Here is a 115,343-nt window from a genome sequence, read left to right as displayed (position 1 = left end):
TTCGGAAGATTCCAAAGGATTCTGCTTATTTTGTTCAGGCGGCAGTTTATATTCCGCTCCCGGCAGAACAACCCGGTAACTGTTTACGCTTGAGGAGACATGCTTGATGCTATCAAGAATCATATTTCGTTCTTTATCAACAAGAATAATATTGCTATGTCTTCCCATTATTTCCACATATAACTTTTTATAAGAAATATCACCGATTTCATTTCTTCCCTTTATTTCGAAAACAATGATCCGATCTAAACCAATTTGTTCAATCTTCTCAATGTTATAGCCTTCGAGATGCTTTCGTAACAGCATGCAAAACATAGGCGGCTCTGGTGGGTTATCATATTGTTCTTCTGTGATTTGAATCCGTGAATGACTCGGATGTGCGGAAAGCAATAGTTTGTAGTTTCTTCCTCCTGATCGAATAACCATGATAAGTTCGTTTTTATAAGGTTGATGAATTTTGTTGATTCTGCCCCCAAGTAATAGATCTGTAAGCTCTTTAGTCATTGCCCTTGTGAATAATCCGTCAAAAGACATTGTTAACATTCCTCTACCATTAATTTTATTAGCTTATTATATCATTTTTTTGGACGAGTCTGAATATGCTTGCTAGGAGAGGTTGTTCAAAAAGAAAAAACCAATTCCTTATTATGCTTACCGAACGCCCGACATTGCTCCAAGAGAGTCGAGCCATCAGCATTTCTAATTCTTATTGAACACGGATAAGACAACTTCTGTTCAGTTAGGGGAGAGTGTGATTTGAATGATGTTCCATGAAATGAAAGAAAAAGATGTGGAAAAGGTTTTAAACACAAATGTTAAACATGGATTAACACAAAAAGAAGTAGAAAAGAAGCGAAAACAATTTGGGTGGAATGAGCTTGACGAGGGAGAGAAGCAATCTGCCTTATTGCTTTTTTTCAGTCAGTTTAAGGATTTTATGACTCTGGTATTACTTGGTGCGACGCTTGTATCCGGTTTTTTAGGAGAGTATATTGATGCAATCGCCATTATCGCAATTGTGCTAATTAATGGGTTTTTGGGATATTTTCAAGAAAGAAAGGCAGAAAAATCATTACAAGCACTGAAGGAAATGTCGGCCCCTCAAGTTACAGTTCTTCGTGATGGGAATTGGACAAAAATCATGTCACGTGAAGTAGTAGTCGGAGATATTATGAGATTTTCATCTGGTGATCGAATAGGTGCAGATTTACGTATTTTTGAGGCTAATAATTTGGAAATTGAGGAATCTGCTTTAACGGGAGAATCGATTCCATCAGCTAAAAATACAGAAATAATTACGAAAAAAGATGTTGGTCTTGGCGATATGAACAACATGGCCTTTATGGGAACCATGGTTACTAGAGGAAACGGAATTGGTATTGTCACTGGCATCGGGATGAAAACAGCTATGGGTGAAATTGCCCATATGATTCAAAATGCAGATGTAATGGAAACCCCTTTACAAAGAAGGCTTGAGCAATTAGGAAAAATACTCATAGTTGTTGCATTGCTTCTTACTTTATTGGTGGTAGTGGTAGGAGTTGTCCACGGACATGATCTATATTCGATGTTTCTAGCTGGTGTATCTCTTGCAGTTGCGGCAATACCGGAAGGACTTCCGGCAATCGTAACCGTTGCCCTATCGCTTGGCGTTCAAAGAATGATTAGGAAAAATGCCATTGTTAGGAAGCTTCCAGCAGTTGAAACACTTGGGTGTGCATCCGTTATTTGTTCCGATAAAACCGGGACAATGACTCAAAATAAAATGACTGTGACACATATTTGGAGCGGAGGCAAATCATGGAGTGTATCAGGAACAGGATATTATCCTGAGGGTGGATTTTACTTTAAAGACAATGAAATAAAACCTCAAAATGAAAAAAGCTTATATCAACTATTAACCTTTGGATTACTTTGCAACCATGCAGAACTGAAAGCTAGGGACAAAGATTTTTACCTTGATGGTGATCCTACTGACGGAGCTCTATTAGTTTCGGCAATGAAAGCAGGTTTAACAAGGGAATCTTTGCAAGGTCAATTTACAATCGAAAAGGAATTTCCATTTGACTCCAATCGGAAAATGATGAGTGTCGTTGTTCGGGATAAAAATAATCGCAGATTTGTCATTACAAAAGGTGCACCTGATGTATTAATTGGACTTTGCGAATCTGTTCTTTGGGAAGGAAGACAGGTATTATTTCACTCAGAATACATGACACAAACGCAAAGAGTCATTGAGGAACTTGCTGGAAAAGCATTAAGAAATATAGCGATTGCCTTCAAGCCTTTAGATAATCAAATCGATATACAAAGCGAAGAAGAAGCCGAAAAAGATTTAATATTTATTGGTTTGCAAGGAATGATTGATCCGCCAAGACCAGAAGTGAAGCAGGCGATTAAAGAGTGTAAAGAAGCAGGAATTAAAACGGTTATGATTACTGGAGATCATGTAATCACTGCAAAGGCTATTGCGAAGGAGCTTGGGATTCTGCAAACTAATTCAAAGGTTTTGGATGGTCAAGCACTCAATAATATGAATGTGGATGAATTAGAAGATATAGTCGACGATGTATCCGTATTTGCGAGAGTATCTCCTGAGCATAAATTAAAAATCGTCAAGGCACTTCAAAATCGCGGACATATTGTTGCCATGACAGGTGATGGTGTGAATGATGCCCCTGCCATTAAGTCAGCTGATATTGGTATTTCCATGGGTATTACCGGAACGGATGTAGCGAAAGAATCATCTTCCCTAATCCTTTTAGATGACAATTTTGCCACTATAAAAGCGGCTATCAAGGAAGGACGGAATATTTATGAAAATATTCGCAAATTTATCCGTTACTTGCTTGCTTCAAATGTCGGTGAAATTTTAGTTATGTTATTTGCGATGATTCTTTACTTACCATTACCATTGGTGCCAATTCAAATTTTATGGGTGAACTTAGTTACGGATGGACTGCCTGCAATGGCCCTTGGACTTGATCAACCTGAAGATAATGTGATGAAACGAAAACCTCGTCATCCAAAAGAGGGTGTATTTGCAAGAGGATTAGGATGGAAGGTAGTTTCAAGGGGATTTTTAATCGGGATTGCAACGATCATTGCGTTTATAACAGTATACAGGCAGCATTTGGATAACTTGGCATATGCGCAAACCATTGCCTTTGCAACCCTTGTATTAGCTCAGCTTATTCATGTATTTGACTGTAGAAGTGAGCGCTCCATTTTTTCCAGGAATCCATTTGGCAATTTGTATCTAGTAGGAGCAGTTCTTTCTTCCGTAATCTTAATGCTAGGGGTTATTTATATACCATCATTGCAGCCGGTATTTCACACTGTCCCAATCATCCCAAGGGATTGGTTGTTGATTTTAGGAATGAGCTCCATTCCAACATTTATGTTAGCAGGATCACTTTTCGTGAGAAAAAAGGAATAATGTATGTTATACTAAGAAGAGTAATAGGATTATCCTGTTACTTCTTTTTTTGTACAAAATGAATTAGTTTTCTCCTTAGTCGGAATGGGAAGTGATATAATAATGGTACTAAGCATGACCGGGTTTGGCAGAAGTAAAAAACAACGGCAGGGTTTCGAAGCTATTGTTGAAATCAAAACAGTAAATCATCGTTTTTCCGAAATTAACGTACGAGTCCCGAGAACTCTACTGAAAATAGAGGAAAAAGTTAAAAAGACAATAAATGAATATATCCATAGAGGACGTATTGAAGTTTTTATCCTGCTTTCTGGGAATGGGGGAACGACGCGCAAGTTACATATTGACTGGAACTTGCTAGATGATTATTATCAATTTATTAGTCAATTAAAAAATAAGTATGATTTACATTCGCAGGTAGATTTGAAAGACCTTTTAACACAACATGATATTGTATCAATAGAAGAGCTAGAAGAAGAAAATAAAGACTTGGAAGAACTTGTCTTACTTGCGGTAAAAGAAGCAATACATAATGTGGTGCAAATGCGGACTGTGGAAGGAGAACAGCTTCATAAGGATATTGTGCATCAGCTAGGGCTTTTTCAAAAATGTCTTGAATTGCTTACCGAATATGCTCCGGCAGTCGTTGAGCAGTATAAAATGCGGATAGAAAAGAAAATCAAAGACTATACAGCTGGACATTTTGATGAATCCAGAGTATTGACGGAAATTGCTATATTTGTTGATAAAGCGGATATAAACGAAGAAATAACAAGACTTGAAAGTCACCTGCTCCAATTTAAAAATAGTCTTTTATTGGATGGTCCGGTGGGAAGAAAATTAGATTTTATGATTCAAGAAATGAACCGAGAAGTTAACACAATAGGTTCCAAAGCCAATGATTCCAAAATTTCGTCTCTAATTGTAGAGATGAAAACGATATTAGAAAAGATGCGGGAACAGGTTCAAAATATTGAGTGATTATTTCCTTGATGAAAAGGTCAAAATAGATTATTGGTAGTTGGGGGATTGTTATGTCTATTAAGCTTATTAATATCGGGTTTGGCAATATAGTATCAGCTAATCGAATGATATCCATTGTAAGTCCGGAATCAGCACCAATCAAACGCCTGGTTCAAGACGCTAGAGACAGAGGAAATTTAATTGATGCAACTTATGGAAGAAGGACCAGAGCTGTAATTATCATGGACAGCGATCATGTTATATTGTCTGCTGTACAGCCTGAAACGGTAGCACATCGGTTAAGTAATAAGGATGACAATGGAGAAGAAGGGTAGGATTTTTTTTGATGAAGGAAAAAGGCTTATTAATTGTTCTTTCTGGTCCATCTGGGGTTGGAAAGGGAACTGTCAGAAAAGCGATATTTTCTGGTGATACCCAATTTGAATATTCTATATCTATGACTACGCGAAAGCCTCGCGAAGGAGAAGTGGATGGAGTAGATTATTTTTTTAAAACTAGGGAAGAATTCGAGGCACTAATCGCTCAAGATAAGCTTTTGGAGTATGCAGAGTATGTAGGGAATTATTATGGAACTCCTGTAGATTATGTAAAAGAAACATTAGAAGCTGGGAAGGATGTTTTCTTAGAAATTGAGGTGCAAGGTGCCAAACAAGTAAGAGATAAATTTCCTGAAGGATTATTTATTTTTCTTGCCCCGCCAAGCCTTAATGAGTTACAATCAAGGATTGTAACGAGAGGTACAGAAACAGATGAGTTAATTCAAAACAGAATGAAAGAAGCAAGAAAAGAAATTGAGCTTATGAGCCTTTATGATTATGTGGTTGAAAATGATCAAGTAGAGGCAGCCTGTGATCGAATTAAAGCAATCGTGCAAGCGGAGCATTGTAGAACAACCCGTGTAGCGCCAAGATATCAAAAAATGTTGGAGGTTGAGTAATATGTTATATCCATCTATTGACAAACTGCTTAAAATTATCGACTCAAAATATTCATTAGTAACTGTTGCTGCCAAACGAGCACGTAATCTTCAAGATGATGGCGGCGGTTTACTAAATAATTTTGTTTCTCAAAAATATGTCGGTAAAGCGTTAGAAGAAATTTATGCAAAAAAATTAGTCATTAAAACAGATGACGAAAACGTTCAAGGATAAGCCGGGAACAACCTATGAAAAAATAGGTTGTTTTTTCTTTTAACCTGACTTTAAATACTTCATAATAATAAGAAAAGCGTAAGCGCCTTGTCCATCGACGTACAAACTGTACGGCTTCGACGCAAGATTTAGGAAACACAGGGAGGTAGTTCAGGAGCTGATGTTGACTTAACGTAGGGAGAAGACCGGAAGTTTGCTAGTCGATAGGCGCTGTAGCTGTACAGATTAAATGAAATTATTGGAGGTTAACATGCTGAATAAGAATATATTATTATGTGTCACTGGTGGTATTGCTGTTTATAAGGCTGCGGCATTAACAAGTAAACTGGTTCAAGCTGGTGCAAAGGTAAAAGTAATTATGTCTAAATCAGCTTGTCAGTTTGTCACACCTTTAACATTCCAAGCACTCTCAAGAAACGATGTTTACACCGATACATTTGACGAAAAACATCCTGAAGTGATCGCTCATATTGATTTGGCTGATTGGGCAGATCTTGTCTTAGTCGCACCCGCAACTGCAAATGTAATTGGAAAATTAGCAAATGGCATCGCAGACGACATGATCACCACGACTTTATTAGCGACAACTGCTCCAGTTTGGATAGCACCTGCTATGAATGTACATATGTATAATCACCCTGCCGTAATCAAAAATATTGAGACTCTTGCAGGTTTCGGATACCAGTTCGTGGAACCAAATGAGGGCTATCTGGCATGTGGTTATGTTGGAAAAGGCAGATTAGAGGAGCCAGAGAAAATTGTTTCGCTTGTAACTAATTACTTTCAAACACAAACAAATATTTTATCAGGACAAACGATTCTCATTACTGCTGGACCAACAAAGGAAATGATAGATCCCGTGCGATATTTGACGAATCGCTCATCTGGTAAGATGGGATATGCTCTTGCGGAAGAAGCAGTAAAAATGGGGGCAAAGGTGATTTTAGTTTCAAGTGTTGATTCCTTGACCACACCAAAGGATGTACAGTTTGTAAAAATCACCAGTGCAGAGGATATGTATCAAGCGGTTATGGATAATTACCAAAAGGCGTCTATTATTATCAAGAGTGCAGCTGTTGCTGATTACCGTCCAAAGGAAATTTCGAATCAAAAGTTAAAGAAAAAAGATGGAAATTTAATCATTGAATTTGAAAGAACGAAAGATATTTTATTAGAACTTGGGAAAAAAGAGGACAAGCCGTTTTTAGTAGGTTTTGCCGCAGAAACGGAAAAAATCGATGAATACGCCTGGAGCAAGTTAGAACGAAAGAATGCGGACATGATTGTAGCTAATGATGTAACCAAAGCAGGTGCAGGGTTTGAGGGTGACACAAACATAGTCACTCTGTATAAAAAGAACCATGAAAAGAAAGAGCTTCCGCTGCTTAGCAAAAATCAAACTGCAAAAGAAATATTATTAGAGATATACAGGGATTTGAAAGAAGGAGTTAAGAATGCAAATAGCTAGCGTAATTGTTGATGTTCCAACAATGCGTACGGATAAAACTTATGATTATCTCATTCCCGAAGAGTGGAAGGATAGGATTTATGCTGGTACAAGAGTTTCTGTCCCGTTTGGCCCGCGTTCGATTCAAGGATTTGTTTTAGATATTCGGGATCATTCCGATATAAATAAATTAAAAGAAATCATTGAACCGCTGGATCTTACTCCTGTATTAAATAAGGAATTATTGCAGTTAGGACATTGGTTAACAGAGAGCACATTATGCTTGAAGGTTTCCGCGTATCAAGCAATGCTCCCATCAGCGATGAAAGCAAAATATAAAAAAATACTTCATCTTGTCTCAAACACGCATGATCCAAATCTGCAAAAAATATTTGGACAAAAAGACGAAATAATGTGGGAAGAAGCGGAAGAAAGAAAAGCACTGCCGTTTTTGCAAAAGGAAGTAAAGAAGGGCAATGTTGAAGTTCGTTATGTTGTAAAGAGCAAAGGAAATAAAAAAATGATTCGCATCTTTCATCTCCTGCTATCAAGAGAGGAGTTAGAAAATATTCTTTTAAGTTACCCAAATAATGCCATTAAACAAAAAAGTATATTAGAGTGTTTCATAAAGATTGGCAAAGACAAATTAACGATAAATGAAATAACGGAGGCAACAGGTGCGACTCTTGCTTCTGTTCGTCCTTTAGTCCAAAAAGGTTACTTAATGGAAAAACAAGAAGAAGTTTATCGGGATCCGTATGAAAATAGAGTATTTAAACGAACAGAAGCTCTGAAGCTAACGGAAGAACAACAAAAAGCTATTGATCCGATTATGCATACTATTGAAGAAAAAAAGCATGAAACGTTTCTTTTATATGGAGTTACGGGCAGCGGAAAAACGGAAGTATACTTGCAATCCATTCAAAGAGTGTTAGACAACGGAAAAGAGGCGATTGTTCTGGTGCCTGAAATCTCCTTAACCCCACAAATGGTTCACCGTTTTAAAGGTCGGTTTGGGGATGACGTAGCGGTTCTTCACAGTGGATTATCCGTTGGTGAACATTACGACGAATGGAGAAAAATCCAAAGGAAAGAAGTAAAAGTCGTTGTCGGAGCGAGATCGGCTATTTTTGCTCCATTTGAAAACCTAGGAATTATCATCATTGATGAAGAACATGAAACAAGCTACAAACAGGAAGAGAATCCGCGTTACCACGCAAGAGATGTAGCTATTTTTCGCGGGAATTATCATAAATGTCCAGTCATTCTCGGAAGTGCAACTCCTTCTCTAGAATCCTTTGCAAGAGCACAAAAAGGTGTATACACACTTCTTACAATGAATAGAAGGATGAATAATAAGGAATTGCCTAATGTTTCAATAGTTGACATGAGAGAAGAACTGCGCGAGGGGAATCGCTCCATTTTCTCTCGGGAATTATTTTCTAAGCTGCAAGATCGTCTCGAGAAAAAACAACAAACTGTTCTATTTTTAAATAAGCGCGGGTATTCTTCTTTCGTCATGTGCAGGGATTGCGGCTTTGTAATCCAGTGTCCGCATTGCGACATTTCATTAACATATCATCGCCATTCAAACCAAATGAAATGTCATTATTGTGGTTATGAGGATTTGGTGCCAACAACATGCCCTGAATGCAATAGCGAGCATATCCGCTATTTTGGAACTGGAACTCAAAAAGTAGAAGAAGAAATCGGCAAACTGCTGCCTGAAGCTAGAGTGATCCGCATGGATGTAGATACGACAAGCAGGAAAGGTGCTCATGAGAAATTACTGCAGCAATTTCAAGAAGGAAAAGCAGATATATTATTAGGGACACAAATGATTGCGAAGGGGTTAGATTTTCCGAATATCACCCTAGTAGGTGTATTAAGTGCAGATACAATGCTGCATTTACCTGATTTCCGATCATCTGAAAAAACATTCCAGCTGTTAACTCAAGTAAGTGGTAGAGCGGGAAGGCATGAACTTGAAGGTGAAGTAGTTATACAAACATATACACCGGAACATTACAGTATTGAACTTGCGGGCACCCAAGACTATAACCGCTTTTATAAACAAGAAATGATCATGCGTAAAATCGGATCATATCCGCCATTCTATTATTTAGCATTGATAACAGTAAGCCACGAAGAGTTAATGAAAGTTGTATCTACAACGGAAAAAATAACGAAATTCATTCGCTCGAAAATATCGGAGGATTCCGTGATTCTAGGTCCTGTAACATCTCCTATCCCTAGAATAAATAATAGATATCGTTATCAATGTCTGATAAAATACAAGCGGGAACCAGACTTAGCCAAAAATCTGCGTTTGGTACTCGAGCATTTCGGAACGTCAAAGCAATCAGAAGGACTAACAATCTCGATTGATGTCAATCCTTATATGATGATGTAAAAAGTATAGATAATTTTTGAAAAGAGGAAACATCTAATGGCAATACTCCAAATTGTAAAGCATCCTGCAGAAATTCTTGAAAAGGAATGCAAATCGGTTACACAATTTGACCGTAAATTGAAAACTTTAGTGAAAAATATGTACGAAACGATGCTGGAAGCTGACGGCGTTGGGTTAGCTGCCCCGCAAATCGGTATTGATCTGCAAATCGCTGTTGTTGATGTTGGCGATGAATTAGGTAGAATTGATTTGATTAATCCTGTCATTTTAGAAACAAGCGGTGAACAAACAGATGTAGAAGGTTGTTTAAGCTTCCCTGGTTTATTTGGTACCGTTTCACGACCGTTTTATGTAAAAGTCCAAGCTCAGGATGTAAAGGGCAGGACATTTGTTATAGAAGCAGAAGAGTTTCTTGCACGAGCAATTCAGCATGAAATAGATCATTTACATGGAATTCTGTTTACATCTAAGGTTTTAAAATATGTAAGTGAGGAAGAGCTAGAGGAGATGGAAAACGAATGACAAAAATTATTTTTATGGGAACTCCTGATTTTTCGGTTCCTGTTCTCGATAGATTAGTAAGTGATGGATACGATGTTACAGCTGTTGTGACTCAGCCTGATCGTCCTGTTGGCAGAAAGCGTGTTTTAACACCACCACCGGTAAAAGTTGCTGCGCTAAAACATAATATTCCTGTCTACCAACCGGAAAAAATAAAAGACCCTGAAGAGCTTGAAAAAATACTAGCCTTAAAGCCTGATTTAATAGTCACCGCGGCATTTGGTCAAATTCTGCCTAAAAAGTTACTGGACGCACCGGAATTTGGTTGTATCAATGTCCATGCATCGCTATTACCTGAGCTCCGTGGTGGTGCCCCGATTCATTATGCGATTTTACAAGGAAAAGAGAAAACGGGAATAACCATTATGTATATGGTGGAAAAATTAGATGCCGGGGATATTATCAGCCAAGTAGAAGTTCCAATTACCGACAATGATAATGTAGGCAGTTTACATGAAAAGTTAAGTAAAGCTGGTGCAGTATTATTATCTGAAACTTTGCCTAGACTCTTAAAAAGAGAAATTCACCCTATTAAACAGGATGAGGCATTGGCAACATTTGCTTCTAATATAAAAAGGGAACAAGAGAAAATTGATTGGTCTCGTAATGGTGAAGAAATATACAATCATATTCGTGGACTTCATCCTTGGCCAGTAGCATACACTTTGTTAGATGGTGAAGTACTGAAGATTTGGTGGGGTGAAAAGGTTTCGATGAAAGAAACATGTCATCCTGGAACCATTGTTGATATTCTTAAAGATGGTATAGTCGTCAGTACAGGAAATAGTACGGCCATCAAAATAACAGAGCTTCAGCCATCCGGAAAAAAGAAAATGCCGGCTGTTCAATTTCTAAATGGAGTAGACAAGGATACCTTAGAAGGTAAAATTTTAGGAGATTAATATGCCAAAAAAAAATGTAAGAGAAGCTGCACTTGATATACTTGAGGCTATAGAAAAACATCAATCCTACAGCAATTTATTATTAAACCAAGTAATTGAAAAAAATCATATTACTGGCCCGGACGTACGTCTGCTTACGGAATTAACCTATGGCACCTTGCAAAGGAAATTAACATTAGATTATTATTTAAAGCCATTTTTGCAAAAAAAGGTAGAGAATTGGGTGTTAAATCTTCTAAGATTGTCACTTTATCAAATGCTGTATTTAGATAAAATTCCTGATCGTGCGATCCTTTTTGAAGCGGTTGAAATTGCAAAAAGACGTAGTCATCGAGGAATTTCAGGAATGGTTAACGGAGTTTTAAGGGCTATTCAGCGAAAAGGGGTACCGTCCTTAGATAATATTAAGGATCCTGTTGAAAGACTTTCCATCGAAACCAGTCACCCTAAGTGGCTAGTTCAAAGGTGGACAGAACAATTCGGATTTGATAAAACGAAAAAAATGTGCGAAACAAATCTTATAGCACCATTACAAACTGCAAGGGTAAATTTAACAAGAAGCTCCCGAGAGGAAGTAATCACTCTACTAGAAAATGAAGGTTTCATCGTACAAGAAAGCCCAATATTAAGTGAAGCTATCCAATCTTTAAAAGGAAATCTAGTCCATTCTGATTGTTATAAAAAAGGACTCATTACCATTCAGGACGAAAGCTCTATGATCGTTGCCAATGTAATGGAAATCGAACCCAATCAGTTAATACTTGATTGTTGTGCAGCTCCTGGCGGAAAAACCACGCATATAGCTGAAAAATTAAATGGAACAGGTAAAGTCATTGCACATGACCTACATGAGCATAAGGTCAAGCTAATAAAGGAGAATGCCGAACGACTAGGTTTACATAATATTGAGACAATTGCCATGGATAGTCGGAAAATTGGTGAGCATTATCCAAAAAACAGTTTTGACCGTGTACTTGTCGATGCACCTTGTTCTGGATTAGGTGTTTTAAGAAGAAAACCCGATATAAAGTATGTAAAGTCATTACAAGATATTGAGGCATTACAAACCATTCAGCATTCAATTTTAGCGGAAGCAGCAGAAATGGTTAAGTCGGGAGGAATCCTTACTTATAGTACTTGTACGGTGGATAAAGAAGAAAACGAAGGTACTGTACAATATTTTCTAGACCGTTTCCCTGATTTTGAAGCATATTCAATTAAAGTCCCTTCCACTATTGAACCTTTTGTTCAACATTACCGCTTGCAAATCTTTCCACAAGATTTTGGAAGTGACGGATTCTTTATTGCATGCTTTAAAAAGAAATAATTTTTGTCGATATACAGCACTTTAGTAGGATATTTCATAAAGTATAGCAGGAAAAATAACTACTTAAGTCGTAAAAGTAAAGCAAGTATTCTGGGAATATAAGCGAGTGTCCCTTGAAATGAGCAATAATGAAGGAACGGGGTGACTGGATTATGGGATATGTAGTAAAAACAGATACAGGGAAGGTTCGTCTAAATAATGAGGATAATGGTGAGATTTTAACGAATAAGTCTGGAATCTATCTTGCTATAGTTGCGGATGGGATGGGTGGTCACAATGCCGGAGACATTGCCAGTGAAATGGCGGTTAATGTTTTAAAAGAGTACTGGGAGAAGTCATTTCCAGTGGGTGGAATCGACGCGGCTATTGCAGAAAAATGGTTACGGGATACAATAGCAGATGTGAATATTAAATTATATGAGCATTCAAGGACAGATAGTAATTTGGATGGGATGGGTACAACTCTCGTTGCGGCTGTTTGCACTAATGATTTTATTACGATAGCGAATATTGGGGATAGCCGCGGTTATCTTTTGAATGAAAATGGTTTTCAGCAATTGACAGAAGACCATACACTTGTAAATGCTTTGGTAAAAACCGGCCAGATATCAAAGGAAGATGCTCAGCATCATCCAAGGAAAAATTTGATACTAAAGGCCTTAGGGACCGAGGAAATAGTTGAGGTCGACATAAAAACAATCCTTGTGGATAATGGTGATTGTTTGTTGCTATGTTCCGATGGATTATATGATAAATTAACAGATACGGAAATAAAAGAAATGATATGTAAGGATGGCCTGACCATGGAAGAGAAAGCACAAACTATGATTGATTTAGCAAACGAAAACGGTGGTGAGGATAATATTACAATCGTTCTCCTTGATTTCCCCTTACCCGATGAAAGCGGGTGTAATAAATGTTAATCGGTAAACGAATTAACGACCGCTATAAAATCATGGATATGATTGGCGGCGGAGGTATGGCGAATGTTTATTTAGCACACGACATGATACTTGACCGTGACGTTGCAATAAAAATATTACGTTTAGATTTTGCAAATGAACAGGAATTTATACATCGTTTTCAAAGAGAGGCACAATCTGCTACAAGTTTGGCTCATCCAAATATTGTTAATATATATGATATTGGAGAAGAAGACGATATTTATTATATTGTTATGGAATTTGTTGATGGCATGACATTAAAGCAATACATACAGCAATATTATCCAATATCAGTAGATAAGGCATTAGATATTATGCAACAGTTAACATCCGCAATATCACATGCACACCAGCATCATATTATTCATCGTGATATTAAACCGCAAAATATCTTGATTGACCATAGTGGAGTTGTAAAGATTACAGACTTTGGCATAGCGATGGCGCTATCTGCAACTGCCATAACCCAAACAAATTCTGTTCTAGGTTCCGTACATTATTTATCTCCTGAACAAGCAAGAGGAGGTATGGCAACTAGAAAGTCTGATATCTATTCCCTTGGAATTGTAATGTTCGAACTCTTAACAGGTAGATTACCATTTTCAGGTGAATCTGCCGTTTCCATTGCATTAAAACATTTGCAATCAGAAACACCTTCTCCGCGCAGGTGGAATTCAGCCATTCCGCAAAGTGTCGAAAATATTATTCTAAAGGCTACTGCAAAGGATCCGTTTCATCGCTACAAAAATGTAGAGGAAATGGAAGAAGATATTCGAACTGCTTTAAATCCGGAACGAATAAACGAACCTAAATTCACTATCCCTGAAGACGATGATGCAACGAAAGTGATTCCAGTAATTACCGACTTAAATTCTGTTTCTAATCGGACAGAAGAAAAAACAGTGATTCTTGGGAAGAATAATGAAAATCAACTTAGTGATGACGAAAATGATTCATCTAATAGTAAGAAAAAAGGAAAGAATAAAAAGCAAAAAAAGAAAAGAAAAAAATGGCCTTGGATTATCGGTTCTATTGTTGTTTTACTGCTTATATTTGCCGGCTTGGTTTTTGCCTATTTACCGGGTATTCTTGGACCTAAAGAAATAAATGTCCCGGATGTTTCAAACAAATCGATTGAAGATGCAATTTCGATTTTAAAAGATAAGGGCTTTGAGATTGGAAAAACGCTAAAATCTTCAAGTGAAGATATTGCTGAGGATCATATTATTAAAACAGATCCAAAGTCGGGAGAGTCTGTAAAGGAAGGTACGACGATAAATCTTTACATTAGTACTGGTAAAGAAAAATACACTATATCAGATTATAAAGGGCAACAATATGATACTGTTTACCAATTATTGGATGCTCAAGGCTTTAAAAATATTATTAAAAATGAAGTATACGATGATAGTGCAGTAGGAACCATTATTGACCAAGACCAATCTCCTGATTCAGAAGTAATCCCTGGGGATACTGTTATTACTTTTACTGTTAGCAAAGGTCAGGAAAAAATCACTTTGAAGGATTTAACCGATTATAACGAAAAAAGCTTAAAGGATTATGCGGATGAAACAGGTTTAATTATCGATATGTCAAAACGGGACTATTCCGATACTGCTCCTGAAGGTACAGTTATAAGTCAGTCTCCTGACGCTGGAACAGAGCTGGTAAAAGGGGATAAAGTCAAAGTTGTTATTTCAAAAGGACCAAAAGCGATACCTCCGAAAACAGTAGAAAAAGAAATTGACATCCCATATGATCCGTCAGAGGATGGCAAGCCTCAGAAGGTGCAAATTTATATAGATGATGCAGATCATACTATGTTACAACCCGTTGAAACCATTAATATTACAGAAGACACTAAAAAGCGGCTTGAATTTAAGATAGAAAAGGGTAAACAAGCTACTTACAGAATAATGGGTGATAAAGGGGTAATCTTGGAGGATGTGGTTCCATATCCTGGAGACTGAAGTAGTTCACATGTTGTATTTTACCCGCCACAGGGAGGAGAGAGGGAAATCCACTAGCCGATAGACCTTGTAACTAGATGTAAATAAGATAGGAGTGATGCAATGCCAAAGGGAAAAATCATAAAAGCATTAAGTGGATTTTATTATGTCCTTAACGATGGAAATTTGATTCAATGTCGCGGCAGAGGAGTTTTTCGGAAAAATAAAATAACCCCTTTAGTTGGTGACTATGTAGAATATCAAGCGGAAAATGACCGCGAAGGATATATAATGGAAATATTACCAAGAGAAAATGAGCTGATACGTCCGCCAATATCCAATGTGGATCAAGCAATTTTATTGTTTTCCGCTAAAGAGCCGGATTTCAGTACAGCCTTATTAGACCGCTTTTTAGTGTTGGTGGAGGCAAATGAAATAACACCTATTATTTGTGTTACTAAAATGGATCTTTTGCAGAATAATGAAATAGAATTAATCGAATCTTATGCAAGCGACTATAGGTCTATTGGATACGAAGTTTTTCTCACTTCTTCGAAAAGGAATGAAGGGGTAGATATAATCCTTGAAAAATTAAAAGGCAAAACAAGTGTTTTTGCCGGTCAATCAGGTGTTGGAAAATCCTCCCTGTTAAATGCTCTTAATCCAAATTTGTCCATAAAAACGGATGATATATCTACACATCTAGGGCGTGGGAGACATACAACGAGGCATGTTGAATTAATAGAAATTGCGAATGGGAAAGGTCTTGTCGCGGATACTCCAGGATTTAGCTCCCTTGATTTTGATGAACTTGAGGCCGAGTATTTGGGCAATTGTTTCCCTGAAATGGAAAGTCGCAAGTCTGAGTGTAAATTTCGCGGGTGTCTCCATCTTAATGAGCCTAAATGTGCGATAAAAGCTGCGGTAGAGGAGAAGGAAATACCGGAATATCGTTATCAGCATTATTTGCAATTTTTACAAGAAATTAAAGACAGAAAGCCGAGGTATTAAAATGTTTAAAATTGCACCATCTATATTATCCGCTGACTTTTCAAAATTAGCTGAAGAAATTATCGATGTTGAAAACGGTGGTGCGGATTACATTCATATTGATGTAATGGATGGACATTTCGTTCCAAATATTACGATAGGACCTATCGTTGTGGAAGCAATTCGTCCAATTACAAAACTTCCATTGGATGTTCATTTAATGATACAGAATCCGGATCAATATATTGAAGCATTTGCGAAAGCTGGTGCTGACTATATATCTGTTCATGTGGAAGCTTGTCCGCATCTTCATCGCACCATACAACATATCAAATCATTTGGTGTAAAAGCGGGTGTCGTTTTAAATCCGGCGACACCAGTAGAAATGATTGAGCACATTATAAATGATGTGGATTTAGTATTACTAATGACCGTGAATCCTGGATTTGGCGGACAAAGCTTTATTCCATCTGTTTTGCCTAAAATTAAAAAGGTGAAGGAATTAGCTGATAAGAATGGATTAAATATTGAAATAGAAGTCGATGGCGGTGTAAATTCAAAAACGGCTAAGCTATGTGTGGATGCGGGAGCAAATGTATTGGTTGCGGGATCTGCAATTTATAATCAAGAAAATAGAAGACAAGCTATCGAAGCAATAAAACAATTCAAATGAAAAAAGTCAGCTCTTGTGCTGGCTTTTTTCATAAAAAAATTGGGTGATGACGTAAATGGAAAAGATCATTAATATCGTAGCGGGTGGTCCTGCCTCTTATATTCCAAATTTAAGCTTATATACAGGAGAAGGAAATATTTGGGTAGGTGTAGATTATGGAGTATATCATTTAATCAAAAATGGGATTAATCCTGATTTTGCATTTGGAGATTTTGATTCTGTGTCTGATGAAGAATGGGAAAAAATTAAAGAAAAGACAGTTAAAATCATGGAGTATATTCCGGAAAAAGATGAAACGGATTTAGAACTGGCCTTACAATGGGCAATAACAAAAAAACCACAAAAAATTAATATATTTGGAGCGACAGGCGGAAGAGCTGATCATTATTTTGCGAATGCCTTTTTATTAATACGCGAGGATATTTTACATACAAATTGTGAAATTGAACTAATTGACTGCCAAAATCGGATAACAGCACATTTGCCAGGGACATATTCGCTTCAAAAGATAAATGATTTAAAATACATATCCTTTATTCCTTTAACATCTGAAATTAAGAACATCAACTTAATTGGATTTAAATATCCTCTAAAGAATAAAAATGTCAAACAAGGCACTACTCTCTGTATAAGTAATGAACTTCTTGAAGATTCCGGTACTTTTTCTTTTCATTCAGGCATATTATTGATGGTAAGAAGTAAAGACATTTAATTCAGTGCCCGATTTTTGAAGGGTATCGTACTTATTGTTTTATTATTGAATATAATAGTACCGAAAACTAGAGAATGCCTATTTTCACAGTTCCCGAGAGAACTATTTCAATGTTTAAGATATTGCCATAGATTATATAATCCACTTGGGAATGTTTCTGTGAATCATTGTTTGCTTTCAGATTGATGAGGAGGGAAATAAATGAAATTTTATACGATTAAATTGCCTAGATTTATTGGCGGCATTGTCCGAGCGATGTTAGGTACTTTTAAAAAGGGATAATATTTAAAATATATAAGCAGGTTTTTATTCGCACCCAATTGGGTGCATTTATTTTGAAGAAGATGCAGTCTTATCTACGAAAAAAACATCCATGTAAACCATGGATGTTTTTTTACATTTTTATTAAACACGTTCTACTTTTCCGGATCTTAATGCTCTGGCAGAAACCCAAACACGCTTAGGTTTACCGTCAACTAGGATACGAACTTTTTGAAGATTTGCTCCCCAAGTACGTTTATTAGCATTCATCGCATGAGAACGAGAATTACCAGAACGAGTCTTACGTCCAGTGATTACACATTTTTTTGGCATATAATTCCCCTCCTTACTACTGAAGTAAACATATCATTTGTTTCATCACTTCAATATTCGTCATTAAAGATACCTTAATAATTTATCATACAACCTGTAATAATGCAACACTTCAACGATATACTTTCAAGGGAATATTCTTGACAAATCGAAAAGCGGGGCTAGCCAAAAAAGAGATTCGACTTTAAAAAACACCTATAGTATAGTAAAATGACGATAGCTTCAACAATATTTCGTGATATTAACTAGGGGGAACGAATAATGTCCATTGAAATGAAAACGGTTTACGGTCAAATTGATATTTCAAATGATGTAATTGCAACAATTGCAGGCGGTGCGGCGGTGGATTGTTATGGCATTGTTGGTATGGCCTCAAAGAATCAAATCAAAGATGGTATTACAGACATTTTACGCAAGGACAATTTCTCTCGCGGTGTTATTGTTCGCCAGGAAAATGATGAAGTACATATTGATATGTACATAATAGTAGGATATGGAACGAAAATTTCCGAAATTGCTCATAATGTACAATCAAAGGTTAAATATATTTTGGATAAGACAATCGGCTTGTCCGTTCATTCAATTAATATTTTTGTTCAAGGAGTTCGGGTGACAAACCCGTAATAAGGGAGGATACTATTAGTGTTAATGACATCATTGGATGGGAAACGTTTTGCAGAAATGATCATAAGTGGAGCCAATAACTTATCCGCAAATGCGATTAGGGTGGATGCATTGAACGTTTTTCCGGTTCCTGACGGTGATACTGGAACAAATATGAATTTATCCATGACATCTGGCGCCAAAGAGGTGCAAAAAAATGTACAAGACCATATTGGACATGTGGCATCTGCCTTTGCGAAAGGTTTACTTATGGGGGCGCGCGGGAATTCAGGTGTAATATTGTCACAGCTATTTCGCGGTTTTGGAAAGTTCATTGAATCAAAAGAGACCATCACAAGCTTAGAATTTGCTGCTGCTCTAGAAGCTGGGGTGGACTCGGCATATAAAGCGGTAATGAAACCGGTAGAAGGGACAATATTAACGGTAGCCAAAGATGCCGCAAAACAAGCTTTACAAACAGCAAAGAAACATAACGATTTAATTTTAGTCATGGAGGAAACGGTGAAAGAGGCAAAAGCCTCTTTAAATCGTACACCGGAACTTTTGCCTGTTTTAAAGGAAGTTGGAGTTGTTGACAGCGGTGGGCAGGGTCTTGTCTGTGTGTATGAAGGATTTCTCGCAGAATTAAAAGGAGAACCTGTTAATTCAGCTCCTGAAGTACCTTCCATGACGGAATTAGTAAGTGCAGAACATCACAAAAGTGTGCAAGGATTCATGAACACGGAAGATATTAAGTTTGGATATTGTACAGAAATAATGGTGAAATTAGACAAGGAAAAACTTCGAAAACATCCATTTTCAGAAGAGCAATTCCGCAATGATTTAAGCCATTATGGAGATTCTTTATTGGTTATTTCCGATGATGAGCTTGTAAAGGTTCATGTACACTCGGAAACACCAGGAGAGGTCCTTTCCTATGGTCAAAAATACGGTAGCTTAATTAAAATTAAAATAGAGAATATGCGGGAACAGCATAGTTCCATTGTCGAAAAAACACACAACACTTTAAACACTGACCTACCTCCTGAGGAAAAGAAGGAATTCGGCATTGTGACCGTATCAATGGGAGAAGGAATAGCTGAACTATTTAAAAGCATTGGCGCCTCCACTGTAATTGAAGGCGGACAAACAATGAATCCAAGTACAGAGGATTTGTTAAAATCGATTAAAGCGGCTAATGCAAGCAAAGTGTTTATTCTTCCAAATAATAAAAACATTATTATGGCTGCAGAACAGGCAGCTGAGGTAGCAGATGAAGAAGTGATTGTCATCCCTTCTAAAACCGTGCCACAAGGTATGACTGCGTTATTAGCTTTTAATCCATCCATGTCTATGGAGGAAAATATAAAGTCGATGAATCAAGCGCTGCAGCATGTAAAGTCAGGTCAAATTACTTACGCTGTTCGTGATACCAATATAGATGGCATAACCATCAATAAAAATGATTTTATGGGAATTCTTGATGGGAAAATTGTCGAGAACAATCAAGATGTAATTTTGGCAGCAAAAGGGCTATTGCAAAAAATGCTGGATGAAGATGCCGAAATTCTTACCATTTTGTACGGGGAAGATGTTCAGAATGAGCAGCTTAACAAGCTTGTTGAATTCGTCCATGAAAATTATGGGGATATAGAAGTAGAGGTTCATAATGGAAAACAACCAATATATTCATATATCTTTGCAGTAGAGTAAGTGGTTAAATAGAGGTGTAACCTTAATATCCTTTAAACAAAAAATGCATAGAATAAAGAAGAAATAGGTCTTCCTTATATGAGGGGAGTAATGTTGATGAAGTACAAAAGTGTTTTTGATATAATAGGTCCTGTCATGATTGGACCTTCCAGTTCGCACACTGCAGGTGCAGCAAGAATAGGTAGAGTTGCTCGTACACTATTTGGCAGAGAGCCAAAATGGGCAAAAATATATTTTTATGGATCATTCGCAAAAACATATAAAGGCCATGGAACAGATGTCGCCATTATTGGCGGATTATTGGATTTTGATACATTCGATGAACGGATTATTTCAGCAATGGATATTGCGAAAGAAAGACAAATTTCGATTGAATTTATCGAATCAGAAGAAGTCCCAGATCATCCCAATACAGCTAAAATCCAAATTGGCGATGAAGAGAGCGAATTAGAGCTTGTCGGAATTTCAATTGGCGGCGGTAAAATAGAAATCACTGAATTAAATGGTTTTCAATTAAAGCTGTCCGGACACCATCCTGCCATTTTAGTTGTACACAATGATCGCTTTGGGGCAATTGCTGCTGTTGCGAACATCCTTTCTAAATATGAAATTAATATTGGTCATATGGACGTTTCAAGAAAAGAGAAAGGGAAAATGGCTTTAATGACCATTGAAGTAGATCAAAATATTGGTCAAGATATAATAGATGAAATTCAAGCGTTACCAATTGTTACACAAGTAACAAGAATTGTAGAATAAACTGCTAGTTTAATTGAAGAGAGATTATGGTAGCGTTTGCGAAAATGATTATAAGGGGGTTCTCCCATGTTTCGAAATGTAGCAGAATTAGTTGAGTTAGCTGAATCCCAAAATAAAAAAATATCCGAAATTATGATTGAACAAGAAATGGATGTTACGGGAAGAACACGTGAAGAAATATATTCTCAAATGGATAAAAGCTTACAAGTAATGGAAGAAGCAATTGAACGCGGTATTCGTGGAGTAACTTCACATTCCGGATTAACCGGCGGAGATGCTGTTTTGCTCCAAAAATATATTGAAAAAGGTAATTTCTTATCCGGTGAAACAATTCTTGATGCTGTCAGTAAAGCGGTAGCAACAAATGAAGTAAATGCCGCAATGGGAACTATCTGTGCTACCCCTACTGCTGGGTCTGCAGGGGTTGTACCGGGTACATTATTTGCTGTGAAAAACAAACTTAATCCGACTAGGGAGCAAATGGTCCATTTCTTGTTTACATCTGGTGCATTTGGTTTTGTTGTAGCAAATAATGCTTTCATCTCTGGTGCAGCAGGTGGTTGTCAAGCTGAGGTTGGTTCTGCTGCTGGAATGGCGGCTGCCGCTATAGTAGAAATGGCTGGTGGCACTCCATCGCAAAGTGCACATGCGATGGCAATCACTTTAAAAAATATGTTAGGACTAGTTTGTGATCCGGTTGCAGGGCTGGTTGAAGTACCATGTATTAAACGAAATGCCATGGGTGCTGCAAATGCAATGGTTGCAGCAGATATGGCATTGGCTGGTGTAACAAGTAGAATACCTTGTGATGAAGTAATTGATGCAATGTTTAAAATAGGGCAAAGAATGCCAACGGCGTTAAAGGAAACGGCTGAAGGAGGATTAGCGGATACACCAACTGGCCGTAGACTGGAAGCAAAAATTTTTGGGATGCCGCTTGTGTCTGATGAATAAATCATTGCAAGATTCCGTATCAATGATAAAAGGAGTAGGAGAGGATGCGGAAAGTAACTTAGCAGTAATGGGGATATTTACTGTTGGGGATTTACTTGAGCACTTCCCTTATCGATATGACGACTATCGTTTAAGAGATTTACAAGAAGTAAAACACGAGGAAAGAATAACGGTAGAGGGGAAGGTTCATAGTGAGCCTTCTCTTGTCTTTTATAATCGAAAACGTTCCAGATTAACTGTTCATTTATTAGTAGGAAGATATTTAATCAAGGTTATCTTTTTTAATCAGCCCTATTTAAAAAAGAAAATAAATATTCAAGATACAATTACCGTTACAGGAAAATGGGATCAGCATCGCCAAACAATTACGGCCGGGGAAATGAAAATTGGTCCATATCAAATGACAACAGAATTTGAACCTGTATATTCTATCAGAGGAAAATTGTCTGTAAAACAATTGAGAAAATTCATCAAACAAGCCTATCAAGATTATAGCAATGAAATAAAAGAAAATATTCCTGCATTTCTGAGAGAGAAATATAAACTTCTAGATAGGAAAGAAGCTATCTTTTCTTTACATTTCCCTAAATCACAGGCAGATGTGAAACAGGCAAGGAGAAGAATAGTCTATGAGGAATTTTTATTTTTCCAACTAAAAATGCAGGCGTTGCGTAAGTTTGAAAGAGAAAATTCCGGTGGAGTTTCTCACCAATATGATTTAACAAAGCTAAAAGAATTTATTTCTTCTTTGCCATTTCCGTTAACAAATGCACAAAAAAGGGTTGTAAATGAAATTTGTGCAGATCTGAAATCGCCTATTAGGATGAATCGGCTCTTGCAAGGTGATGTAGGTTCAGGGAAAACGGCAGTGGCTGCTATAGCTCTGTATGCGAGTGTTACCGCCGGATACCAAGGGGCTTTAATGGTGCCTACAGAAATATTAGCCGAACAGCATGCTGATTCCTTATTTCAATTACTAGAGCCGATGGGGGTAAGACTTGCATTATTAACAAGCTCCGTAAAAGGAAAGAAAAGAAATGAGCTGTTGGAAAGATTAAAAGATGGGGAAATCGATATCTTAATAGGAACACATGCATTGATTCAGCAGGATGTTTTCTTTCACAAACTCGGTCTAGTTATTACTGACGAACAACATCGCTTTGGTGTGGAACAAAGAAGAATATTAAGAGAAAAAGGGGAAACACCTGATGTTCTTTTCATGACAGCAACGCCTATACCGCGAACTTTGGCAATTACGGCGTTTGGTGAAATGGATGTTTCGACCATCGATGAGATGCCCGCAGGCAGGAAAACGATTGAAACGTATTGGGTAAAGCATGAAGTTTTAGAACGGGTACTAGGATTTGTTGAAAAGGAATTATCACAAGGCAGACAAGCATATATTATTTGCCCCCTCATTGAAGAATCCGATAAGTTAGATGTTCAAAATGCGATTGATGTATATGATATGCTTTCCAACTACTACAGTAATAAATATCGAGTTGGCCTTATGCATGGGAGGCTCCCTGCACAGGAAAAAGATGAGGTAATGAATTTATTTAGCAAGAATGAGGTTCAAATTCTTGTTTCTACAACGGTAGTAGAGGTTGGCGTAAACGTTCCGAATGCAACTATAATGGTCATTTATGATGCCGAAAGATTCGGATTATCACAGCTTCATCAGCTGCGTGGTCGTGTAGGGAGAGGAAGTGCACAATCATTTTGCGTTTTATTAGCAGATCCAAAGACAGAGGTAGGAAAAGAAAGAATGAAAATCATGACGGAAACGAATGATGGTTTTGTATTAAGTGAAAAGGATTTGGAGCTAAGAGGACCAGGTGATTTCTTTGGGAAGAAGCAAAGCGGCTTACCGGAGTTTAAAGTGGCAGATATGGTTCATGATTATCGAACATTAGAAACTGCTAGAAAAGATGCTATGGAATTAATTCATTTGGATGATTTCTGGACTAATCCAGAATATCTAAGCCTAAAGGCATTTTTAGAACACGCAGGAATAATGGATGGGGAAAAACTAGATTAGCAGGGAGAAAGATTAGGTGAATCTTGCATTCTTCTCCCCCTTTTTATATACTACTATTAGTACCAAGTCCTAATATCGTGTGGTGTTAAAAATGAGAATGGTGAAAAAAGATAGACAAAAACAATTATTAAAAACAATAAAAGAAAACCCATTCATTACAGATGAAGAGCTTTCAGAAAAATTCAGCGTTAGTGTACAAACCATTCGTCTTGATCGTTTAGAATTATCGATTCCGGAGCTTCGGGAAAGAATAAAAAATGTAGCGGAAAAACAATTTGGCGATGAAGTAAAGGCTCTGCCGATTGATGAAGTAATAGGAGAAATCATTGATATTGAATTGGATAGAAGTGCGATTTCAATATTTGATGTTCGGAAGGAACATGTCTTTAAACGGAATTCAATTGCACGGGGACACCATCTATTCGCCCAGGCTAATTCTTTAGCGGTCGCAGTGATTAATGATGAATTAGCCTTAACTAGCAAAGCGAACATTCATTTTACCCATTCTGTCAAAGAGGGGGAGAGAGTCATAGCGAAGGCAAAGGTTCGCGAACCTAAAGTCGGCGATAGAACTATTGTTGATGTGAATAGTTATGTAGGAAATAGGCTCGTATTTACGGGTGATTTTGAAATGTATCGAAACAGTAAAAGTGATGATTCGCAGGTGAAATTGAATTAAAAAGGATGAAAATAAGATGAAAATTGCAATAGATGCTATGGGTGGAGATCATGCCCCAAAGGAAATTGTTTTGGGTGTTAATAAAGCAATCCAGGAATTTAAGGATGTTGAAATCCTTTTATATGGGGTTGAATCACAAATAAATCAATATTTACAGGCAGACCCTAGAGTACAAGTTATACATACAGATGAGGTCATAACAGGTTCAGATGAACCCGTTAAGGCAGTAAGAAGAAAAAAGAATGCATCTATGGTATTAATGGCCCAAGCAGTTGCAAATGGTGAGGCAGATGCTTGCATTTCCGCTGGGAATACCGGCGCATTAATGGCTTCCGGTCTTTTTATTGTGGGAAGAATCGAAGGGATTGAACGCCCTGCGCTTGCTCCAACCCTACCTACTATTGATGGGAAAGGTTTTGTAATGTTAGACCTTGGAGCAAATGCTGAGGCGAAACCGGAACATCTTGTCCAATATGCTATTATGGGTTCTATTTATGCAAATAAAGTACGGGGAATAAATAATCCAAGAGTTGGCCTTCTCAATATTGGAACGGAAGAAAAGAAGGGTAATGAACTAACAAAAAAAGCCTTTGAATTATTAAAAGAGGTTGATATAAATTTTGTTGGAAACATTGAATCTCGTGATTTGCTAAATGGTCCGGCAGATGTTGTGGTAACAGATGGTTTCACAGGCAATATGGTTTTGAAATCCATTGAAGGTACTGCCTCTTCCGTCTTTTCATTATTAAAGAAGACTCTAACAAGCAGTTTCAAAAGCAAAATTGCAGCCCTTTTGGTAAAATCAGATTTGCTTGAGCTGAAAAATATGATGGATTATTCGGAGTATGGAGGAGCCGGGTTATTCGGAATCAAAGCTCCTGTCATCAAAGCACATGGTTCATCTAATGCAAATGCATTATATAATGCAGTTCGCCAAGCGCGTGAAATGGTGCAGCATGATGTTACAAAAACGATTAAAGATGCCATTAATTAAGAACTTTTTAAGGAGAATTGAAAAATGAAAAAGATTGCTTACGTATTTCCAGGTCAAGGTTCCCAAGCGGTTGGGATGGGACAATCTGTAGCTGAGGCAAATTCCAATGCAAAAAAAATATTTGAACAAGCTGACAGTCGTTTAGGTTATTCACTTTCCGATATAATTTTTAACGGCCCAATTGAAACACTTACTTTAACAACAAATGCACAGCCTGCGTTGCTAACAACAAGTATAGCTATTATGCAATGTCTTCAAGCATCTGGCATACAACCTGATTACACTGCTGGACATAGCTTAGGAGAATATACTGCATTAGTGGCTTCTGGTGCAATTAACTTCGAAGATGCGGTATATGCAGTACATAAGCGCGGAGAGTATATGGAAGAAGCAGTTCCAAATGGGGAAGGAACGATGGCTGCTGTATTAGGCTTAGATCGAGATGTATTAAAAGAGGTGACAGAGGAAGTTACGTCAAACGGAAACTCGGTGCAATTAGCGAATCTTAATTGTCCAGGGCAAATTGTTATCTCTGGTACTGTCAAAGGTGTTGAGGAAGCATCCGCACTTGCAAAGGAAAAGGGAGCGAAACGTGCACTTCCATTACAAGTGAGCGGTCCTTTTCATTCTCAACTAATGAAGCCTGCTGCTGAAAAATTTAAACAAGTTCTGCAGGAAATAAATATTGTAGATGCACAGATTCCCGTTATTGCTAATGTTACGGCTGAACCGATGACGAATTCTGAAGATATCAAAGAGAAGCTTATAGAACAATTATACTCTCCTGTTCAATGGGAAGATTCAGTAAGAAAAATGGTGGATCTTGGTGTAGATACTTTTATTGAGATTGGGCAGGGGAAAGTTTTATCTGGTCTTATTAAAAAGATTAACAAAGAAGTAAAAGTCTACTCTATTCAAGATATGGAAAGCTGTGCTCAAGTAGTGGAAGAACTAAAAGCTTAAATTATTTTGGCCAAAAAGAAGGAGGAGAATATACATGAAATTGGAAGGTAAAGTCGCATTAGTTACAGGGTCTTCACGTGGAATTGGCCGTGAAATTGCTATTGAATTTGCAAGAGAAGGGGCAGATGTTGTAGTTAATTATGCCGGCAGTGAAGCGAAAGCAAAGGAAGTAGCCGAGGAAATTCAAGCAATGGGTCGTAATGCAATCATCTATCAATGTAATGTAGCAAATAGTGACGAAGTTCAAAATATGGTGAAGGATACGACCCAACATTTCGGTAAATTGGATATACTCGTGAATAATGCGGGAATTACAAGAGATAATTTGCTAATGAGGATGAAAGATGATGAGTGGGACGATGTTATTAATACGAATTTAAAAAGTGTGTTTTTAACGACAAAGGCTGTTACACGTCAAATGATGAAACAACGTTCCGGTAAAATCATTAATGTTGCATCTATAGTTGCAATAAGCGGAAATCCGGGACAAGCAAATTATGTTGCCGCTAAAGCTGGAGTTATTGGTCTAACTAAGACTACTGCAAAAGAGCTTGCATCAAGGGGAATCACCGCAAATGCTATTGCTCCTGGCTTTATTACAACAGATATGACCGATAAGCTCCCAGAAGATTTGAAAGCGGAAATGTTAAAACAAATTCCATTGGCACGTTTAGGCCAGCCAAAAGAAGTTGCAAAAGTAGCAGTTTTTCTAGCTTCAGATGATTCTAACTATTTAACTGGTCAAACGCTCCATGTAGACGGCGGAATGGTAATGTAATATTGCCTGCAGGAAGCTGATCACAAAGTCGCAGCAACAGAACGTTACGTAAATAGCCTTTTTAGTTTGTGAAAAAAATAGAAGTTTTGTTTAATCCTGTATAAAGAGAAGGAGAAAATTGGGTAAATTAAGAGAAAAACTGTCCCTAAATACCCAATTGGTTCAACTAACCATTTTAAAAATGGAAGTTTCACTTTATTATTAGGACAAAATCCTCTATAATGTCTTGAGGGGAGGTGAACCAAATGTCAGATGTTTTAGAACGTGTTACGAAAATTATTGTAGATCGTCTTGGAGTTGAAGAGTCACAAGTGAAACCAGAAGCTTCTTTCAAGGATGATCTTGGCGCAGATTCCCTAGATGTTGTGGAACTTGTAATGGAACTTGAAGATGAGTTTGATATGGAAATTTCTGACGATGATGCTGAAAAAATTGCAACAGTTGGAGACGCTGTTAAGTACATAGAAAGTCAGCAATAATCGTTCACATTATTACAATGTCCCGTTTATTATAAACGGGGCTTTTCTGTTAGAAAAGTGGAAACGGCTTGCCCATCGACGTACGGACTGTAGGGGCTTCGACGCAAGATTTAGGAAACACGGTGAGGTAGTTCACGAACCGAAGTTGACTTATCGTAGGAAGGAGATCCGGAAGTCCGCTAGTCGATAGCGGTTGTAACTAGACAAGATAGACAAAACTTGTACCGCGAAATCAAATAGCGCATCTAAACAACTTATCAATGTTTGGGGGCGGCATTTGCTTATCGGGATACGGCAGCTTTTTTTGTGAATATCTAAAAAAATCTTGGGCACATTTTGCGCTTCAATGTTTTTTTTTATAAACTTTATATGTAATTTTTTACTTTATTTTAAGGTGGAGAACAAAATGCGTAAGACAAATAGAGAGAAAGAAAAAATTGCAGCGGCACTAATAATAGAAAAATTCAAGCAATTTCAAGAAGGAATCAATATTCATTTTTCAAATACAAAGCTATTAATACAGGCATTCACCCATTCATCCTATGTGAATGAGCACCGAAAAAAAACCCATCAAGATAATGAACGATTGGAATTTTTAGGAGATGCTGTATTAGAACTAACTGTTTCACAGTACCTATATAAGCACTATCCAACTATAAGTGAAGGAAAGTTGACGAAATTAAGGGCGGCTATTGTTTGTGAGCCTTCTCTCGTTACGTTTGCCAATGAATTAAATTTTGGCGAATATATTTTGCTCGGAAAGGGAGAAGAAATGACTGGCGGCCGTACTCGTCCAGCCCTATTAGCAGACGTTTTTGAAGCTTTTATTGGTGCTTTATATCTTGACCAAGGGCTCGAAACGGTAATTCACTTTTTGGAAAGAATCGTTTTTCCGAAAGTGAATGAGGGTGCTTTTTCTCATGTGATGGATTTTAAAAGCCAATTACAAGAATTTGTCCAAAAAGATTCAACTGGTGTACTAGAATATACTGTTCTCGATGAACGAGGTCCCGCTCACAATCGAGAATTTGTTTCTAGAGTTTCATTGAATAACATGGAGCTTGGAATCGGTGTAGGACGATCAAAGAAAGAGGCAGAGCAGCACGCTGCTCAAATTGCCCTCAGCACTTTAAATAAAAATTTGCAAAGCTGAAATTTCCGACGTTATTTATGTAAAAAAAGAATTAGCGCTTAGGGAGGGAGATCCTTTTGTTCCTCAAACGTTTAGATATAGTTGGTTTTAAATCGTTTGCTGAAAGAATTTCTGTTGATTTTGTGAAAGGTGTCACAGCAGTCGTTGGACCAAATGGAAGCGGAAAAAGTAATATTATTGATGCTGTCAGATGGGTATTGGGGGAGCAATCAGCAAAGTCCTTGCGTGGCGGGAAGATGGAGGACGTTATCTTTGCAGGGAGCGATACAAGAAAGTCCCTAAATTTCGCTGAGGTATCTCTTACTTTAGATAATGAAGATCATCAGTTACCGCTTGACTATAACGAAGTAAGTGTAACTAGAAGAGTATACCGATCAGGCGACAGTGAATTTTATATTAATAAACAAAGCTGTCGTTTAAAAGATATTGTTGATCTATTCATGGATTCGGGTCTGGGAAGAGAAGCCTTTTCCATTATCAGTCAGGGGAAGGTCGAGGAAATATTAAACAGTAAGCCAGAAGAACGCCGTACTATTTTTGAAGAAGCTGCAGGTGTACTGAAATACAAAACTCGCAAGAAAAAAGCTGAAACAAAGCTTAATGAAACACAAGAAAATTTAAATAGGGTGAATGATATCCTTCATGAGCTGGAGCACCAAGTTGAACCTTTAAAAATTCAAGCTTCCTTAGCGAGGGATTATTTAGAAAAAAAAGAAGAACTAAAGAACGTAGAAGTTGGGCTTACTGTAAAAGAAATAGAAGCTTTAAACGAAAACTGGGAACATTTAAAGAAACAGCTGGAACAGCACCAGGATCAGGAATTGGCTAGTCTATCAAAACTGCAAAAAGAAGAAGCTAAACTTGCAGAAATGCGGGATCATCTTTCTGCATTGGATGAATCGATTAGTGATTTGCAAAATGTTTTAGTTTCTGCAACAGAGGAATTGGAAAAATTAGAAGGACGTAAAGAAGTTTTAAAGGAAAGAAAGAAAAACGCAAACCATAATAAAGATCAATTACAGAGAAATATTATGGAATCTGCCGATAAATTAAAAAAATTAGAAGAACAAAAACAAATTCTAAAAGCAGAATATGATAGAAATGTCGCAGAGGCTTCCCTTTTAAAAGCAAGTTTGAAAGAAAAAAATGACCAATTGAACAAATTTAATATTAATTTGGATGAAGTGATTGAGTCATTAAAAGGCGATTATATTGAATTGTTAAATGAACAGGCTTCGGGGAAAAACGAACTAAATCTCTTAGGACAGCAATTACAGGTTCAGTCTTCCAAAAAGAATAAGTTAGATGAGGATAATAAAAAGTATATAGAACAGCGAAAAATTATTTTGGAAGAAAAGCAGAATGTAGAGAAACAGCTTAATGAGGTAGCCGAGGAATTAGATGCTCATATTCACAAATTCCGAGATAAGCAAAAAAAGCTGGAGAATCTTAAAAATCAATATGAAAAACAAGAGTCTACGCTTTATCAGGCTTATCAATATTTACAAAAAGCAAAATCCAGAAAAGAAACATTAGAAGAAATGGAAGAGGACTATACTGGCTTCTTCCAAGGTGTAAGAGAGGTCCTAAAAGCAAAGGGCACTGTTCTTGGAGGAATTGAAGGAGCAGTTGCTGAACTTATTCAAGTCCCTAAAGGCTATGAATCTGCAATGGACACAGCACTGGGAGGTGCGATGCAGCACATTGTTGTGCTAACAGAAGAGAATGGCCGTAATGCCATTCAATATTTAAAGAAAAATCGATATGGGCGCGCAACTTTTCTGCCGTTGAATGTTATTAAAGGTAAATCCATTCCTTTTGCTCAATTGGAACTAATTAGCGGTGATCCCTCCTTTGTTGGAGTAGCTGCTGAGCTTATTCAGGTGGATGCAAAATATCAATCTATCATCTCAAATCTACTTGGAAATGTTGTGATAACAAAGGATTTGCAAGGTGCAAACAGAATAGCAAAGCTCCTTCAGTATCGATATCGCTTGGTAACACTAGATGGTGATGTGGTAAATCCAGGAGGGTCGATGACAGGTGGTACACTTAAACAGTCTAGCAACTCCTTAATCTCTCGAAAAGGGGAACTGGAGGAATTAAAAGAGAAGCTTATTTCCATGGAAGAAAAAACGTCACAGCTTGAGAACCTTGTTAAAACGATAAAACAAGATGTTGCACAGGAAGAAAATTCATTAGAAGAAATGAGAAAACATGGTGAGCAACTTCGTTTTAAGGAGCAAGAATGGAAAGCAGAGCTAAGGCAAATTGAAATGGCCGAAAAAAATATGAATGAACGGTTAATGATATATGATATGGAAAAGGCGGAAAGTCTAACCACATCAGAATCTGTTACGGCAAGAATTCAGGAGCTGGAAGAACAGCTGAAAAGTGTCGCAGAAAAAATAACGGGTTTGGAAACGGAAATCGAGGAACTGACAAGGAAGAAAAATAACGATATTTCATCAAAGGATGAAGTATTAAATGAAATCAGTGACCTTAAGTCAAAGCTTGCAGTAAAGAATGAACAGCTTGTAACGAGCCGGGAAAATCTTGAAAGAATTCAAGGTGAATATGAGGAAACATTAAAGAAACATACCCAATTTACTGATGAATTAAATTGGATTGAAAATGAAATGTCCAATAATCATTCTGGTGAAGAGGAAATATCTGTTGCTGCCGAAAAGAAAAGGATGGACAAGCTAGAAACAACGAACTTAATCTCTATGAGAAGAGAGGAACGAGTCCAGCTCCAAACAAAACTGGAGGATATGGAATTAAATCTGAAAGAATTAAATCGCCAGCATAAAGGGATAGTCGAGGTTTTAAAAGACGAAGAAGTAAAGATAAATCGTTTAGATGTTGATTTAGAAAATCGTCTCGCACGTCTTCGAGAAGAATATTTATTAAGTTTTGAAGCTGCCAAACAGGACTTTCCACTTGATATCTCACTAGAAGATGCAAGAAAAAAGGTTAAACTGATTAAACTTGCAATTGAAGAGCTTGGTACCGTTAATATCGGTGCTATCGAAGAATATGACAGAGTATCTGAGCGCTATGAATTTCTGAAAGAACAACAAACAGATTTGTTAGATGCAAAGGAAACTCTATTCCAAGTGATAGATGAAATGGACGAGGAAATGAAACGGCGATTTGAAGAAACGTTTGCAGCAATCCGTCTGCATTTTGAGCCTACATTCCAAGCCCTTTTCGGTGGGGGACGTGCAGAGCTGAAGCTTACAGAACCGAATGATTTATTAAATACCGGTGTGGATATTGTGGCACAACCTCCAGGCAAAAAACTGCAAAATCTTGGTTTATTATCTGGTGGAGAAAGAGCTTTAACCGCAATTGCTTTATTATTCTCAATACTAAAAGTTCGCCCAGTACCATTTTGTATTCTTGATGAAGTTGAGGCAGCTCTAGACGAGGCAAATGTATTTCGTTTTAGTAAATATTTGAAAAAGTTTAGCGAAGAAACACAATTTATCGTCATTACCCATCGTAAAGGCACGATGGAGGAAGCAGATGTTTTATATGGAATTACAATGCAAGAGTCAGGTGTATCGAAACTAGTATCCGTTCGGTTAGAGGATACCAATGAGCTTGTAGGCCCTGCTATGTCTGTTTAGAACAAATCCTTAAGTCGATAAGAGTTGAAGCTAGACATAGACAATTTTCCAAAAAAGTTTTCCAGAGGGTTAAATTTTATAATTTCTTAAACAAAGAATAAGGTGCCCCTAACGAAATTAGATAACCGGGGCACTTTTTTTAAGAACGACACGGGAAGAAGTAAGCGGAAAATATGGATGATTATTCATGAATAATTTGTTAGAATATATAATACTTTGTAGGGATTTGTACTTGTATATTTGACTCTCGTTCATATTGCTTTATGCGTACACATGTACGAGATTAGGGTATAAATCAATAATTAATTATAATCTCACAATATGAAGGAGTGAGTCTGTTGAGTTTTTTTCAAAAGTTAAAGGACAAGTTTTCAAAGTCTACTGATAATGTTACAGAGAAATTTAAGGATGGTTTATCCAAAACAAGAAATAATTTCGCGAATAAGGTAAATGATCTAGTTGCGCGATATCGAAAAGTAGATGAAGATTTTTTTGAAGAGCTTGAAGAAATCTTAATCCAAGCAGATGTTGGTTTTAACACGGTGATGGAATTAATCGATGAATTAAAGATGGAGGTAAAAAGAAAGAATATTTCAGATCCGACAGAGGTTCAATCGGCTATTTCCGAAAAACTTGTTGAAATTTATCAAAGTGGCGAAAAAACTACTGGTCACATAAACATACAGGAAGATAGTCTTACTGTTATTCTTTTTGTTGGTGTCAACGGAGTAGGAAAGACTACAACAATAGGAAAACTTGCCCATATGTATAAACAGCAAGGAAAAAATGTTATTTTAGCGGCAGGGGATACGTTTCGAGCAGGAGCAATTGATCAGCTGGAGGTTTGGGGAAACCGTGTAGGCGTTGATGTGGTAAAACATAGCGAAGGATCCGATCCTGCAGCTGTAATGTTTGATGCCATTCAATCTGCACGTGCAAAGAGTGCAGATATATTATTATGTGATACGGCAGGACGTCTGCAAAATAAAGTAAATTTAATGAACGAGCTAGAAAAAGTAAAACGTGTGATTGAAAGGGAAATCCCTGGAGCACCACATGAAGTGTTGCTTGTATTAGATGCAACTACTGGACAAAACGCACTGCTCCAGGCAAAAACTTTTAAAGAAGTTACGAATGTATCCGGAATTGTGTTAACGAAATTGGATGGAACAGCAAAAGGCGGTATTGTTCTTGCTATCCGCAATGAATTAAATATTCCGGTTAAATTTGTGGGTCTTGGTGAAAAAATGGATGACTTACAAGCGTTTGATCCTGAAAAATATGTGTATGGTCTATTTTCTACAATTATCGAAAAAGAGGCAGAATAAATTAGCTGAATTGTATGTAAAGGTTTTATCTTGACAAACCCAAGGAAATTGTGTATTCTTCATATGTAAAGCTTTTTCACTTAACAAGGGGAGGATAATCATGCTTGAAAAAACGACAAGAATGAATTACTTGTTTGATTTTTATCAATCGTTGTTAACTCCAAAGCAGCGAAGCTATATGTCCTTCTACTATTTAGATGATTTTTCCCTTGGTGAAATTGCCGAAGAATTTGAGGTTAGCCGGCAAGCGGTTTTCGATAATATCAAACGTACTGAAAACATGCTCGAGGAATATGAAGAGAAGCTATTATTATTCCAAAAGTTCAAAGAGCGCACGAAAATTTTAAATGCTTTAAGAGATAATCTTGGAACAGATGAATTATCAATGAAAATATTACCTTTTATTGATGCGCTAGAGAAATTAGATTAGGAGGCGGCATATATGGCATTTGAAGGATTAGCCGACCGACTGCAGAATACGATACAGAAAATACGCGGCAAGGGAAAAGTTTCGGAAAGCGATGTAAAGGAAATGATGCGTGAAGTACGTCTTGCATTATTAGAGGCGGACGTAAACTTCAAAGTAGTAAAAGAATTTATAAAAAAAGTAAGTGAACGTGCTGTTGGTCAAGAGGTAATGAAAAGCTTAACTCCTGGTCAACAAGTAATTAAGGTTGTTAAGGAAGAGTTAACGAACCTAATGGGCGGAGAACAAAGCCAAATAGCTGTTTCCAAGCGCCCTCCAACCGTAATTATGATGGTTGGTTTACAAGGTGCCGGTAAAACAACCACCACTGGTAAGCTTGCGAATTTATTAAGAAAAAAGCATAATCGTAATCCTTTACTTGTAGCAGCTGACATTTATCGACCTGCAGCTATCAAACAATTAGAGACACTAGGAAAGCAATTAAGCATGCCTGTGTTTTCTCTTGGCGATCAAGTTAGCCCCGTAGAAATTGCAAGGCAGGCGATTGAAAAAGCAAAAGCTGATCATCATGATTATGTACTAATTGATACAGCCGGCCGTCTGCATATTGATGGCGAGCTAATGAATGAGCTGAAGGAAATTAAAGAATTGGCAAGTCCTGAGGAAATCTTTCTAGTTGTAGATGCTATGACTGGACAAGATGCTGTAAATGTTGCCGAAAGCTTTAATGAGCAATTAGGTATTACAGGAGTCGTCTTAACAAAATTAGACGGTGACACTCGTGGTGGTGCAGCCCTATCTATTCGCTCCGTAACCGGTAAACCGATTAAATTTGTCGGTATGGGGGAAAAGTTAGATGCATTAGAAGCATTTCATCCTGAAAGAATGGCTTCCAGAATACTTGGAATGGGCGATGTCTTGACTTTAATTGAAAAAGCTCAGGCAAATGTTGATGAAGAAAAGGCAAAAGAACTGGAGCAAAAAATGCGAACTGCTTCTTTTACCTTTGATGATTTCCTAGATCAGCTTAGCCAAGTCAGAAAAATGGGTCCATTGGATGAGCTTTTAAAAATGATGCCTGGAGCGAATAAAATTAAAGGATTGAATAATATTCAAATTGATGATAAGCAGATCAGTCATGTAGAAGCCATCATTAAATCCATGACAAAAGCGGAAAAAATCAATCCTGAAATTATTAATTCCGGTCGCAGGAAACGGATTGCAAAAGGAAGCGGAAGAACTGTTCAAGAGGTAAACCGACTACTCAAGCAATTTGAAGAAATGAAAAAAATGATGAAACAAATGACAAGTATGCAAAAAGGGAAAAAGAAAGGCTTCAAATTCCCATTTATGTAAGCTGAATGATAGTAATAAGGCAACTAAGGCAATGCTGTCATTTGATTATTTGGCTAGCAATGTGTAAGTTCCTTTTACCAATATACAAAAAGTGTTAAGAAAAAACACTTTACAAACAAATTACTTTTTTGATATTATACTATCTTGTGTAAAACTATTCGGAGGTGCTTTTAAATGGCAGTAAAAATTCGTTTAAAACGTATGGGAGCAAAAAAATCTCCTTTCTATCGTATTGTAGTTGCAGATTCTCGTTCACCACGTGATGGACGTTTCATCGAAACAGTTGGTACTTACAATCCAGTTGCTCAACCAGCAGAAGTGAAAATTGATGAAGAATTAGCGCTTAAATGGTTACAAAATGGTGCAAAACCATCTGATACAGTACGCAACTTATTCTCAAAACAAGGCATCATGGAAAAATTCCACAACGTAAAATACAGTAAGTAATTGTGTGAATCACTATGAAGGATTTGATTATTCAAATTGTGAAGCCCTTAGTCGACCATCCGGATGCTGTTCGGGTTGAAATGGTCGAGGAGCCCAGTCAAATAACGTATAATCTTTCTGTTCATCAGGAGGATATCGGTAAAGTGATTGGGAAGAAGGGCCGTGTTGCAAAAGCAATACGAACTGTTGTCTATGCCGGTGCTGGTTTACAACAACATAAGAGAATTTATTTGGAAATTGGTTAATAACGATAAGTTTATTTTTCAATCCAAATAATTTTACACCAAGTGAAATGAATAAGAAAATCATCAAAAGAAGGGAGGAGAATATTGCCTCCCTTTTTCCATATCAAAAAATAGAATCCGCGTCGCCAACGGCCGCTTGCGCTGGACAGATTCTATACTTGTTAAAAATATATTCTTTCATATTTTTTATAAACTCTCTGCAAAATAAATGAACATCAAAAAGCCTACTAAATATGGGGGTAAATGATGAAAATATTACAGTCCGTAATTGTAAAGCAAGTGTTGACAGATAATAGTAAAGAAAAATTACTGCATTCCTATGAAGAGCAAAAGTTAATATTTCAAAAAGAGTGTGATCAGCTTCGATTTGAACTTAAGAAACTGGAAAAAACAAAAAAGTTTCCTCCGGCAAGTTTAAAAAGTCATTTTGAAAAGGAAATTAATATTAGACAGGAAAAAGTAAAATTAATTGATTTTCAAATAGAGCAACTAGAAATCCTTCCATTGGGTAGTGAATTAACGGAACAGAGTATTCAATCTATTGTCGAAATAAAAGTTGGTGACGATTGGAATAAACTATCTAGTGAGAGAATGATTATTGTGAAAGATGGAATCATTACAGAAATACGTTAGAGGTGAAATAAATGTGGTTTAATGTAGGTAAAATCGTTAATACACACGGTTTGAATGGTGAAGTTCGTGTGATATCAATAACGGATTTTAAAGAGGAACGATTTAAAATTGGAAGCATTCTATATCTATTTATCACGGAACAATCAAAACCTATTGAGTTAGTTGTGAAAAGCCACCGTATACATAAAAATTTTGATTTACTTACCTTTGAAGGGTATACCAATATTAATGAAGTGGAAAAATGGAAAAATGGTATTTTAAAGGTGTCAAAAGAACAATTAGGGAAGCTGGATGAAGGGGAATTTTACTTTCACGAGATTGTTGGCTGTCAAGTATTGACAACTTCTAATGAATTAGTAGGAGTTGTGAAGGAAATACTTACCCCGGGTGCTAATGATGTTTGGGTAGTAAAAGGGGAAAAAGGAAAGGAATATTTAATTCCTTATATTGAACCGATTGTGAAACACATTAATGTCCAGGAAAAACGAATTATTATTGAACCAATGGAAGGATTACTATCATGAAAATTGATATATTAACCTTGTTTCCTGAAATGTTTACAGGGGTTCTCGGCACATCAATTTTAAAGAAAGCAAAGGAAAAGGATATAGTCGAATACAATATCGTTAACTATCGGGAATTTGCTGATAATAAGCATCAAACTGTAGATGATTATCCATATGGCGGCGGCGCCGGAATGGTATTAAAGCCACAGCCAATATTTGACGCAGTGGAAAGCCTAAAGCAAGGGGAAAGTAAACCAAGAATAATTTTACTTTGTCCACAAGGGGAAACTTTCAATCAATCAAAAGCAGAAGAATTGTCTCAGGAAGACCACCTAATTTTTATCTGCGGCCATTATGAAGGATATGACGAAAGAATAAGGGAATTTGCTGTAACAGATGAAGTTTCTATCGGTGACTTTGTATTAACTGGTGGAGAACTTGGAGCTATGGTAATGGTAGACAGTATCGTTCGTCTATTACCAGGTGTATTGGGAAATGAAGATTCACCTGTTCTGGATTCCTTTTCAACAGGTTTATTGGAACATCCACATTACACTAGGCCGGCAGATTTCAATGGAATGAAAGTACCAGATATTCTTCTTTCCGGAGATCATCGGAAAATAGAAGAGTGGAGAGAAAAAGAATCATTAAGAAGAACCTTTTTACGAAGGCCAGATCTATTAGAAGGATACCAATTAACAGAAAAACAAAGAAAATGGATCATGGAATGGGAAAATGAGAAGTAGATAGAAAATCTTATTGTTACCAAAGTCAAAGCAGTGTTACAGCATATCCACATTTCTTATTGCATAATAAATACCGATATGTTAAGATTAATTTGTGATTTGAGGCAAATCACGCTATAACGATGTTCCGCTACAATGAGTGATATGTAAGAGCATCTGTTGGAAGGAGTTGAAAACGATGCACAATATTATTGAAGAAATTACAAAAGATCAACTTCGCAGTGATATTCCTGCTTTCCGTCCTGGAGATATAGTACGTGTTCATGTTAAGGTTATCGAGGGTACTCGTGAACGTGTACAGTTATTTGAAGGTGTTGTTATCAAACGCCGCGGTGGTGGAATCAGTGAAACTTTCACAGTTCGTAAAGTATCTTATGGTGTAGGTGTTGAGCGTACATTCCCTTTACACACTCCTAAGATTGCGAATTTAGAAGTAGTGCGTCGCGGTAAAGTTCGTCGTGCGAAACTTTACTATCTACGTAATTTACGTGGTAAAGCCGCTCGTATTAAAGAAATCCGCTAATTGTAAGTGTAGGTGGCTTTTGGTAGAAGTAATTCTACTATCGTTATCATACTTATCAATGAAAAACGTTTTGAAAAGGGGCTTGGAAACAAGCCCCTTTTCGTTCATATAAATCCATATGGTAAACTTGTATAAAGCAGATTAATTCAATGAAAAAATGGATATAAAATAAAAGGAGTTCCCCTTTTAAGAAGGAATTAGTTTTTTCATATGAATTATTTCATGAGTTTAGTCTTTGGCTAGCGAAGCAGCTAGCGGCGGATTTCTGCGTCTCTTCCCTATGATAAGTTAACATCAGCTCTTTTACTACATAGCTGTGATTCCTTTATCTCATTCGAAGACTACAGGTGAAATTTGCACTTCAAAATTCACTTATCCGTACGCCAAAGCTGCGGAGCTAACGCTTTTCTTAGTAATCTAAAGAAAAAATCTGGGTGGTGGAGATATGGCAAAACGTAAAAATGAATTATGGGAGTGGACAAAAGCCCTCCTCATTGCAGTAGGACTTGCAGTAATTATTCGTTATTTTTTATTTGCACCAATTGTGGTAGATGGATTATCCATGATGCCTACTTTACATAATGGGGACCGAATGATTGTCAATAAGTTAGGAAAACCAAATCGGTTCGACATTGTTGTTTTTCATGCCCCAGAAAAAAAGGATTACATAAAAAGAGTTATCGGCCTGCCAGGTGATAGAATCGAGTACAAGAATGATGTATTATACATAAACGGAAAAGCATATAAGGAACCTTATTTAGATAAATATAAAAAAATTACACAAGGACCATTGACAGAGGATTTCACTCTAAAGGATTTAATTGGACGTGATACTGTACCAAAAGGTGAGATTTTTGTAATGGGAGATAATCGTAGACAAAGTAAGGATAGCAGAATTATTGGCCCAGTACCTTTATCAAAGGTAATAGGTGATACAAAATTAATATACTGGCCGATGAAGGATATCCATATAGTAAAATAAATGTTTTTGGAGTTGAGTTACATGACCATTCAATGGTTCCCTGGTCATATGGCAAAGGCGCGCAGGGAAGTATCTGAAAAGTTAAAACTGGTTGATATCGTTTTTGAATTAGTAGATGCAAGAATTCCCGTTTCTTCAGGAAATCCTATGCTTGATGAAATTGTCCAACAAAAACCAAGGTTAATTTTATTGAATAAAGCAGATATGGCAGATTCTGATAGGACGAAACAATGGATACAATACTATGCTGATAAAGGACAAAAAGCATTAGCTATAAACTCTCAAGCAGGCAACGGGATGAATGATATTGTGAAAGGTGCCCAAGAGTTGCTAAAGCCTAAGTTTGACAGGATGAAATCAAGGGGAATGAAGCCAAGAGCTATTCGGGCAATGATTATTGGTATCCCAAATGTAGGTAAATCCACATTGATAAATAGACTTGCGGGAAAAAATATTGCAAAAACCGGCAATACTCCCGGTGTGACAAAATCACAGCAATGGATTAAAGTAGGTAAACAATTAGAATTGCTTGATACGCCAGGAATTTTATGGCCAAAATTTGAGGATGAAATTGTCGGATATAAATTAGCATTAACCGGAGCGATTAAGGATACGATACTCAACTTACAGGATATTGCTGTATTTGGACTGCGTTTTTTAGAGGAGCATTATCCAAACCAATTAAAAGAGCGTTATCAGTTTGAGAATTTACCGGAAGAAATTGTAGACAAGTTCAATCATATAGGCCGATTAAGAGGTTGTCTTATGTCGGGTGGAGAAATCGATTATGATAAGACAGCAGAAACGATTATTCGAGATTTGCGATCATTAAAAATTGGAAGATTAACTTTTGATTTTCCCGATGAGTCAGATCAATCCTAAATGGTGAGGAAGGACATGGAAACTTATACAATCAAAGAAATTGCGGTCGAATTGGAACAAGTAAACAGCTTAAACGATCCATTTCTAAGAAAAATAAAAAAAGATGAACGTAAAGGCGTACAAAGCCTAATGAAAAAAAAGATTGAAGCATTAAAAAAGGCAGAAATAGAAAGACAACATTTCATTGAAATGATGAAATATGAGCGGGATTTGAAGGCAGAGGGCTTTAATTTAATTGCTGGGATTGATGAAGTTGGCCGTGGACCATTAGCTGGCCCAGTAATTGCTGCGGCTGTCATACTACCGGACGCATTTTATTTACCTGGTATAAACGATTCTAAGCAATTAACAGAACAAAAACGGGAAGAATACTATGAGATTATTATGAAGGAAGCAGTTTCCGTCGGAATTGGTATTATTACTGCAGGTGAAATTGATCAAATCAATATCTATGAGGCGACCAAGAAGGCAATGAACCTTGCCATCAATAATTCTAGCACATTTCCTGACTACTGTATAATTGATGCAATGAAATTAACTTTACCAATACCGCAGACTTCTATCGTAAAAGGGGATGCAAAAAGTGTTTCCATAGCTGCAGCATCCATCGTTGCTAAAGTAACACGTGATAGAATGATGAAGGAGTACAGTAATCAGTACCCATATTACCATTTTGAAAAGAATATGGGATATGGAACAAAGGAACATCTTGTATCGCTAAATACATATGGACCTTGTCCTATCCATCGTAAAACGTTTGCACCGATAAAAGATATGATATAAAAAACTCAACCTGCTATGGTTGAGCTTTTTTTATTCATTAAATGTAATGGATTATATAATGAGTTTACTCAATGTCTAGCTCCATCGCCAATCGGCTAGCGGATTTCTACGTCTTCTCCCTAAGATAAGCGGGTATCGACTCTTCCCTCGCCCTGATTCTTTTGGTATCAATCGAAGACTACAAAATCCGCGGGCCGCTTTCGCTTTTCTTATAAAGAAGCACGATAAATAGCTAGAACATCATCTCGATTTAATTTTGTGAAAGTACCGAACTCACCATTAGCCATTGCACGATCCGCCATTATTTCTAATTTGCTGTCGTCAATATCATAGTCCGCTAAGCGAGAAGGTGCACCGATACTGTTCCAGAAATCACGGAGTTTTTCGAATCCTTCAAGTCCAACCTCTTCATCTGTTTTTCCATCCGGATTTACGTTAAATACACGGACAGCTAGCTGTTTGAAGCGGGAAGGCTTAACATGTAAATTATGTTTCATCCAGTTAGGGAAAATTATTGCTAATCCACCCCCATGTGGAATATCATAGACTGCTGAAACAGCATGCTCAAGATTATGGGTAGCCCAATCTCCGCGGTAACCCATATTTAACATACCGTTTAACGCCATTGTTCCACAGTAAAGGACGGTAGCACGGTACTCGTAACTCTCTAGATCATTTAAAAGCTTAGGAGCTGTTTCCATTACCGTTTTTAATAATCCTTCACACATACGATCTTGAAATTCGGTATTTTCTGTTAGATGAAAATAATGCTCCAATACATGCGACATCATATCTACCATGCCATAAACAGTTTGATCCCTAGGAACAGTATATGTATTTACAGGATCCAAAATAGAAAACTTAGGGAATGTTACAGGGCTGCCCCAACCATACTTTTCATTTGTTTCCCAATTGGTAATAACAGATCCTGAATTCATTTCAGAGCCTGTGGCTGCAAGGGTAAGGACAGTTCCAAAAGGGAGGGCTTCTTTCGCGAACGCTTTTTTAATGACGATATCCCAAGCATCTCCATCATATTTAGATGCAGCAGCAATCAGCTTAGTACAGTCAATCACACTGCCGCCTCCAACAGCTAGTATAAAGTCAACGTTTTCCTTTTTACAAATATCTACCCCTTTACGAACAGTTGATACACGTGGATTCGGTTCCACACCGGAAAGTTCAAAAACGGTAGCATTTATTTCGTTTAATTGATTTATAACCTTCTCATATAAGCCGCTTCTTTTAATACTTCCGCCACCATATACAAGTAACACTTTTTTTCCAAACGGAGGAATTTCTGTTTTTAACTGCTCAAGCTGATCTTTACCAAAGATTAATTTAGTCGGATTTAAAAATGTAAAGTTATCCATTTTCGTTCAGCCTCCTTCAGTATGTATTATGATTGAAAAAAAATGAAAAAGCAAAAATGCTGCCCGCCTGCATTCAGTATAAAAAATTTAACTACTTACTTTTATATTACGGAATATTAGCGAAGTAAATAAGTTTACCAATATTCATATACTTTACATGAGAACGGATTCCCATGTAAGTTTTTATGCAATTAATAACCATACTCCTTTCATAAAAATAATATGAATATGACAAAAGTCTAATAAAGGAGCGAACTCACATGGCATTAAAACAACAGGTTTTAAATGAAATAAAACGGTTAACAGAAAAGCTTCAAACAGAACAATTACCCGATGGATCCTGGGATTATCCGTTTGAAACAGGCATCAAAACAGATTCTTATATGATTATTCTTCTAAGAATGTTAGAGTTTGACGATGAGGAATTAATTAAAAATCTTGTTTGGCGGATTTTAAGCAAACAGGAGGTAGATGGCTCATGGAAGCTTTTTTATGACGAAAAGACTGGAAATCTTACAACGACAATTGAGGCTATTTATGCGCTAAGATATTCCGGATATGTATCAAATGAAGACTACCGAATGGAAGAGGCAAAGCGATTTATATTGAAGAATGGCGGTTTGGAAAATTCTCAAATGTTCACTCAAATTTTGTTATCTTTAGGTGGGCAAATAAATTGGCCTAATCAATTTCCTATTCCTGTTAAGGCGGTGCTATTGCCCAATAAATTTCCTATAAATTTTTATGATATTTCGGTTTTTGGAAGGGCAAATATTGCACCTATTTTAATACTTAGTGATGCAAAATTTTCAATGAAAACAGATCAAAGTCCGGATCTCTCTGATCTTTTTGCAGAAAGAGCATTAAATAACTTGAAAATACGACAACCTGCAGAATTTCGTTCCTTACTGGACTACATAAAAAAGGGGGTGGATAGTTTAGTAGGATTGAAGGAGGATATTCATGAAAAGGCTTTAAAACAACTAGAAAACTATATCATTAATAGAATTGAACCCGATGGGACATTTTGCAGTTATTTTAGTGCTACCTTTTTAATGATATTTGCCCTTATGGCCAGAGGTAAATCGAAAGCGGATCAAATCATTGTAAGAGCGGTAAATGGCCTAAAATCAATGATTTGTGAAATTGATGGGCATCATCACTGCCAATATACAACTGCAAATGTTTGGAATACGACCTTAATTAGCTATGTACTTCAGGAGGCGGGAGTTTCCAAAAATACAAATACTATTCAGAAAGCTAATCAATATCTTTTGTCCAGACAACATCATAAATACGGAGATTGGTATATTCATAATCGGCATGCTAAACCAGGGGGATGGGGTTTTTCGAATATTAACACGATTAATCCCGATGTAGATGATACGACAGCTGCTTTAAGGGCTATTCGTAGACAATCAGTTCAAGATAATCGATATCGAAACGTCTGGAATCGTGGTATCCAATGGGTAATGTCGATGCAAAATGATGATGGTGGCTGGCCCGCATTTGAACGAAATATTGATAACCCGCTTTTAACCATTTTACCCGGTGGAGAGGATTTGTTATTGGATGAATCGTCAACAGATCTAACAGGTAGAACGATAGAATTTTTGGGAAACTATACTAATTTAAACAAAAGCAATCCAAATATCAAAAAAGGGATAAAGTGGTTATGGAAAAATCAGGAGGAGGATGGCTCCTGGAATAGCAGATGGGGAATATGTTATATATATGGGACTTGGGCGGCGCTAACTGGCATGCGTGCTGCAGGTGTGGAGGCAGAGCATCCATCTATTCAAAAAGCCGTCAGCTGGCTATACAAAATTCAAAATGAAGATGGCGGCTGGGGCGAATCTTGTAACAGTGATATTATGGAGGAATATGTTCCGTTAGGCTTAAGTACATTAACCCATACTGCTTGGGCTTTGGATGCACTTATTGCTGTTTCAGATAAGATTACGCCACAAATCCAAAAAGGAATAAACTTTCTATGTGAAAATGCCGATACAAATAATTGGAGGACTTCCTATCCAATGGGACAAGGAGCATCTGGATTATTTTATATACATTATCATAGCTATAACTATATATGGCCGTTACTGGCATATTCACATTTCATTCATAAATATTACAAACATTAATAGATAAAGAGGAATAAAAAATGTTGTCTTCGATCATAAATGGATTACAACAATTAAATACGAGAGACCGTTCAATTACTTTCACCTTTCAAAAAGGAAAGATCTTTTTTGCTACAGTGAAAAATATTTATCCTAATAATTTTGCACTGCTACAAATTGGAAATCAAAATCTTATCGCAAAACTTGAGGTAGCATTGAAAAATGGCGAAGCATATTGGTTTCAAGTGGATTCGGATGAAGGAGATATTCAGTTGAAGTTGCTTTCTGATAAGCAACAAAGCGGAAATGAGCCTTCTATAATATTAAAACAGCTTTCACTGCCATCTACGAAAGCAAATATAGATTTGGTTCAATTTCTTTCAAAGGAACAAATTCCATTTACAAAGGAAACCGTTTTGAAAATGAGCGGTATGCTTTCCAATTCAACAGATAATAAGGAAAATCTTAATATTATCAAACAAATGGTGGCAAAGGGACTGACCATATCTGAATCGATATTCAAATCATTATATGCAACGGAAAATAAGGAACCTATTCAAAATCAAATTCAGCTACTTGAATTATCACTTTCGAATGAAGAGCAAACGCCTATTGTTAAGGAAATGCAATCGGCGATTGACACTATTAAAAATATCCAGAATAAGCAACTGGCTACAAGTTTAATCCAAACTTTAAAAGACGATACCGTTTTTAAAACCAATGATATGCAATTAATATCCAAATCGGTTTTACAAAAACTTGGGAAGGAGTTGGAGGATCTTTCTTTATATACAAAGACGAAAAATTCAACAAATTTAATACAAAATCAAAATGAATTTTTAACGGAAAAAACAGCATTTATAAGTAATCCATCAATTTCCCAAAAAATAGTTAATAATACAGTGAAGGTAATCGAACATTATTTTTCAAAGGAAGTACCGCCTGAAAATATGTTATTTACCCAACAAGAAAAAGACTACTTAACAGATATTTTAAACACTATGAAACAGACACTAAATGGAAAAGATGTCGTTAAACAATTTAAGGAAGTAACAAAATCATTAGGATTATTTTATGAATACCAGATTGCAGGTAATCCAGCAGAACATCATGTAGAGGAACAATTAAAGCCTTTACTCGTTAAATTCTTGCAGGAATCTGGCCATTCACAAGAAGTACGTGAAATTGCAGATAGCCTTGTAAATAAAATGAATGGTCAGCAAATTCAAATGTATGATAGTAGCCCAATCCAGCATTTATTTTATGAAATTCCCATTCAATTATTTGGGTTTAAAACAAATCTAACCATGCAATGGTCTGGAAAGAAAAAAGAAGATGGAAAAATCGACCCGAACTACTGTCATATTCTCTTTTACTTAAATCTGGAACACCTTCATGAAACGATTGTAGAAATGAAAGTGCAAAATCGCGTAATCAATGTGAATGTCTACAGTGAATCGAATGTAAAGGAAGCTGCAGCCAATATTATTCCCAAATTAAAAAATAACTTAGAAGAATTAAATTATCAGCTATCCGCAATTCATTTTATGGAGATACAATCTGAAAAGACCACGCATATAAAGAAAAATACTAGAAATGTAAATCAAGCCTATAACGGGGTGGACTTAAAGATATGAAAAATAAAAATAAGCTTTCAGATGGAAGAGAAGCGATTGCACTAAGCTATCAATCTGAAAAACATTCTGCTCCGGTCATTGCAGCAAAGGGGAAAGGCTTCGTTGCTGATAATATAATTGAAAAAGCGAGGGAACATCGTATCCCTATTCAAGAGGATCCTAGTCTGGTGCAATTACTTGGGACACTGGATATCAATGAGACTATACCTGAAGAGCTTTATGAAGCTGTTGCGGAAGTTTTTGCGTTTATATATAAAGTAGATCAGCGAGCAGGAAAAGGACATTAGACAGCTAATATTGATGTTTTTAATGTCTTTTTTGCTTTTGTATAGATAAATAGAATAGGTTTGCAATTCCGATAGTTAAAAATAAATTGCAAAATTATCTAAATCATTCATAAAGCTAGACATATTTTCTACCTTTATATACAATGAAAACGCAGTTAAATTTTTGTCATTGTTTGATAGGAGGATGGAAAATGAATATCCATGAGTATCAAGGTAAAGAAATCCTCAGAAAATACGGGGTTGCGGTACCAAATGGAAAGGTTGCTTTTACAGTAGAAGATGCAGTAGAAGCGGCAAAAGAACTTGGTACACAAGTTTGTGTAGTAAAAGCACAAATTCATGCCGGAGGTCGAGGTAAAGCTGGCGGTGTTAAAGTTGCTAAGAATTTGGACGAAGTACGTACATATGCAAGCGAAATCTTAGGCAAAACATTAGTTACACACCAAACAGGACCTGAAGGAAAAGAAGTGAAACGTCTTCTAATTGAAGAAGGTTGCGACATTAAAAAAGAATATTATGTTGGTCTAGTATTAGACCGTGCAACTTCTCGTGTTACGTTAATGGCTTCAGAAGAAGGCGGTACTGAAATTGAAGAGGTGGCTGCAGAAACACCGGAAAAAATCTTCAAGGAAACAATTGATCCTGTTGTTGGATTAACAGCATTCCAAGCTCGTCGTATTGCATTTAATATTAATATTCCTGCAGAGCTTGTAAACAAAGCTGTGAAATTTATGATGGGCTTGTATACTGCATTCATCGAAAAAGATTGCTCTATCGCTGAAATCAACCCTCTAGTTGTAACAGGTGATGGAAATGTTATGGCACTTGATGCAAAATTAAACTTTGATTCAAATGCACTATACCGTCAAAAAGACGTACTAGAATATCGTGATCTTGAAGAAGAAGATCCTAAAGAAATCGAAGCTTCTAAGTATGATCTTAGCTACATCGCTTTAGATGGCAAAATCGGATGTATGGTTAATGGTGCCGGTCTTGCAATGGCTACAATGGATATCATTAAGCATTACGGTGGAGACCCAGCTAACTTCTTGGATGTTGGTGGCGGTGCAACTGCAGAAAAGGTTACGGAAGCATTCAAAATTATCCTTTCTGATAAGAATGTAAAAGGTATCTTTGTCAATATCTTCGGTGGAATTATGAAGTGCGACATTATTGCTGAAGGTGTTGTGGAAGCAACTAAGCAAGTTGGCCTTGAGTTGCCTTTAGTTGTACGTTTAGAAGGAACTAACGTTGAATTAGGTAAGAAAATCCTTAATGAATCAGGTTTAAACATCGTTGCTGCTGAATCAATGGCAGATGGCGCACAAAAAATCGTTGAACTAGTAGGTTAAGAAAGGCAGGGGAATAAAATGAGCGTTTTTGTTAATAAAGACACGAAAGTAATCGTACAAGGTATTACTGGTAAAACAGCTCTTTTCCATACAAAACAAATGTTAGAATACGGTACAAAAATTGTTGGTGGTACTTCTCCTGGTAAAGGCGGTACTGAAGTGGAAGGCGTTCCTGTATTTAATACAGTTGAAGATGCTGTAAAAGCAACTGGTGCCAACGCTTCTGTTATCTACGTACCAGCTCCATTTGCTGCAGATGCTATTTTAGAAGCAGTTGATGCTGAATTAGATTTAGTAATTTGTATCACTGAGCATATTCCAGTACTAGACATGGTAAAAGTAAAACGTTACATGGAAGGTAAGAAAACTCGCCTAGTTGGTCCTAACTGTCCAGGCGTCATCACTCCAGGAGAATGTAAAATTGGTATCATGCCAGGATACATTCATACAAAAGGCCATGTAGGTGTTGTTTCTCGTTCTGGTACATTAACTTATGAAGCTGTTCATCAGCTTTCACAAGCAGGTGTTGGCCAAACAACTGCAGTTGGTATCGGTGGAGACCCTGTTAACGGTACTGACTTTATTGATGTGCTTAAAGCATTTAACGAAGATCCGGAAACAGAAGCTGTTATTATGATTGGTGAAATCGGGGGAACAGCGGAAGAAGAAGCAGCACGCTGGGTAAAAGCTAATATGACAAAACCAGTTGTTGGCTTCATCGGCGGTGTAACGGCACCTCCAGGAAAACGTATGGGTCACGCTGGTGCGATTATTTCTGGCGGTAAAGGTACTGCTGCAGAAAAAATTCGTGTCATGAATGAATGCGGAATTAAAGTGGCTGAAACACCTTCTGTAATGGGTGAAACACTAATTAGTGTTTTAAAAGAAAAAGGCCTTTATGAAAAGTGTAAAACACATTAATTAATACTGAAATATAAAAAATAGTCCCTCTATGAAAGAGGGGCTATTTGCAATATTTTCATAAAAGAAAGGATTTTTGAATTTTAAGGAGGATTTTATGGAAGAATTTAAGAAAAGTCTTATTCATCTTCACCATTGTCAAGGTATTACATCCAATACAATACTACAAATCTTAAAAAGGGACCCCGAGTTAAAATCACTATACAAATTTTCCCTCCCTGTATTAAAATCCATTACTTTGGGTAAAACAAGTCAAATAGAAAAAATTTATCAAGATTTGCACCATTTAGATGTTGATACATTACTTTTAAACTATCGAAAACACCAAATCCAATGTATTACCATTTTTGATAAGAATTATCCCAATCTACTAAAACAAATTTTTAACCCACCATTAGTCCTATATACAATCGGAGATCAAAAGCTTCTACAATATCCGTCAATAGCAATAGTAGGGTCTAGAAAAGCTGATTTCAAAGCATTAAAAGCAATTAAAAAAATTACTCCTCCTCTTATTAAACAAAACTATGTCATTATTAGTGGTCTTGCAAAAGGAGTAGATACAATGGCACATAAAACATCTATTATTTGTAAAGGTAAAACAATTGGTGTATTAGGAAGCGGATTTTTTCATATTTATCCGCAGGAAAACATTGGTTTAGTAGAGAATATGAAAAAAGAGCATTTAATTATTTCGGAATATCCTCCGCATACGAAACCGCAAAAGTGGCATTTTCCAATGAGAAATCGAATAATTAGCGGGCTTTCGAAAGGAATCGTGGTAATTCAGGCTGAACAAAAAAGTGGTTCTCTAATAACAGCAGACTTTGCTCTTCAAGAAGGAAGAGAGGTTTTTGCAGTACCGGGAAATATTGATGAATCACTTTCACAAGGTACTAATAAACTGATACAACAAGGAGCAAAACTCGTTCAAACAGGGGAAGATATTCTCGAAGAGTTCCATTATTAAATAATACCGCTAATTATCTTAAAAATAATTTAAAAGATTTTTTCATTATATCATCCTTATGAAATGGAAAGGATTTAAATTCAAGAGGAATGTGTGCTTGAAGGATAGTTTTTATTAAGGAATAATTGACAAATATGAAAATCAGGTCTATTATGTACACTTGATTTCAATACATGTAAAAATTACAAATGTAAGGATAGTTGAAAGAAATTTATATAACACCTCTGGGGAGGATTTTTGATGTCAGACTACTTAGTAATCGTGGAATCGCCTGCGAAAGCGAAAACCATTGAACGATATCTTGGAAAAAAATACAAAGTGAAAGCATCTATGGGACATATTAGGGATTTGCCTAGAAGTCAAACAGGTGTGGATACTGAACATAATTATGAACCGAAGTATATAACCATAAGAGGTAAAGGACCGATATTAAAAGATTTAAAAACAGCCGCGAAAAAAGCAAAAAAAGTCTATCTTGCGGCCGACCCCGATAGAGAGGGAGAGGCAATTGCATGGCATTTAGCACATAGTCTGGATGTGGATATTCATTCTGACTGCAGGGTTGTTTTTAATGAAATAACGAAGGATGCTATTAAAGAATCCTTTAAACACCCGCGCCCAATTAATATGGATCTAGTCGATTCTCAGCAAGCAAGGAGAATTTTAGACCGTTTAGTTGGATATAATATCAGTCCATTACTTTGGAAAAAAGTGAAGAAAGGATTAAGTGCTGGGCGAGTTCAATCGGTTGCGGTTCGGCTTATTATCGACCGTGAAAATGAAATTAAGAATTTTATTCCGGAAGAATACTGGTCCATCACTGTTGATTTCGAATTTGGAAAGGAAACTTTTCAAGCTTCCTTTTATGGCATTAACGGAAAAAAATTAGATTTAACATCCGAATCAGATGTTAAAGATGTTTTGTCTAAATTAAAGGACGATAAGTATACGGTTGCTTCCGTTACAAAAAAGGAAAGAAAAAGAAATCCATCACCACCATTTACCACTTCCTCTTTACAACAAGAAGCTGCTAGGAAGTTGAATTTTAGGGCAAAAAAAACAATGATGCTAGCTCAACAGCTTTATGAAGGTATTGATCTTGGCAAAGAAGGCAGCGTCGGGTTAATTACGTATATGAGAACGGATTCAACACGTGTTTCGGAGGTTGCGCAATCGGAAGCAGCATCATATATCAAGGAAAATTATGGAGAAGAGTATGCTAGAACAGAGCAAAGAAAAGATAAAAAGCAAACGAATGCGCAAGATGCTCATGAAGCAGTACGACCAACCGGCACATTCCGAGATCCGAACTCATTAAAGGAATATTTAAGCAAGGATCAATTGCGTTTATATAAGCTTATTTGGGACCGTTTTGTAGCTAGTCAAATGGCTCCGGCTATTATGGACACGATGAGTGTAGATATTTTAAATGGAGATGTTGGTTTTAGGGCGAATGGTTCGAAAGTTAAGTTTTCCGGCTTTATGAAGGTATATGTGGAAGGAACGGATGATGGGCATGAGGAGAAGGAAAATTTATTACCGGATTTAAAGACGGGAGATAATGTAAAATCCACGAATATTGATCCGAAACAGCATTTTACACAGCCGCCTCCGCGTTACACGGAAGCAAGACTTGTAAAAACATTAGAGGAGCTAGGCATAGGAAGACCCTCAACTTATGCTCCAACCCTTGATACCATTCAAAAGCGAGGGTATGTGGCGTTAGAAAATAAACGTTTTGTTCCAACAGAGCTTGGAGAAATAGTAATAGAGCTCATGTTAGAGTTTTTCCCGGAAATTCTCGATGTAGAATTTACAGCTAGGCTGGAAAATAATTTGGATGAAATCGAAGACGGGAAAGTCGAATGGGTAAAAATCATTGATGAATTTTATAAAGATTTTGAAGTAAAGCTGAAAAAAGCGGAAGAAGAAATGGAAAAGATTGAAATTAAAGATGAATTTGCAGGAGAGGATTGTGAGAAATGCGGCAGTCCAATGGTCTTTAAAATGGGCCGCTACGGTAAATTTATGGCATGCAGCAATTTCCCGGATTGCCGCAATACAAAACCAATTGTTAAAGAAATCGGCATCAAATGTCCTAAATGTGAAAAAGGAAATATTATTGAACGTAAAACAAAGAAAAAAAGAACATTTTATGGCTGTGATCGCTATCCTGACTGTGATTTCATATCCTGGGATAAACCAATTGAAAGAAAGTGTCCTAAATGTGATCATGTACTTGTAGAGAAGAAATTGAAAAAGGGAATTCAAGTTCAATGTACAAATTGTGATTATAAGGAAAAAGCGGAAAGCTAAAGAGTAAGCGATTGCTTACTCTTTTAACTTGTAGTGTAGGAAATGATAAAGTTTACCTCTTAGCTATTGCTCTTATCTTACATATTAAGTAAAAATATTGATGGTTTTGTGAACTTTTCGATTCGAAGCCCCTTTTTCTTTCTTTATTTTAATTAGTGTTGTAAAATGCAGAAGGATAATTCCTTCAACAGTGAAAATAGGTCAGACATCTTAGATTTAGGAACAATTCAAAACTTTATGAAAAATTTGTATTATTCGTTGCGAGGATTACTAAATTATGATACTATTTAGTAGCCCTTGTGAGGTGTTAAATATGAATGAAGTCTTGGAAAACTGTTTAGTTTCATATATCGAGTATATTCAAATTGAAAAAAATTACTCGGAGTATACAATAAAATTTTATCGTCAAGATATTGAACACTTTTTTATGTTCATGATTGAACAAGGTATTTCCGATTTACAAAAGGTAGAGTACTTTGATGCAAGACTCTATTTAACCCAACTATATTCGAGTAAGTACAAAAGAGCGAGCTTAGCACGTAAAATTTCTTCCTTGCGCAGCTTTTACAAATTTTTGATGAGGGAAAAGATTGTAGTAGAAAATCCATTTGCTCTCTTAATACAGCCGAAAAAGGAACTTAGAATTCCAAAATTCTTTTATCAAGAAGAAATGGAAAAGCTATTTCAAGTATGTGATGGACCCAGTCCTCTCGATAAAAGGAACAAGGCATTGCTTGAGATTTTATATTCAACTGGAATACGAGTGAGTGAATGCGCAAACATACAATTGAAGGATATAGACTTTGATTTCGATGCTATTCTTGTAAATGGTAAGGGAAATAAAGAGCGTATTGTGCTTTTCGGCTCATTTGCGCGTGTCGCCCTTCATGATTACATAAATACAGCAAGAAACCAATTGATGCAAACCGCAGCCCCTCATCATCAATTATTTGTAAATTATAAAGGAACCCCATTAACCGTTCGGGGCATCAGACATATATTGAATAGCGTAATTGAAAAGGCAGCACTTACTGGAAAAATGCATCCGCATATGCTCAGACATACTTTTGCAACTCATTTATTAGATAATGGTGCAGATATTAGAACGGTTCAAGAGCTTTTGGGTCATGAGTACTTATCATCTACACAAGTCTATACACATGTTACAAAAGAACATCTTAGAAAAACGTATATTGCACACCACCCAAGAGCATAAATACATGCCTTGGTAAATTTTAATTTATTTATTGAATGTGAAATAAGGTATAAAACCATGAAGAAATATGTATAATTTATGGGAATAAAAAGATATATTACTTCCAAATTTAAACAGCATACTCGGTTAATTTTAATTTCCTGAAGGTATCATATAAAATGCACTATCTTTTCGGAGGTGTTTGAAATGGGCGATTTCCACGCAACTACGATATTTGCTATTCAACATAAAGGCAAGAGCGCTATGGCTGGCGATGGTCAGGTTACATTTGGTAATGCTGTAGTGATGAAGCATACAGCTAAAAAGGTTCGAAAGCTGTTTAATGGTAAAGTACTTGCTGGTTTTGCAGGTTCTGTTGCAGATGCTTTTACCCTATCTGAAATGTTCGAGGGTAAGCTCCAAGAATTCAATGGAAATCTGGCGCGTGCAGCAGTAGAATTGGCGAAGCAATGGAGAAGCGATAAGGTTTTGCGAAAATTAGAAGCAATGTTAATCGTAATGGATGAAAAAAATCTATTGCTAGTTTCAGGTACTGGTGAAGTTATTGAACCGGATGATGGAATATTGGCGATAGGTTCCGGTGGTAATTATGCATTGGCAGCAGGCCGCGCACTTAAACAATTTAGTGGAGATCATTTATCTGCAAAAGAAATGGCGGAGGCGGCTTTAAAAATTGCTTCTGATATTTGTGTTTATACGAACTCGAATATTATTGTGGAAGAATTATAATACTTATCTTCTTTAGTAACAGGGACTATCTACATCTCATTTTTCAGATGTAAGATTGTCTCATCATAATGAAAGAAGGAGTGAGGGTATCTTGGCTTATAAAATAAACAAAGCGATGAGTTTAACGCCTAGACAGATTGTTGAAAGACTTGATCAATATATTATTGGGCAAAAAGATGCAAAAAGAGCAGTTTCTGTTGCACTAAGAAATCGTTATCGAAGAAGCCTTTTAACCGAAGCACTTCGTGAAGAAATTATTCCAAAGAATATCTTAATGATTGGGCCAACTGGAGTTGGAAAAACGGAAATCGCCAGACGAATGGCGAAATTAGTCGGTGCTCCGTTTGTAAAAATTGAAGCGACTAAATTTACGGAAGTTGGATATGTGGGGCGCGATGTAGAATCCATGGTTCGAGATTTGGTGGAAACCTCTGTAAGACTTGTTAAAGAAGAAAGAATTAATGATGTAAAGGATCTTGCGGAGCAAAACGCAAACCGCCGCTTAGTTGAGCTTCTTGTTCCAGCTAAGAAGAAAACAAATAATTATAAAAACCCATTTGAAATGTTATTTGGCGGCGGAAATGTGCAAGAACACGACGAATCGGATGAGGATACCGCAGAAGATGTATCCATGAAGGAAAGAAAAAAAATTATTGAGACTAAGCTTGCAAATAAAGAACTTGAAGACGAACTTGTATCAGTCGAAATTGAAGAGCAAGCTCCTTCCATGTTTGATATGCTGCAAGGCTCCGGCATGGAACAAATGGGAATGAATATGCAGGATGCACTAAGCAATCTTATGCCAAAGAAAAAGAAAAAAAGAAAGCTAACCGTTAGTGAAGCACGCAAGGTATTAACGAATGATGAAGCACAAAAGCTAATAGATATGGACGATGTTACGCAAGAGGCTGTTTATCGCGCAGAACAAACGGGTATTATCTTTATTGATGAAATAGATAAAATTGTCAGCAAAAGTGGCAATTCTTCAGCAGGTGAAGTATCACGAGAGGGTGTTCAAAGAGATATCCTGCCTATTGTCGAAGGGTCTACTGTAGTAACGAAGTATGGTTCCGTAAAAACAGATCATATTTTATTCATTGCTGCGGGTGCATTCCATATGGCAAAACCTTCTGAATTAATTCCTGAGTTGCAGGGACGTTTTCCAATTCGAGTGGAATTAACAAAACTATCGGTAGATGATTTCTATCGAATTTTAGTGGAACCTGATAATGCGTTAATAAAACAATATACAGCATTATTAGAAACGGAAGGTATACAAATTGAATTTTCTGACGAAGCTATTGTTAGAATTGCTGAAATTGCATTTGAAGTGAATCAGAATACCGATAATATAGGTGCCAGACGTCTTCATACGATTATGGAAAAACTTCTTGAGGACTTATCTTTTGAAGCACCTGAAATAACGCTAGAAAAGGTTACTATTACACCTCAATATGTAAACGAGAAGCTTGGTGCTATTTCGCAAAACAAGGACTTAAGTCAATTTATTTTATAGGCGAGAAAAGTTCCTAAAGGTAGTGTTCACATATTATAAAGTAATGGATCAACAAGGATTCGGAATTATTTTTTTGAAAAATTTTTGCAATGATTATAAAAACACTAGGAGGAAGAAAAATGAATTTATTAGACAGAACTAGAAAAATTAATGCTATGTTACAAAAGGCTGCCGGTAAACCGGTAAATTTTAAAGAAATGGCGCAAACACTAAGTGAGGTAATTGAGGCGAATATATTCGTTGTTAGTCGCCGTGGAAAATTACTTGGATTTGCTATCAACCAACAAATTGAAAATGAACGCATGTCCCATATGTTAGAGGAACGTCAATTCCCAGAAGAGTATACAAACAGTTTATTTAATATTAATGAAACATCATCAAATATTGGTATTGAAAGTGCCTATACAGCATTTCCAGTTGAAAATAAAGATTTATTCGTAAGTGGCTTAACTACTATCGTTCCGATCATCGGCGGAGGAGAAAGATTAGGTACGCTTATTCTTGCTAGACTTCAGGAACAATTTAATGACGATGATTTAATCCTTGCTGAATACGGTGCAACCGTAGTAGGAATGGAAATTTTACGTGAAAAGTCTGAAGAAATTGAAGAAGAAGCAAGAAGTAAAGCAGTTGTTCAAATGGCGATTAGTTCTTTATCATACAGTGAATTAGAAGCTATTGAACATATTTTTGAAGAACTTAATGGAAAAGAAGGATTACTTGTCGCTTCAAAAATTGCGGATCGTGTAGGTATTACACGTTCAGTGATTGTAAATGCTCTTAGAAAACTGGAAAGTGCTGGTGTTATTGAATCACGTTCACTAGGGATGAAAGGTACTTATATTAAAGTGTTAAATGATAAATTCTTAGTAGAATTAGACAAGTTAAAAGCAAACTAAGCATTCAGAAATTGGTAAATATAAAATAATCAAAAGAAAAAGCCGTCAATTGTTGATAATTGACGGCTTTTTTTCAAATGAAGCTATTATTCCTCATATATATCTAATATTATCCACTAGTTTGTAATTTCTTCCCTTGATAAAATGAATTCAGTTAACTTTTTTGATAATTATGTCGTATTTTTGTATATATTGTTGTTGTTTCGTAATAATTATAATCCAAAAGAACTAATTTTAAAAATTTGATATGTAATTACTTAAATTTCAAAATATGTGCATGGACACTAAGATATTAAAACATTAAAATAGTTGATAGAATATTATGTCGTAATGGATAAAAAAATGTCGTATCTTAAATAGAGGTGTAGAAATTTGAAGTTATTTAACAATACATTTTCCACGGTAGAGAATGCCTTAAATTATTCTTCATTAAAACAAAGAGTAATAGCGGACAATATTGCCAACGTAGATACTCCAAACTACAAAGCGCAAGATGTTTCATTCGGGGCAATGCTGAACAGCTCTATGAATCAAGCCTTTTCAGCTAAGATGACAGATCAACGGCATATTCCGTTTCAATCTGTTTCTGATAATCCGGCTATTATTACACAACAAAATGTGGAATATAACGATAACGGGAATAGTGTGGATATAGATAAAGAAATGTCGAACTTAGCTACAAATCAAATCTATTATAGTGCATTAACGGACCGAATTAACGGAATGTTTTCTACTTTACAAACTGTAATTAAAGGTGGCAAATAAAAATGTCAATATTTAATAGCATGAACATTACATCCTCTGCTCTTACTGCACAACGCTTACGAATGGATGTTATTTCCTCCAATATGGCTAATGTTGATACAACAAGAGGCAAATTGGTAAACGGAAAATGGCAGCCATACCAGCGAAAAGAGGTAGTTCTAGAACCAATGTCCAATTCTTTTTCATCTTTTTTGCAAGCGGCAACGGGCAATACAACTGGTAATGGTGTTAAAGTTGCAAAAATTGTTGATGATAATACACCATTTAAGCTTGTATACGATCCGCAAAACCCCGACGCCAATGCTGACGGTTATGTTGAAATGCCAAATGTCGATCCATTAAAAGAAATGGTCGACCTTATGAGCTCTACAAGATCTTACGAAGCGAATGTAACGGTGTTTAATTCTAATAAAGCCATGTTAATGAAGGCGTTAGAAATTGGTAAGTAAATACATATTTCTTTGAGCTTTACATTAAGCTTGAAAAATTTGATAGTTTATACATTTTATACATGAACGGAGGTTCTTCTATGGCTCTTCAAAATATTAATACGGTCGCGGCCAATATTTTTCGTCCGTCAGGCCAAATAAATTTTAATCAAAATAATTTAGGACAAACAACATCAGCGAACCCATCAAAAACTAGTTTTGCTGATATGCTAAAAAAGTCCATTTCCGAAGTCAATAATGATCAAATTCAATCAGATGTATTAACACAAAAATTAGCCAATGGCGATAATGTTGATTTACATGAAGTTATGATTGCTGCACAAAAGGCCAATATTACATTGCAAGCGGCTCTTGAAATTCGAAACAAGGTTGTTGAAGCTTATCAAGAAACAATGAGAATGCAAGTATAATATTTATGTTTATTGCTAATACCAATACCTTCGATTAAGACAATAAGATAAAAGTGAAATGTGATTCGGGGGAAAGAAATGAATGAGAATATAAAACAATTCTTTAATAGAATTAAAGATTACTGGAAAAGCAGAACAAAAAAACAAAAGATCACAGGTATATCAGCATTTATAATAATTCTTTTACTTATTTTAGGGATTACTTATTTTACCACCAGAACAACGATGGTTCCTTTATATAGTAATCTTGAACCAACTGAAACGGGTTCCATCAAACAGAGTCTGGATTCTAAAGGAATCAAGTCGGTTATTAGCGATAATGGAAAGACCATTAGTGTGCCGAAACAGGATGTGGATAATCTCAAGGTGGAATTGGCATCAGAGGGCATTCCAAAGACAGGAAGTATTGACTATTCCTTTTTTAGTCAAAATGCAAGCTTCGGTATGACGGACAATGAGTTTAATGTCATCAAATTAGATGCTATGCAAACAGAACTATCCAATCTTATTAAACAAGTGGATGGTGTAGAAAATGCTAAGGTTATGATCAATATGCCTGATAAAGGAATTTTTGTAAACGATCCTAATCAACAAGCTTCAGCCTCCATTGTTTTAACGACAAAGCCTGGGTATGAATTTACTGATAAACAAATAACATCACTTTATAATTTAGTATCCAAAAGTGTACCGAATCTTCCTACAGATAATATCGTCATTATGAATCAAAATTTTGAGTATTTTGATTTAAATAATGATAAAAATTCTACTGGAAGTACATTTGCTGAACAGATGGATATAAAGCATCAAATTGAAAGAGATATCCAAAGACAAGTTCAAACAATGCTAGGAACTTTAATGGGGTATAACAAGGTTGTAACAAGCGTTACCGCGGATATTGATTTTACGCAGGAGAATACAGATGAGCATTTAGTACAGCCTGTTGATAAGCAAAATATGAAGGGTATTGCCGTTAGTGCGCAAAAAATTACGGAAACGTATTCTGGGAATGGTGCTGCTGCAGCTGGCGGAGTACCAGGGACAAATTCATCCGATACTGGTTCTGGAACAACGTATGTACAAAATGGCTCGAATGGAAATGGCGACTATGAAAAAATTCAAGAAACCATGAATTATGAAGTAAATAAAATTCATAATCAAATTGTTCAAAGTCCATATAAGATACGTGATTTGGGAATTCAAGTCATGGTAGAACCGCCAAACCCAAAAAATCCGAGTTCACTGCCGCAAAGCAGAATTAATGATATTAATAAAATTTTATCTACTATTATAAGTACTTCTATTGATAAGAGCAGCGGAACGAATCTTTCTAACCAGGCTATCCAAAACAAAATCGCTGTATCAGTGCAGCCTTTTAATGGAAATACGACCTCTGCACCAGTTAACCAGTCAAAAATTCCATGGTGGGTCTATGTCATTGGAGGAATATTATTACTAATCATAGGCCTATTGATATTCTTTATGCTTCGTGCTAGAAGGAAAGATGTAGAAGAAGAGGATGATTTTGTTAAAACAGAACCAATTCAAATTGCTGATGTTAATGAAGAACATGAAACGGAAACAACTCTTCGTAAAAAACAATTAGAAAAAATGGCAAAAGATAAGCCAGATGAATTTGCAAAATTATTACGTACATGGTTATCCGAAGAATAGGGGGGTAAGGAATGGCAAGTAGAGAAAAAGGTTTGTCTGGAAAACAAAAAGCCGCTATCCTTCTTATCTCCTTAGGTCCTGATGTTTCGGCATCCGTGTATAAGCATTTAACAGAAGAAGAGATAGAAAAGCTGACTCTGGAAATATCAGGAGTTAAAAAAGTTCCCACTGAGACAAAAGAAGAAATATTAGATGAATTTCATAATATTGCTTTAGCACAGGATTATATCTCTCAAGGCGGGATTGGCTATGCAAAAACGGTTCTTGAGAAGGCACTAGGGTCTGAACAAGCCGCAACCATTATTAATAGGTTAACATCTTCTTTGCAAGTCAAACCATTTGATTTTGCAAGACGTGCAGAGCCTTCTCAAATCCTGAATTTTATCCAAAATGAACATCCGCAAACAATCGCATTAATACTTTCTTATTTGGAACCAGAAAAAGCGGGGCAAATATTATCGGAATTACAACAAGATGTTCAAGCTGATATAGCAAGACGTATCGCAATTATGGATCGAACTTCGCCGGAGATTATTAGCGAGGTAGAAGCAATACTTGAACAAAAGCTATCGTCAACCGTAACCCAAGACTATACACAAACTGGCGGTATAGAAGCTGTTGTAGAAGTATTGAACGGAGTGGATCGTTCAACAGAAAAAACAATATTAGATTCATTGGAAATTCAAGATCCTGAGCTTGCTGAGGAAATTAAGAAACGGATGTTTGTATTCGAGGATATTGTGACATTAGATAATCGTTCCATTCAAAGGGTTATCCGTGAAGCTGATAATGAGGATCTACTATTGTCTCTTAAAGTATCCAGTGAGGAAGTAAAGGATGTTGTTTTCCGAAATATGTCCACCCGTATGGTTGAATCCTTTAAGGAAGAAATGCAGTATATGGGACCAGTTCGTTTAAGAGATGTAGAAGAGGCGCAATCAAGAATTGTAACGATTATCAGAAAACTGGAAGATTCCGGGGAAATTATTATTGCCCGTGGCGGAGGAGATGACATCATTGTCTAAGATTATTAAATCTTCTTTTAATAATGAACTTCCGGGAAAAATAATTGACTTAAAAGATATTTTTATTGCAAATAGTTTTGAGCAAAATGAAACAAACGCCTTGTTCGAAATGGAGAAACAAAAATATTTAAGTCAATTTCAGCATAAAGCCGAATCGATGATTCAAGAGGCAGAGGAACAAGCCCAAAAAATAAGGGAACAAATCGAACAAGAAAAAGAACAGTGGATTCAAGAAAAGCAATTATGGATTGAAGAAGCTAAAAAGAGTGGATTTGAACAAGGACTTATAGAGGGCAGAAATCAAGGGTTTGAAGAGTATCGTTTACGAATAGATGAAGCGAATACAATGGTTGCTCATGCCAAAAATGAATTTGTAAAACACATCGAAGAATCAGAAAAAGTTATTTTAGATTTAGGTATAACGGCTGCTAAAAAAATTTTATGTGACACATTAACAGGAGAGCCGGAAAAATTTCTTTCACTTGTCAAACAAACAGTTAAGGAAGTGAGGGAAAATCAAGAGATAAAAATTATCGTTCATCCTTCAAAATACCCAATAATCCTGTCAAGAAAGGATGAATTGGATAGTATTTTAGCCGGTCAGGTACAATGTTATATTTACGGTGATGAACAATTTACGGAAAATCAATGTGTTGTGGAAACCGAAAATGGTCGAATTGATGCTAGCATTGATAGCCAGCTTAACATGTTACAAGAGAAATTGCATGAGGTATTAGAAGGTGTCTATTCATGAAAGCAAGTGAACTTTTGACTTTCATTCCAAATATTGAAACTTATAAGCGGTTTGGAAAAGTAAACCGAGTGGTAGGGCTAATGATTGAATCCATCGGGCCCGAAAGTTCAATCGGTGAAGTATGCTTCATTCATGTTGGCGGTAAGAAAAAAGGCAGAAAAATAATGGCGGAAGTAGTTGGTTTTAAAGAAGAAAATGTTATTCTCATGCCATATACAGAAATACAAGATATATCTCCTGGAAGTTTAGTGGAAGCTACTGGCCGTTCACTCGAAGTGAAAGTTGGCAATTCATTGATTGGAAAAATTATTGATTCCCTTGGCAATCCGCTTGATGATTCACCATTGCCAAAAGGTTTAATGGCCATCCAAACGGAACAGGCACCGCCAAATCCATTAACGCGTCCGCCTATTTCGGAAGAGATGGAGCTCGGGGTTCGTGCGATAGACAGTCTTTTAACCGTGGGTAAAGGACAAAGGGTCGGGATATTTGCGGGAAGTGGTGTTGGAAAAAGTACGCTCTTGGGAATGATAGCTCGAAATACAAAAGCGGATTTGAATGTAATTGCACTTATTGGGGAACGAGGACGTGAGGTTAGGGAATTTATCGAGCGAGATCTTGGACCAGAAGGGCTGGCAAGATCCATCGTCGTGTGTGCTACTTCGGATCAGCCGGCATTAATGAGGATTAAAGGTGCTTTTACGGCAACTGCCATCGCCGAGTATTTTCGAGATAAAGGTCTAAATGTAATGTTTATGATGGATTCTGTTACCCGTGTTGCAATGGCACAGCGTGAAGTCGGACTAGCAGTTGGGGAGCCTCCTGCAACGAAGGGATATACCCCTTCCGTATTTGCCATATTACCTAAATTATTGGAACGAACAGGTACGAATCAAAACGGAACCATTACAGGTATATACACGGTGTTGGTAGATGGTGATGATATGAACGAGCCTATTGCTGATACTGTACGCGGAATATTAGACGGGCATTTTGTATTGGATCGTGCTTTAGCCAATAAAGGACAGTATCCAGCTATCAACATATTGAAAAGCGTAAGCCGCTTAATGAATCATCTTGTTTCTGATATGCATAAACAAGCAGCAGAAAAAATCAGAGATCTTTTAAGTACATACTTAAATGCAGAGGATCTCATAAACATTGGGGCTTATAAGCGAGGTAGCTCAAAAGAAATTGATTTGGCTATTCAAATGTATCCGAAAATTATTTCTTTCTTAAAACAACGAACTGATGAAAAAATTACAATGAATGAAAGTATTGCTTCTATCATAAATCTCGCTGAAAATGGTGAATGAACATGAAATACCAGTATAAATTCGAAAAGGTTTTAACTTTCAAGGAACGCGAAAAAGAGGAAGCATTATCAGCTTATCAAAATGCTATTAAAACATTCGAAGAAGTGGCAGAAGAGTTATATCGTTTACTGAAGAAAAAGGAAGATTTAGAATTATTCCAAGCAGAAAAGCTGCAAACTGGATCATCTGTTCAAGAAATAAGACATTACCAGCGATTCATTATAAACATGGAAAAATCTATTAAGTATTATCAAGAACTTGTATTGAATGCAAGGAATCGTATGAATTGGTGTGAAACACAACTGATTGAAAAAAATGTCGAAGTAAAAAAATATGAAAAAATGAAAATAAAAGATTATGAAAAGTTTTTAGAACAAATGAAACTTGAAGAGGACAAGGTAACGGATGAAATTTCTACTCTCCAATATTTTCATCGGACAGGAAATTAGGTGATTGTATGGCAAAAGAGGAAGCATTACTAGAAGAAGAGAAATCAGGCAACAAGTTTTTATGGTTCATATATGTCGTTGTCATACCATTATTATTTGCGATTGTTATAGCATTAATTGTCACAACAATTGCGGGGATCAATGTTTTTGAGAAGGCAAAAGAACTTGGGGAAAAAACTCATATATTGTCTGCTAATAATGCTACGAACAGATCGAAAGCAGATGAGGATAAGATAATCAGTTTAAATGCAGAAATTCAAAACAAAGATACACAAATTGAAAATCTGCAGAAGCAATTAGACAGTGGGGACAATGAAAAACAGCAATTACTTTTAGAGCAAAAAAGACTTCAACAACAAATTGCAAGCTTACAAAAGTCTCAAGCCCAAAGTACAAAAGATTTCAAAGAAATTGTTAGCTCATATGAATCCATGAATCCGAAAAACGCGGCCCCGATTATCCTTCAAATGAAGGATGAAAACGCGGTGAAGATTTTATCTAAGCTAAGCTCAGAGGCATTAGCAAGTATATTAGAAAAGATGCCTGCCGACCGTGCTGCGAAATATACAGAAATGCTTGGAGGAAGCTCAAATTAAAAATTATGTATTTGCATAGGAAATAAAAAATTAAACCATGTGAATAGCCTTGGATAAACTTTTTATAAAGGGGTCTGCGTCTAGCTTAAGCGCCTATCGGCTAGTGGATTTCTACGTCTTCTCCCTACGATAAGTTAACATCAGCTCGTGAACTACTTCAGCACGGTTTCCTTTATCTCGAGCCTGCGACTACGAAATCCATACGCCGATGTTCAAGTCGCTTATGCATTTGATTTTGAAAGGAGGTGAAATAATGAATGTCACGATGCTTCCATTAGGTTCAATTTCTCCATCGGTAAATACTGGTAAAAATGGCTTAAAAACAGGGAATACAAATAATGCGTTTTCCAGTTTGCTGCAGCTTCAAGCAAGTAAAGGAAATCAGGATGGAATAGGTTCCACTGAAAATCTGGCAGATGTTTTAAAAACAATTTTGCAGATATTAAAAAATGGATTACCAAATACAAATGGACTAGGCTTTACAAATAACGATAAAATTTCTGATGACCAAATTAGTAACTTGTTGGGGATGACGAAGGAAGACTGGAAAGCGCAAATGAATGATTTGCTTGATAGTCTACAAAGCCTATTTGCAAATTTACCGCAATTTTTGTCTCAATTGAAAGAAGTGAAAAGCTCCTTAGTGGATGGTAAGTTTTTAAAAGGAATGTCTGAGTTAGCCTCTGCCGTTTCAAAACTGCCTTCTGATGCTTTTGAACAGTTAAAAGGAAATCAGCTTCAAACATTTGCAAAAAATGTAAAGGTAACTGAACAGCTTGCCAAGACTGTTGACTTATCAATGGGAGATATTAAACAGCTAACACAATTGAATGAAGGTTTACAGAATGTAATTGCAAAAATTGAATTGTTGGTAAGAAACAGTAAATTAACAACACAAAATACGATTCTTCAAACTGCCTTTTCTTCTATATTAAAGGATCGCCAAAGTATGGTATCTGACATAAATCAAGTTAATGAAGTTTCGAAAGGTTCAGGTGAAAATATCGAAGACTCGTCTGCTCAGACAAATTTGTTTTCTAATTTGATGAATCCTATTTCAAAAACAGAGCAATTTATTTTGCATCTTGGAAAGGGAACTGAAACCTCAGGTAATTATAGTGAATTTGTCAAAGAATTTACGAATATCCTGGCAAAATCACAGCTTACAACAGGATTAGACGGAACAAATAAACTATTTATTAAACTTTATCCAGAACATTTAGGTTCTATTAGAATTGAATTATTACAGGATAAAGGAAGTATAACGGCAAAAATGTTTGCAAGCAGCGGGACTGCGAAGGATTTATTGGATTCTCAAATCAATCAATTAAAAGACGCTTTTTCTATGCAAAATATTCAGGTGGATAAAATTGATGTCCTGTATGGAGAAACCCAGACACAAAAATTTGGACAACAAGATCCAAGACAACAATCATCCGGCCAAAATAATGAAACACCTAATCAAGAAAATGAAGAAGAGAATGATACATCCTTTTCCAATTTTTTAAGTGAGAGTTTACTAGAAAAAATAATATAGGTGATGATTATGGGAAACACAATAGATCCAAGTTTGCTATACACAAATAAACAAAGTGCTGACCGAAAAACAGGCTCAGATATTTTAGGAAAAGACGACTTTTTAAAAATCCTTATGGTTCAATTGCAAAATCAGGATCCTATGAATCCGATGCAGGATAAAGATTTTATTGCACAAATGGCTACATTCTCATCGTTAGAGCAAATGACAAACATGAACCAGACGATGCAGCAATTTGTAGATTCGCAAACACAAAGTCAATTAATAGATTATACACAATTTGTAGGCAAACAAGTTACTTGGCATAAATCTACTCCAAGTAGTGAACCTAATGGACAACCTACTATAACACAAGGAACGGGTGTCGTAACAGGGGTTCGTTTCGTCAATAATGCGCCAAAGTTTATTTTAGATGATGGAACAGAATTAGATGCAGCTAATATTTCGCAGGTAAACGCCCAGTCTAAAGATAATTCTTTAGTCCAGGCTAGTTATCTAATTGGCAAGAAAGTGACATGGTTAGATGATCAAAATCAAGAAGTAAGTGCAATCGTTAAATCAGCTGCATTAAAAAATGGTGAAATAGTATTAGGTTTAGATAACGATCAAAATATCAAACCGGATCAATTAACGAAAATAGAAAATTAAAAGGATGTGGTTGAATGGTGAAGCCCTTTATTCATCAGGTTCCATTACAACCAATTACGCCAAAAAATACTTTACCGAAACCAAATCAGCAAAATAAAAAAGTAGAATCGTCGTTTTCACAACATTTTAACGAGGCGTTAAAAAATAATTCAGAGAAACTTACCATTAGTAAACATGCCAGTATAAGGATGGAACAAAGAGGGATAAAAATAGATCAGCCTCTTTGGGATAAAATTGCAATGAAGGTAATGGAAGCGAAGCAAAAAGGTGTAAATGATTCTTTAGTTTTAGTGAAGGATGCTGCTCTTATCGTTAGTGCCAAAAATAATACAGTAATCACTGCAATGGATAAAAACGAAGCATGCTCACAAATCTTCACGAACATTTCAGGTGCTATTATAGTTGAATAAAAACAGCTGGACCTAAAAGGAAGCTGAAACTGTGGAATGAGAGAAGCAGTTTTTAGAAATAGCTCTATTCTTATGAAATTTGCAGAAGACTGAAAGGGGAAAATAACAATGTTACGTTCAATGTACTCAGGAATAAGCGGAATGAAAAACTTCCAAACCAAATTAGACGTAATTGGTAACAATATCGCTAACGTAAATACTTACGGCTTCAAAAAAGGTCGTGTAACTTTTAAGGATGCAATTAGCCAGTCGATTTCAGGAGCTAGTGCCCCATCAGGTGGACTTGGGGGTAAAAATCCTATCCAAGTAGGATTGGGATCTACTTTAGGTTCAATTGATATAGTCGATACTGAATCTAGTATGCAAACTACTGGACGGCCACTAGACCTTGCAATTGATGGAGATGGCTATTTTACTGTCAAAAATGGTAACCAAACATATTACACACGTGCTGGGAATTTTTACTTAGATAAAGATGGAAACCTAGTGAATAGTGATGGTTACTTTGTTCAAAAAAATGGTGGTGGAAATATTACAATTCCAAGCAGCACTTATTCAAGCTTTGATATTAACTCTTCTGGTGTAGTAACGGGGGTTGATGCAAGTGGAAATGCGGTTAATCTAGGTACTATTAGTATAGTGAAATTTAATAATCCAGCAGGTTTAACGAGGGTTGGTGGTAATTTATTGAAAGATAACCAAAACTCTGGAGCACCTCAAGATGGAGTTGCTAATAGTGGGGGGCGTGGCTCCGTAAATGCAGGTTATTTAGAAATGTCCAACGTAGACCTTTCCGAAGAATTCACAGAAATGATCGTAGCTCAACGTGGTTTCCAAGCAAATACTAGAATTATAACAACATCTGATGAAATTCTTCAAGAATTAGTCAATTTAAAACATTAAGATAGGGAGGGACAGGACTAAGACTCACCTCTTAGTCCTGATAATATGATCACAGTTACACGATTAAACGGTAAGAAGTTTCAAATCAATGCGCTATATATCGAAACGATCGAATCCTTTCCCGATACGACGATTACTTTAACAAACGGCCATAAATTTGTGGTGCTGGAAGATGAAGACAATATACATAAACAAATAATCTTATTCTATCAATCTATAAATATACTTGGCAGCACTAACATGGGAGGTGGATTAGATGAAAAATAAAATGATGAGAACGATGTTAATATTATTATTAGTAATCTTATTAGCAGGAGCAGTAGCAATTATTGTTATTTATAAATTAGATCATACAAGTGCTAATAAAGCACCTTCCATTGATGAAGTTCTAAAACAGTCAGTAGATGTACCAGAAATCACCACTAATCTAAAGAGCAATAATTTTATTAAAATATCATTCAAGCTTGAAACAGACAGCAAAAAAGCACAAGAAGAGCTGACAAAGAGAGATTTTCAGGTCAAAAATATTATTATTGATCAATTATCGGAAATGAGCCCTAATGATTTAGATGGTCAAAAAGGGAAAGACAAATTAAGAATGGCCTTGAAGGATAAGATATCTAAAATTATGCAAAATGGTAAAGTTGTTAATGTATACATCACCTCTTATGTTATTCAATAAAAACATGAAGTGCATATTAAAAGGAGGTGGGAACATTGTCAGGTGAAGTATTATCGCAAAATGAAATTGATGCTTTGCTCTCTGCACTTTCCACTGGTGAAATGAATGCAGAGGATATAAAGAAAGAAGAAGAAGCTAAAAAGGTTAAAGTTTATGATTTTAAAAGAGCCTTGCGATTTTCAAAGGATCAGATTAGAAGCTTAACCAGAATCCACGAAAATTTTGCAAGATTACTAACGACTTTCTTTTCTGCACAGTTAAGAACTTATGTGCAAATCTCTGTCGCATCCGCCGATCAAATTCCATATGAGGAATTTATTCGCTCCATTCCGAAAATGACTATTTTAAATGTTTTTGAGGTTCCTCCATTAGAAGGCAGAATTTTAATGGAAATCAATCCTAATATCGCTTATGCGATGATGGATCGTGTCATGGGTGGAAAAGGAACAAGTGTCAATAAGGTTGATAACCTGACGGAAATAGAAAAAAGGATTATGTCTAACATGTTTGATCGGGCATTTGAGAATTATCAAGAGGCGTGGGCAAATATGGTGGATATTGATCCATACTTGTCTGAGTTTGAGGTAAATCCTCAATTTCTGCAAATGGTGTCACCAAATGAAACCGTCGTGGTCATTTCAATGAATACAACGATTGGTGATGCCAGCGGAATGATTAATTTATGTATCCCGCATGTTGCACTGGAGCCGATTATTCCAAAGCTTTCGGTCCATTATTGGATGCAGACAAATCATAAGGAAAGAGAACCTGCCCAGACGGAATTGATGGAAAAGAAGCTTAAGAATGCATTCATCCCATTAGTGGCACAATTAGGTTCTTCTGAAATTACGATTGAAGATTTTTTAAATCTGGACAAAGGGGATATCATCCCACTAGTTCAGAAGATTGATGATCCAATCAAAATTAATATTGAAGGAACAACAAAGTTTGTAGGACAGCCTGGTATCGTTGGAAAAAGAATGGCTATCCAAATTTTGGAAGTATTAAGAGGGGGGGATGATGACAGTGAGTAATATGCTATCACAAGAAGAAATAGATGCTCTTTTAAAAGGAACTGCCGACGATAGTGAAGATGTTCAGGAAATGAGCGTAGAAGATTATTTATCCTTAATGGAAAAAGATGCACTGGGCGAAATTGGTAATATATCATTTGGGAGTTCTGCAACAGCACTTTCTACACTGCTATCCCAAAAAGTTGATATAACCACACCAGAAGTAACTATTATAAAGCGGGAAGATTTAAAAGATGAATTTCCACATCCACATGTTGCCATCCAAGTAAGGTATACAGAAGGATTCACTGGAATGAATTTATTAGTGATAAAACAATCCGATGCTGCTATTATTGCAGATTTGATGCTCGGTGGGACGGGAGAAAATCCTGGAGAAATGATGGATGAAATTCAACTTAGTGCTGTTCAGGAAGCAATGAATCAAATGATGGGATCTGCAGCAACTTCCATGTCTACCGTTTTTAATAAGCGTGTTGATATTTCACCACCGGTTGTTGATATAATCGATTTCGCAGTCGGATCAGGAACTGAAACTCTGCCTAATCAAGAATTGCTAGTAAAAATTTCGTTTCGATTAAGAATTGGTACATTAATAGATTCATCCATAATGCAAGTAATTCCGTTAGACTTTGCGAAAAGCTTAGTTTATGATCTGATGAACAATGATGAACCAAGTCAGCCTGATAATGGAATAACACAACCTGAAACAAATACAAGTTTTACGCAGACGATGAGTCAAGAAACTGTAAATTCTGCAGCATATCCGGATTATTCGCCGTCCATGCAAAATACAGCGGTCCCTACTTCTTCTTTTGCAACGGCATCAAGCCCAACAAAAGAAAAACCGCAAAGCAATATTAATGTACAACCAGCAGTATTTTCTAATTTCCAGGAAGTACCTGTTCAAGTGCCTGAAACAAAGAATCTTAACATGCTGCTTGATATTCCGCTTCAGGTAACAGTTGAATTAGGGCGGACTAGCAGAACAGTTAAAGATATATTGGAGCTTGGTTCAGGATCCATTATTGAATTAGACAAGCTTGCCGGAGAACCGGTAGATATTTTGTTAAACAATCAACTTATCGCTCAAGGTGAAGTTGTTGTAATAGATGAGAATTTTGGTGTACGAATAACAGAAATCGTAAGCCAAACAGATCGAATCAAAAAATTAAAATGAAGTAAGCGGGGTAATAGAAATGGCAAACAGAATTTTAATCGTTGATGATGCAGCGTTTATGAGAATGATGGTTAAGGATATTTTAACGAAGAATGGCTTTGATGTAGTTGGGGAAGCTGCAGATGGTGCACAAGCAGTTGAAAAATATAAGGAATTAAAACCGGATCTTGTCACAATGGATATTACCATGCCTGAAATGGATGGAATTTCTGCATTGAAGGAAATCAAAGGAATTGATCCAAATGCAAAGGTGATCATGTGCTCTGCAATGGGTCAACAGGCTATGGTAATCGATGCCATTCAAGCTGGTGCTAAGGATTTTATTGTGAAACCATTTCAAGCAGATCGAGTAATTGAGGCTATTCAAAAAACGTTAGCATAATGTATGGGAAATGTTTTAAGGAAGAACATTCGATAATCTAAACCATATGCAAACAAATAAGAAGGTGTCTATAGATTGTTTAGAAATTTATTGAAAATATTAATGGTCATCTTTCTTTTTATTCCTCTGTATGGACAATATCAAACTGTCCATGCAGAGACAACCTATGTAAATCAAATGTTTCAAAAAAATAAGGACCAACAAACTCCAAAGAAAAGCAGCGACACACAAAAAGAAAATAAAACTAATGCTGATTCAGGCAGTCCAGTTATTTCATTTTTGGACGTTGTAAAAATGATTTTTGCACTTATAGTTGTTATCGCATTATTATACTATTTACTGAAATTTATTAATAAGAAAAGCCGGTCCTATCAGCAAAATCGGTTTGTGCAAAATTTTGGTGGTACATCGCTTGGCGGAAACCGTTCCTTACAGATTGTAAAAGCAGGAAAACGGATATTAATTTTGGGTGTTGGTGAAGATATTCGGTTATTGAAAGAAATAGATGATCAAACAGAAATAGATGATTTTATCAAACAGTATGATGCGGACATGGAAAGATCCATGGAGCCAAGAGATATTGTAAGTAAATTATCCAAACGCATAAATGGGTTAAAAAGGAATACGGAAACATCGCAACAACAGCCGTCTTTTCAGAGCTTATTAAAGGAACAATTATCAAATATTAAAAAGGATAGAAACAACATGATGAGAGAATTGGATAAAAAGGAGAAGCATTCAGATGAATGAGTTTATGAGTATTTTTAATAATAGTTCACCTGAACATGTTTCGACAGCAGTAAAATTATTTCTTTTATTAACGGTTCTCTCTGTTGCACCTGGTATTTTAATATTAATGACTTCCTTTACAAGAATTGTCATTGTGTTATCGTTTGTGAGGACATCACTGGCCACTCAGCAAATGCCTCCTAATCAGGTGATTATCGGCCTATCTTTGTTCTTGACCTTTTTTATCATGGCGCCGACCTTTCATCAAGTAAACGAACAAGCACTAACTCCTCTATTTGATAATAAGATTACGTTAGAGCAGGCATATGATAAAGCTTCGGTTCCTTTTAAAGAATTCATGAGCAAATATACAAGAGAAAAAGATCTTCAGCTGTTTCTTGATTATTCTCATGCAAAACAACCTAAAAAAATGGAAGATATTCCTATGACAGCACTTGTCCCAGCATTTGCGATAAGTGAAATAAAAACAGCGTTTCAAATTGGCTTTATGATATTTATTCCTTTTCTGGTGATAGATATGGTGGTTGCTAGTGTTTTAATGTCTATGGGGATGATGATGCTGCCGCCAGTAATGATCTCTTTGCCATTTAAGATTTTATTGTTTGTTTTGGTAGATGGATGGTATCTGGTCGTCAAATCATTGTTACAAAGCTTTTAGAGTAGGTGAAAATGTTGAGTCAAGAAACGGTTATCTCCATAGCAGAAAAAGGAGTCTATATTACCTTAATCACAGTTGGCCCATTACTGATCATAGCTCTCCTAGTCGGGTTGCTTGTAAGTATTTTTCAAGCAACAACGCAAATACAGGAACAGACCTTAGCATTTGTTCCGAAAATAGTTGCGGTATTAATTGGCATAATCTTTTTTGGGCCATGGATGCTAAGTCATATCTTATCCTATGCAAGTGATATTTTTTCCAATTTAACTAGGTATATAGGTTAGTAAAATGGACAATCTTATTCCTTCTTTTTCTATTTTTTTATTAATATTCATGAGGGTATCGGCTTTTTTTGTCACCATGCCGCTATTTTCTTATAAAACAATTCCAGCTATGCATCGAATAGGGTTTGCGGCTGTATTAGCATGGTTAATGTATTATTCCATAGATATCCATCCATTAGCGATAGATGGAAAGTATTTTATGTTAATCATAAAAGAGGCAATGGTTGGACTCTTTATCGGTTTTATCGCTTATTTAATTTTTTCCGCGATTCAAATAGCCGGAGGATTCATAGATTTCCAAATGGGATTCTCGATTGCTAATGTTATAGACCCGATGACAGGTACGCAAAGTCCCTTAATAGGTCAATATTTATATAGTTTTGCTATTTTGCTATTACTAGTCTTGAATGGACATCATCTTATTTTAGATGGTATTTTCTATAGTTATCAGTTTATTCCAATCGATAAAATGACTCCTTTCGGGGATCCGAATTTAGCTGAATTTATTATAAAAACCTTCAGCAAGATGTTCATCATTGCTTTTCAAATGTCGATTCCTGTCGTGGCGGCCTTGTTTTTAGTCGATGTTGCATTAGGAATTGTGGCAAGAACAGTATCGCAGCTAAATATATTTGTGGTTGGTTTCCCTGTTAAAATCGGTGTAAGTTTTATTATTCTTATCGTAGTTATGGGAGTTATTTTCTCAGTTTGCCAACACTTGTTTCAGTATATGTTTTACACGATGAGGGATCTTATGAAATTAATTGGGGGTTCATGATGAAGTGGATTCGTTTGGATTTGCAGTATTTTTCTGGAGATAAAACGGAAAAAGCAACCCCGAAAAAACGCCAGGATGCGAAACAAAAAGGGCAAGTTGCTAAAAGCCAGGATATTAACACGGCAATTGGTTTGCTTGCTGTTTTCATGTTTTTATCATTTGGAACATCTTTCATTGGCCCGCATCTTTTTGGGATTCTGCGTCATTCCTTTCAAGACTATATGCTAATGGATTTAACGGAGAATAACATCCACAAGATAGTAGTGGAACTTTTAAAAGAAATTGCTTATATTATCGGTCCGATTTTGGCAGTTGCCTTATTTGCAGGAATTGCATCTAATTTTGCACAAGTGGGTTTTATTTTCACTAGTGAGACGATGCAGCCAAAATTGGAAAAGATTGATCCAATAAAAGGTTTTAAACGGATATTTTCGATGCGGTCTGTAATGGAATTATTAAAATCCATATTGAAAATAGCATTTGTTGGAACCGTGACGTTTTTTGTTCTTTGGAGAAGAATGAACGATGTATTGAGCTTGTCTTATAAATCAATTGGTGATTCACTCTCTATCATTGGAAGTCTTACCCTCCAAATGGGTTTTGCTGCTTCCATTGCACTTTTGTTCTTAGCTATTCTAGATTATTTGTATCAACGATATGAGTATGAAAAAAACTTGAGAATGTCAAAGCAAGATATAAAAGATGAGTATAAAAATTCTGAAGGGGATCCACTAATAAAGTCAAAAATCAAACAAAGACAAAGGGAAATGGCCATGCGTCGCATGATGCAAGAGGTTCCAAAGGCTGACGTTATTATCACGAATCCAACACATTATGCTATTTGTTTAAAATATGACGAAAATGAAAGGGATGCACCTTTTGTCATAGCCAAAGGCGTTGATTATGTCGCGCAAAAAATAAAGATGATCGCGAATGAACATGAAATTATGATGATAGAAAATCGTCCGTTAGCAAGGTCTTTATATGATCAGGTCGAAATTGGAGATACCATACCTGAGGAATTCTTTAAGGCTGTGGCAGAAATTCTGGCTTATGTTTATCGAATAAAAAATAAAATTTAGTTGTAATTGAGAAAAAAGGCTTAAAAGCTGGGGGGAAACAAAATGGCAGCAAGAGATATGTCCGTACTCATTAGTGTTATTTTAGTAGTAGCTATGTTGATTATACCTTTTCCAACATGGCTATTAAGTGTATTAATATTGATTAATATCTCTCTTGCTCTCCTCGTATTATTAACATCTATGAATATGAAAGAACCATTGCAATTTTCGGTGTTTCCTTCGCTTTTACTGTTATTAACATTGTTCCGTTTAGCATTAAATATATCTACAACAAGAGCTATATTAACAAAAGGTCAAGCAGGTGGAGTTGTCGAGACTTTCGGTACCTTTGTAGTCGGTGGAAATATATTGGTTGGACTTGTTGTATTTTTAATCTTAATTATTATTCAATTTATTGTTATTACGAAAGGTTCGGAGCGAGTTTCCGAGGTGGCAGCAAGATTTACTCTTGATGCAATGCCGGGGAAACAAATGAGTATTGATGCAGATTTAAATGCAGGGATGATTTCTGACCAAGAAGCAAGGCAAAGACGTGAAAAGGTTGGTCGTGAAGCGGATTTTTATGGTGCGATGGATGGTGCAAGTAAATTTGTTAAAGGTGATGCAATAGCCAGTATTATTATCGTAGCCATCAATCTAATTTTTGGGATTATTATCGGAATGACTCAACAAGGTTTAGGAATAGCGGAAGCTGCGCAACACTTTTCGCTGTTAACAGTTGGTGATGGTATTGTCAGCCAGGTACCAGCCTTACTTATTTCTACGGCAACAGGTATCGTTGTTACACGTGCCGCATCAGATGGTAACTTAGGTAGGGATGTTATTTCTCAACTTTTAGCTTTTCCTAAAATGCTATATATTGCAGCTGCAACGATTTTTCTACTAGGGATTGCTACACCGATTAATGATTTTTTGACGATTCCAATTGCAGGTGCTTTGGCGATAGGGGCATTCCGACTTTCACGTGTGCCAAAACAAAACGAAGAAGAGCTCACCGAAATGGAAGAGGTTATTCAGTCAGATGAAATGAAGAGCCCGGAAAGTGTTATTAATCTATTAAATATCGATCCAATAGAATTTGAATTTGGATATGGGTTGATTCCACTAGCTGATACAAATCAAGGCGGAGATTTATTAGATCGAATCGTCATGATTAGAAGGCAGCTCGCTCTTGAATTAGGAATTGTTATTCCTGTTGTGAGAATAAGAGATAATATTCAGCTCGAACCAAATGAATACCGTTTGAAAATTAAGGGTAATGAAATGGGACGAGGTGAATTATTACTTGATCATTACTTAGCCATGAGTCCTGGTATAGATGATGATATGGTGGAGGGAATTGATACGATTGAGCCTTCTTTTGGATTACCAGCGAAATGGATAACCGAATCTGCGAAGGAGCAAGCGGAGATTTATGGCTATACTGTTGTCGATCCACCATCTGTAGTCTCAACACATATAACGGAAATATTGAGAACAAACGCTTTTGAATTATTGGGAAGACAGGAGACAAAACAGCTAATTGATCATGTGAAAGAAACATTCCCGATTTTAGTGGAAGAAGTAACGCCGAATCCATTATCTGTTGGGGAAATCCAAAAGGTTTTGCAAAAGCTTTTAAAAGAGCATGTTTCTATACGAAATTTAACGATTATTTTCGAGACTCTTGCCGATTTTGGAAAAATGACCTTGGATACTGATTTATTAACGGAATATGTAAGGCAAGCACTTGCTAGACAAATTACAAATCAATTTGCTGAGAACGGTAATACTTTAAAGGTTATTACTTTGTCAGGAAAAATAGAAAAAATGATAGCAGATGGTGTTCAGCAAACGGAGCATGGGAATTATTTAGCGATTGATCCGAATGATTCACAAAGTATGTTAGAAGCTATCGCAAAACAAGTTGAACAGCAATCTTCTATGGGGATTCAACCTATCATCCTATGTTCTCCAGCAGTACGAATGTATGTAAGGCAAGTAACTGAACGATATTTTCCACAGATTCCAATACTTTCTTATAATGAACTGGAAGCCAACGTTGAAGTCCAAAGTATAGGGGTGGTGAATGTAGAATGAAGGTAAAAAAATATGTTGCCGCTAATATGACAGAAGCAATGAAACAAGTTCGAGCAGAACTTGGTGAAGAAGCAGTTATTTTAAATTCAAAAGTTGCATATACAGGCGGATTTATAGGTTTGTTTCGAAAAAAGCAGTTTGAGATCATTGCTGCCATAGACCCGCAAGCACCTCATAGTCAAGTAAAGCTAAAAGAAAAACAAATAAATGTACCAACAAATGCTGGTGTCAAGGATATTGAAAAACTTAACAATAATGGAATTCAAAAAGAACTTCATGATTTAAAAAAAATGGTAGAGGTGTTATCTTCTAATTCGAAAGCTGTTACTTTTGATCATTATCCGCTTCCTATTCAAAAGTTTCTTGTTTTCATGGACAATCAAGGAATTTCCAACAAATATATTCAGCTATGTGCAGACCAGTTATTAAAGAAATGGCGTACGTCAGCGGAAGAACCAATGGAATCAGAAGTATTCAAATGGGGAAAGCAATATTTTGAAGAAGTGTTTGCTCCTTTTTATTCCAAAGCCTTGGCTAAATCCAAAAAGTATATTAATTTAGTTGGTCCCACTGGAGTAGGTAAAACAACTACTTTAGCAAAAATGGCCGCAAATGCTGTTATTGACAGGCAAAAAAAAGTTGCTTTTATAACAACGGATACATATCGAATAGCAGCAATTGAACAGTTAAAAACCTATGCAAATTTATTACAAGTTCCGGTTGAAGTAGTTTATAATCTTTCAGACTTCGAGCAAGCACTTGAAAAGTTTAAGGATTTTGACATGATTTTTATAGATACTGCCGGAAGAAACTATCGTGAATTACAGTATATTGAGGAATTGAAAAAGGTTATTGATTTCAGTAAAGAAATGGAGACTCTTCTTACCCTCAGCTTAACAATGAAAGAGGAGGATATAAGAGCCATTATTGATAGCTTCGGATCCATTAAGATTGATCATTTAATATTTACAAAACTAGATGAAACAACCACCTACGGTTCCATACTGAATATAATGCTGGATTATCAGATAGGGACTGCATATCTAACATATGGCCAAGATGTCCCGGATGATATACAGGCGGCAACACCAGCATGTCTTGTAAAACATGTCTTTGAGGGTAAAAGTTAATGAAAGACCAAGCCGAAAAACTCAGGGAGAAATTAAAAAATAAATATAGTCAAACAGCTAAAACATTGGCCGTTGTAAGCGGTAAAGGTGGAGTTGGAAAATCAAACATTTCCATTAATATAGCTTTATTATTAGCTAGAAAAGGGAAAAAAGTTTTATTATTTGATTTTGATATTGGCATGGGCAATATCCATGTACTTTTAGGGACAGAAGCAACTAAAACAATATCAGATTTTTTATACGAGGAAATATCTTTACAGGAGATAATCTATGAAGGCGCTGATAATGTTTCGTATATTTCAGCAGGCAACGGGTTTACCAATATAATTGAATTGGATCAAAATATGGTTTCTCGTTTAATGGAAGGGCTTGAGCAGCTGCAGCATCTCTATGATTATATTATTTTTGATATGGGAGCGGGTGCGACTAATTCTAATTTGCAAATCCTTTTATCTGTTGATGATATTGTCGTAGTGACAACACCTGAACCAACCTCGATTACAGACGCCTATTCGATGATGAAGTATATTAGCAATTTGGAGTCTGCAAATCCGTTTTACTTAATCTGCAATCGTGCGGAAAAGGAAAAAGAAGGTTTATATACATTAGAAAGGTTGCAATTAACGGTAAATAAGTTTTTGCAAAAAGATGTTCGTTTATTAGGAGTACTACCGGAGGATACACATGTTAGAAAGGCAGTAAAGCTTCAGACGCCATTTTGTCGGGCTTTTCCAAATTCGAACATTTCAATTAAATTAGAAAAAATGGTTGAACAATACTTGGGAAACACTGGAGATTCCACCTTTCAATCGGGAACAACGAATGGATTTATACACAAATTCAGAAACTTTTTTTCGAAAGGCAGGGTCGGGTAGTGGAGAGGATTAAAGTACTTGTTGTAGATGATTCTGCATTTATGAGAAAACTAATTACTGATATATTGGAAAGCGATCAAAATATTGAAGTAGTCGGTACATCCAGAAATGGTCTGGATGCGATCGAAAAGGTAAAAAAACTTCGACCGAATGTTATTACTCTTGACATAGAAATGCCTATTATGGATGGGATCCAGGCATTACAAAATATCATGAATGATAACCCAACACCGATCATTATGCTATCAAGTACAACCAAGTTAGGTGCCGAAAATACAATACTTGCTATGCATTATGGGGCGATTGATTTTGTTACGAAACCATCTGGAAGTATATCCTTGGATCTTGAAAAGGTAAAAGACGATTTAATTCAAAAGGTAAAATCGGCTAGTAAAGCTAATATTCAAAACCTTCGTTATCCGCCAGAAACGAAACAATTATTAGTTCCCGAAAGACCGCAGGCATCATTCAAAGTTGAAATCCGAAAAATGAGTAAGTGGTCACAGGGAAGAAATAAATTAATTTGTATTGGCATATCGACTGGGGGGCCTAGGGCATTGCAGAAACTATTAGCAGGCTTTCCTGAGAATTTAGAAGCACCAATACTCATTGTCCAACATATGCCAGCCGGTTTTACAAAATCATTGGCAAATCGTTTAAATACACTGAGTAAGATCCATGTAAAAGAGGCCGAAGAGGGAGAAGTAATACAAAAAGGAACTGCATATATTGCACCAGGTGACTTTCACTTACAAGTGAAACAGCTAGGTACAAACATTGTTGTTCAGTTAAATCAAGCTCCCCCATTAAATGGACATAGACCTTCTGTTGATATTATGTTTCAATCAATCAGCCAATTGCCAAATTATGATAAGATTGCAGTCATTATGACAGGGATGGGTTCAGACGGTGCACAAGGTTTGATAGAGTTGAAGAAAAAAGGAACTGTTAAAGCAATTGCTGAATCAGAAAATAGCTGTATTGTATTTGGAATGCCAAAAGCAGCTATTGCTACTAATCTAGTAGACGAAGTAGAAGATTTAGAAAAAATTTCACAAGCAATTATGAAATATTTGCCGTAAAAGGATGTGGAGCAAATGGAATTAAGTCAATATTTAGAAGTGTTTATTGAAGAAAGTAAAGAGCATTTGCAGGCTTGTAATGAACAATTATTATTGCTTGAAAAAAACCCTGAAGATCTAACTATTGTAAATGAAATTTTTCGTTCCGCACATACTCTTAAAGGTATGTCTGCAACAATGGGGTTTGAAGATTTAGCAAATTTGACGCATAAAATGGAAAATGTGTTAGATGGGATTAGAAATGGTATCATCACCGTTACACCTGAGATTTTGGATGTGGTATTTCTTGCAGTAGATGATTTAGAAATCATGGTAGAATCCATTGCCTCAGGCGGAGATGGAAAAAGAGATGTAAGTAAGGTTTTGGACCAGCTACATAAAATTGAAAAAGGCGAATCAATAGAAAGTACTGTAGCAGCTCAGGAAATTGCTGCTGGTGTAGCATTGGAAGCAACTGAATCGAATATGAAATATGATGAGTTTGAACAAACCGTGATTCAGCAATCAAAGGAACAAGGCTATGAATGCATTGAAATTACAGTTGGCTTGAGAACGGATTGTTTATTAAAAGCAGCGAGAGTTTTTATGGTCTTTGAAGTATTGGAAAAATGCGGTGATGTTATAAAATCAAATCCGACAGTGGAAATGCTGGAAGAGGAGAATTTTGATAGTTCTTTTACCGTTGTGTTGATAACAAATGAACAGATAGAAGATATAAGGCAAAAAGTAATGAAGGTATCAGAGGTTGAAAATGTAATCATCGTTCCGATCAATTTGGATCAACCAGACGATAATGACAAGGAAATTATTGAAAATAAAGATAAAAATCAGCAATCAACAGCTTTAACGGATAAAAAGCAAAAGGAAACGAAAAATGGAACGCAACAAGTAACTCATACGAACAAAACGATCAGAGTTAATATTGAAAGATTAGATGTCTTGATGAATCTTTTTGAGGAACTGGTAATTGATCGAGGCAGATTAGAACAAATTTCTAAGGACCTTAATAATCCTGAATTACATGAAACAGTGGAAAGAATGTCCCGAATTTCCGGTGACTTGCAAAATATTATTTTAAATATGAGAATGGTTCCCGTTGAAACGGTATTTAATCGTTTTCCAAAAATGGTTAGACAGCTTGCAAGGGATTTAAATAAGAAAATTAATTTGGAAATTATCGGTGCTGAAACAGAACTTGACCGAACTGTAATTGATGAAATTGGCGATCCATTAGTACATTTGCTAAGAAATGCGCTGGACCATGGTATCGAAACACCGGATGTCCGTTTGCAGAATGGAAAAAGTGAAGATGGAACCATTACGTTGAAGGCTTATCATAGCGGTAACCATGTATTTATCGAAATTTCTGATGATGGTGCGGGTATAAATCGTGAAAAAGTATTACAAAAGGCGATTTCTAAAGGAGTTATTCTCGAAAATGAAGCTCACTCCTTATCGGATAAGCAAGTATTTGAGCTTATAATGTCATCAGGATTTTCTACCGCAGATAAAATTTCCGATATATCTGGTCGAGGGGTAGGCCTTGATGTTGTAAAATCGACGATAGAATCTCTTGGCGGTTCCATTACAATTGATTCAAACGAAGGTTCAGGCTCTGTATTTATCATTCAGCTTCCTTTAACACTATCAATTATTTCTGTCATGTTAGTTGAGATTGGCAATGAAAAATTTGCTATACCATTATCATCCATTATTGAAACTGCTATTATTAAAGAATCAGATATTTTAACCGCTCATGATCAGAAGGTAATCGATTTCCGCGGTAAAGTTGTACCACTTGTATTTCTTAAAGATACTTTTGATGTACCGGATGCTGAAGATAACAGCGAATATACTTCGGTGATCATTGTGAGAAAAGGTGAAAAAGCAGCTGCCTTAGTTGTCGATTCATTTATTGGACAACAGGAAATCGTTCTTAAATCCTTAGGCAATTATTTACTAAATGTTTTCGCTATTTCCGGTGCCACCATTTTAGGAGATGGCCAAGTAGCATTAATCGTTGATTGTAATTCATTGATAAAGTAGAGAACCTGAAGTAAATATGAAATTCACCTTCATAACTCAAAAAAATGTTGATATTGGAGTGTTATATTATGATGGATGTAGTGGAACAAACGGAAAATAAAATGATTGTTTTCCAATTAAAAGGGAATGAATATGCGATTCCTGTTGGGCAGGTTAGAGCAATTGAAAGGGTTTTACATATTACGCGTGTACCCAATACAGCCTCTTTTATAAAAGGTGTGATTAATTTACGAGGAGTCATCATCCCGATTATTGATTTACAAAATAGGTTAGGAATTGGAGAAATTGAAACGACCGAAAAAACAAGAATGATCATTGTGTCGATGGATAATATTGAAGTTGGCTTAATGGTAGACAGTGCAAATGATGTAATAGATATTCCAATGGAATCCATTGAGCCTCAGCCTGAAGTCGTGAATTCTGTAAAGGCGGAATTTATTTCAAACGTTGCAAATCTTAATAAGAGATTAATTATGATTATGAGTTTAGAAAAGATAGTAAGTCCATTAATTTAGGGGAAAAATACAAATGGGTTTAGAAGATAAAATTACAAGTGTGCATTTAGATATTCTTAAAGAGATAGGTAATATTGGTGCAGCACATGCTGCAACATCCTTGTCTATTGTTTTAAATAAAAAAATCGATATGAACGTTCCGAAAGTAAGTATCGAATCCTTCACGGAAATGATGGAAATGGCAGGTGGATCGGAAAATATAGTTGCCTGCGTGCTTCTTCAAATTGAAGGTGATGCTTCAGGCTACATGTTTTTTATACTATCCATCAAACAATGTGAGAATTTTATTAGACAAATGACTGGTGATGTTCACTTTTCCATAAGGCAACCAGCCCTTTCTGAATTGGGCATCTCCGCATTTCAGGAATTAGGGAATATATTGGCTGGTTCCTATTTAACTGCTTTATCCAATTTCACAAAGCTTGAACTGTATCCATCCGTTCCCTTGGTTTGCTTCGATATGTTCGGAGCCATTATTAGTCATGGTTTAATCGAGCTATCTCAAACTAGTGATTATGCAATTGTGATAGATACAAGTCTAAGTGATGAACATGACGGGTTCGGAGATACCATGAACGGTCAATTTTTTCTTCTTCCAAATCCTGACTCCTTCCAAACGATTTTCCAAGCTTTAGGGGTGGAAATATGAGCGAAGTGGTGAAGGTGGGAATAGCGGATATGAATATCGTTCACTCACCTAATACAATCAGGACAACAGGATTAGGCTCATGTGTAGGAGTTATCATATATGATCCATTCCTGGCGATTGCCGGTCTAGTGCATGTTATGTTACCGGATTCAGGTATCGCCAAAGCCCAGAAGGAAATTAATAAAGCAAAGTTTGCAGATACTGCTATTAAGGAATTAACAGAGAGATTAATAAAAAACGGATGTAAAAAGCTTCATTTAAAAGCAAAAATAGCTGGCGGTGCGGAGATGTTTTCGTTTTCATCCTCCAATGATTTCATGAAGATAGGGCCGCGTAATGTGGAAGCGGTAAAAAACGCCTTAAAATCAGAAGGAATAGAATTACTTTCGGAAGAAACTGGTGGGAATTCTGGTAGAACGATAGAATTCGATCCTAATACATTTCTATTACAAATCAAATCGGTTAACCAAGGAATTCGTTTTATTTAAGGCTTTTTTCTTAAACTATGTCGCTATTTTGTACATGAAAGCCATACTTATAACGTTTTTAGGTTATGAACGGATACTTTTTTAAGAAAAGATGCCCCGAAACTCCGTCTAAATTCGGATTTATAGATATTTACGAATTGCTGCTATCTATACGAAAACAGCCTATTTAAACTAACTTGCGAGGAGGGAGACATTTGTCAAAAGCAGAAACAATCGAAGAACAAAAGTATTGGGAATTATGGATAAGTTCACGTAATGCTCAAGCTGGTGATGTTCTTGTGAAAAAATACTTGCCATTAGTTCACTATCACGTTCAAAGGATTGCAGTTGGACTTCCTCGTAATGTTTCAAGGGATGATTTAAAAAGTTTTGGGATGCTTGGGCTTTTGGATGCGTTAAATAAATTCGATCGGGCACGTGATTTAAAATTTGATACGTACGCATCTTTTAGAATTCGCGGGGCTATTTTAGATGGTTTAAGAAAAGAAGATTGGCTGCCTAGAAGTACAAGAGAAAAAGCGAAAAAGATTGAAGCAACACTCGAAAAGTTAGAGCAAAAGTATATGAGACATGTTACAGCCGAGGAGATTGCTCATGAACTGAATATGTCTGAGGATGATGTGTATCAAACCATGAATGAACAATTTTTTGCAAATGTACTTTCTGTGGATGAGCAAGCGCATGAAAAGGAAGACAATGAAACGTATTCTTTTGTGATAAAAGACGACCATATTCCAAGTCCAGAGGAATGTTTAATTCATGATGAAAAAATTCAGGATTTAACGAAAGTCATTTCCACATTATCTGAAAAGGAACAGTTGGTATTAAGCTTATTTTATCATGAAGAATTAACCTTAACGGAAATCGGGGAGATTATGAGCCTATCTACATCAAGAATTTCACAAATTCATTCGAAAGCATTATATAAATTAAGAAATATTTTAGAGAAGAAAATGTAAATTCTTAGAGGTGGAAAAGGTGGAGCTGAAATCGCTTGAAATGCAAATCGCATTGCCGAGAACACATGATGCCGGAAAAAATATGCAACATATTCAACATGCAAGTAAGGTAATAAATGAAAATGCAGTGGAGGAAATGGAAAAAGCACTAATTCAGAAACGACAACATGTACTAAAGCAAGAACAAAAAGATTCAGCCCTGCTTAAAGATCAAGCCCATCCGAAAAATCATCATGACCATGATTCAAGCAAAAAGGATCAAAGAGAAAAAGACAAAGAAAAGCAATCACACCAACATCACCCATTTAAAGGTAATCATATTGATTTTAGCGGGTAGGCGATTATAATGACCATTTTTATTTTATTCATTTCTATTATTATAAATATCGTATCAATCTTTGCAATTATTATCCTTTATATAAGACAGAATCGTCTTATGCATGTAGAACAAGATCAAAAAAAAGTGTTACAGGAAATGGAAGAAATGTTTTCAACCTATCTAATCGAAATAAGGGATGAAAATGAAGAGTTTATTAAAAAAGTCCAAAGCATATATCATAGCAAAATGGAATTAAAAGAAAACGTTGAGGGGGACAAGTCCTATCAAGATAAGATCTCCAGCCAAAACGAACAAAAAAATGAAGTTCCGGCTCTTCAAACATTTATGCGGAGCCGAGCGGAAAAAACATATCAATCAGCGATGACACAAAATGATATTCAAGATGCGGAAAATCAAAGTATTGATTTTGCCACTTTACCGTTAGAAAAACAAGCATATTTATTAGAAAAAGAAGGCTTGACGATTGAACAAATTGCTAAGGAACTTCATAAAGGGAAAACGGAAATTGAACTGCTTTTGAAGTTTCGTCAAAAAATATAAGATATTCTTGAATATAGTATTCATATATGTTATATTAATTTTTGGTGTTATCACACACGCTTCATGATTTAAATAGATGGTGCTTTCAAAATAATTACATTTTATTTTGGTAGTTTCTGTTTAAAAATGATTGAAGCGGAGGAAACTAAAACCATAGGAGGCAACACAATGTCAGTAATTTCAATGAAACAATTGCTTGAAGCAGGTGTTCATTTTGGACACCAAACACGCCGTTGGAACCCTAAAATGAAGAAATATATCTTCACAGAGCGTAACGGCATCTATATTATCGATCTTCAAAAAACAGTTAAAAAGGTTGAAGAAGCATACAACTTTGTAAAAGAACTTGCAGCAAACGGCGGAAACATTCTTTTCGTTGGTACTAAAAAGCAAGCTCAAGAATCTGTTAAAGAAGAAGCTGAAAAAGTTGGCATGTACTATGTTAATCATCGTTGGTTAGGTGGTACATTAACTAACTTCGAAACCATTCAAAAGCGTATCGAAAGATTAAAAGCGATTGAAAAAATGGAAGAAGACGGAACTTTTGAAGTTCTACCTAAAAAAGAAGTTGTTCAACTTAAAAAAGAACATGAGCGTTTAGTGAAATTTCTTGGTGGAATTAAAGATATGAAAACTCTTCCAGATGCTCTATTCATTATCGATCCTCGCAAAGAGCGTATTGCAGTTGCAGAAGCACGTAAATTAAATATTCCAATCGTTGGTATTGTAGATACAAACTGCGATCCTGATGAAATTGATTATGTAATTCCTGCAAATGATGATGCAATTCGCGCAGTTAAGCTTTTAACTGGTAAAATGGCTGACGCTATTTTAGAAGCTAGACAAGGCGAAGAAGAAACAGCTGCTGAGCCAGTGGAAGCTCAATAATTATTTTCTGATTTATAGAAGGTGATAAGAATACTCCTTATCACCTTTTTTTAAAGAATGCTATGAATTTAATGAAATACATAGAATTAAAGGAGGAACTATTCTCATGGCAGTTACTGCACAAATGGTTAAAGAACTTCGTGAAAAAACAGGCGCAGGTATGATGGACTGTAAAAAAGCACTTACGGAAACAAATGGCGATATGGATAAAGCCATTGATTATCTACGTGAAAAAGGTATTTCTAAAGCTGCGAAAAAAGCAGATAGAATTGCTGCAGAAGGTATTACTTATATTTTAAGTGAAGGCAATGATGCAGTTATTCTTGAAGTAAACTCAGAAACAGACTTTGTTGCAAAAAATGAAGGCTTCAAAACACTAGTTGCTGATTTAGCAAAACACATCCTAAAAAATAAGCCAGCTACAGTAGAAGAAGCACTTGAACAACAAATGGAAAATGGAACATCTGTTAGCGAAGCTATCAATGGCGCGATTGCAAAAATTGGTGAAAAAATTACACTTCGTCGCTTTGAATTAAAAACAAAAACAGATAATGGCGTATTTGGTGAATACTTACACATGGGCGGCCGTATCGGTGTTTTAACGGTTCTTGAAGGCACAACAGATGAGAGTGTTGCAAAAGATGTTGCAATGCACGCTGCTGCATTAAATCCAAAATACATTTCACGTGATCAAGTATCACAAGAAGAAGTTGAGCATGAGCGCGCGGTATTAACTCAACAGGCATTAAACGAAGGTAAACCTGAAAATATTGTTGCTAAAATGGTGGAAGGTCGATTAAGCAAATACTTTGAAGAGATTTGTATCTTAGATCAAGCATTTGTTAAAAACCCAGATCAAAAAGTTGGACAATTTGTGAAGGCTAATAATGCAACAATTACTGGCTTAGTTCGTTATGAAGTTGGCGAAGGTATTGAAAAACGTCAAGATAACTTTGCTGAGGAAGTAATGAGCCAAGTAAAAAATAAATAATTTTTTTGCAATTCCCTAGGGAATTGGGAAAATCATCAAAGGGAGCACACTGTGTGTTCCCTTTCTTTGGAAATTTAGGTTAGGGTGCAAATGATGGAAAATAAGGAAATCTTCATTTATAGATTTCCACCAATCTTTCAACTCTAACTACTTACCTCAAGAACAACATGCAGTGGATATCTTAACTGCATATACAATAAATGAATTGGAGGTTCATATGAGTACCCCAAAATATAAACGAGTTGTATTAAAATTAAGTGGAGAAGCATTAGCGGGAGATCAGGGTTTTGGTATTAACCCTTCTGTTATTAAATCTGTAGCAGAACAAGTGAAGGAAATTGCTGAATTAGGTGTTGAAGTGGCAGTTGTAGTTGGCGGCGGCAATATTTGGCGCGGAAAAATCGGCAGCGAGATGGGGATGGACCGTGCGACGGCAGATTATATGGGAATGCTAGCAACTGTGATGAATTCTCTTGCACTTCAAGACAGTTTAGAGCAAAATGGAATTGAGACAAGAGTTCAAACATCCATTGACATGCGCCAAGTGGCAGAACCATATATCCGCAGACGAGCTATCCGCCATTTAGAAAAGAAACGTGTTGTCATATTTGCTGCAGGAACTGGAAACCCATATTTTTCAACAGATACAACAGCTGCGCTCAGGGCAGCTGAAATTGAGGCAGAAGTTATCTTAATGGCAAAAAATAATGTAGATGGTGTCTATTCTGCTGATCCAAAATTGGATAAAAATGCGGTTAAATATGATCAACTTACTTATTTAGATGTGATTAAAAACGGTCTTGCGGTAATGGATTCAACAGCATCTTCGTTATGCATGGACAATGATATTCCGCTAGTTGTCTTTTCTATTATGGAAAATGGCAATATAAAACGGGTTGTAATGGGTGAAAATATTGGAACGATTGTAAGGGGGAAGGAATAATGCCTAAAGAAATTATTGCTACTTCAAAAGATAGAATGACAAAAGCAATTCAAGCTTTTACAAGAGAACTTGGTTCTATCCGTGCTGGTCGTGCAAGTGCTTCATTACTAGACAAAATTGTCATCGATTACTATGGTGCACCAACACCAATTAATCAGTTAGCAGGTGTATCGGTTCCGGAAGCGCGTCTGTTAGTTATCCAGCCTTATGATAAGTCAATTCTCGGTGAAATTGAAAAGGCTATTTTAAAATCAGATTTGGGTTTAACACCTAATAATGATGGAAGTTTAATTCGATTAGGGATTCCCGCATTAACAGAAGAGCGACGCAAAGAACTTGTGAAAGTGGTCAAAAAAGAATCAGAGGGTGCCAAGGTTGCGATTCGAAATATTCGAAGAGATGCAAACGATGAATTGAAAAAGCTTGAGAAAAATGGTGAAATTTCAGAAGATGATCTTCGCGGCTACTCAGATGATATTCAAAAACTTACAGATGAACATATTAACAAAATTGACCAAATTACAAAAACAAAAGAGCAAGAAATTTTAGAGGTATAATATTTTCTTAAAAAACTCTCTTCTAGAGAGTTTTTTATTTTAAAGAGGAAAAATGTTTCCTAACTGTCTCTACACAAAATGACATATTTTATCTATAATAGAAGTCGCACCTTTTCAATTTTAATATTAAAGAAATTCCAGGCTTTTTTTGCTATTATAGAAATAGCGGATTTTACATATGAAAATGGAAAGTAGTCCAAGTGGAGGTCCAATGATGATTAATAAATTGAAGTTTTGGAAAACTTCCAAGGAAAATGATGCATTAGAAGAGAGAATCAATGCATTAAAGGAACTCCCGATGCCAAAACATGTTGCGATAATTATGGATGGGAATGGGAGATGGGCAAAGAAACGCGCACTGCCTCGTGTGGCAGGTCATCATGAGGGGATGAAAAGGGTTAGAAGAATAACCCGACTTGCATCTAAGTTAGGTATTGAAGTTTTGACCCTTTATGCTTTTTCTACAGAAAATTGGAAACGCCCAAAAAGTGAAGTGGATTATTTAATGAAGCTTCCAGGCGAATTTTTAGGAACATTCTTACCTGAACTTAAAGAAGAAAATGTTCGAGTTCAAATGATGGGTTATAAAGATAAACTTCCTAAACACACTCTTGGTGCAGTTGGGAAAGCAATAACAGAAACAGAACATAATAATGGTTTAATTCTAAATTTTGCTCTTAATTATGGGAGCAGGGATGAAATCGTCAGAGCAGTAAAAAATATAGTACATGATGTGAAAAAGGGAAAATTAACTGAAAAGGATATTACGGAAGCTAATTTTTCAAATTATTTAATGTCACATAGTCTACGGGATCCGGATTTATTAATTCGTACAAGCGGAGAAATTCGCTTAAGTAATTTTATGCTGTGGCAGTTAGCCTATACGGAATTTTTCTTCTCAGACGTTTTATGGCCAGATTTTAATGAGGAAAATTTAGTAGAAGCTATTGAAGTTTATCAACAACGATCAAGAAGATATGGTGGTTTAAAAAGCGAGGGCGTGGAAGAATGAAACAACGTATTATAACAGCTGTTATAGCTGCTGCAATTTTTATTCCTATTGTCATTTATGGAAATGTACCTTTTACTATTTTAGTCTATTTATTGGCATTCATCGCTTTAGGTGAAGCTTTAAGAATAAGCAAATTAAAAATAATATCTTTTCCCGGAATAATTTCATTTCTTATGTTAGGGATTTTTTTGATTCCACATCCATATATTGAAGTAGTAGAGAAATTTGGATTGTCCAAAATGGATTTTGTCTATTTCGGTATACTTTTACTCTTATGCTATACGGTAGCTTCCAAAAACCGCTATACGATTATAGATGCAGCTTTTATGTTGCTTTCAATATTTTATGTGGGTTTAGGTTTTTACAATTTTTTATTCATAAGAGAACATGGACTTACACTTATTCTGTATTCTCTTTTTATTATCTGGGCTACAGATTCTGGAGCCTATTTTATTGGACGAGCGATTGGAAAAAGGAAGCTGTGGCCGGAAATTAGTCCTAATAAAACAGTAGAAGGATTTATTGGAGGGATAGTTTGCGCGTTAATAGTTGGAATTCTATTCGCGTTATTTTCCAACATACCTGCTTCTATGTTAAAATTAATTATTATTACTGCCATTCTATCTGTTTTTGGACAAATGGGTGATTTAGTTGAATCTGCCTTAAAGCGTTTCTATGATGTGAAGGACTCCGGAAAAATATTGCCGGGGCACGGTGGTATCCTTGATCGATTTGATAGTTTATTATTTGTTTGGCCGCTTATTAGTTATTTATTATTGTCGAATTAACTAAAGGACAAAATTATTTTTAATTAGATGGTATTGGAAGAATCTTGGGAGTTGAACATTTTGAAAAAAATAAGTTTGTTAGGAGCAACAGGATCAATTGGTACTCAAACATTGGATGTAATCAGGAAGCATCCTGAAGAATTTAAATTAGTTGCTCTTTCGGTTGGAAAAAATATAGATCTAGCCAGAAAAATCATTTCTGAATTCAATCCGGAGCTAGTCTCTGTTCAAACAAAAAAGGATTATGATCAATTAAGGCTTGAGTTTGCTTCTGACACAAAGCTTACATACGGCGAAGATGGACTAGTGGAAGTGGCTGTTTATGAAAAGTCCGATATATTGGTGAATGCTGTATTAGGAAGTGTAGGTCTTTTTCCTACTTTACAAGCCATTAAGGCTCATAAAGTAATTGCTATTGCCAACAAAGAAACACTCGTTACTGCAGGACACTTAGTAATGAATGAAGCAAAACAGCAACAAGTAATGCTTCTCCCTGTCGACAGTGAGCATTCAGCAATTTTTCAATGTTTGCAAGGGGAACAAGACAAAAATATTGAAAGATTAATTATTACCGCTTCAGGTGGCAGCTTTCGTGATAAAAAAAGAGAAGAGTTAAAAGAAGTCACCGTAAAAGATGCGCTTAGTCATCCTAATTGGTCAATGGGTGCAAAAATCACCATAGATTCTGCTACTATGATGAATAAGGGTTTAGAGGTAATTGAAGCGCATTGGCTATTCAATCTTCCTTTTGAAAAAATAGATGTTCTCTTACATCGGGAAAGCATTATTCACTCTATGGTGGAATTTCAGGATGGAAGTGTGAAAGCACAGTTGGGAACACCAGATATGCGAGTTCCTATTCAATACGCATTAAGCTATCCAAATCGTATTTCATTACCTTCATCAGAGAGGCTAGATTTAGCTAAAATTGGCAATCTTCATTTTGAAACCATGAACTTTGACCGATTTTATGCATTAAAGTTGGCATATGAGGCTGGTAAATCCGGGGGGACAATGCCTACTGTATTAAATGCAGCTAATGAAGTTGCCGCAGGTGCTTTCTTAAATGAACGAATTTCCTTTTTACAAATAGATGAACTTGTAGAAAAGGCGCTTGAAAGGCATAATGTGATTAAGCACCCTGACTTAGATACAATCAGAACTGTTGATATAGAAACGAGAGAATATATCAATTCACTTTTATAAAAAGGTGGTTTTTCATTTGACAACATTAATAGCCTTTATCATCATTTTTGGAGCATTAGTATTTTTCCACGAAGCAGGGCACTTTTTCTTTGCTAAACGGGCAGGAATACTATGTCGAGAATTTGCGATTGGCTTTGGTCCTAAGCTAATTTCCTTCAAAAAAAATGAAACACAATATACAATCAGACTTCTGCCAATCGGAGGCTATGTACGAATGGCAGGGGAAGACCAGGAAATGCTTGAATTAAAGCCGGGGCAACGTGTTGGTTTAATTCTAAATAAGGATGATAAAGTAGAAAAAGTTGTTATTAATGGCAAGGAAAAATATTCTAATATTCGTATTATCGAGATTGATTCCGCTGATTTGGAGCATAATTTGGTTATTAAGGGTTATGAAGAAGGGGAGGATGAAATATTAAAAACATTCTCCGTTGAAAATGACGCTGTGCTAGTGGAAAATCAGGCAGAGACTCAAATAGCACCATGGAATCGTCAATTTGCAGCGAAATCACTTGGACATCGTGCCATGACTATTTTTGCAGGACCAATGATGAACTTTGTGTTGGCAATTATTATATTCATGGTATTAGGTGCCCTTCAAGGAGTTCCGGTTCAAGACCCCATTTTGGGTGATTTAACTAAAAATGGGGTAGCTAAAGCTGCTGGTCTTCATAAAGGGGATAAAGTTATCAGTATTGATGGATCTGAAATATCGAATTGGAATGATATTGTAGAAGTAATCCAAAAACATCCTGGTGAAGAATTAATGTTTACGATAGAAAGAAATCATAAAACAATGGATATTTCTGTCACCCCAAAAATTGAAAAAGATGAAAATAATAAAGAATACGGAATGATAGGGGTTCATAGTCCTGTTGAAAAATCTCCGTTAAAAGTTGTTACTTATGGTTTCCAGCAAACCTATGACATGACCATTAAAATCTTCCAAATGCTAGGAAAATTACTAACGGGGCAATTTTCCATTAATATGCTCTCAGGCCCTGTTGGAATTTATAAATCGACTGAGGATGTCGCACAATTAGGAGTTTACTATTTAGTTCAATGGGCAGCATTATTAAGCATTAACCTAGGTATTATGAACTTATTGCCAATTCCAGCTCTAGATGGAGGTCGTTTATTATTCTTTGCTGTTGAAGCAGTAAGAGGAAAACCAATCGATCGTCAAAAAGAAGGGATGGTTCACTTTATCGGATTTGCATTGCTAATGCTTTTAATGATAATCGTAACATGGAATGATATTCAAAGATTTTTCCTATAGAATATAGAGCAATCGGTATAATCCGGTTGCTTCTTTCATGTTAAAGTAATTTATGAGTTTGGAATCAAATTAATTATTCCAAACATTAGGTTTTTGTCTGATTTCTGCGCCTATAATCTAGCGGTTTTCACCGTCTCGTCCCTAGGAAAAGCGGGCATCATCTCGTGATCTACCTCACTGTGTTCCGTTGGTCCCGCCTGCGACTGCGAAATCCTTACGCCGATACTTAAGGCGTCACGGGCTTTTCTTAATTGTAAATGTTTTTGCATTGAAATTCTGCCACGGTTTTTTTATGATGGTAAAGGTATAGAAGAAATTTTAAAGGATGGGAGAGGGGAATATGTCAAACAATCCCGCCGAAAAAAAAGAACGATTTAGACTATTATTACAGCAGCTTGAGTTAACGGAAGATACATTTTTTCAACATTTTACAAATGCAGAAATTGAAAAGCTAGTGGTGGAACGTGCGTCAAAACGCTGGCATTTTTATTTTAATGTGGAAAAGATCCTGCCGTTTCCTATTTTTAACCGCTTTTCCCTGCAATTGCAAAAAACATTCCAGCATATAGCGAATGTCCAATTTTCTATTCGAGCTCATGACATGTCTTATGAGGATCAGTTGATATCCGATTACTGGAAATATTGTATTAAGGATATTGAAGGCATTTCACCAATGCTTCTTTCTTTATTACATGAACAATATCCGCAGGTCAAAGGAAATAAACTTACTATTGAGGCAAGAAATGATACTGAATCACGGACGTTAAAACAAAAATATGGAGAAATCATTGCAAATTCATACCAATCGGTAGGTTTCCCTCCACTTGTTTTGGATACTATTATTTCTCAAAATCAATCGAATGAGGAATATGAAAAATTTGTAGAGGAGAAGAAAAAAGAAGACGAAGAAAGGGCTAAGTTAGCAGTAATGGAAATACAAAAGAAAGCTGCAGATAAGCCGGATGGTGAAGTAGATAACGGTCCGCTCTTTATAGGAATGAACATTAAAGATGATGATTCCTACAGAAAAATAGAAGAGATTGTGGATGAGGAACGACGAATTTTTGTCGAAGGATATGTTTTCTTCGCTGAAACAAAAGAACTTCGCAGCGGCCGAACACTATTAACCTTTAAAATTACTGATTACACAAGCTCCATATTAGTAAAAATGTTCTCTCGTGATAAAGAAGATGCAGAGATTCTTGGCCGCGTAAAAAAAGGTATGTGGCTTCGTGCACGAGGTAGCATCCAAAATGATACATTCGTCAGAGACTTAGTAATGATTGCGAATGATTTAAATGAAATTAAACCGGTAGAACGGAAAGACAATGCACCGGAAAATGAAAAACGCGTTGAACTTCACTTGCATACACCGATGAGTCAAATGGATGCTGTATCGTCCATGAGCGATTTAGTTGCCCAAGCGAAAAAATGGGGACATAAAGCTATCGCTCTAACTGATCATGCGGTTGTACAATCTTTTCCAGAAGCATATAGTGCCGGGAAAAAGCATGATATAAAAATATTGTACGGTGTGGAAGCGAACCTGGTGGATGATGGGGTTCCAATTGCTTATAATGATGCACATCGATTATTGGCTGAAGATACATTTGTTGTTTTTGACGTGGAGACAACCGGTCTTTCGGCTGTATATGATACTATTATCGAGCTTGCCGCGGTAAAAATTAAAAACGGCGAAATAATCGATCGCTTTGAATCGTTTGCTAAAGCACATCGCCCATTATCGGCAACTATTATTGATCTCACTGGCATTACAGATGATATGATTAAGGATGCGCCAGAGGTGGACGAGGTACTCCAAAAATTTAAAGACTGGACAGGGGATGCTGTACTTGTAGCCCATAATGCGTCATTTGACATGGGGTTTTTAAATGTTGGATTTTCAAAAATGGGATATCCAAAAGCAGCTAATCCAGTAATCGATACATTAGAACTAGCAAGATGGCTTTTTCCTGAATTTAAAAATCATCGTTTAAATACATTAGCCAAAAAATTCGATGTAGAATTAACGCAGCATCATCGTGCAATTTATGATACAGAAGCTACTGGGTATATTTTAATAAAAATGCTGAAGGACGCTGCCGCACGAGGGATTGAATACCATGATCAATTTAATCAATTTATGGGGGAAGGCGGAGCATTTAAGCGTGCAAGACCTTTCCACTGTACGTTATTAGCCCAAACAGAGGCAGGACTAAAGAATTTATTTAAATTAGTCTCCCTTTCGAATATTGATTATTATTACCGTGTTCCGCGTATACCGCGTTCCAAACTCCAAATGTACAGAGATGGAATATTGGTAGGTTCCGGATGTGATAAGGGTGAAGTATTTGAAGGGATGATGCAAAAAGGTCCTGAAGAGGTAGAGGAAATTGCAAAATTCTATGATTATTTAGAAGTTCATCCTAAAGATGTTTATGCACATTTAATTGAATTGGAACTTATTCGTGACGAAAAGTCATTGGAAGAAATCATATCGAATATTGTTAAATTAGGAGAAAAATTGAACTTGCCTGTAGTGGCAACAGGAAATGTTCATTATTTACATCCGAATGATAAAATATATCGCAAAATCCTAATTAATTCACAAGCGGGTGCCAATCCGTTAAATCGTCATAAACTTCCTGATGTTCATTTTCGAACAACAGATGAAATGTTAAATAATTTCTCCTTTTTAGGTGCTGAAAAAGCGAAGGAAATAGTTATCACTAACACGAATAAAATTGCTGATTTAATAGAACCAATTAAACCGATTAAGGATGATTTATATACACCTAAAATAGAGGGTGCGGAAGATGAAATTAAGAATATGAGTTATGCCCGTGCTAAATCTATTTATGGAGATCCGTTGCCAGAGATTGTAGAAGCTCGATTAGAGAAAGAATTAAAGAGTATTATTGGCCATGGTTTTGCCGTTATTTATTTAATTTCTCATAAGTTAGTAAAGAAATCACTAGATGATGGTTATCTGGTTGGTTCTCGTGGTTCGGTAGGATCGTCCTTTGTTGCGACGATGACGGAAATTACAGAAGTAAATCCACTGCCACCACATTATGTATGTACAGAATGTAAGCATTCAGAATTCTTTAATGATGGTTCTGTAGGTTCCGGCTTTGATCTCCCGGATAAAAACTGTCCTAATTGCGGTGCTAAATACAAAAAAGATGGACATGATATTCCGTTTGAAACATTCCTTGGCTTTAAAGGGGATAAGGTACCGGATATCGATTTAAACTTTTCTGGTGAATATCAGCCAAGAGCACATGCCTATACAAAGGTGCTATTCGGTGAAGAATATGTCTATCGTGCAGGAACGATCGGTACTGTAGCGGAAAAAACCGCATATGGATATGTCAAAGGTTATGCGCAGGATAATAATCTTCATTTACGCGGAGCCGAAGTGGATCGATTAGTACAAGGTTGTACAGGGGTAAAGAGAACAACCGGCCAGCATCCTGGGGGTATCATCATTATCCCTGACTATATGGATGTGTATGACTTTACACCAATCCAATTTCCAGCAGATGACAATAGTTCTGAATGGAAAACAACCCATTTTGATTTCCATTCGATTCACGATAATGTCTTGAAAATGGACATACTTGGGCACGACGATCCGACAGTTATAAGAATGCTGCAGGATTTAAGTGGAATGGATCCGAAAACTATTCCAACAGATGATCCAGAAGTAATGAAAATCTTCAGCAGTACGGAATCATTAGGTGTTACTCCAGAACAAATTATGTGTAATACTGGAACGCTTGGAATACCTGAATTTGGTACACGATTCGTTAGGCAGATGTTAGAGGATACAAAACCAAAGACCTTTTCGGAGCTTGTCCAAATTTCGGGATTATCTCATGGTACCGATGTTTGGCTCGGAAACGCACAGGAGCTCATTCAAAATGGTACATGTACACTTCCAGAAGTTATTGGCTGTCGTGATGACATCATGGTTTATTTAATTTATCAAGGGATTGAACCTTCATTAGCGTTCAAAATTATGGAATCCGTTCGTAAGGGAAAAGGTCTTCAGCCTGAAATGGAAGAGGAAATGAGAAAGCAAAATGTACCCGAGTGGTATATTGATTCCTGCAAAAAAATTAAGTACATGTTCCCGAAAGCACATGCTGCGGCATATGTATTAATGGCCGTTAGGATTGCATATTTCAAAGTACATCTTCCACTTTTATATTACGCTGCTTATTTTACTGTAAGAGCTGAAGATTTTGATTTGGAATCTATGGTACGGGGAAGTAATGCGATCAGGTCAAGAATAGAAGAAATAAACGAAAAAGGCTTGGATGCATCTACGAAAGAAAAAAGCTTACTGACAGTGCTTGAAATAGCACTGGAAATGGTGGAAAGAGGTTTCCACTTTCAAAAAGTAGATCTATATCGTTCGAGTGCAAAGGATTTTGTAATTGATGGGGATTCTCTCATTCCTCCATTTAATTCCATACCTGGTCTGGGAACGAATGCTGCTTTAAATATTGTTAAGGCCCGCGAGGAAGGAGAATTTTTATCTAAAGAAGATCTCCAGCAACGTGGAAAAGTATCCAAAACAATAATCGAATATCTGGATAAACACGGTTGCTTAGAAGATCTACCGGAGCAAAATCAGCTTTCCTTGTTTTAATTAAGGCTCTTTTCTAAAATTATTTTACTTTTGTAGAGGCAACTCTTATAAACATCTTTTTTGCGGATAAGAATGAATTACCACTTTAAGAATAGATGCCCGAAATGAAGCCTACTTAGAATTTATGAAAATCATACAATCTATTTTGAAAGCAGCCTAAGTGAATAATAGTTATTATAAAAATCTCTGGGTATTTGCTTTATTTTGCAGGTTATGGTATATTTTTATTGGAAATACTACTGATAGCTCTCGTAATTAAGAGTGGGTCTTACCCGCTCTTTCTTGTTTTTCACTTTTAATAAGTTAAACTTAAACACAAATGGCTTCGGGGAGTTCATTATTTCATGAAGTGGGAGTAATCTCCCTCGTCTAATAAAGGTGGACATGTGTAGGAGGTATTTATGAGTAAAGTAACGGACGTTATTGAAGGACTCGTTACACCAATCTTAGAGGAAATGCAGCTATATCTCGTCGACATTGAATATGTAAAAGAAGGGAAAAACTGGTTCCTTCGCGTTTATATTGATAAAGAAGGCGGGATAGATATTGAAGAATGCGGTATGGTCAGTGAACGTTTAAGTGAAAAATTGGATGAAATTGACCCAATTCCGCAAAATTATTTTCTGGAGGTTTCTTCACCGGGTGCGGAGCGACCACTAAAGAAAGAAAAAGACATTGTTGATTCCATAGGTAAAAATGTACATATTAAAACCTATGAAGCCATTGATGGCGAAAAGACTTTTGAAGGCAAGCTTTTAGCTTTTGACGGGGAAACGTTGACCGTTGAGGTGAAAATAAAAACCAGAACAAAGGAAATCAGCATTCCTTACGAAAAAGTGGCTAATGCTCGTCTTGCGATTATTTTTTAATTAAGGCTCTTTTCTTAAAGTTTGATGTTTTGAAACAATAACCTTATTAATAGCTCTTACAGTATGCAACTAAGTGTTATTAATACTATAGTTTTAGTCTTTCACACAAGAGCGAAAAGCAACAATTTGTATGAAAACGGCTTTATTTACAAAAAAGATTTGGAAAATAACTGCACAGTGAATGGTAGCTGTGACATGTTTACTTATTATTAAGGGGGATGACGTTTCCATGAGCACAGAGTTATTAGATGCTCTACTAATATTGGAAAAAGAGAAAGGAATTTCTCGCGACGTTATTATTGAAGCAATTGAGGCAGCATTAATTTCTGCTTATAAAAGGAATTTTAATCAAGCACAAAATGTGCGCATCGATTTAAATTTAGGCAATGGAACAATGAAAGTATTTGCCCGTAAAGATGTAGTGGAGGAAGTGTTTGATTCACGACTTGAAATTTCCATTGAGGATGCCCGAAAGATTAACCCCTCTTATGAAATTGGCGATGTTGTCGAATTAGAAGTAACACCAAAGGATTTTGGCCGAATCGCAGCTCAAACTGCAAAACAAGTAGTTACACAACGTGTTCGTGAAGCGGAAAGAGGCATTATTTATTCTGAATTTATTGATCGCGAAGATGACATTATGACAGGGATTGTCCAACGTCAAGATCCACGATTTATTTATGTAAACTTAGGGAAAATTGAGGCTCTTCTGCCGCAAAGTGAACAAATGCCAAATGAGTCGTATAAGCCTCACGACCGTATTAAGGTATATATTACGAAAGTTGAGAAAACAACAAAAGGGCCGCAAATCTTTGTTTCTCGTACACACCCAGGCCTATTGAAACGTTTATTTGAAATCGAAGTACCTGAAATTTACGATGGAACGGTAGAAATAAGATCTGTTGCACGAGAGGCCGGCGACAGATCCAAAATATCTGTCCATACCGATCAAGCCGAGGTAGATCCGGTAGGTGCTTGCGTTGGGCCAAAAGGTACAAGAGTTCAAGCAATTGTAAATGAGTTAAAAGGTGAAAAGATTGATATCGTTGAGTGGTCAGAAAACCCTGTCACTTTCGTTGCAAATGCATTAAGTCCATCAAAGGTGTTAGACGTTATCGTGGATGAAAATGAAAAGGCAACAACAGTTGTTGTACCTGATTATCAACTATCTCTGGCAATAGGTAAAAGAGGGCAAAATGCTCGTTTAGCAGCTAAGCTGACTGGATGGAAAATAGATATTAAAAGTGAAACGGATGCTAGAGAATTAGGCATCTATCCTCGAATGAATAGTAATTTATTTGATGATGAAGATGACAGCTATGATACATTCGACGTAACCGAAGATGATTTCGAATAAGAGGTGATCAAAAGTGGCTACTCGAAGAAAAGTTCCATTGAGAAAATGTATTGCAACCGGTGAAATGAAGCCGAAAAAAGAAATGGTACGGATCGTTCGTTCTAAAGAAGGCGAAGTATCGATTGATCCTTCCGGCAAAAAGTCTGGCAGAGGTGCATATCTTTCAAAGGATAAAGAGGCTATTCTTTTAGCAAAGAAAAAAAATATTTTAGCTAGCCAGCTCGAAGCAAGTGTTAGCGATGAAATATATGATGAGCTGTTGAAGCTAGTGGAGAGAGAGAACTTAAAGTAAATGAATCATTCAAAAGCAATGTCTCTGCTGGGATTAGCTAATCGAGCTCGTAAAGTGATATCTGGAGAAGAACTTGTTCTAAAAGATATAAAGTCAGGTCGTGCAAAACTTGTATTACTTTCCAAAGATGCCTCACAGAATACATCAAAGCGAATACAAGACAAGTGTCTGTACTATAATGTTCCTGTTGTAATGGTTGACAATAGGGAGGAGCTTGGTTCCGCAATTGGTAAGGAAGCTAGAGTAGTTGTAGCAGTAAGCGATACCGGCTTTGCAAAGAAACTTACAACACTGCTCGAAAGAACTTGATGGGGGTGAACATATGGGTAAAACAAGAGTTTATGAATACGCAAAAAGCAATAATATTTCAAGTAAGGATGTTATCGAAAAGCTAAAAGGGATGAATATTGAAGTTACCAATCATATGTCAACGATAGATGGGAATGCTATTGAGAAATTGGATTCCATCTATAAAAACAATAAGAAAGAATCCAATAGCAAAAATAACAGCGCAAAACATAAGAATCATAATCAGCAACAGAATCATGATCAACAAAAGAAAGAACATACAAAATCTAATACTGCTACTAGAATAAACAATATGGAAGATGAAGAGGATATCGTGACAGAAAAAGTACAAAAACCACATACAAAACAAAAACCGCAAAGTGTCGAAGGTAAAAAAATTAATAAAGAAGATTCTTTAAAAGAAACGAAAGTATTTAACAAAAATAAAAAGAATAACCATAAAAATAAACAGAAACAAAAGTATACGCCACAACCGCCAGCACCTCAAAAGAAAAAAGAGCTGCCAAAGAAAATAGTTTTTAGTGAATCTTTAACGGTTGCTGAACTAGGGAAGAAATTGCATCGTGAGCCATCGGAAATTATTAAAAAGCTGTTTATGTTAGGGGTAGTAGCTACCATAAACCAAGAGCTTGATAAAGATGCAATTGAATTAATCGCTTCGGACTATGGTGTTGAAGTGGAAGAGGAAATCAAGGTAGATGTGACAGACCTTGAAGTGTATTTTACGGAGGATGCTCCCGAAGATTTAGTTGAAAGACCATCTGTTGTAACGATAATGGGGCATGTTGATCACGGTAAAACGACAACATTGGACTCTATTCGCAATACAAAAGTAACAGCAGGGGAAGCTGGGGGTATCACACAGCATATTGGTGCGTACCAAGTAAATGTAAATGGCAAAAAAATCACTTTTCTTGATACTCCAGGACATGCAGCCTTTACTACAATGCGGGCACGTGGAGCACAAATTACGGATATTACCATTTTAGTTGTCGCTGCGGATGATGGTGTTATGCCGCAAACAATTGAAGCTATTAACCACGCAAAAGCAGCAAATGTACCAATTATTGTTGCAGTTAATAAAATGGATAAACCATCTGCCAACCCGGATCGTGTAATGCAGGAATTAACAGAACATGGTCTTATTCCGGAAGCTTGGGGTGGGGATACTATTTTTGTACCTATTTCAGCTATCACTGGTGAAGGAATCGATAACCTGCTTGAAATGATTCTCCTTGTTTCAGAGGTAGAAGAATACAAAGCTAATCCTAACAGAAATGCTCTTGGTACCGTTATCGAGGCACAACTTGATAAAGGCCGCGGATCAGTGGCAACATTACTTGTTCAAAATGGTACCTTAAAAGTAGGAGATCCAATCGTTGTCGGTAATACATTCGGCCGTGTTCGCGCGATGGTGAATGATCTAGGACGCAGGGTGAAAGAAGCTAAGCCTTCTACTCCTGTTGAAATTACTGGTTTAAATGATGTACCACAAGCTGGAGACCGTTTCGTAGTCTTTGCTGATGAGAAAACAGCTCGCCAAGTTGGAGAAGCGCGTTCTCAACAAGCTGTTTTAGCACAAAGAAATGACACTGCTAGAATCAGTTTAGATACATTATTTGAGCAAATGAAACAAGGCGAAATGAAGGACCTTAATATTATTATTAAAGCGGATGTTCAAGGTTCTGCAGAGGCACTTGCTGCATCATTGCAAAAAATCAGCGTTGAAGGTGTTAATGTAAAAATTATTCATACTGCAGTTGGTGGCATTAATGAATCAGATATTACTTTAGCCGCTGCATCTAACGCGATTGTAATTGGCTTTAACGTACGCCCGGATGTTAATGCGAAACGTGCAGCTGAAGCAGAGAAAGTTGATGTGCGTTTACACAGAATTATTTATAAAGTTATAGAAGAAATTGAGGCTGCGATGAAAGGAATGCTTGACCCTGAATTTGAAGAGAAAATTATTGGTCAAGCAGAGGTTCGTCAAACCTTTAAAGTATCTAAAATTGGTACTATTGCAGGATCTTATGTTATAGATGGAAAAATTACTCGTGACAGTGGAGTAAGGGTAATACGTGATGGTGTGGTTATTTTCGAAGGAGAAATTGACACCTTAAAACGTTTTAAAGACGATGTAAAAGAAGTCAGTCAAGGATATGAGTGCGGTATTACCGTTAAGAATTATAATGATGTGAAAGATGGAGACATCATTGAAGCATATGTAATGGAAGAAGTAGAAAGAAAATGATCGGAAGTTTGGAATGTGAATTCCGAATTTACGATGCAAATTCGTTAAAAGAAAAAAGGGCAGTCTTGCAAAGGGTTTTAACTCGTTTAAAGCAAAAATATAATGTTTCCGTTTCGGAAATTGATTACCAAGATGTATGGCAGCGAACAAAAATTGCCATTGTGACGGTTGCTTCTTCAAGACATGCAGCAGAAAGAGAATTGGAAAATTCACTTAGGTTTTTAGATTCTTTTCCTGAATGGGAAAGGCTTAAAACCGATTATGAGTGGTTGTGAATGGTGAGGTGTTTAGGATGAGCCTGCGTGCAAATCGTGTCGGAGAACAAATGAAAAAAGAGCTAAGTGACATAATAGGTCGAAAATTAAAAGACCCACGTATTGGCTTTGTTACAGTAACAGGGGTTGAGGTTACTGGGGACCTTCAACAGGCGAAAGTTTTTATAACGGTTCTAGGTGATGAGCGGAAAAGGGAAGATACACTGAACGGATTGGAAAAGGCAAAAGGATTTATTCGTTCCGAAGTTGGTCACAGAATCCGTTTAAGAAAAACCCCTGAACTGTTTTTCGAAATCGATGAATCCATTGATTATGGAAATAAAATTGAAACATTGTTAAAAGAAATTCATCGAGATGAATAGTTTCAGAAAAGATAGACATCTAAGTGTCTATCTTTTTTGATAGGAAATTTTTATAAAATCAAAAATAGACGTTTTAAGTAAAGGAGTTAATTTATGGACGGTATTCTTCCTTTATGGAAGCCGCAAGGGATGACATCACATGATTGTGTGTTTAAAGTACGGAAAATGCTGAAAATGAAAAAGGTTGGTCATACAGGGACATTAGACCCGGATGTAACAGGAGTATTGCCAATTTGTTTAGGCAGAGCAACTAAAGTTGCTGAATATATAACAAATGCGGGAAAAGAGTATGAGGGTGAGGTTACGATCGGTTATTCCACGACGACGGAGGATTCCTCAGGAGAAAAGGTGGAAGAAAAAATAATCGAAAACCCTATTTCAAGAACGGAAATTATGGAAGTGTTAAACTCCCTAACAGGTGAGATTAGGCAAACCCCACCAATGTATTCGGCTGTCAAAGTAAATGGAAAAAGACTTTATGAATATGCAAGAAAAGGAATAGAAGTGGAAAGACCAACTAGAACCGTCAAGATATATAATATAGAATTATTGGACGATCGGGATCTCTTAAACGGAGATACAGTTTCTTTTCGTTTCCGTGTTCGTTGCAGTAAAGGAACCTATATTAGAACTTTAGCTGTGATGATTGGGGAAAAGCTTGGATATCCTTCACATATGTCGTTCTTAACCAGAATATCTTCAGGATCATTTACGAAGCAGGATTGTGTTACCTTTTCAGATTTGGAAGAGTTTATCCAGGCAGATACATTAAAAAATATTATTCTTCCTTTAGAAAGAGGGCTTTATGGTTTGCCGAAAATTGAAATTAGTGATACATTAGCAGAGAAAGTGAAAAATGGTGCTGTATTATCCATGGAAACATTGGACTGGTCTGAAAGCTATTCGGAAGCAGCCATCTTTCATCGCAATCAAGCAATAGCTATTTATACAGCACATAAAGATAAAGACGGTTTAGTTAAACCGGTTAAAGTGTTAAGTTAAGATATACGGAATAGAAATAGGTGAGAGATAAAATGAAAGTATTAACGGTACATCATCCACATTCATTTGCTAGAACGGATTTTCCTCCTTTAGTAATGGCGCTAGGATATTTTGACGGCATTCATCTTGGCCATCAAAAGGTAATAAAGACTGCAAAGAAAATTGCAGATGAGCGTCATTGGAAAAGTGCTGTAATGACATTTGATCCGCATCCATCTGTTGTTCTAAGTACAAAACATAAACATGTCGAGCATATTACACCGCTTGAGGAAAAAATTCGGTTAATTGAAGAACTTGAAATTGATTATTTATTTATTGTCCGCTTTACTTCTAGCTTTGCCAGTTTAGATCCACAAGAATTTGTCAAGCAATATATTGTTGGATTAAATGTACAGCATGTAGTAGCCGGCTTTGATTTTACATATGGGAAATTTGGCAAAGGCAATATGGAAACTATGCAAATTCATTCCAATAATCAATTTGGCTGTACAACCATTGACAAGCTCGTACATCAAGATGGCGCTGAAAAGGTCAGCTCTACGCTCACTCGTAAAAGGTTAAATGAAGGAGACGTAACTGGAGCTTATGATTTATTAGGACGTTACTATCGGACAGCAGGAATTGTGGTTCATGGGGAAAAAAGAGGCAGACAAATCGGCTTTCCAACCGCTAATATTAAACTTAATGGTGAATATATTGTCCCGCAAAATGGTGTATATGCCGTCAAACTGTTTGTTGGTAACCAATGGTTTAGCGGTGTTTGTAATGTTGGTGTAAAGCCAACTTTTAATAATCCTGATGAATATAAAAGGTCTATTGAGGTTCATATTATTGGTTTTGACCAATCTATATATGGTGAGGAAGTAATTGTTGAGTGGCATATCAGAATCCGCGACGAAAAGAAATTTGATGGAATAGAAGCGCTGAAGGTACAAATCGCCAATGATAAACAAACTGCTATTGAATACTTTGCACAATTAAACCAGTAATAGAGATAATTTGGGTTCATATAATATTTGACTTGTTTTTTTTTAACAAAAGTAGTATTCTTAAATAGTATTGAACCATTGCTTGGCATGTCGAGTCACCGACGCATGCTAGGGGATTGGCGATTTATTTATTATTTTTAGGAGGTGAAAAGGATGGCGATTTCACAAGAGCGTAAAAACGAAATCATCAACCAATTTAAAGTTCATGAGAACGATACTGGTTCTGCTGAGGTTCAAATTGCAATCCTTACAGAGGATATTAATAATTTGAATGAACATTTACGTACACATAAGAAAGATCACCACTCTCGTCGTGGTCTTATGAAAATGGTAGGTAAACGTCGTAATCTACTTACTTATCTTCGTAATAAAGATGTTCAACGTTATCGTGAATTGATTAACAAACTTGGTTTACGTCGTTAATGAAGTAGAAAAACAAGCGAAGCGGGATATATCCCGCTTTTTTGTTAGCAAAAAATTTTCAATAATAGAACTCCCAAACTTGACCAGACAAGATTTTCGGAGTTTGGTGAACAATACATATATATTAGGACTTCATTGAAAAAATTCTATTCATTTTAACTGAATCAAAATAATGAAAGGAGATTATACATGGAACAAGAAAAACAAATTTTCACCATGGATTGGGCAGGACGGAAGCTTTCCGTTGAAATTGGCCAATTGGCTAAGCAGGCAAATGGAGCTGTACTTGTCCGTTATGGAGATTCAGGTGTATTAAGTACAGCAACTGCCTCGAAAGAACCTAAAACAGTTGATTTCTTTCCATTAACAGTAAATTATGAGGAAAGACTATATGCGGTAGGTAAAATCCCTGGAGGCTTTATCAAACGGGAGGGGAGACCAAGTGAAAAGGCTATACTCGCAAGCAGGCTGATTGACCGACCTATTCGACCATTGTTTGCAGATGGATTTCGTAATGAGGTTCAAGTTGTCAGTGTTGTCATGAGTGTTGACCAAGACTGTCCAACAGAAATGGCAGCGATGTTCGGTTCCTCCCTTGCCCTTTCCGTTTCTGATATTCCATTTCAAGGTCCGATTGCAGGTGTTATCGTTGGACGTATAGATGGTGAATTTATTATTAATCCTACGGTTGAACAAACGGAAAAAAGTGATATGCACTTAACCGTTGCTGGTACAAAGGACGCTATTAATATGGTTGAAGCCGGTGCGAATGAAGTTCCTGAGGAAACTATGTTAGAAGCGATTATGTTCGGTCATGAGGAAATAAAAAAATTAATTGCTTTCCAGGAAGAAATTGTTGCTAAAGTCGGCAAAGAAAAAATGGAAGTTGTTCTTTATGAAATAGATACGAAAATTGAAGCAGAAGTTCGTGAAATGTGCGAAGAATCGATGATTGCGGCAATCCAAGTGCAAGAAAAACATGCACGGGAGGACGCCATTACTGCAGTTAAAAATAAAGTTCTAGCCGAATTTGAGGAAAAAGAAAATATCGATGAAGATATTTTAAAACAAGTAAAGAAAATTTTAGATAAAATGGTAAAAGAGGAAGTCCGCCGTCTGATAACAGAAGAAAAAGTTCGTCCGGATGGCAGAAAAATCGACGAAATTCGTCCATTGTCATCGGAAGTTGGTATTTTACCGCGAACACATGGATCTGGTCTCTTTACCCGAGGGCAAACACAGGCACTAAGTGTTTGTACGTTAGGAGCTTTAGGAGATGTGCAAATTTTAGACGGTTTGGGTATCGAAGAATCAAAACGTTTTATGCATCACTATAACTTCCCTCCATTTAGTGTTGGTGAAACAGGACCAATGCGTGGACCTGGCCGCCGTGAAATTGGACATGGTGCCTTAGGAGAACGTGCACTGGAACCAGTCATTCCTAATGAACAAGAGTTCCCTTATACAATACGTTTGGTTTCTGAAGTGCTTGAATCAAATGGATCTACTTCTCAAGCAAGTATTTGCGGTAGTACCTTGGCCATGATGGATGCAGGTGTACCAATCAAGGCACCGGTTGCGGGGATTGCGATGGGTCTCGTTAAATCAGGTGAACACTACACCATTTTAACCGATATCCAAGGTATGGAAGATCATCTTGGGGATATGGACTTTAAAGTTGCCGGAACGGAAAAAGGTGTAACAGCTTTACAAATGGACATCAAAATTGAAGGACTTTCAAGACCAATATTAGAAGAAGCATTACAACAAGCAAAACGTGGACGTATGCAAATTCTTGATCATATGATGTCAACCATTTCGAAACCAAGAACGGAACTTTCCGTTTACGCACCAAAAATCTTAACCATGACTATTAATCCGGATAAGATTCGTGATGTTATTGGACCAAGCGGTAAGCAAATTAACAAAATTATTGAAGAGACTGGCGTAAAAATTGATATTGAACAAGACGGAACAATCTTTATATCTTCCGCTAACGAAGAAATGAATAAAAAAGCGAAAAAAATCATCGAAGATATTGTGCGTGAGGTTGTCGTCGGTCAGGTCTACTTAGGAAAAGTAAAACGAATTGAGAAATTCGGTGCATTTGTAGAAATCTTTAACGGAAAAGATGGACTTGTGCACATCTCTGAATTAGCAGAAGAACGTGTGAAAAAAGTTGAAGATGTTGTTAAAATTGGTGACGAAATTCTTGTTAAAGTAACAGAAGTAGACAATCACGGGCGCGTGAACTTATCTCGAAAAGCTGTTATAAAAGAACAAAAGGAAAAAGAAGCACAAGCGTAAAGTGAAACTTCAATCACTTGGTAGCTTTCCACCATTGATTTATAGAAGATTAAAGGCTGAATAGACAACAACTTGTTGCAAAACCTTTGTGATCTTCGGCCTGCAGGCCTAAAATAATCGGGCATTTACTTACTATTAATGCAGGATACACCTTAAAAGTCAGGGGAACCTGGCTTTTTTCATTCTAGTTCTACCTTGTCCTTATTCTTCATAAAGTATAGAGGAAGGAGGAAGGTGACTGTGAAAAATTCGAAAAGCTTGATTGGAATCATTGTGATTGCTATTCTTACAATAGTCCTTATTGAAAATCCGTTATCAAATCAATATCTTACAAAATTAAAACATGGTACCATTTACATATATGCTGATCAAAATGATTTATTCAATCAGATAGAATTAGCTGCAAAAGAATATTCCATAAAACCTCAAGATGCAAAAGTAGATAATATATGGAAGGCAATACCAGGCTATAATGGTTTAAAGGTCGATACAAAAGCTTCCTATGATAATATGAAAAAGGATAAAAAATTTGATAAAAATAAATTAATTTTTACTCAAATCAGGCCGAAAGTACATTTAGAAGATCTACCTCCAAGCCCAATTTATAAAGGTAATCCGGAAAAGCCGATGGTAAGTTTTTTAATTAATGTTGCATGGGGGAATGAATATTTGCCGAAAATGCTAGAAACATTAAAAAAATATGATATTCATGCGACTTTTTTCTTAGAGGGCAGATGGACGCAAAATAATCCGGAGTTGGCCAAAATGATTGTGGAAGATGGGAACGAGGTAGGAAATCATTCTTATTCACATCCAGATATGAAAAGTCTAACATCCGCTAGAATTCGTGAAGAGTTAATAAAAACAAATCAGGTTATCCAGGCTACTACGGGGAAACATGTAAAATGGTTTGCCCCGCCAAGTGGGAGTTATCGTGATGAAGTAGTTGATATTGCAGATTCGCTGGGAATGGGGACAGTGATGTGGAGTGTTGATACTATTGACTGGCAAAAACCATCATCCAGTACCATTATTAATCGAGTAATGACAAAGGTTCATCCTGGTGCGTTAATATTAATGCATCCTACAGAATCTACAGCAAATGCATTAGAGCAGCTAATTATCCAGATAAAGAAAAAGCAATATCGTATTGGTACGGTTTCAAAACTTGTGGATGAGGAAAGAATCATTAGAAAAGCGCAAACGCCTTAATCATCGGTGTACGGATTTCGTAGTCTCAGGTGAGACCAAAGGAAACACAGTGAAGTAGATCACGAGTTAGTGAAATTGGCACTTCAAATTTCAACAAGTGAAAATAGCACTTCCAGTTTCCCGTGATGCCTTACCCGAAAGACGCAGGAGATGGAGAAATCGCTAGCAGGCTGCTTGCGCAAGAAAAAAATAATGATGGAAAATGGATTAAAGGAAAAGATAAAATTAATATTTGTGTAAAATGTTTATGCTATCCTAGTTAAACGGTCCCGAATTTCATTGATTAGGTTATTGCAGCATGAATGAAGGAGGAAGAATCGTGATCAAGAAATATACTTGTCAAAATGGGCTAAGAATTGTACTAGAAGAAATTCCAACCGTTCGTTCTGTAGCTATCGGAATATGGATTGGTACAGGTTCAAGAAATGAGACATTAAAAAACAATGGGATATCTCACTTTTTAGAACATATGTTTTTTAAAGGAACGAAAACCAGAACAGCCCGTGAAATTGCTGAAGCATTTGATTCGATTGGCGGGCAGGTTAATGCATTTACTTCAAAGGAATATACATGTTACTATGCTAAGGTTTTGGATAATCATTCCCAATTTGCTTTAGAAACTCTCGCTGATATGTTTTTTCATTCTACATTCGTGGAAGAGGAATTAAAGAAAGAAAAAAATGTGGTTTATGAAGAAATAAAAATGTATGAGGATACTCCAGATGACATCGTCCACGATTTATTAAGCAAAACAGTTTATGAAAACCATCCGCTTGGGTATCCGATACTAGGCACGGAAGAAACCTTAGAAACGTTTAACAGTGAGACACTACATCAATATATGCACGATATGTATACACCTGATCGTGTTGTTATTTCTGTTGCCGGCAATATAGAAGAAACTTTTATCAAACAAATTGAAACATTATTCGGAAATTACACAGGTGGGAAAAGAAATCTAAATGAGGATGCACCGACTTTTCATTCCAACCAAATTGTTAAAAAGAAAGATACGGAACAAGCTCATTTATGCATAGGCTATGAAGGGCTCCCAATTGGACATAAACAAATTTATGATTTAATTGTTTTGAATAATATTTTGGGAGGCAGTATGTCATCACGCTTATTTCAAGAAGTAAGGGAACAACGTGGACTCGCTTACTCTGTTTTCTCTTATCATTCTTCTTTTAAGGATACAGGAATGGTGACCGTATATGCCGGAACTGGTGCCAACCAATTAGACCAATTATATGATACTGTTAGCCAAACCTTGGAAACCATAAAAGGTGAAGGGGTAACTGATAAAGAAGTGAAGAACTGTAAAGAACAATTAAAAGGAAGTTTAATGCTAAGTCTAGAAAGTACTAACAGCCGTATGAGCAGGAATGGCAAAAACGAACTATTATTAGGTTATCATCGTTCCTTGGATGAAATTGTTGAAGTTATTGACAAGGTTACCATGGACAAGGTAAATTCGCTTTGCAATGAAATATTTTCGAAGAAAAACTCAATATCTTTAGTAAGTCCCGATGGAAAACTACCAAAAAATGTTTGATGATGTCCCCTAAATTAGGGGATTTTTTTATTTTGCTAAGAAAAAATCATTCTAAAAACTTTATACGAGCTATACATTGATATAAAGGCTGTTTACGTATAGTTTTTGCTTTTCGTAAAAAGTTAACTTTCTAATGTAGACTTAGTTTCGTGGCTTCTTTTCTTTAATAAGCTATTCATTCTTAATCGAAAGAAGGATGTTTTTAAGGTTTTCGTTTATTAAAGTAACATAGGTAAAGAAAAGAGCCATAATAGATAAACAATAAGGGGGATCAAGGATGCGGCTAAGTGAATTAAGCGGGAAGGAAATTGTTGATTTCAGAAAAGCACAGAGGCTTGGAATACTAGGGCAGACAGATCTTGAAATCAATGAAAACACAGGGCAAATTCAATCACTAATTATTCCAACCGGAAAGTGGAAGAAGAAGCATGTCAATGAAATAAGAGTTCCATGGCAGCAAATACGTACGATTGGAACAGATATGATTATTTTAGAAGTTCCACAGTAATTGAATACATTAAAGATTGACCTCGCTATAAAGGAGGGCACTGAAAAAGTCCCCCTAATTAATGGAGAAAGGTATAATACCTCATAATCTGAGGGAATTATACCTTTTTTTGCTGTATAATTATAAGTATCAATTTCAAGTGGGTGGGTACTATGATACAAAATCAACAATCCATGATTCTAAGTCCTTATATGGGTATTTATGATTTAGTTGTTCCAAAGGATAATATGTTACGTAGACTAAATGACTTGGTCGATTTTTCTTTTGTTTATGATGAACTTAAGGAAAAATATTGCCATAATAATGGTCGAAACGCTATCGACCCTATTCGTATGTTCAAATATTTATTATTAAAGACCATCTATGACTTATCTGATGTTGACGTTGTCGAACGTTCAAAATACGACATGTCCTTTAAATATTTTCTTCATATGGCCCCGGAAGAGCCAGTAATGGAGCCAAGTTCTTTAACGAAGTTTCGAAAACTTCGTTTAAAAGATATAAACCTATTAGACATGCTTATTAATAAATCTGTAGAAATTGCCATCGAGAAAGAAATCATCAAAAGTAAATCCATTATCGTGGATGCCACCCATACAAAAGCTCGCTACAATCAGAAATCACCTAGAGAAATCCTAATGGATCGCTCTAAAAAGCTAAGAAAAGCTATTTATTCCATCGACGAAACGATGAAAGATAAATTTCCCGTTAAAAATACAACGGACGTCTTAGAAAATGAAATCGACTATTGTCAAAAACTCATGGATGTAATTGAAAAAGAGGACACCCTAACCCAGTATCCAAAGGTGAAAGAGCAGTTAAACCTTTTAAAAGAAACCGTTACCGACGATATTGAACACTTACAGATTTCCGAAGATAAAGATGCAAAAGTAGGTCATAAAACCGCTGATTCATCCTTTTTTGGTTATAAAACACACATTGCCATGTGCGAAGAAAGAATTATAACCTCCGCAACCGTTACGACTGGAGAAAAGAATGATGGAAAGCAATTAGAAACACTGATTGAAAAAAGTATCAAAGCTGGAATGAAAGTTGAAACGGTTATTGGTGATACAGCCTATTCAGAAAAAGGTAATATCGAATACACAAAAGAAAAGGAAATAAAATTAGTAGCCAAGTTAAACCCTTCTGTAACACAAGGTTTTCGAAAAAAAGAAGATGAATTTGAATTCAATAAAGATGCAGGGATGTATGTTTGTAAAGCTGGACATATGGCTATAAGGAAAGCGCGAGGAGGAAAAAAAGGAGTCGCTACTAATCAAGTGGACACATACTTCTTTGACATTGAAAAGTGTAAACGATGCCCTTTCAAAGAAGGGTGTTATAAAGAAGGGGCGAAAAGTAAGACTTACTCTGTAAGTATCAAATCAAATGATCATACCGAACAAGCAAAATTCCAAGAAAGTGATTATTTTAAGGAAAAATCAAAAGAACGATATAAAATAGAAGCTAAAAATAGCGAATTAAAACACAGACACGGGTACGATGTTGCGGAATCCTCGGGTCTAATTGGCATGGAATTACAAGGTGCCGTGACTATATTTACTGTGAATCTAAAAAGAATACTAAAACTAATGGATGCAAAATAATGGGGCAAAGACCCCTAAAATAATCAAAAAAGACGACACAACATTCGCTTTTTGAATGTTCATGTCGTCTTTTTCTATATTACAATTTAATTCTTTTGAAAAAATGAAGGATTTTCAGTGCCCTCCTATAAAGCGGGGTTTTTGTTTTTTATCATAAAATAGCCTTTGTCTAGCTCCAAGTGAAATTGGCGCTTCCGCTTTTCTTTTCACCGTTTACCCAATTCTTACATACTATGTTTAAGGTATAAACCCAATCAACATTGAAGAAGGTGACGATATTGATGTTGACAGGACTGCAGATTGCTGTGATTGGTGGAGACGCTCGGCAATTAGAAGTAATCCGAAAATTATCTGAGTTAGATGCAAAACTGTCATTAATCGGATTCGAACAGTTAGATCATGTGTTCACCGGTGTTAGTAAAGAAAAAATTACAGAAGTAGATTTCACAGAAATAGATGCCATAATTTTGCCTATCACTGGTACAGATTCGAACGGTCAGGTGGAAATGATTTTTTCCGCTGAAACAGTTGAAATAACAGAAGAAATGCTTTTAAAAACCCCATCCCATTGTACGATTTACACGGGGATAAAAAACGCATTTTTAGAAGAAATCACGAAAAAAGTAAAAAGGCGTTTAGTTATGTTATTTGAAAGAGATGATGTTGCAATATATAATTCCATCCCTACTGTGGAAGGCACTATTATGATGGCGATTCAACATACGGAATTTACTATACATGGTTCCACTGTAGCAGTGCTTGGATTAGGAAGGGTAGGGATGAGTGTAGCAAGGGCATTTCACCATCTTGGTGCTAAGGTAAAGGTTGGTGCACGAAAAAGTGAGCATTTAGCTAGAATTACGGAAATGGGACTACAGCCTTTCCATTTAAATGAATTGGATAAAGAGGTAAGAAATATTGATATTTGCATTAATACCATTCCGCATTTAGTTGTAAATGCAGCGATGATCCAAAAGATGCCGACGCATACTTTAATCATCGATTTAGCATCAAAGCCTGGCGGAACAGATTTCCGCTATGCTGAAAAAAGAGGTATAAAGGCTTTATTAGCACCTAGCTTACCGGGAATTGTTGCACCAAAATCGGCAGGGCAAATTTTAGGAAATGTCCTAGCCCAATTGCTCGAAGATGATGTTATGAAAAGAAAGGAGAAATTTATATGAGTTTACAAGGAAAAAGAATTGGATTTGGATTAACCGGATCACATTGCACGTATGATGCTGTGTTTCCTGAGATAAAAAGGTTGGTAGATTCAGGAGTAGAAGTAATTCCAGTTGTTACTTATACTGTGAAAAATACAGAAACTCGTTTCGGAAGCGGAGAAGAATGGATTGAAAGAATTGAAGAAGTAACCGGCAGAAAAGTAATTGATTCTATTGTTGATGCGGAGCCTTTAGGCCCAAAGCTTCCTCTTGATTGTATGGTCATCGCACCTTTAACGGGAAATTCCATGAGCAAAATGGCTAATGCTCTTACAGACTCTCCAGTGCTTATGGCAGCTAAGGCAACACTTAGAAATCGTAATCCAGTTGTATTGGGGATTTCCACCAATGACGCACTGGGCTTAAATGGAGTCAATTTAATGAGACTGATGGCTACAAAAAACATTTATTTTATCCCTTATGGTCAAGATGATCCGATAAATAAACCAAATTCAATGGTTGCAAAAATGACCTTACTTCAAGAAACGGTAGAAGAGGCGATTAAAGGGAGACAATTACAGCCAGTCATTATTGAAAGGTTCCGAAGTGAATAATAAAATATCAAAACCATCATAGCTCGCCTATAGGCGAGTTTTCTATGAGAAAGGCTCTTTTTCTTAAACTTTGTATAAATCCAAAAGCCGATTTTAACTTGGTGCCTTTGTATACGAAATTCCAAGTAACAATCTTATTTGGGTTAAAATGAAAAAACTCCGTAAGAAAAGATGCTCCGAAACCATGTCAACTTAGCATTTATAACCAAAGACGAAATGTAACAATTATTCCGAGTCAGCCGTGAGAAATGATTATTAGTGTAAAAGTTTAGTTTGCTAGTGATTTTACCTAAGCCTTACAATCCCTTTACTAATAAGATGAATTAGAGAAAATGATATATTATCATGCGTTAATATGATAAAATAAAATCGTTATTTTCTTTAAGATACACATATAAAATATCTGTATATAGATTGGAAGGGG

At 36.4% G+C, this 115,343-nt stretch carries 114 protein-coding genes (1 of these 114 only partly in view); 111 read left to right on the top strand and 3 right to left on the bottom strand.

The annotated features are described in order from the left end of the window. Window positions 1–534, bottom strand: the 5' end (the start) of a protein-coding gene (locus NSQ59_RS16950; RefSeq protein ID WP_055740472.1) for an Rqc2 family fibronectin-binding protein. It extends 1,185 nt beyond the left edge of the window; 534 of the gene's 1,719 nt are visible here — the first part of the coding sequence; its start codon is at window positions 532–534; the stop codon falls past the left edge of the window. Between the two features lie 226 nt (window positions 535–760). Here NSQ59_RS16950 and NSQ59_RS16945 point away from each other — a divergent pair, with 226 nt between their 5' ends. From NSQ59_RS16945 to spoVM, 16 genes are all read left to right on the top strand, one after another. Continuing rightward, the gene (locus tag NSQ59_RS16945; RefSeq protein WP_055740471.1) at window positions 761–3,439 is read left to right on the top strand and encodes a cation-translocating P-type ATPase; all 2,679 of its coding nucleotides are present in this window, start codon (window positions 761–763) and stop codon (window positions 3,437–3,439) included. A 102-nt stretch (window positions 3,440–3,541) separates the two neighbouring features. Further along, window positions 3,542–4,417, top strand: a complete 876-nt coding sequence (locus NSQ59_RS16940; protein ID WP_055740470.1) for a YicC/YloC family endoribonuclease — start codon at window positions 3,542–3,544, stop codon at window positions 4,415–4,417. 53 nt (window positions 4,418–4,470) lie between these two features. Next, window positions 4,471–4,734: an extracellular matrix/biofilm regulator RemA gene (gene remA / locus NSQ59_RS16935; protein ID WP_055740469.1), complete on the top strand. Its 264-nt coding sequence runs from the start codon at window positions 4,471–4,473 to the stop codon at window positions 4,732–4,734. Window positions 4,735–4,745: 11 nt separating this feature from the next. After that, window positions 4,746–5,357 (top strand): guanylate kinase, encoded by a 612-nt coding sequence (gene gmk, locus NSQ59_RS16930; protein WP_055740468.1) that lies wholly within the window; start codon window positions 4,746–4,748, stop codon window positions 5,355–5,357. A 1-nt stretch (window position 5,358) separates the two neighbouring features. Next, on the top strand, window positions 5,359–5,571 hold the full coding sequence (gene rpoZ, locus NSQ59_RS16925; protein ID WP_055740467.1) for a DNA-directed RNA polymerase subunit omega: 213 nt from the start codon (window positions 5,359–5,361) through the stop codon (window positions 5,569–5,571). A gap of 250 nt (window positions 5,572–5,821) precedes the next feature. Next, complete coding sequence (gene coaBC / locus NSQ59_RS16920; protein ID WP_055740466.1) at window positions 5,822–7,039, top strand: bifunctional phosphopantothenoylcysteine decarboxylase/phosphopantothenate--cysteine ligase CoaBC; 1,218 nt, start codon at window positions 5,822–5,824, stop codon at window positions 7,037–7,039. Then, window positions 7,026–9,431, top strand: coding sequence for a primosomal protein N' (priA, locus tag NSQ59_RS16915; protein ID WP_055740465.1), 2,406 nt, complete (start codon window positions 7,026–7,028; stop codon window positions 9,429–9,431). The genes coaBC and priA overlap by 14 nt, the downstream gene beginning before the upstream one ends. A gap of 36 nt (window positions 9,432–9,467) precedes the next feature. Continuing rightward, the gene (gene def, locus NSQ59_RS16910) at window positions 9,468–9,953 is read left to right on the top strand and encodes a peptide deformylase (protein WP_055740464.1); all 486 of its coding nucleotides are present in this window, start codon (window positions 9,468–9,470) and stop codon (window positions 9,951–9,953) included. Continuing rightward, window positions 9,950–10,894: a methionyl-tRNA formyltransferase gene (fmt, locus tag NSQ59_RS16905; protein ID WP_055740463.1), complete on the top strand. Its 945-nt coding sequence runs from the start codon at window positions 9,950–9,952 to the stop codon at window positions 10,892–10,894. Before def ends, fmt begins: the two co-directional genes overlap by 4 nt. After that, window positions 10,890–12,221, top strand: coding sequence for a 16S rRNA (cytosine(967)-C(5))-methyltransferase RsmB (gene rsmB, locus NSQ59_RS16900; protein ID WP_183101874.1), 1,332 nt, complete (start codon window positions 10,890–10,892; stop codon window positions 12,219–12,221). Before fmt ends, rsmB begins: the two co-directional genes overlap by 5 nt. Before the next feature lie 152 nt (window positions 12,222–12,373). Continuing rightward, window positions 12,374–13,144 carry a Stp1/IreP family PP2C-type Ser/Thr phosphatase gene (locus NSQ59_RS16895; RefSeq protein ID WP_055740461.1) on the top strand — a complete coding sequence of 257 codons (771 nt, stop codon included), beginning with the start codon at window positions 12,374–12,376 and terminating at the stop codon, window positions 13,142–13,144. Continuing rightward, a complete protein-coding gene (gene pknB / locus NSQ59_RS16890; RefSeq protein WP_055740460.1) occupies window positions 13,138–15,135 on the top strand; it encodes a Stk1 family PASTA domain-containing Ser/Thr kinase in 1,998 nt (665 codons plus the stop codon). The genes NSQ59_RS16895 and pknB overlap by 7 nt, the downstream gene beginning before the upstream one ends. 102 nt (window positions 15,136–15,237) lie before the next feature. Next, on the top strand, window positions 15,238–16,125 hold the full coding sequence (gene rsgA / locus NSQ59_RS16885; protein ID WP_055740459.1) for a ribosome small subunit-dependent GTPase A: 888 nt from the start codon (window positions 15,238–15,240) through the stop codon (window positions 16,123–16,125). A gap of 1 nt (window position 16,126) precedes the next feature. Continuing rightward, the gene (rpe, locus tag NSQ59_RS16880) at window positions 16,127–16,777 is read left to right on the top strand and encodes a ribulose-phosphate 3-epimerase (protein ID WP_055740458.1); all 651 of its coding nucleotides are present in this window, start codon (window positions 16,127–16,129) and stop codon (window positions 16,775–16,777) included. A 55-nt stretch (window positions 16,778–16,832) separates the two neighbouring features. Next, window positions 16,833–17,489, top strand: coding sequence for a thiamine diphosphokinase (locus tag NSQ59_RS16875; protein ID WP_055740457.1), 657 nt, complete (start codon window positions 16,833–16,835; stop codon window positions 17,487–17,489). A 201-nt stretch (window positions 17,490–17,690) separates the two neighbouring features. Continuing rightward, entirely contained in the window at window positions 17,691–17,771 is an 81-nt protein-coding gene (spoVM, locus tag NSQ59_RS16870) for a stage V sporulation protein SpoVM (RefSeq protein WP_055740456.1), read from the top strand. Window positions 17,772–17,894: 123 nt separating this feature from the next. Here the strand turns inward: spoVM and rpmB are convergent, their stop codons facing one another. Next, window positions 17,895–18,083: a 50S ribosomal protein L28 gene (rpmB, locus tag NSQ59_RS16865; protein ID WP_055740455.1), complete on the bottom strand. Its 189-nt coding sequence runs from the start codon at window positions 18,081–18,083 to the stop codon at window positions 17,895–17,897. 261 nt (window positions 18,084–18,344) lie between these two features. On the opposite strand from rpmB, the gene NSQ59_RS16860 reads away from it, so the two are divergent. The 24 genes from NSQ59_RS16860 to NSQ59_RS16745 all read left to right on the top strand — a co-directional run bounded on the left by NSQ59_RS16860 (window position 18,345) and on the right by NSQ59_RS16745 (window position 41,692). Next, window positions 18,345–18,707, top strand: a complete 363-nt coding sequence (locus NSQ59_RS16860; protein WP_055740454.1) for an Asp23/Gls24 family envelope stress response protein — start codon at window positions 18,345–18,347, stop codon at window positions 18,705–18,707. 18 nt (window positions 18,708–18,725) lie between these two features. After that, complete coding sequence (locus NSQ59_RS16855) at window positions 18,726–20,399, top strand: DAK2 domain-containing protein (protein WP_340832346.1); 1,674 nt, start codon at window positions 18,726–18,728, stop codon at window positions 20,397–20,399. Window positions 20,400–20,495: 96 nt separating this feature from the next. After that, window positions 20,496–21,158, top strand: coding sequence for an L-serine ammonia-lyase, iron-sulfur-dependent subunit beta (sdaAB, locus tag NSQ59_RS16850; RefSeq protein ID WP_055740452.1), 663 nt, complete (start codon window positions 20,496–20,498; stop codon window positions 21,156–21,158). A gap of 66 nt (window positions 21,159–21,224) precedes the next feature. Beyond that, on the top strand, window positions 21,225–22,112 hold the full coding sequence (gene sdaAA / locus NSQ59_RS16845) for an L-serine ammonia-lyase, iron-sulfur-dependent, subunit alpha (protein WP_055740451.1): 888 nt from the start codon (window positions 21,225–21,227) through the stop codon (window positions 22,110–22,112). After that, the gene (gene recG / locus NSQ59_RS16840) at window positions 22,105–24,153 is read left to right on the top strand and encodes an ATP-dependent DNA helicase RecG (RefSeq protein ID WP_126646913.1); all 2,049 of its coding nucleotides are present in this window, start codon (window positions 22,105–22,107) and stop codon (window positions 24,151–24,153) included. The genes sdaAA and recG overlap by 8 nt, the downstream gene beginning before the upstream one ends. A 91-nt stretch (window positions 24,154–24,244) precedes the next feature. Next, window positions 24,245–24,832 carry a transcription factor FapR gene (fapR, locus tag NSQ59_RS16835; RefSeq protein ID WP_055740449.1) on the top strand — a complete coding sequence of 196 codons (588 nt, stop codon included), beginning with the start codon at window positions 24,245–24,247 and terminating at the stop codon, window positions 24,830–24,832. A gap of 16 nt (window positions 24,833–24,848) precedes the next feature. Then, window positions 24,849–25,826 carry a phosphate acyltransferase PlsX gene (gene plsX / locus NSQ59_RS16830; protein WP_340832344.1) on the top strand — a complete coding sequence of 326 codons (978 nt, stop codon included), beginning with the start codon at window positions 24,849–24,851 and terminating at the stop codon, window positions 25,824–25,826. Between the two features lie 24 nt (window positions 25,827–25,850). Then, a complete protein-coding gene (gene fabD, locus NSQ59_RS16825) occupies window positions 25,851–26,789 on the top strand; it encodes an ACP S-malonyltransferase (protein ID WP_055740447.1) in 939 nt (312 codons plus the stop codon). 34 nt (window positions 26,790–26,823) lie between these two features. Then, entirely contained in the window at window positions 26,824–27,567 is a 744-nt protein-coding gene (fabG, locus tag NSQ59_RS16820) for a 3-oxoacyl-[acyl-carrier-protein] reductase (protein ID WP_340832343.1), read from the top strand. Between the two features lie 245 nt (window positions 27,568–27,812). Continuing rightward, window positions 27,813–28,046: an acyl carrier protein gene (locus NSQ59_RS16815; RefSeq protein ID WP_055740445.1), complete on the top strand. Its 234-nt coding sequence runs from the start codon at window positions 27,813–27,815 to the stop codon at window positions 28,044–28,046. 406 nt (window positions 28,047–28,452) lie between these two features. After that, window positions 28,453–29,199, top strand: a complete 747-nt coding sequence (rnc, locus tag NSQ59_RS16810) for a ribonuclease III (RefSeq protein ID WP_340832342.1) — start codon at window positions 28,453–28,455, stop codon at window positions 29,197–29,199. Between the two features lie 56 nt (window positions 29,200–29,255). Continuing rightward, entirely contained in the window at window positions 29,256–32,834 is a 3,579-nt protein-coding gene (gene smc / locus NSQ59_RS16805; protein WP_055740443.1) for a chromosome segregation protein SMC, read from the top strand. 338 nt (window positions 32,835–33,172) lie between these two features. After that, on the top strand, window positions 33,173–34,162 hold the full coding sequence (ftsY, locus tag NSQ59_RS16800) for a signal recognition particle-docking protein FtsY (protein ID WP_055740442.1): 990 nt from the start codon (window positions 33,173–33,175) through the stop codon (window positions 34,160–34,162). A 97-nt stretch (window positions 34,163–34,259) separates the two neighbouring features. Then, window positions 34,260–34,592, top strand: a complete 333-nt coding sequence (locus NSQ59_RS16795) for a putative DNA-binding protein (protein WP_437177117.1) — start codon at window positions 34,260–34,262, stop codon at window positions 34,590–34,592. A 12-nt stretch (window positions 34,593–34,604) separates the two neighbouring features. Then, a complete protein-coding gene (ffh, locus tag NSQ59_RS16790; protein ID WP_055740440.1) occupies window positions 34,605–35,945 on the top strand; it encodes a signal recognition particle protein in 1,341 nt (446 codons plus the stop codon). A gap of 174 nt (window positions 35,946–36,119) precedes the next feature. Then, the gene (gene rpsP, locus NSQ59_RS16785) at window positions 36,120–36,392 is read left to right on the top strand and encodes a 30S ribosomal protein S16 (protein WP_055740439.1); all 273 of its coding nucleotides are present in this window, start codon (window positions 36,120–36,122) and stop codon (window positions 36,390–36,392) included. Window positions 36,393–36,406: 14 nt separating this feature from the next. Further along, window positions 36,407–36,637 carry a KH domain-containing protein gene (locus NSQ59_RS16780; protein ID WP_055740438.1) on the top strand — a complete coding sequence of 77 codons (231 nt, stop codon included), beginning with the start codon at window positions 36,407–36,409 and terminating at the stop codon, window positions 36,635–36,637. A 246-nt stretch (window positions 36,638–36,883) separates the two neighbouring features. Further along, window positions 36,884–37,270: a YlqD family protein gene (locus NSQ59_RS16775; protein WP_055740437.1), complete on the top strand. Its 387-nt coding sequence runs from the start codon at window positions 36,884–36,886 to the stop codon at window positions 37,268–37,270. Between the two features lie 11 nt (window positions 37,271–37,281). Continuing rightward, on the top strand, window positions 37,282–37,794 hold the full coding sequence (gene rimM / locus NSQ59_RS16770; RefSeq protein WP_055740436.1) for a ribosome maturation factor RimM: 513 nt from the start codon (window positions 37,282–37,284) through the stop codon (window positions 37,792–37,794). Next, window positions 37,791–38,522 carry a tRNA (guanosine(37)-N1)-methyltransferase TrmD gene (gene trmD / locus NSQ59_RS16765; protein ID WP_055740435.1) on the top strand — a complete coding sequence of 244 codons (732 nt, stop codon included), beginning with the start codon at window positions 37,791–37,793 and terminating at the stop codon, window positions 38,520–38,522. Before rimM ends, trmD begins: the two co-directional genes overlap by 4 nt. A gap of 178 nt (window positions 38,523–38,700) precedes the next feature. Beyond that, window positions 38,701–39,045: a 50S ribosomal protein L19 gene (gene rplS / locus NSQ59_RS16760; protein WP_340832341.1), complete on the top strand. Its 345-nt coding sequence runs from the start codon at window positions 38,701–38,703 to the stop codon at window positions 39,043–39,045. Window positions 39,046–39,490: 445 nt separating this feature from the next. Beyond that, window positions 39,491–40,027 (top strand): signal peptidase I, encoded by a 537-nt coding sequence (gene lepB / locus NSQ59_RS16755; RefSeq protein ID WP_055740433.1) that lies wholly within the window; start codon window positions 39,491–39,493, stop codon window positions 40,025–40,027. Between the two features lie 21 nt (window positions 40,028–40,048). Further along, window positions 40,049–40,909 carry a ribosome biogenesis GTPase YlqF gene (gene ylqF, locus NSQ59_RS16750; RefSeq protein WP_055740432.1) on the top strand — a complete coding sequence of 287 codons (861 nt, stop codon included), beginning with the start codon at window positions 40,049–40,051 and terminating at the stop codon, window positions 40,907–40,909. A gap of 15 nt (window positions 40,910–40,924) precedes the next feature. Next, window positions 40,925–41,692: a ribonuclease HII gene (locus tag NSQ59_RS16745; RefSeq protein ID WP_340832340.1), complete on the top strand. Its 768-nt coding sequence runs from the start codon at window positions 40,925–40,927 to the stop codon at window positions 41,690–41,692. A 209-nt stretch (window positions 41,693–41,901) separates the two neighbouring features. On the opposite strand, the gene NSQ59_RS16740 is transcribed toward NSQ59_RS16745, so the two are convergent. Further along, entirely contained in the window at window positions 41,902–43,065 is a 1,164-nt protein-coding gene (locus NSQ59_RS16740) for an iron-containing alcohol dehydrogenase (RefSeq protein WP_340832339.1), read from the bottom strand. Window positions 43,066–43,325: 260 nt separating this feature from the next. Between NSQ59_RS16740 and shc the strand changes: the two genes are divergently transcribed. The 71 genes from shc (at window position 43,326) to dpaB (ending at window position 114,919) form a co-directional block, all read left to right on the top strand. Then, on the top strand, window positions 43,326–45,209 hold the full coding sequence (shc, locus tag NSQ59_RS16735; RefSeq protein ID WP_340832338.1) for a squalene--hopene cyclase: 1,884 nt from the start codon (window positions 43,326–43,328) through the stop codon (window positions 45,207–45,209). Between the two features lie 20 nt (window positions 45,210–45,229). Then, on the top strand, window positions 45,230–46,825 hold the full coding sequence (locus tag NSQ59_RS16730) for a hypothetical protein (protein WP_340832337.1): 1,596 nt from the start codon (window positions 45,230–45,232) through the stop codon (window positions 46,823–46,825). Further along, on the top strand, window positions 46,822–47,112 hold the full coding sequence (locus tag NSQ59_RS16725; RefSeq protein ID WP_055740427.1) for an EscU/YscU/HrcU family type III secretion system export apparatus switch protein: 291 nt from the start codon (window positions 46,822–46,824) through the stop codon (window positions 47,110–47,112). Before NSQ59_RS16730 ends, NSQ59_RS16725 begins: the two co-directional genes overlap by 4 nt. Before the next feature lie 191 nt (window positions 47,113–47,303). After that, window positions 47,304–48,464 carry an ADP-forming succinate--CoA ligase subunit beta gene (gene sucC, locus NSQ59_RS16720; protein WP_055740426.1) on the top strand — a complete coding sequence of 387 codons (1,161 nt, stop codon included), beginning with the start codon at window positions 47,304–47,306 and terminating at the stop codon, window positions 48,462–48,464. Between the two features lie 18 nt (window positions 48,465–48,482). Beyond that, the gene (sucD, locus tag NSQ59_RS16715) at window positions 48,483–49,385 is read left to right on the top strand and encodes a succinate--CoA ligase subunit alpha (RefSeq protein WP_055740425.1); all 903 of its coding nucleotides are present in this window, start codon (window positions 48,483–48,485) and stop codon (window positions 49,383–49,385) included. A gap of 97 nt (window positions 49,386–49,482) precedes the next feature. Further along, window positions 49,483–50,355: a DNA-processing protein DprA gene (gene dprA / locus NSQ59_RS16710; protein WP_055740424.1), complete on the top strand. Its 873-nt coding sequence runs from the start codon at window positions 49,483–49,485 to the stop codon at window positions 50,353–50,355. 240 nt (window positions 50,356–50,595) lie between these two features. Further along, on the top strand, window positions 50,596–52,671 hold the full coding sequence (gene topA, locus NSQ59_RS16705) for a type I DNA topoisomerase (protein ID WP_340832336.1): 2,076 nt from the start codon (window positions 50,596–50,598) through the stop codon (window positions 52,669–52,671). A 313-nt stretch (window positions 52,672–52,984) separates the two neighbouring features. Continuing rightward, a complete protein-coding gene (gene xerC / locus NSQ59_RS16700; RefSeq protein WP_126646906.1) occupies window positions 52,985–53,887 on the top strand; it encodes a tyrosine recombinase XerC in 903 nt (300 codons plus the stop codon). 186 nt (window positions 53,888–54,073) lie between these two features. Continuing rightward, window positions 54,074–54,616, top strand: coding sequence for an ATP-dependent protease subunit HslV (hslV, locus tag NSQ59_RS16695; RefSeq protein WP_055740421.1), 543 nt, complete (start codon window positions 54,074–54,076; stop codon window positions 54,614–54,616). A gap of 115 nt (window positions 54,617–54,731) precedes the next feature. Then, window positions 54,732–56,132, top strand: a complete 1,401-nt coding sequence (gene hslU, locus NSQ59_RS16690) for an HslU--HslV peptidase ATPase subunit (RefSeq protein ID WP_161809285.1) — start codon at window positions 54,732–54,734, stop codon at window positions 56,130–56,132. Between the two features lie 119 nt (window positions 56,133–56,251). Beyond that, window positions 56,252–57,031, top strand: coding sequence for a GTP-sensing pleiotropic transcriptional regulator CodY (gene codY / locus NSQ59_RS16685; protein ID WP_055740420.1), 780 nt, complete (start codon window positions 56,252–56,254; stop codon window positions 57,029–57,031). A gap of 372 nt (window positions 57,032–57,403) precedes the next feature. Next, on the top strand, window positions 57,404–57,796 hold the full coding sequence (gene flgB / locus NSQ59_RS16680; protein WP_055740419.1) for a flagellar basal body rod protein FlgB: 393 nt from the start codon (window positions 57,404–57,406) through the stop codon (window positions 57,794–57,796). Window positions 57,797–57,798: 2 nt separating this feature from the next. Then, entirely contained in the window at window positions 57,799–58,245 is a 447-nt protein-coding gene (flgC, locus tag NSQ59_RS16675) for a flagellar basal body rod protein FlgC (RefSeq protein WP_340832335.1), read from the top strand. Window positions 58,246–58,325: 80 nt separating this feature from the next. Continuing rightward, window positions 58,326–58,655: a flagellar hook-basal body complex protein FliE gene (fliE, locus tag NSQ59_RS16670; protein WP_055740417.1), complete on the top strand. Its 330-nt coding sequence runs from the start codon at window positions 58,326–58,328 to the stop codon at window positions 58,653–58,655. 78 nt (window positions 58,656–58,733) lie between these two features. Further along, entirely contained in the window at window positions 58,734–60,326 is a 1,593-nt protein-coding gene (gene fliF, locus NSQ59_RS16665) for a flagellar basal-body MS-ring/collar protein FliF (protein WP_340832334.1), read from the top strand. An 11-nt stretch (window positions 60,327–60,337) separates the two neighbouring features. Further along, window positions 60,338–61,351, top strand: a complete 1,014-nt coding sequence (gene fliG, locus NSQ59_RS16660; protein WP_055740415.1) for a flagellar motor switch protein FliG — start codon at window positions 60,338–60,340, stop codon at window positions 61,349–61,351. Further along, window positions 61,344–62,105: a flagellar assembly protein FliH gene (gene fliH / locus NSQ59_RS16655; RefSeq protein WP_340832333.1), complete on the top strand. Its 762-nt coding sequence runs from the start codon at window positions 61,344–61,346 to the stop codon at window positions 62,103–62,105. Before fliG ends, fliH begins: the two co-directional genes overlap by 8 nt. Beyond that, a complete protein-coding gene (fliI, locus tag NSQ59_RS16650) occupies window positions 62,102–63,421 on the top strand; it encodes a flagellar protein export ATPase FliI (RefSeq protein ID WP_126646899.1) in 1,320 nt (439 codons plus the stop codon). Before fliH ends, fliI begins: the two co-directional genes overlap by 4 nt. Window positions 63,422–63,423: 2 nt before the next feature. Continuing rightward, entirely contained in the window at window positions 63,424–63,870 is a 447-nt protein-coding gene (gene fliJ, locus NSQ59_RS16645) for a flagellar export protein FliJ (protein ID WP_055740412.1), read from the top strand. 8 nt (window positions 63,871–63,878) lie between these two features. Then, window positions 63,879–64,466, top strand: coding sequence for a MotE family protein (locus NSQ59_RS16640; RefSeq protein ID WP_340832331.1), 588 nt, complete (start codon window positions 63,879–63,881; stop codon window positions 64,464–64,466). Window positions 64,467–64,719: 253 nt separating this feature from the next. Beyond that, a complete protein-coding gene (locus NSQ59_RS16635; protein ID WP_055740410.1) occupies window positions 64,720–66,003 on the top strand; it encodes a flagellar hook-length control protein FliK in 1,284 nt (427 codons plus the stop codon). 9 nt (window positions 66,004–66,012) lie between these two features. After that, window positions 66,013–66,651 (top strand): flagellar hook assembly protein FlgD, encoded by a 639-nt coding sequence (gene flgD / locus NSQ59_RS16630; RefSeq protein WP_055740409.1) that lies wholly within the window; start codon window positions 66,013–66,015, stop codon window positions 66,649–66,651. A gap of 14 nt (window positions 66,652–66,665) precedes the next feature. Continuing rightward, window positions 66,666–67,061, top strand: a complete 396-nt coding sequence (locus NSQ59_RS16625) for a TIGR02530 family flagellar biosynthesis protein (RefSeq protein ID WP_055740408.1) — start codon at window positions 66,666–66,668, stop codon at window positions 67,059–67,061. A gap of 108 nt (window positions 67,062–67,169) precedes the next feature. Then, window positions 67,170–67,964 carry a flagellar basal body rod protein FlgG gene (gene flgG / locus NSQ59_RS16620; RefSeq protein ID WP_055740407.1) on the top strand — a complete coding sequence of 265 codons (795 nt, stop codon included), beginning with the start codon at window positions 67,170–67,172 and terminating at the stop codon, window positions 67,962–67,964. A 45-nt stretch (window positions 67,965–68,009) separates the two neighbouring features. Further along, on the top strand, window positions 68,010–68,231 hold the full coding sequence (locus tag NSQ59_RS16615; protein ID WP_055740406.1) for a flagellar FlbD family protein: 222 nt from the start codon (window positions 68,010–68,012) through the stop codon (window positions 68,229–68,231). Further along, on the top strand, window positions 68,221–68,646 hold the full coding sequence (gene fliL / locus NSQ59_RS16610) for a flagellar basal body-associated protein FliL (RefSeq protein WP_340832329.1): 426 nt from the start codon (window positions 68,221–68,223) through the stop codon (window positions 68,644–68,646). Before NSQ59_RS16615 ends, fliL begins: the two co-directional genes overlap by 11 nt. Window positions 68,647–68,681: 35 nt before the next feature. Continuing rightward, on the top strand, window positions 68,682–69,680 hold the full coding sequence (gene fliM / locus NSQ59_RS16605) for a flagellar motor switch protein FliM (RefSeq protein WP_055740404.1): 999 nt from the start codon (window positions 68,682–68,684) through the stop codon (window positions 69,678–69,680). Continuing rightward, window positions 69,667–70,857, top strand: coding sequence for a flagellar motor switch phosphatase FliY (gene fliY, locus NSQ59_RS16600; RefSeq protein ID WP_055740403.1), 1,191 nt, complete (start codon window positions 69,667–69,669; stop codon window positions 70,855–70,857). Before fliM ends, fliY begins: the two co-directional genes overlap by 14 nt. A 19-nt stretch (window positions 70,858–70,876) precedes the next feature. Beyond that, window positions 70,877–71,239 carry a response regulator gene (locus tag NSQ59_RS16595; protein ID WP_055740402.1) on the top strand — a complete coding sequence of 121 codons (363 nt, stop codon included), beginning with the start codon at window positions 70,877–70,879 and terminating at the stop codon, window positions 71,237–71,239. Between the two features lie 75 nt (window positions 71,240–71,314). Then, window positions 71,315–71,989: a flagellar biosynthetic protein FliO gene (locus NSQ59_RS16590; protein ID WP_055740401.1), complete on the top strand. Its 675-nt coding sequence runs from the start codon at window positions 71,315–71,317 to the stop codon at window positions 71,987–71,989. After that, window positions 71,982–72,647, top strand: coding sequence for a flagellar type III secretion system pore protein FliP (gene fliP / locus NSQ59_RS16585; RefSeq protein WP_055740400.1), 666 nt, complete (start codon window positions 71,982–71,984; stop codon window positions 72,645–72,647). Before NSQ59_RS16590 ends, fliP begins: the two co-directional genes overlap by 8 nt. A 14-nt stretch (window positions 72,648–72,661) precedes the next feature. Further along, window positions 72,662–72,931 carry a flagellar biosynthesis protein FliQ gene (gene fliQ / locus NSQ59_RS16580; RefSeq protein WP_055740399.1) on the top strand — a complete coding sequence of 90 codons (270 nt, stop codon included), beginning with the start codon at window positions 72,662–72,664 and terminating at the stop codon, window positions 72,929–72,931. A 4-nt stretch (window positions 72,932–72,935) separates the two neighbouring features. Continuing rightward, window positions 72,936–73,709: a flagellar biosynthetic protein FliR gene (fliR, locus tag NSQ59_RS16575; RefSeq protein ID WP_340832327.1), complete on the top strand. Its 774-nt coding sequence runs from the start codon at window positions 72,936–72,938 to the stop codon at window positions 73,707–73,709. Next, entirely contained in the window at window positions 73,709–74,791 is a 1,083-nt protein-coding gene (flhB, locus tag NSQ59_RS16570) for a flagellar biosynthesis protein FlhB (protein WP_152982390.1), read from the top strand. The genes fliR and flhB overlap by 1 nt, the downstream gene beginning before the upstream one ends. A 42-nt stretch (window positions 74,792–74,833) precedes the next feature. After that, window positions 74,834–76,870, top strand: a complete 2,037-nt coding sequence (gene flhA, locus NSQ59_RS16565) for a flagellar biosynthesis protein FlhA (protein ID WP_340832326.1) — start codon at window positions 74,834–74,836, stop codon at window positions 76,868–76,870. Continuing rightward, window positions 76,867–78,000 carry a flagellar biosynthesis protein FlhF gene (gene flhF / locus NSQ59_RS16560; RefSeq protein ID WP_055740395.1) on the top strand — a complete coding sequence of 378 codons (1,134 nt, stop codon included), beginning with the start codon at window positions 76,867–76,869 and terminating at the stop codon, window positions 77,998–78,000. Before flhA ends, flhF begins: the two co-directional genes overlap by 4 nt. Continuing rightward, window positions 78,000–78,875: a MinD/ParA family protein gene (locus tag NSQ59_RS16555; RefSeq protein WP_340832325.1), complete on the top strand. Its 876-nt coding sequence runs from the start codon at window positions 78,000–78,002 to the stop codon at window positions 78,873–78,875. The genes flhF and NSQ59_RS16555 overlap by 1 nt, the downstream gene beginning before the upstream one ends. Next, window positions 78,875–79,957 carry a protein-glutamate methylesterase/protein-glutamine glutaminase gene (locus NSQ59_RS16550; protein WP_340832324.1) on the top strand — a complete coding sequence of 361 codons (1,083 nt, stop codon included), beginning with the start codon at window positions 78,875–78,877 and terminating at the stop codon, window positions 79,955–79,957. The genes NSQ59_RS16555 and NSQ59_RS16550 overlap by 1 nt, the downstream gene beginning before the upstream one ends. Before the next feature lie 15 nt (window positions 79,958–79,972). Then, entirely contained in the window at window positions 79,973–82,003 is a 2,031-nt protein-coding gene (locus NSQ59_RS16545; RefSeq protein WP_340832323.1) for a chemotaxis protein CheA, read from the top strand. Between the two features lie 68 nt (window positions 82,004–82,071). Beyond that, on the top strand, window positions 82,072–82,518 hold the full coding sequence (locus NSQ59_RS16540; RefSeq protein WP_055740391.1) for a chemotaxis protein CheW: 447 nt from the start codon (window positions 82,072–82,074) through the stop codon (window positions 82,516–82,518). A gap of 13 nt (window positions 82,519–82,531) precedes the next feature. After that, entirely contained in the window at window positions 82,532–83,167 is a 636-nt protein-coding gene (locus NSQ59_RS16535; protein ID WP_126646883.1) for a chemotaxis protein CheC, read from the top strand. After that, entirely contained in the window at window positions 83,164–83,655 is a 492-nt protein-coding gene (locus NSQ59_RS16530) for a chemotaxis protein CheD (RefSeq protein WP_055740389.1), read from the top strand. Before NSQ59_RS16535 ends, NSQ59_RS16530 begins: the two co-directional genes overlap by 4 nt. A gap of 194 nt (window positions 83,656–83,849) precedes the next feature. Next, window positions 83,850–84,614, top strand: coding sequence for a FliA/WhiG family RNA polymerase sigma factor (locus NSQ59_RS16525; protein ID WP_055740388.1), 765 nt, complete (start codon window positions 83,850–83,852; stop codon window positions 84,612–84,614). A gap of 19 nt (window positions 84,615–84,633) precedes the next feature. Further along, window positions 84,634–84,951 (top strand): hypothetical protein, encoded by a 318-nt coding sequence (locus NSQ59_RS16520; RefSeq protein WP_340832322.1) that lies wholly within the window; start codon window positions 84,634–84,636, stop codon window positions 84,949–84,951. Window positions 84,952–84,960: 9 nt separating this feature from the next. Continuing rightward, window positions 84,961–85,494 carry a hypothetical protein gene (locus NSQ59_RS16515; RefSeq protein ID WP_055740386.1) on the top strand — a complete coding sequence of 178 codons (534 nt, stop codon included), beginning with the start codon at window positions 84,961–84,963 and terminating at the stop codon, window positions 85,492–85,494. Window positions 85,495–85,662: 168 nt separating this feature from the next. Then, a complete protein-coding gene (gene rpsB / locus NSQ59_RS16510) occupies window positions 85,663–86,382 on the top strand; it encodes a 30S ribosomal protein S2 (protein WP_055740385.1) in 720 nt (239 codons plus the stop codon). A gap of 106 nt (window positions 86,383–86,488) precedes the next feature. Continuing rightward, the gene (gene tsf, locus NSQ59_RS16505) at window positions 86,489–87,373 is read left to right on the top strand and encodes a translation elongation factor Ts (RefSeq protein ID WP_055740384.1); all 885 of its coding nucleotides are present in this window, start codon (window positions 86,489–86,491) and stop codon (window positions 87,371–87,373) included. A 217-nt stretch (window positions 87,374–87,590) separates the two neighbouring features. After that, complete coding sequence (gene pyrH, locus NSQ59_RS16500) at window positions 87,591–88,316, top strand: UMP kinase (RefSeq protein WP_055740383.1); 726 nt, start codon at window positions 87,591–87,593, stop codon at window positions 88,314–88,316. Further along, window positions 88,316–88,873, top strand: a complete 558-nt coding sequence (gene frr, locus NSQ59_RS16495; protein ID WP_340832321.1) for a ribosome recycling factor — start codon at window positions 88,316–88,318, stop codon at window positions 88,871–88,873. The genes pyrH and frr overlap by 1 nt, the downstream gene beginning before the upstream one ends. Window positions 88,874–89,087: 214 nt before the next feature. Beyond that, window positions 89,088–89,885 (top strand): isoprenyl transferase, encoded by a 798-nt coding sequence (locus NSQ59_RS16490; RefSeq protein ID WP_340832320.1) that lies wholly within the window; start codon window positions 89,088–89,090, stop codon window positions 89,883–89,885. Then, window positions 89,882–90,673 carry a phosphatidate cytidylyltransferase gene (locus tag NSQ59_RS16485; RefSeq protein WP_340832319.1) on the top strand — a complete coding sequence of 264 codons (792 nt, stop codon included), beginning with the start codon at window positions 89,882–89,884 and terminating at the stop codon, window positions 90,671–90,673. Before NSQ59_RS16490 ends, NSQ59_RS16485 begins: the two co-directional genes overlap by 4 nt. Window positions 90,674–90,733: 60 nt before the next feature. After that, complete coding sequence (locus tag NSQ59_RS16480) at window positions 90,734–91,879, top strand: 1-deoxy-D-xylulose-5-phosphate reductoisomerase (protein ID WP_340832318.1); 1,146 nt, start codon at window positions 90,734–90,736, stop codon at window positions 91,877–91,879. 16 nt (window positions 91,880–91,895) lie between these two features. Beyond that, window positions 91,896–93,158 (top strand): RIP metalloprotease RseP, encoded by a 1,263-nt coding sequence (gene rseP / locus NSQ59_RS16475; protein WP_055740378.1) that lies wholly within the window; start codon window positions 91,896–91,898, stop codon window positions 93,156–93,158. 340 nt (window positions 93,159–93,498) lie between these two features. Then, window positions 93,499–97,818: a PolC-type DNA polymerase III gene (locus NSQ59_RS16470; protein WP_055740377.1), complete on the top strand. Its 4,320-nt coding sequence runs from the start codon at window positions 93,499–93,501 to the stop codon at window positions 97,816–97,818. A 401-nt stretch (window positions 97,819–98,219) separates the two neighbouring features. Further along, window positions 98,220–98,687: a ribosome maturation factor RimP gene (gene rimP / locus NSQ59_RS16465; protein WP_055740376.1), complete on the top strand. Its 468-nt coding sequence runs from the start codon at window positions 98,220–98,222 to the stop codon at window positions 98,685–98,687. Window positions 98,688–98,916: 229 nt separating this feature from the next. Beyond that, window positions 98,917–100,044: a transcription termination factor NusA gene (gene nusA, locus NSQ59_RS16460; protein ID WP_055740375.1), complete on the top strand. Its 1,128-nt coding sequence runs from the start codon at window positions 98,917–98,919 to the stop codon at window positions 100,042–100,044. Window positions 100,045–100,057: 13 nt separating this feature from the next. Then, window positions 100,058–100,336 (top strand): RNase P modulator RnpM, encoded by a 279-nt coding sequence (rnpM, locus tag NSQ59_RS16455; RefSeq protein WP_126646874.1) that lies wholly within the window; start codon window positions 100,058–100,060, stop codon window positions 100,334–100,336. Continuing rightward, window positions 100,337–100,645 carry a YlxQ family RNA-binding protein gene (locus tag NSQ59_RS16450; RefSeq protein WP_055740374.1) on the top strand — a complete coding sequence of 103 codons (309 nt, stop codon included), beginning with the start codon at window positions 100,337–100,339 and terminating at the stop codon, window positions 100,643–100,645. Between the two features lie 13 nt (window positions 100,646–100,658). Continuing rightward, a complete protein-coding gene (gene infB, locus NSQ59_RS16445; protein WP_126646873.1) occupies window positions 100,659–102,899 on the top strand; it encodes a translation initiation factor IF-2 in 2,241 nt (746 codons plus the stop codon). Next, entirely contained in the window at window positions 102,896–103,174 is a 279-nt protein-coding gene (locus NSQ59_RS16440) for a DUF503 domain-containing protein (protein ID WP_055740372.1), read from the top strand. The genes infB and NSQ59_RS16440 overlap by 4 nt, the downstream gene beginning before the upstream one ends. Before the next feature lie 17 nt (window positions 103,175–103,191). Next, window positions 103,192–103,536, top strand: a complete 345-nt coding sequence (rbfA, locus tag NSQ59_RS16435) for a 30S ribosome-binding factor RbfA (RefSeq protein WP_055740371.1) — start codon at window positions 103,192–103,194, stop codon at window positions 103,534–103,536. A 93-nt stretch (window positions 103,537–103,629) separates the two neighbouring features. Beyond that, the gene (truB, locus tag NSQ59_RS16430) at window positions 103,630–104,538 is read left to right on the top strand and encodes a tRNA pseudouridine(55) synthase TruB (RefSeq protein WP_126646872.1); all 909 of its coding nucleotides are present in this window, start codon (window positions 103,630–103,632) and stop codon (window positions 104,536–104,538) included. A gap of 32 nt (window positions 104,539–104,570) precedes the next feature. Further along, window positions 104,571–105,527, top strand: a complete 957-nt coding sequence (ribF, locus tag NSQ59_RS16425) for a bifunctional riboflavin kinase/FAD synthetase (RefSeq protein ID WP_055740369.1) — start codon at window positions 104,571–104,573, stop codon at window positions 105,525–105,527. Window positions 105,528–105,680: 153 nt separating this feature from the next. Beyond that, window positions 105,681–105,950: a 30S ribosomal protein S15 gene (gene rpsO / locus NSQ59_RS16420; protein WP_055740368.1), complete on the top strand. Its 270-nt coding sequence runs from the start codon at window positions 105,681–105,683 to the stop codon at window positions 105,948–105,950. Window positions 105,951–106,139: 189 nt separating this feature from the next. Beyond that, on the top strand, window positions 106,140–108,257 hold the full coding sequence (pnp, locus tag NSQ59_RS16415) for a polyribonucleotide nucleotidyltransferase (protein ID WP_055740367.1): 2,118 nt from the start codon (window positions 106,140–106,142) through the stop codon (window positions 108,255–108,257). Window positions 108,258–108,497: 240 nt separating this feature from the next. Then, window positions 108,498–109,469 carry a polysaccharide deacetylase family protein gene (locus tag NSQ59_RS16410; RefSeq protein ID WP_126646871.1) on the top strand — a complete coding sequence of 324 codons (972 nt, stop codon included), beginning with the start codon at window positions 108,498–108,500 and terminating at the stop codon, window positions 109,467–109,469. Window positions 109,470–109,788: 319 nt separating this feature from the next. Continuing rightward, window positions 109,789–111,024: a M16 family metallopeptidase gene (locus NSQ59_RS16405; RefSeq protein WP_340832317.1), complete on the top strand. Its 1,236-nt coding sequence runs from the start codon at window positions 109,789–109,791 to the stop codon at window positions 111,022–111,024. Between the two features lie 277 nt (window positions 111,025–111,301). Next, the gene (locus NSQ59_RS16400) at window positions 111,302–111,532 is read left to right on the top strand and encodes a YlmC/YmxH family sporulation protein (protein WP_055740364.1); all 231 of its coding nucleotides are present in this window, start codon (window positions 111,302–111,304) and stop codon (window positions 111,530–111,532) included. A 152-nt stretch (window positions 111,533–111,684) separates the two neighbouring features. Continuing rightward, window positions 111,685–113,142 carry an IS1182 family transposase gene (locus NSQ59_RS16395; protein ID WP_340830316.1) on the top strand — a complete coding sequence of 486 codons (1,458 nt, stop codon included), beginning with the start codon at window positions 111,685–111,687 and terminating at the stop codon, window positions 113,140–113,142. Between the two features lie 281 nt (window positions 113,143–113,423). After that, on the top strand, window positions 113,424–114,326 hold the full coding sequence (dpaA, locus tag NSQ59_RS16390; RefSeq protein ID WP_340833173.1) for a dipicolinic acid synthetase subunit A: 903 nt from the start codon (window positions 113,424–113,426) through the stop codon (window positions 114,324–114,326). Further along, window positions 114,323–114,919, top strand: coding sequence for a dipicolinate synthase subunit B (gene dpaB / locus NSQ59_RS16385; RefSeq protein ID WP_055740362.1), 597 nt, complete (start codon window positions 114,323–114,325; stop codon window positions 114,917–114,919). The genes dpaA and dpaB overlap by 4 nt, the downstream gene beginning before the upstream one ends. The last annotated feature ends 424 nt before the right edge of the window (window positions 114,920–115,343 follow it).

Origin of the sequence: Margalitia sp. FSL K6-0131 (genome assembly GCF_038008735.1) — a bacterium.
Classification (GTDB): Bacteria; Bacillota; Bacilli; order Bacillales; family Bacillaceae_C; genus Margalitia; species Margalitia shackletonii.
Note: the sequence above shows the minus strand (reverse complement) of the source record. Positions and strands in the feature narration are given on the sequence as shown.

Excerpts from the sequence above, each read along its gene's own strand:
- pyrH (WP_055740383.1), top strand. The coding sequence starts at position 87,591 with ATGAGTACCCCAAAATATAAACGAGTTGTATTAAAATTAAGTGGAGAA.
- hslU (WP_161809285.1), top strand. The coding sequence starts at position 54,732 with ATGAGTTTAACGCCTAGACAGATTGTTGAAAGACTTGATCAATATATT.
- NSQ59_RS16540 (WP_055740391.1), top strand. The coding sequence starts at position 82,072 with ATGATGGATGTAGTGGAACAAACGGAAAATAAAATGATTGTTTTCCAA.
- topA (WP_340832336.1), top strand. The coding sequence starts at position 50,596 with ATGTCAGACTACTTAGTAATCGTGGAATCGCCTGCGAAAGCGAAAACC.
- NSQ59_RS16625 (WP_055740408.1), top strand. The coding sequence starts at position 66,666 with ATGGTGAAGCCCTTTATTCATCAGGTTCCATTACAACCAATTACGCCA.
- xerC (WP_126646906.1), top strand. The coding sequence starts at position 52,985 with ATGAATGAAGTCTTGGAAAACTGTTTAGTTTCATATATCGAGTATATT.
- NSQ59_RS16740 (WP_340832339.1), bottom strand. The coding sequence starts at position 43,065 with ATGGATAACTTTACATTTTTAAATCCGACTAAATTAATCTTTGGTAAA.
- sucD (WP_055740425.1), top strand. The coding sequence starts at position 48,483 with ATGAGCGTTTTTGTTAATAAAGACACGAAAGTAATCGTACAAGGTATT.
- priA (WP_055740465.1), top strand. The coding sequence starts at position 7,026 with ATGCAAATAGCTAGCGTAATTGTTGATGTTCCAACAATGCGTACGGAT.
- NSQ59_RS16595 (WP_055740402.1), top strand. The coding sequence starts at position 70,877 with ATGGCAAACAGAATTTTAATCGTTGATGATGCAGCGTTTATGAGAATG.
- rpsB (WP_055740385.1), top strand. The coding sequence starts at position 85,663 with ATGTCAGTAATTTCAATGAAACAATTGCTTGAAGCAGGTGTTCATTTT.
- lepB (WP_055740433.1), top strand. The coding sequence starts at position 39,491 with ATGGCAAAACGTAAAAATGAATTATGGGAGTGGACAAAAGCCCTCCTC.
- tsf (WP_055740384.1), top strand. The coding sequence starts at position 86,489 with ATGGCAGTTACTGCACAAATGGTTAAAGAACTTCGTGAAAAAACAGGC.
- infB (WP_126646873.1), top strand. The coding sequence starts at position 100,659 with ATGGGTAAAACAAGAGTTTATGAATACGCAAAAAGCAATAATATTTCA.
- NSQ59_RS16440 (WP_055740372.1), top strand. The coding sequence starts at position 102,896 with ATGATCGGAAGTTTGGAATGTGAATTCCGAATTTACGATGCAAATTCG.
- NSQ59_RS16940 (WP_055740470.1), top strand. The coding sequence starts at position 3,542 with ATGGTACTAAGCATGACCGGGTTTGGCAGAAGTAAAAAACAACGGCAG.
- NSQ59_RS16515 (WP_055740386.1), top strand. The coding sequence starts at position 84,961 with ATGACCATTTTTATTTTATTCATTTCTATTATTATAAATATCGTATCA.
- rplS (WP_340832341.1), top strand. The coding sequence starts at position 38,701 with ATGCACAATATTATTGAAGAAATTACAAAAGATCAACTTCGCAGTGAT.
- gmk (WP_055740468.1), top strand. The coding sequence starts at position 4,746 with ATGAAGGAAAAAGGCTTATTAATTGTTCTTTCTGGTCCATCTGGGGTT.
- hslV (WP_055740421.1), top strand. The coding sequence starts at position 54,074 with ATGGGCGATTTCCACGCAACTACGATATTTGCTATTCAACATAAAGGC.
- frr (WP_340832321.1), top strand. The coding sequence starts at position 88,316 with ATGCCTAAAGAAATTATTGCTACTTCAAAAGATAGAATGACAAAAGCA.
- fapR (WP_055740449.1), top strand. The coding sequence starts at position 24,245 with ATGAGAATGGTGAAAAAAGATAGACAAAAACAATTATTAAAAACAATA.
- rpoZ (WP_055740467.1), top strand. The coding sequence starts at position 5,359 with ATGTTATATCCATCTATTGACAAACTGCTTAAAATTATCGACTCAAAA.
- flgD (WP_055740409.1), top strand. The coding sequence starts at position 66,013 with ATGGGAAACACAATAGATCCAAGTTTGCTATACACAAATAAACAAAGT.
- sdaAB (WP_055740452.1), top strand. The coding sequence starts at position 20,496 with ATGAAGTACAAAAGTGTTTTTGATATAATAGGTCCTGTCATGATTGGA.
- rbfA (WP_055740371.1), top strand. The coding sequence starts at position 103,192 with ATGAGCCTGCGTGCAAATCGTGTCGGAGAACAAATGAAAAAAGAGCTA.
- fliR (WP_340832327.1), top strand. The coding sequence starts at position 72,936 with ATGGACAATCTTATTCCTTCTTTTTCTATTTTTTTATTAATATTCATG.
- NSQ59_RS16530 (WP_055740389.1), top strand. The coding sequence starts at position 83,164 with ATGAGCGAAGTGGTGAAGGTGGGAATAGCGGATATGAATATCGTTCAC.
- recG (WP_126646913.1), top strand. The coding sequence starts at position 22,105 with ATGAATAAATCATTGCAAGATTCCGTATCAATGATAAAAGGAGTAGGA.
- spoVM (WP_055740456.1), top strand. The coding sequence starts at position 17,691 with ATGAAATTTTATACGATTAAATTGCCTAGATTTATTGGCGGCATTGTC.
- rimM (WP_055740436.1), top strand. The coding sequence starts at position 37,282 with ATGTGGTTTAATGTAGGTAAAATCGTTAATACACACGGTTTGAATGGT.
- NSQ59_RS16485 (WP_340832319.1), top strand. The coding sequence starts at position 89,882 with ATGAAACAACGTATTATAACAGCTGTTATAGCTGCTGCAATTTTTATT.
- shc (WP_340832338.1), top strand. The coding sequence starts at position 43,326 with ATGGCATTAAAACAACAGGTTTTAAATGAAATAAAACGGTTAACAGAA.
- dprA (WP_055740424.1), top strand. The coding sequence starts at position 49,483 with ATGGAAGAATTTAAGAAAAGTCTTATTCATCTTCACCATTGTCAAGGT.
- flgC (WP_340832335.1), top strand. The coding sequence starts at position 57,799 with ATGTCAATATTTAATAGCATGAACATTACATCCTCTGCTCTTACTGCA.
- rpe (WP_055740458.1), top strand. The coding sequence starts at position 16,127 with ATGTTTAAAATTGCACCATCTATATTATCCGCTGACTTTTCAAAATTA.
- NSQ59_RS16535 (WP_126646883.1), top strand. The coding sequence starts at position 82,532 with ATGGGTTTAGAAGATAAAATTACAAGTGTGCATTTAGATATTCTTAAA.
- flgG (WP_055740407.1), top strand. The coding sequence starts at position 67,170 with ATGTTACGTTCAATGTACTCAGGAATAAGCGGAATGAAAAACTTCCAA.
- fliG (WP_055740415.1), top strand. The coding sequence starts at position 60,338 with ATGGCAAGTAGAGAAAAAGGTTTGTCTGGAAAACAAAAAGCCGCTATC.
- NSQ59_RS16615 (WP_055740406.1), top strand. The coding sequence starts at position 68,010 with ATGATCACAGTTACACGATTAAACGGTAAGAAGTTTCAAATCAATGCG.
- dpaA (WP_340833173.1), top strand. The coding sequence starts at position 113,424 with ATGTTGACAGGACTGCAGATTGCTGTGATTGGTGGAGACGCTCGGCAA.
- NSQ59_RS16395 (WP_340830316.1), top strand. The coding sequence starts at position 111,685 with ATGATACAAAATCAACAATCCATGATTCTAAGTCCTTATATGGGTATT.
- fliJ (WP_055740412.1), top strand. The coding sequence starts at position 63,424 with ATGAAATACCAGTATAAATTCGAAAAGGTTTTAACTTTCAAGGAACGC.
- flhF (WP_055740395.1), top strand. The coding sequence starts at position 76,867 with ATGAAGGTAAAAAAATATGTTGCCGCTAATATGACAGAAGCAATGAAA.
- NSQ59_RS16555 (WP_340832325.1), top strand. The coding sequence starts at position 78,000 with ATGAAAGACCAAGCCGAAAAACTCAGGGAGAAATTAAAAAATAAATAT.
- flhA (WP_340832326.1), top strand. The coding sequence starts at position 74,834 with ATGGCAGCAAGAGATATGTCCGTACTCATTAGTGTTATTTTAGTAGTA.
- truB (WP_126646872.1), top strand. The coding sequence starts at position 103,630 with ATGGACGGTATTCTTCCTTTATGGAAGCCGCAAGGGATGACATCACAT.
- NSQ59_RS16640 (WP_340832331.1), top strand. The coding sequence starts at position 63,879 with ATGGCAAAAGAGGAAGCATTACTAGAAGAAGAGAAATCAGGCAACAAG.
- coaBC (WP_055740466.1), top strand. The coding sequence starts at position 5,822 with ATGCTGAATAAGAATATATTATTATGTGTCACTGGTGGTATTGCTGTT.
- ribF (WP_055740369.1), top strand. The coding sequence starts at position 104,571 with ATGAAAGTATTAACGGTACATCATCCACATTCATTTGCTAGAACGGAT.
- rimP (WP_055740376.1), top strand. The coding sequence starts at position 98,220 with ATGAGTAAAGTAACGGACGTTATTGAAGGACTCGTTACACCAATCTTA.
- rpsO (WP_055740368.1), top strand. The coding sequence starts at position 105,681 with ATGGCGATTTCACAAGAGCGTAAAAACGAAATCATCAACCAATTTAAA.
- trmD (WP_055740435.1), top strand. The coding sequence starts at position 37,791 with ATGAAAATTGATATATTAACCTTGTTTCCTGAAATGTTTACAGGGGTT.
- NSQ59_RS16730 (WP_340832337.1), top strand. The coding sequence starts at position 45,230 with ATGTTGTCTTCGATCATAAATGGATTACAACAATTAAATACGAGAGAC.
- fliI (WP_126646899.1), top strand. The coding sequence starts at position 62,102 with ATGAAAGCAAGTGAACTTTTGACTTTCATTCCAAATATTGAAACTTAT.
- NSQ59_RS16400 (WP_055740364.1), top strand. The coding sequence starts at position 111,302 with ATGCGGCTAAGTGAATTAAGCGGGAAGGAAATTGTTGATTTCAGAAAA.
- flhB (WP_152982390.1), top strand. The coding sequence starts at position 73,709 with ATGAAGTGGATTCGTTTGGATTTGCAGTATTTTTCTGGAGATAAAACG.
- ffh (WP_055740440.1), top strand. The coding sequence starts at position 34,605 with ATGGCATTTGAAGGATTAGCCGACCGACTGCAGAATACGATACAGAAA.
- remA (WP_055740469.1), top strand. The coding sequence starts at position 4,471 with ATGTCTATTAAGCTTATTAATATCGGGTTTGGCAATATAGTATCAGCT.
- NSQ59_RS16745 (WP_340832340.1), top strand. The coding sequence starts at position 40,925 with ATGGAAACTTATACAATCAAAGAAATTGCGGTCGAATTGGAACAAGTA.
- fabD (WP_055740447.1), top strand. The coding sequence starts at position 25,851 with ATGAAAAAGATTGCTTACGTATTTCCAGGTCAAGGTTCCCAAGCGGTT.
- NSQ59_RS16945 (WP_055740471.1), top strand. The coding sequence starts at position 761 with ATGATGTTCCATGAAATGAAAGAAAAAGATGTGGAAAAGGTTTTAAAC.
- plsX (WP_340832344.1), top strand. The coding sequence starts at position 24,849 with ATGAAAATTGCAATAGATGCTATGGGTGGAGATCATGCCCCAAAGGAA.
- codY (WP_055740420.1), top strand. The coding sequence starts at position 56,252 with ATGAATTTATTAGACAGAACTAGAAAAATTAATGCTATGTTACAAAAG.
- NSQ59_RS16895 (WP_055740461.1), top strand. The coding sequence starts at position 12,374 with ATGGGATATGTAGTAAAAACAGATACAGGGAAGGTTCGTCTAAATAAT.
- def (WP_055740464.1), top strand. The coding sequence starts at position 9,468 with ATGGCAATACTCCAAATTGTAAAGCATCCTGCAGAAATTCTTGAAAAG.
- NSQ59_RS16860 (WP_055740454.1), top strand. The coding sequence starts at position 18,345 with ATGTCCATTGAAATGAAAACGGTTTACGGTCAAATTGATATTTCAAAT.
- rpmB (WP_055740455.1), bottom strand. The coding sequence starts at position 18,083 with ATGCCAAAAAAATGTGTAATCACTGGACGTAAGACTCGTTCTGGTAAT.
- rpsP (WP_055740439.1), top strand. The coding sequence starts at position 36,120 with ATGGCAGTAAAAATTCGTTTAAAACGTATGGGAGCAAAAAAATCTCCT.
- sdaAA (WP_055740451.1), top strand. The coding sequence starts at position 21,225 with ATGTTTCGAAATGTAGCAGAATTAGTTGAGTTAGCTGAATCCCAAAAT.
- NSQ59_RS16780 (WP_055740438.1), top strand. The coding sequence starts at position 36,407 with ATGAAGGATTTGATTATTCAAATTGTGAAGCCCTTAGTCGACCATCCG.
- dpaB (WP_055740362.1), top strand. The coding sequence starts at position 114,323 with ATGAGTTTACAAGGAAAAAGAATTGGATTTGGATTAACCGGATCACAT.
- NSQ59_RS16470 (WP_055740377.1), top strand. The coding sequence starts at position 93,499 with ATGTCAAACAATCCCGCCGAAAAAAAAGAACGATTTAGACTATTATTA.
- fliF (WP_340832334.1), top strand. The coding sequence starts at position 58,734 with ATGAATGAGAATATAAAACAATTCTTTAATAGAATTAAAGATTACTGG.
- NSQ59_RS16815 (WP_055740445.1), top strand. The coding sequence starts at position 27,813 with ATGTCAGATGTTTTAGAACGTGTTACGAAAATTATTGTAGATCGTCTT.
- sucC (WP_055740426.1), top strand. The coding sequence starts at position 47,304 with ATGAATATCCATGAGTATCAAGGTAAAGAAATCCTCAGAAAATACGGG.
- pnp (WP_055740367.1), top strand. The coding sequence starts at position 106,140 with ATGGAACAAGAAAAACAAATTTTCACCATGGATTGGGCAGGACGGAAG.
- nusA (WP_055740375.1), top strand. The coding sequence starts at position 98,917 with ATGAGCACAGAGTTATTAGATGCTCTACTAATATTGGAAAAAGAGAAA.
- NSQ59_RS16545 (WP_340832323.1), top strand. The coding sequence starts at position 79,973 with ATGGAATTAAGTCAATATTTAGAAGTGTTTATTGAAGAAAGTAAAGAG.
- pknB (WP_055740460.1), top strand. The coding sequence starts at position 13,138 with ATGTTAATCGGTAAACGAATTAACGACCGCTATAAAATCATGGATATG.
- NSQ59_RS16450 (WP_055740374.1), top strand. The coding sequence starts at position 100,337 with ATGAATCATTCAAAAGCAATGTCTCTGCTGGGATTAGCTAATCGAGCT.
- NSQ59_RS16775 (WP_055740437.1), top strand. The coding sequence starts at position 36,884 with ATGAAAATATTACAGTCCGTAATTGTAAAGCAAGTGTTGACAGATAAT.
- NSQ59_RS16490 (WP_340832320.1), top strand. The coding sequence starts at position 89,088 with ATGATTAATAAATTGAAGTTTTGGAAAACTTCCAAGGAAAATGATGCA.
- NSQ59_RS16635 (WP_055740410.1), top strand. The coding sequence starts at position 64,720 with ATGAATGTCACGATGCTTCCATTAGGTTCAATTTCTCCATCGGTAAAT.
- fliL (WP_340832329.1), top strand. The coding sequence starts at position 68,221 with ATGAAAAATAAAATGATGAGAACGATGTTAATATTATTATTAGTAATC.
- fmt (WP_055740463.1), top strand. The coding sequence starts at position 9,950 with ATGACAAAAATTATTTTTATGGGAACTCCTGATTTTTCGGTTCCTGTT.
- fabG (WP_340832343.1), top strand. The coding sequence starts at position 26,824 with ATGAAATTGGAAGGTAAAGTCGCATTAGTTACAGGGTCTTCACGTGGA.
- rsgA (WP_055740459.1), top strand. The coding sequence starts at position 15,238 with ATGCCAAAGGGAAAAATCATAAAAGCATTAAGTGGATTTTATTATGTC.
- fliY (WP_055740403.1), top strand. The coding sequence starts at position 69,667 with ATGACAGTGAGTAATATGCTATCACAAGAAGAAATAGATGCTCTTTTA.
- fliP (WP_055740400.1), top strand. The coding sequence starts at position 71,982 with ATGAATGAGTTTATGAGTATTTTTAATAATAGTTCACCTGAACATGTT.
- NSQ59_RS16725 (WP_055740427.1), top strand. The coding sequence starts at position 46,822 with ATGAAAAATAAAAATAAGCTTTCAGATGGAAGAGAAGCGATTGCACTA.
- ylqF (WP_055740432.1), top strand. The coding sequence starts at position 40,049 with ATGACCATTCAATGGTTCCCTGGTCATATGGCAAAGGCGCGCAGGGAA.
- rnc (WP_340832342.1), top strand. The coding sequence starts at position 28,453 with ATGCGTAAGACAAATAGAGAGAAAGAAAAAATTGCAGCGGCACTAATA.
- fliE (WP_055740417.1), top strand. The coding sequence starts at position 58,326 with ATGGCTCTTCAAAATATTAATACGGTCGCGGCCAATATTTTTCGTCCG.
- NSQ59_RS16875 (WP_055740457.1), top strand. The coding sequence starts at position 16,833 with ATGGAAAAGATCATTAATATCGTAGCGGGTGGTCCTGCCTCTTATATT.